This window comes from Azonexus hydrophilus, from assembly GCF_905120355.1.
Classification (GTDB): Bacteria; Pseudomonadota; Gammaproteobacteria; order Burkholderiales; family Rhodocyclaceae; genus Azonexus.
On record NZ_CAJHOB010000002.1, the window covers coordinates 109,847 to 223,079 of the forward strand.

The 113,233-nt window shown below is 62.1% G+C and carries 104 protein-coding genes and 1 pseudogene (2 of these 105 cut by a window edge); 54 read left to right on the top strand and 51 right to left on the bottom strand.

The features are described from left to right. The 5 genes in view from ribBA to JYJ39_RS01955 are tightly spaced (at most 3 nt apart) and all read left to right on the top strand, a layout consistent with a single transcriptional unit that may run on beyond the window. On the top strand, positions 1-963 hold the 3' portion of the coding sequence (gene ribBA / locus JYJ39_RS01935) for a bifunctional 3,4-dihydroxy-2-butanone-4-phosphate synthase/GTP cyclohydrolase II (protein ID WP_205201868.1). The gene continues 144 nt to the left of window position 1, outside the view; 963 of the gene's 1,107 nt are visible here — the last part of the coding sequence; its start codon lies beyond the left edge, outside the window; the stop codon is at positions 961-963. 3 nt (positions 964-966) lie between these two features. Beyond that, entirely contained in the window at positions 967-1,446 is a 480-nt protein-coding gene (ribH, locus tag JYJ39_RS01940) for a 6,7-dimethyl-8-ribityllumazine synthase (RefSeq protein WP_205201641.1), read from the top strand. Next, positions 1,436-1,903, top strand: a complete 468-nt coding sequence (gene nusB, locus JYJ39_RS01945; protein WP_205201642.1) for a transcription antitermination factor NusB — start codon at positions 1,436-1,438, stop codon at positions 1,901-1,903. The genes ribH and nusB overlap by 11 nt, the downstream gene beginning before the upstream one ends. 3 nt (positions 1,904-1,906) lie before the next feature. Then, positions 1,907-2,929 (top strand): thiamine-phosphate kinase, encoded by a 1,023-nt coding sequence (gene thiL, locus JYJ39_RS01950; RefSeq protein WP_205201643.1) that lies wholly within the window; start codon positions 1,907-1,909, stop codon positions 2,927-2,929. After that, positions 2,922-3,413 carry a phosphatidylglycerophosphatase A family protein gene (locus JYJ39_RS01955; RefSeq protein WP_205201644.1) on the top strand — a complete coding sequence of 164 codons (492 nt, stop codon included), beginning with the start codon at positions 2,922-2,924 and terminating at the stop codon, positions 3,411-3,413. Before thiL ends, JYJ39_RS01955 begins: the two co-directional genes overlap by 8 nt. A gap of 42 nt (positions 3,414-3,455) precedes the next feature. Here the strand turns inward: JYJ39_RS01955 and JYJ39_RS01960 are convergent, their stop codons facing one another. The 14 genes and pseudogenes from JYJ39_RS01960 to tyrS all read right to left on the bottom strand — a co-directional run bounded on the left by JYJ39_RS01960 (position 3,456) and on the right by tyrS (position 17,056). After that, complete coding sequence (locus JYJ39_RS01960; protein ID WP_205201646.1) at positions 3,456-4,262, bottom strand: hypothetical protein; 807 nt, start codon at positions 4,260-4,262, stop codon at positions 3,456-3,458. Positions 4,263-4,302: 40 nt separating this feature from the next. Next, positions 4,303-5,394: a protein-glutamate methylesterase/protein-glutamine glutaminase gene (locus tag JYJ39_RS01965; RefSeq protein WP_205201647.1), complete on the bottom strand. Its 1,092-nt coding sequence runs from the start codon at positions 5,392-5,394 to the stop codon at positions 4,303-4,305. Between the two features lie 2 nt (positions 5,395-5,396). Beyond that, the gene (locus JYJ39_RS01970; RefSeq protein WP_205201648.1) at positions 5,397-6,206 is read right to left on the bottom strand and encodes a CheR family methyltransferase; all 810 of its coding nucleotides are present in this window, start codon (positions 6,204-6,206) and stop codon (positions 5,397-5,399) included. Continuing rightward, positions 6,206-6,802 (bottom strand): chemotaxis protein CheD, encoded by a 597-nt coding sequence (locus tag JYJ39_RS01975; protein ID WP_205201649.1) that lies wholly within the window; start codon positions 6,800-6,802, stop codon positions 6,206-6,208. The genes JYJ39_RS01970 and JYJ39_RS01975 overlap by 1 nt, the downstream gene beginning before the upstream one ends. A gap of 22 nt (positions 6,803-6,824) precedes the next feature. Further along, entirely contained in the window at positions 6,825-7,373 is a 549-nt protein-coding gene (locus JYJ39_RS01980; RefSeq protein WP_205201650.1) for a chemotaxis protein CheW, read from the bottom strand. A 13-nt stretch (positions 7,374-7,386) separates the two neighbouring features. Next, positions 7,387-9,564, bottom strand: coding sequence for a methyl-accepting chemotaxis protein (locus JYJ39_RS01985; RefSeq protein ID WP_240189504.1), 2,178 nt, complete (start codon positions 9,562-9,564; stop codon positions 7,387-7,389). A 58-nt stretch (positions 9,565-9,622) separates the two neighbouring features. Beyond that, complete coding sequence (locus JYJ39_RS01990; protein ID WP_205201651.1) at positions 9,623-11,797, bottom strand: chemotaxis protein CheA; 2,175 nt, start codon at positions 11,795-11,797, stop codon at positions 9,623-9,625. A gap of 9 nt (positions 11,798-11,806) precedes the next feature. Beyond that, positions 11,807-12,112, bottom strand: a complete 306-nt coding sequence (locus JYJ39_RS01995; RefSeq protein WP_205201652.1) for an STAS domain-containing protein — start codon at positions 12,110-12,112, stop codon at positions 11,807-11,809. Positions 12,113-12,121: 9 nt separating this feature from the next. Then, positions 12,122-12,766 (bottom strand): annotated as a pseudogene (locus JYJ39_RS02000) (methyl-accepting chemotaxis protein); the annotation flags it as partial. A 63-nt stretch (positions 12,767-12,829) separates the two neighbouring features. Continuing rightward, positions 12,830-13,414 (bottom strand): hypothetical protein, encoded by a 585-nt coding sequence (locus JYJ39_RS02005; protein ID WP_205201653.1) that lies wholly within the window; start codon positions 13,412-13,414, stop codon positions 12,830-12,832. A 2-nt stretch (positions 13,415-13,416) separates the two neighbouring features. Next, a complete protein-coding gene (locus JYJ39_RS02010) occupies positions 13,417-13,782 on the bottom strand; it encodes a response regulator (protein ID WP_205201654.1) in 366 nt (121 codons plus the stop codon). Between the two features lie 244 nt (positions 13,783-14,026). Beyond that, complete coding sequence (locus tag JYJ39_RS02015; RefSeq protein ID WP_205201656.1) at positions 14,027-14,866, bottom strand: HDOD domain-containing protein; 840 nt, start codon at positions 14,864-14,866, stop codon at positions 14,027-14,029. Positions 14,867-14,941: 75 nt separating this feature from the next. After that, positions 14,942-15,703 carry a TerC family protein gene (locus JYJ39_RS02020; protein WP_205201658.1) on the bottom strand — a complete coding sequence of 254 codons (762 nt, stop codon included), beginning with the start codon at positions 15,701-15,703 and terminating at the stop codon, positions 14,942-14,944. Between the two features lie 78 nt (positions 15,704-15,781). Continuing rightward, positions 15,782-17,056: a tyrosine--tRNA ligase gene (gene tyrS, locus JYJ39_RS02025; RefSeq protein WP_205201660.1), complete on the bottom strand. Its 1,275-nt coding sequence runs from the start codon at positions 17,054-17,056 to the stop codon at positions 15,782-15,784. Positions 17,057-17,199: 143 nt separating this feature from the next. Between tyrS and JYJ39_RS02030 the strand changes: the two genes are divergently transcribed. Both JYJ39_RS02030 and rlmB read left to right on the top strand, forming a co-directional pair. Then, the gene (locus tag JYJ39_RS02030; protein ID WP_205201662.1) at positions 17,200-17,820 is read left to right on the top strand and encodes a DNA-3-methyladenine glycosylase family protein; all 621 of its coding nucleotides are present in this window, start codon (positions 17,200-17,202) and stop codon (positions 17,818-17,820) included. 48 nt (positions 17,821-17,868) lie between these two features. Further along, positions 17,869-18,603, top strand: coding sequence for a 23S rRNA (guanosine(2251)-2'-O)-methyltransferase RlmB (gene rlmB / locus JYJ39_RS02035; protein WP_205201664.1), 735 nt, complete (start codon positions 17,869-17,871; stop codon positions 18,601-18,603). Between the two features lie 13 nt (positions 18,604-18,616). On the opposite strand, the gene JYJ39_RS02040 is transcribed toward rlmB, so the two are convergent. Genes JYJ39_RS02040 through JYJ39_RS02050 form a run of 3 tightly spaced genes read right to left on the bottom strand, consistent with a single transcriptional unit; the run spans position 18,617 to position 24,372 of the window. Then, positions 18,617-20,098: an efflux transporter outer membrane subunit gene (locus JYJ39_RS02040; protein ID WP_205201666.1), complete on the bottom strand. Its 1,482-nt coding sequence runs from the start codon at positions 20,096-20,098 to the stop codon at positions 18,617-18,619. Next, positions 20,098-23,232 carry an efflux RND transporter permease subunit gene (locus JYJ39_RS02045; protein ID WP_205201668.1) on the bottom strand — a complete coding sequence of 1,045 codons (3,135 nt, stop codon included), beginning with the start codon at positions 23,230-23,232 and terminating at the stop codon, positions 20,098-20,100. Before JYJ39_RS02045 ends, JYJ39_RS02040 begins: the two co-directional genes overlap by 1 nt. Positions 23,233-23,241: 9 nt before the next feature. Then, positions 23,242-24,372: an efflux RND transporter periplasmic adaptor subunit gene (locus tag JYJ39_RS02050; RefSeq protein WP_205201670.1), complete on the bottom strand. Its 1,131-nt coding sequence runs from the start codon at positions 24,370-24,372 to the stop codon at positions 23,242-23,244. Between the two features lie 131 nt (positions 24,373-24,503). Here JYJ39_RS02050 and JYJ39_RS02055 point away from each other — a divergent pair, with 131 nt between their 5' ends. The 5 genes from JYJ39_RS02055 (at position 24,504) to JYJ39_RS02075 (ending at position 27,387) form a co-directional block, all read left to right on the top strand. Beyond that, on the top strand, positions 24,504-25,160 hold the full coding sequence (locus JYJ39_RS02055) for a TetR family transcriptional regulator (protein WP_275887953.1): 657 nt from the start codon (positions 24,504-24,506) through the stop codon (positions 25,158-25,160). Positions 25,161-25,233: 73 nt separating this feature from the next. Next, complete coding sequence (locus JYJ39_RS02060; protein WP_205201671.1) at positions 25,234-25,608, top strand: hypothetical protein; 375 nt, start codon at positions 25,234-25,236, stop codon at positions 25,606-25,608. A gap of 89 nt (positions 25,609-25,697) precedes the next feature. After that, positions 25,698-26,471: an exodeoxyribonuclease III gene (gene xth / locus JYJ39_RS02065; protein WP_205201672.1), complete on the top strand. Its 774-nt coding sequence runs from the start codon at positions 25,698-25,700 to the stop codon at positions 26,469-26,471. Beyond that, a complete protein-coding gene (locus JYJ39_RS02070) occupies positions 26,472-27,125 on the top strand; it encodes a Crp/Fnr family transcriptional regulator (protein ID WP_205201673.1) in 654 nt (217 codons plus the stop codon). A 70-nt stretch (positions 27,126-27,195) separates the two neighbouring features. Further along, positions 27,196-27,387: a YgaP family membrane protein gene (locus JYJ39_RS02075; RefSeq protein ID WP_205201674.1), complete on the top strand. Its 192-nt coding sequence runs from the start codon at positions 27,196-27,198 to the stop codon at positions 27,385-27,387. Positions 27,388-27,488: 101 nt separating this feature from the next. On the opposite strand, the gene JYJ39_RS02080 is transcribed toward JYJ39_RS02075, so the two are convergent. The 5 genes from JYJ39_RS02080 to JYJ39_RS02100 are packed head-to-tail and all read right to left on the bottom strand — an operon-like array spanning position 27,489 to position 34,552. Further along, the gene (locus JYJ39_RS02080; RefSeq protein WP_205201675.1) at positions 27,489-28,952 is read right to left on the bottom strand and encodes a cryptochrome/photolyase family protein; all 1,464 of its coding nucleotides are present in this window, start codon (positions 28,950-28,952) and stop codon (positions 27,489-27,491) included. Between the two features lie 29 nt (positions 28,953-28,981). Further along, positions 28,982-29,764, bottom strand: a complete 783-nt coding sequence (rsmA, locus tag JYJ39_RS02085) for a 16S rRNA (adenine(1518)-N(6)/adenine(1519)-N(6))-dimethyltransferase RsmA (RefSeq protein WP_205201676.1) — start codon at positions 29,762-29,764, stop codon at positions 28,982-28,984. Next, the gene (gene pdxA / locus JYJ39_RS02090; protein WP_205201677.1) at positions 29,761-30,753 is read right to left on the bottom strand and encodes a 4-hydroxythreonine-4-phosphate dehydrogenase PdxA; all 993 of its coding nucleotides are present in this window, start codon (positions 30,751-30,753) and stop codon (positions 29,761-29,763) included. The genes rsmA and pdxA overlap by 4 nt, the downstream gene beginning before the upstream one ends. After that, positions 30,750-32,051: a peptidylprolyl isomerase gene (locus JYJ39_RS02095; protein WP_205201678.1), complete on the bottom strand. Its 1,302-nt coding sequence runs from the start codon at positions 32,049-32,051 to the stop codon at positions 30,750-30,752. The genes pdxA and JYJ39_RS02095 overlap by 4 nt, the downstream gene beginning before the upstream one ends. Before the next feature lie 11 nt (positions 32,052-32,062). Beyond that, positions 32,063-34,552, bottom strand: a complete 2,490-nt coding sequence (locus JYJ39_RS02100) for an LPS-assembly protein LptD (protein WP_205201679.1) — start codon at positions 34,550-34,552, stop codon at positions 32,063-32,065. Positions 34,553-34,638: 86 nt separating this feature from the next. Here JYJ39_RS02100 and JYJ39_RS02105 point away from each other — a divergent pair, with 86 nt between their 5' ends. Genes JYJ39_RS02105 through JYJ39_RS02150 form a run of 10 tightly spaced genes read left to right on the top strand, consistent with a single transcriptional unit; the run spans position 34,639 to position 45,667 of the window. Continuing rightward, a complete protein-coding gene (locus JYJ39_RS02105) occupies positions 34,639-35,670 on the top strand; it encodes an aminoglycoside phosphotransferase family protein (protein WP_205201681.1) in 1,032 nt (343 codons plus the stop codon). A 50-nt stretch (positions 35,671-35,720) separates the two neighbouring features. Further along, positions 35,721-36,398 carry an N-acetylmuramate alpha-1-phosphate uridylyltransferase MurU gene (murU, locus tag JYJ39_RS02110; protein ID WP_205201683.1) on the top strand — a complete coding sequence of 226 codons (678 nt, stop codon included), beginning with the start codon at positions 35,721-35,723 and terminating at the stop codon, positions 36,396-36,398. Beyond that, complete coding sequence (locus tag JYJ39_RS02115) at positions 36,395-37,693, top strand: aminopeptidase P N-terminal domain-containing protein (RefSeq protein WP_205201685.1); 1,299 nt, start codon at positions 36,395-36,397, stop codon at positions 37,691-37,693. Before murU ends, JYJ39_RS02115 begins: the two co-directional genes overlap by 4 nt. Beyond that, entirely contained in the window at positions 37,686-38,828 is a 1,143-nt protein-coding gene (locus tag JYJ39_RS02120) for an FAD-dependent monooxygenase (RefSeq protein ID WP_205201687.1), read from the top strand. Before JYJ39_RS02115 ends, JYJ39_RS02120 begins: the two co-directional genes overlap by 8 nt. A 24-nt stretch (positions 38,829-38,852) precedes the next feature. Next, on the top strand, positions 38,853-39,719 hold the full coding sequence (gene menA, locus JYJ39_RS02125; protein ID WP_205201689.1) for a 1,4-dihydroxy-2-naphthoate octaprenyltransferase: 867 nt from the start codon (positions 38,853-38,855) through the stop codon (positions 39,717-39,719). A gap of 58 nt (positions 39,720-39,777) precedes the next feature. Then, complete coding sequence (dusB, locus tag JYJ39_RS02130) at positions 39,778-40,806, top strand: tRNA dihydrouridine synthase DusB (protein ID WP_205201691.1); 1,029 nt, start codon at positions 39,778-39,780, stop codon at positions 40,804-40,806. After that, positions 40,803-41,036: a Fis family transcriptional regulator gene (locus JYJ39_RS02135; RefSeq protein WP_028994262.1), complete on the top strand. Its 234-nt coding sequence runs from the start codon at positions 40,803-40,805 to the stop codon at positions 41,034-41,036. Before dusB ends, JYJ39_RS02135 begins: the two co-directional genes overlap by 4 nt. A 13-nt stretch (positions 41,037-41,049) precedes the next feature. Next, a complete protein-coding gene (gene purH, locus JYJ39_RS02140) occupies positions 41,050-42,654 on the top strand; it encodes a bifunctional phosphoribosylaminoimidazolecarboxamide formyltransferase/IMP cyclohydrolase (protein ID WP_205201693.1) in 1,605 nt (534 codons plus the stop codon). 38 nt (positions 42,655-42,692) lie between these two features. Further along, on the top strand, positions 42,693-43,985 hold the full coding sequence (purD, locus tag JYJ39_RS02145; protein WP_205201695.1) for a phosphoribosylamine--glycine ligase: 1,293 nt from the start codon (positions 42,693-42,695) through the stop codon (positions 43,983-43,985). 2 nt (positions 43,986-43,987) lie between these two features. After that, positions 43,988-45,667: a SulP family inorganic anion transporter gene (locus tag JYJ39_RS02150; RefSeq protein WP_205201697.1), complete on the top strand. Its 1,680-nt coding sequence runs from the start codon at positions 43,988-43,990 to the stop codon at positions 45,665-45,667. Here the strand turns inward: JYJ39_RS02150 and JYJ39_RS02155 are convergent. Beyond that, a complete protein-coding gene (locus tag JYJ39_RS02155) occupies positions 45,655-45,840 on the bottom strand; it encodes a hypothetical protein (RefSeq protein WP_205201699.1) in 186 nt (61 codons plus the stop codon). The genes JYJ39_RS02150 and JYJ39_RS02155 overlap by 13 nt on opposite strands. 107 nt (positions 45,841-45,947) lie before the next feature. Here JYJ39_RS02155 and JYJ39_RS02160 point away from each other — a divergent pair, with 107 nt between their 5' ends. Continuing rightward, positions 45,948-46,514, top strand: a complete 567-nt coding sequence (locus JYJ39_RS02160; RefSeq protein ID WP_205201701.1) for an excisionase family DNA-binding protein — start codon at positions 45,948-45,950, stop codon at positions 46,512-46,514. 44 nt (positions 46,515-46,558) lie between these two features. Here JYJ39_RS02160 and dnaE read toward each other — a convergent pair whose 3' ends face one another. Then, a complete protein-coding gene (gene dnaE, locus JYJ39_RS02165; protein WP_205201703.1) occupies positions 46,559-50,005 on the bottom strand; it encodes a DNA polymerase III subunit alpha in 3,447 nt (1,148 codons plus the stop codon). A gap of 328 nt (positions 50,006-50,333) precedes the next feature. Here dnaE and JYJ39_RS02170 point away from each other — a divergent pair, with 328 nt between their 5' ends. The 5 genes from JYJ39_RS02170 (at position 50,334) to gpmI (ending at position 56,899) form a co-directional block, all read left to right on the top strand. After that, complete coding sequence (locus JYJ39_RS02170; protein WP_205201705.1) at positions 50,334-52,112, top strand: acyl-CoA dehydrogenase C-terminal domain-containing protein; 1,779 nt, start codon at positions 50,334-50,336, stop codon at positions 52,110-52,112. Positions 52,113-52,123: 11 nt separating this feature from the next. Continuing rightward, positions 52,124-53,758: an electron transfer flavoprotein-ubiquinone oxidoreductase gene (locus JYJ39_RS02175; RefSeq protein ID WP_240189505.1), complete on the top strand. Its 1,635-nt coding sequence runs from the start codon at positions 52,124-52,126 to the stop codon at positions 53,756-53,758. A 319-nt stretch (positions 53,759-54,077) separates the two neighbouring features. Further along, positions 54,078-54,611 carry a hypothetical protein gene (locus tag JYJ39_RS02180; protein ID WP_205201707.1) on the top strand — a complete coding sequence of 178 codons (534 nt, stop codon included), beginning with the start codon at positions 54,078-54,080 and terminating at the stop codon, positions 54,609-54,611. After that, the gene (locus JYJ39_RS02185; protein ID WP_205201708.1) at positions 54,503-55,171 is read left to right on the top strand and encodes a GGDEF domain-containing protein; all 669 of its coding nucleotides are present in this window, start codon (positions 54,503-54,505) and stop codon (positions 55,169-55,171) included. Before JYJ39_RS02180 ends, JYJ39_RS02185 begins: the two co-directional genes overlap by 109 nt. An 81-nt stretch (positions 55,172-55,252) precedes the next feature. Continuing rightward, positions 55,253-56,899: a 2,3-bisphosphoglycerate-independent phosphoglycerate mutase gene (gene gpmI / locus JYJ39_RS02190; protein ID WP_205201710.1), complete on the top strand. Its 1,647-nt coding sequence runs from the start codon at positions 55,253-55,255 to the stop codon at positions 56,897-56,899. Here the strand turns inward: gpmI and JYJ39_RS02195 are convergent. From JYJ39_RS02195 to JYJ39_RS02210, 4 genes are all read right to left on the bottom strand, one after another. After that, on the bottom strand, positions 56,889-59,282 hold the full coding sequence (locus JYJ39_RS02195; RefSeq protein WP_205201712.1) for an ATP-binding protein: 2,394 nt from the start codon (positions 59,280-59,282) through the stop codon (positions 56,889-56,891). The genes gpmI and JYJ39_RS02195 overlap by 11 nt on opposite strands. Then, positions 59,282-60,121, bottom strand: coding sequence for a phosphate/phosphite/phosphonate ABC transporter substrate-binding protein (locus JYJ39_RS02200; protein ID WP_205201714.1), 840 nt, complete (start codon positions 60,119-60,121; stop codon positions 59,282-59,284). Before JYJ39_RS02200 ends, JYJ39_RS02195 begins: the two co-directional genes overlap by 1 nt. 92 nt (positions 60,122-60,213) lie before the next feature. Beyond that, positions 60,214-60,762: a DUF1439 domain-containing protein gene (locus tag JYJ39_RS02205; protein ID WP_205201716.1), complete on the bottom strand. Its 549-nt coding sequence runs from the start codon at positions 60,760-60,762 to the stop codon at positions 60,214-60,216. Next, complete coding sequence (locus JYJ39_RS02210; protein WP_240189506.1) at positions 60,759-61,826, bottom strand: AraC family transcriptional regulator; 1,068 nt, start codon at positions 61,824-61,826, stop codon at positions 60,759-60,761. The genes JYJ39_RS02205 and JYJ39_RS02210 overlap by 4 nt, the downstream gene beginning before the upstream one ends. A 141-nt stretch (positions 61,827-61,967) precedes the next feature. Between JYJ39_RS02210 and icmF the strand changes: the two genes are divergently transcribed. From icmF to JYJ39_RS02295, 17 genes are all read left to right on the top strand, one after another. Next, positions 61,968-65,231, top strand: a complete 3,264-nt coding sequence (gene icmF, locus JYJ39_RS02215) for a fused isobutyryl-CoA mutase/GTPase IcmF (protein WP_205201718.1) — start codon at positions 61,968-61,970, stop codon at positions 65,229-65,231. Between the two features lie 199 nt (positions 65,232-65,430). Continuing rightward, positions 65,431-66,033, top strand: coding sequence for a cytochrome c oxidase subunit 3 (locus JYJ39_RS02220; protein WP_205201720.1), 603 nt, complete (start codon positions 65,431-65,433; stop codon positions 66,031-66,033). Continuing rightward, complete coding sequence (locus tag JYJ39_RS02225; protein ID WP_205201722.1) at positions 66,020-66,328, top strand: cytochrome C oxidase subunit IV family protein; 309 nt, start codon at positions 66,020-66,022, stop codon at positions 66,326-66,328. Before JYJ39_RS02220 ends, JYJ39_RS02225 begins: the two co-directional genes overlap by 14 nt. Next, complete coding sequence (locus tag JYJ39_RS02230) at positions 66,328-67,140, top strand: CbbQ/NirQ/NorQ/GpvN family protein (protein ID WP_205201724.1); 813 nt, start codon at positions 66,328-66,330, stop codon at positions 67,138-67,140. Before JYJ39_RS02225 ends, JYJ39_RS02230 begins: the two co-directional genes overlap by 1 nt. Positions 67,141-67,171: 31 nt before the next feature. Further along, complete coding sequence (locus JYJ39_RS02235) at positions 67,172-67,903, top strand: Crp/Fnr family transcriptional regulator (protein WP_205201726.1); 732 nt, start codon at positions 67,172-67,174, stop codon at positions 67,901-67,903. 132 nt (positions 67,904-68,035) lie between these two features. After that, entirely contained in the window at positions 68,036-69,751 is a 1,716-nt protein-coding gene (gene pilB, locus JYJ39_RS02240; protein WP_205201728.1) for a type IV-A pilus assembly ATPase PilB, read from the top strand. 17 nt (positions 69,752-69,768) lie between these two features. Then, complete coding sequence (locus tag JYJ39_RS02245; protein ID WP_205201730.1) at positions 69,769-70,995, top strand: type II secretion system F family protein; 1,227 nt, start codon at positions 69,769-69,771, stop codon at positions 70,993-70,995. Further along, positions 70,995-71,849: a prepilin peptidase gene (locus JYJ39_RS02250; protein ID WP_205201731.1), complete on the top strand. Its 855-nt coding sequence runs from the start codon at positions 70,995-70,997 to the stop codon at positions 71,847-71,849. The genes JYJ39_RS02245 and JYJ39_RS02250 overlap by 1 nt, the downstream gene beginning before the upstream one ends. A gap of 111 nt (positions 71,850-71,960) precedes the next feature. Next, positions 71,961-72,998, top strand: coding sequence for a type I glyceraldehyde-3-phosphate dehydrogenase (locus JYJ39_RS02255; protein WP_240189507.1), 1,038 nt, complete (start codon positions 71,961-71,963; stop codon positions 72,996-72,998). Between the two features lie 84 nt (positions 72,999-73,082). After that, the gene (locus JYJ39_RS02260; RefSeq protein WP_205201733.1) at positions 73,083-74,267 is read left to right on the top strand and encodes a phosphoglycerate kinase; all 1,185 of its coding nucleotides are present in this window, start codon (positions 73,083-73,085) and stop codon (positions 74,265-74,267) included. A gap of 11 nt (positions 74,268-74,278) precedes the next feature. Next, positions 74,279-75,388 carry a GGDEF domain-containing response regulator gene (locus JYJ39_RS02265; RefSeq protein WP_205201739.1) on the top strand — a complete coding sequence of 370 codons (1,110 nt, stop codon included), beginning with the start codon at positions 74,279-74,281 and terminating at the stop codon, positions 75,386-75,388. Positions 75,389-75,398: 10 nt separating this feature from the next. Beyond that, positions 75,399-76,826 carry a pyruvate kinase gene (gene pyk, locus JYJ39_RS02270; RefSeq protein ID WP_205201741.1) on the top strand — a complete coding sequence of 476 codons (1,428 nt, stop codon included), beginning with the start codon at positions 75,399-75,401 and terminating at the stop codon, positions 76,824-76,826. Between the two features lie 143 nt (positions 76,827-76,969). Continuing rightward, positions 76,970-78,034: a class II fructose-bisphosphate aldolase gene (gene fba, locus JYJ39_RS02275; RefSeq protein WP_205201743.1), complete on the top strand. Its 1,065-nt coding sequence runs from the start codon at positions 76,970-76,972 to the stop codon at positions 78,032-78,034. A gap of 436 nt (positions 78,035-78,470) precedes the next feature. Further along, entirely contained in the window at positions 78,471-80,555 is a 2,085-nt protein-coding gene (locus JYJ39_RS02280) for a methyl-accepting chemotaxis protein (RefSeq protein WP_205201745.1), read from the top strand. 59 nt (positions 80,556-80,614) lie between these two features. Continuing rightward, positions 80,615-82,027 carry a D-alanyl-D-alanine carboxypeptidase/D-alanyl-D-alanine endopeptidase gene (gene dacB, locus JYJ39_RS02285; RefSeq protein ID WP_205201747.1) on the top strand — a complete coding sequence of 471 codons (1,413 nt, stop codon included), beginning with the start codon at positions 80,615-80,617 and terminating at the stop codon, positions 82,025-82,027. After that, a complete protein-coding gene (locus tag JYJ39_RS02290; protein WP_205201748.1) occupies positions 82,027-82,770 on the top strand; it encodes a hypothetical protein in 744 nt (247 codons plus the stop codon). Before dacB ends, JYJ39_RS02290 begins: the two co-directional genes overlap by 1 nt. A gap of 130 nt (positions 82,771-82,900) precedes the next feature. Next, positions 82,901-83,698 (top strand): response regulator, encoded by a 798-nt coding sequence (locus tag JYJ39_RS02295; protein WP_205201749.1) that lies wholly within the window; start codon positions 82,901-82,903, stop codon positions 83,696-83,698. On the opposite strand, the gene JYJ39_RS02300 is transcribed toward JYJ39_RS02295, so the two are convergent. Both JYJ39_RS02300 and JYJ39_RS02305 read right to left on the bottom strand, forming a co-directional pair. Beyond that, positions 83,679-84,227, bottom strand: a complete 549-nt coding sequence (locus JYJ39_RS02300; protein WP_205201750.1) for a hypothetical protein — start codon at positions 84,225-84,227, stop codon at positions 83,679-83,681. The genes JYJ39_RS02295 and JYJ39_RS02300 overlap by 20 nt on opposite strands. 52 nt (positions 84,228-84,279) lie before the next feature. Then, complete coding sequence (locus JYJ39_RS02305) at positions 84,280-85,338, bottom strand: exo-alpha-sialidase (protein WP_205201751.1); 1,059 nt, start codon at positions 85,336-85,338, stop codon at positions 84,280-84,282. Between the two features lie 86 nt (positions 85,339-85,424). Here JYJ39_RS02305 and JYJ39_RS02310 point away from each other — a divergent pair, with 86 nt between their 5' ends. Together JYJ39_RS02310 and JYJ39_RS02315 are read left to right on the top strand one after the other, a co-directional pair. Then, a complete protein-coding gene (locus JYJ39_RS02310) occupies positions 85,425-87,992 on the top strand; it encodes a putative bifunctional diguanylate cyclase/phosphodiesterase (RefSeq protein WP_240189508.1) in 2,568 nt (855 codons plus the stop codon). A gap of 125 nt (positions 87,993-88,117) precedes the next feature. Further along, positions 88,118-89,137, top strand: a complete 1,020-nt coding sequence (locus JYJ39_RS02315; protein ID WP_205201752.1) for a GSU2403 family nucleotidyltransferase fold protein — start codon at positions 88,118-88,120, stop codon at positions 89,135-89,137. A gap of 335 nt (positions 89,138-89,472) precedes the next feature. Here JYJ39_RS02315 and JYJ39_RS02320 read toward each other — a convergent pair whose 3' ends face one another. Beyond that, complete coding sequence (locus JYJ39_RS02320) at positions 89,473-90,261, bottom strand: enoyl-CoA hydratase (protein WP_205201753.1); 789 nt, start codon at positions 90,259-90,261, stop codon at positions 89,473-89,475. A gap of 255 nt (positions 90,262-90,516) precedes the next feature. Between JYJ39_RS02320 and JYJ39_RS02325 the strand changes: the two genes are divergently transcribed. Beyond that, the gene (locus tag JYJ39_RS02325) at positions 90,517-91,764 is read left to right on the top strand and encodes an ATP-binding protein (protein WP_205201755.1); all 1,248 of its coding nucleotides are present in this window, start codon (positions 90,517-90,519) and stop codon (positions 91,762-91,764) included. Positions 91,765-91,879: 115 nt separating this feature from the next. Here JYJ39_RS02325 and JYJ39_RS02330 read toward each other — a convergent pair whose 3' ends face one another. The 3 genes from JYJ39_RS02330 to JYJ39_RS02340 form a co-directional block, all read right to left on the bottom strand. Continuing rightward, positions 91,880-92,347: a GNAT family N-acetyltransferase gene (locus JYJ39_RS02330; protein WP_205201757.1), complete on the bottom strand. Its 468-nt coding sequence runs from the start codon at positions 92,345-92,347 to the stop codon at positions 91,880-91,882. After that, positions 92,328-92,618 (bottom strand): DUF1778 domain-containing protein, encoded by a 291-nt coding sequence (locus JYJ39_RS02335; protein WP_205201758.1) that lies wholly within the window; start codon positions 92,616-92,618, stop codon positions 92,328-92,330. Before JYJ39_RS02335 ends, JYJ39_RS02330 begins: the two co-directional genes overlap by 20 nt. 316 nt (positions 92,619-92,934) lie before the next feature. Continuing rightward, positions 92,935-94,089 (bottom strand): porin, encoded by a 1,155-nt coding sequence (locus JYJ39_RS02340; RefSeq protein ID WP_205201759.1) that lies wholly within the window; start codon positions 94,087-94,089, stop codon positions 92,935-92,937. Between the two features lie 278 nt (positions 94,090-94,367). On the opposite strand from JYJ39_RS02340, the gene JYJ39_RS02345 reads away from it, so the two are divergent. Genes JYJ39_RS02345 through JYJ39_RS02360 form a run of 4 tightly spaced genes read left to right on the top strand, consistent with a single transcriptional unit; the run spans position 94,368 to position 98,598 of the window. Then, a complete protein-coding gene (locus JYJ39_RS02345) occupies positions 94,368-95,489 on the top strand; it encodes a glycosyltransferase family 4 protein (RefSeq protein WP_205201760.1) in 1,122 nt (373 codons plus the stop codon). 2 nt (positions 95,490-95,491) lie between these two features. Then, positions 95,492-96,376, top strand: a complete 885-nt coding sequence (rfaP, locus tag JYJ39_RS02350; RefSeq protein WP_205201761.1) for a lipopolysaccharide core heptose(I) kinase RfaP — start codon at positions 95,492-95,494, stop codon at positions 96,374-96,376. Then, positions 96,373-97,140 carry a lipopolysaccharide kinase InaA family protein gene (locus JYJ39_RS02355; protein ID WP_205201762.1) on the top strand — a complete coding sequence of 256 codons (768 nt, stop codon included), beginning with the start codon at positions 96,373-96,375 and terminating at the stop codon, positions 97,138-97,140. Before rfaP ends, JYJ39_RS02355 begins: the two co-directional genes overlap by 4 nt. Before the next feature lie 9 nt (positions 97,141-97,149). Next, positions 97,150-98,598, top strand: coding sequence for a lipopolysaccharide kinase InaA family protein (locus JYJ39_RS02360; RefSeq protein WP_205201763.1), 1,449 nt, complete (start codon positions 97,150-97,152; stop codon positions 98,596-98,598). Here JYJ39_RS02360 and tatC read toward each other — a convergent pair whose 3' ends face one another. The 11 genes from tatC to hisB form a co-directional block, all read right to left on the bottom strand. Continuing rightward, the gene (gene tatC, locus JYJ39_RS02365; protein WP_205201764.1) at positions 98,599-99,360 is read right to left on the bottom strand and encodes a twin-arginine translocase subunit TatC; all 762 of its coding nucleotides are present in this window, start codon (positions 99,358-99,360) and stop codon (positions 98,599-98,601) included. Continuing rightward, positions 99,357-99,728 (bottom strand): Sec-independent protein translocase protein TatB, encoded by a 372-nt coding sequence (tatB, locus tag JYJ39_RS02370; protein WP_205201765.1) that lies wholly within the window; start codon positions 99,726-99,728, stop codon positions 99,357-99,359. Before tatB ends, tatC begins: the two co-directional genes overlap by 4 nt. Before the next feature lie 127 nt (positions 99,729-99,855). Beyond that, positions 99,856-100,089, bottom strand: a complete 234-nt coding sequence (gene tatA, locus JYJ39_RS02375; RefSeq protein WP_205201766.1) for a Sec-independent protein translocase subunit TatA — start codon at positions 100,087-100,089, stop codon at positions 99,856-99,858. Between the two features lie 9 nt (positions 100,090-100,098). Beyond that, a complete protein-coding gene (locus tag JYJ39_RS02380; protein ID WP_205201768.1) occupies positions 100,099-100,449 on the bottom strand; it encodes a histidine triad nucleotide-binding protein in 351 nt (116 codons plus the stop codon). Continuing rightward, complete coding sequence (locus tag JYJ39_RS02385; protein WP_205201770.1) at positions 100,446-100,775, bottom strand: phosphoribosyl-ATP diphosphatase; 330 nt, start codon at positions 100,773-100,775, stop codon at positions 100,446-100,448. The genes JYJ39_RS02380 and JYJ39_RS02385 overlap by 4 nt, the downstream gene beginning before the upstream one ends. A gap of 140 nt (positions 100,776-100,915) precedes the next feature. After that, complete coding sequence (locus tag JYJ39_RS02390; protein WP_205201772.1) at positions 100,916-103,777, bottom strand: MASE3 domain-containing protein; 2,862 nt, start codon at positions 103,775-103,777, stop codon at positions 100,916-100,918. Between the two features lie 54 nt (positions 103,778-103,831). After that, positions 103,832-104,239: a phosphoribosyl-AMP cyclohydrolase gene (hisI, locus tag JYJ39_RS02395; RefSeq protein ID WP_205201774.1), complete on the bottom strand. Its 408-nt coding sequence runs from the start codon at positions 104,237-104,239 to the stop codon at positions 103,832-103,834. Beyond that, the gene (gene hisF, locus JYJ39_RS02400; protein WP_205201776.1) at positions 104,239-104,997 is read right to left on the bottom strand and encodes an imidazole glycerol phosphate synthase subunit HisF; all 759 of its coding nucleotides are present in this window, start codon (positions 104,995-104,997) and stop codon (positions 104,239-104,241) included. The genes hisI and hisF overlap by 1 nt, the downstream gene beginning before the upstream one ends. Positions 104,998-104,999: 2 nt before the next feature. Further along, positions 105,000-105,752 carry a 1-(5-phosphoribosyl)-5-[(5-phosphoribosylamino)methylideneamino]imidazole-4-carboxamide isomerase gene (gene hisA / locus JYJ39_RS02405; RefSeq protein WP_205201778.1) on the bottom strand — a complete coding sequence of 251 codons (753 nt, stop codon included), beginning with the start codon at positions 105,750-105,752 and terminating at the stop codon, positions 105,000-105,002. Positions 105,753-105,808: 56 nt separating this feature from the next. Further along, positions 105,809-106,456, bottom strand: a complete 648-nt coding sequence (gene hisH / locus JYJ39_RS02410) for an imidazole glycerol phosphate synthase subunit HisH (RefSeq protein ID WP_205201781.1) — start codon at positions 106,454-106,456, stop codon at positions 105,809-105,811. Continuing rightward, a complete protein-coding gene (gene hisB / locus JYJ39_RS02415; RefSeq protein ID WP_205201783.1) occupies positions 106,456-107,043 on the bottom strand; it encodes an imidazoleglycerol-phosphate dehydratase HisB in 588 nt (195 codons plus the stop codon). Before hisB ends, hisH begins: the two co-directional genes overlap by 1 nt. A 78-nt stretch (positions 107,044-107,121) precedes the next feature. Here hisB and hisC point away from each other — a divergent pair, with 78 nt between their 5' ends. Beyond that, positions 107,122-108,198 carry a histidinol-phosphate transaminase gene (gene hisC / locus JYJ39_RS02420; RefSeq protein ID WP_205201785.1) on the top strand — a complete coding sequence of 359 codons (1,077 nt, stop codon included), beginning with the start codon at positions 107,122-107,124 and terminating at the stop codon, positions 108,196-108,198. A gap of 10 nt (positions 108,199-108,208) precedes the next feature. After that, positions 108,209-108,712, top strand: a complete 504-nt coding sequence (locus JYJ39_RS02425) for a YkgJ family cysteine cluster protein (RefSeq protein WP_205201787.1) — start codon at positions 108,209-108,211, stop codon at positions 108,710-108,712. A gap of 20 nt (positions 108,713-108,732) precedes the next feature. Here JYJ39_RS02425 and JYJ39_RS02430 read toward each other — a convergent pair whose 3' ends face one another. The 6 genes from JYJ39_RS02430 to murA all read right to left on the bottom strand — a co-directional run. Further along, on the bottom strand, positions 108,733-109,251 hold the full coding sequence (locus JYJ39_RS02430; RefSeq protein WP_205201789.1) for a chromate transporter: 519 nt from the start codon (positions 109,249-109,251) through the stop codon (positions 108,733-108,735). Then, positions 109,248-109,808 carry a chromate transporter gene (locus JYJ39_RS02435; RefSeq protein WP_240189509.1) on the bottom strand — a complete coding sequence of 187 codons (561 nt, stop codon included), beginning with the start codon at positions 109,806-109,808 and terminating at the stop codon, positions 109,248-109,250. Before JYJ39_RS02435 ends, JYJ39_RS02430 begins: the two co-directional genes overlap by 4 nt. Before the next feature lie 25 nt (positions 109,809-109,833). Continuing rightward, positions 109,834-111,138 (bottom strand): histidinol dehydrogenase, encoded by a 1,305-nt coding sequence (hisD, locus tag JYJ39_RS02440; RefSeq protein WP_205201793.1) that lies wholly within the window; start codon positions 111,136-111,138, stop codon positions 109,834-109,836. Beyond that, complete coding sequence (hisG, locus tag JYJ39_RS02445) at positions 111,139-111,783, bottom strand: ATP phosphoribosyltransferase (protein ID WP_205201795.1); 645 nt, start codon at positions 111,781-111,783, stop codon at positions 111,139-111,141. A gap of 166 nt (positions 111,784-111,949) precedes the next feature. Then, positions 111,950-112,153, bottom strand: coding sequence for a cold-shock protein (locus JYJ39_RS02450; RefSeq protein WP_205201796.1), 204 nt, complete (start codon positions 112,151-112,153; stop codon positions 111,950-111,952). A gap of 202 nt (positions 112,154-112,355) precedes the next feature. Beyond that, positions 112,356-113,233, bottom strand: the 3' portion of a protein-coding gene (gene murA, locus JYJ39_RS02455; RefSeq protein ID WP_205201797.1) for a UDP-N-acetylglucosamine 1-carboxyvinyltransferase. It continues 373 nt past the right edge of the window; 878 of the gene's 1,251 nt are visible here — the last part of the coding sequence; its start codon lies beyond the right edge, outside the window — the gene reads right to left on this strand; the stop codon is at positions 112,356-112,358.

Consider the following 113,233-nt stretch of genomic DNA (forward strand, 5'->3'; position numbering starts at 1 on the left):
ATGGCGAAACATGGGCGTGGCCTGATCTGTCTGACCTTGACCGAGGCCCGCTGTCGCCATCTCGGCTTGAGCCAGATGGCACGTAGCAATGGCACCCAGTTCGGTACCGCGTTCACCGTGTCCATTGAGGCGGCAGAGGGCGTGACCACCGGCATTTCGGCCGCCGATCGGGCACATACCATCCGTACGGCCGTGGCGCGGACGGCGGTGGCGGCCGACATCGTCCAGCCGGGCCACGTATTTCCGATTACTGCGCGTGATGGCGGTGTGCTGGTGCGTGCTGGCCATACCGAGGCCGGTTGTGACCTGGCCGGGATGGCCGGGCTGGAACCGTCGGCTGTGATCTGCGAGATCATGAACGACGATGGCAGCATGGCGCGCTTGCCGGAACTGATTGAATTTGCCCGTCAGCACGAGCTGAAAATTGGGACCATTGCCGACCTGATCCATTATCGGGCTGCGTCCGAAACCTTGGTTGAATGTGTCAGCAGCAAGACCATTACCACCGCGCACGGAGATTTCGTGTTGCACGCCTTCGTTGATCGTGCCGGCAGTGCGACCCACCTGGCGCTGGTGAAGGGGGAGATTCCCGCGTCCGGCGAGACCCTGGTGCGGGTCCATGAACCGTTGTCGGTGCTGGACTTTCTTGATCCGGCCAGCGGCCGGCAGTCTTTTTCCATTGATCAGGCGATGGCAGCGATGGCAGCGAACGGCCATGGCGTGATCGTCCTCATGCATCGTCCGGAAGACGGTGCGGCGCTGCGGCAACGCCTGCAGAAACCTCTGGATGCCCCGCGTACTCAGCGCAAATGGGATCCGCGTACCTATGGCATTGGCGCCCAGATCCTGCGTGATCTCGGTGTGCGCCAGATGCGGCTGCTTTCCAGTCCGCGCAAGATGCCCTCCATGACCGGCTTCGGCCTGGAAGTCACCGGTTTTGTATCCACCCCTGCGGAGCTTTGAGCCATGTCCCGTTTTGACAACATTTTTGAATTCGATAGCAACCTCGATGGCCGTGAATTGTCCGTCGGCATCGTCATGAGCCGCTTCAACCGGCCGGTCTGCGAAGGGCTGCTGTCGTCCTGTGTGGCCGAATTGAAACGTCTGGGCGTGGCCGACGAGGACATGGCGATTGCCACCGTGCCGGGGGCGCTGGAAATTCCTTTGGTGCTGCAGACGATGGCACAGAGCGGCCAGTACGATGCGCTGATCGCTCTGGGCGCGGTGATCCGTGGCGATACCTATCATTTTGAAGTGGTTTCCAACGACGCCTGCCGCGCCATCATGGAACTGCAATTGCATACGGGTACGCCGATCGCCAACGGCATCCTGACCTGCGACACCGATGAGCAGGCCGAGGTGCGCATGCAGCCCAAGGGTGCGGAATGCGCGCAGGCGGCGGTGGAAATGGCCAACCTGCAGGGAGCATTGAGCAATGACGACTAAGCCGCACGCGGCTGCCAAGCCGAAATCCGCCCGTCGCCGGGCCCGCGAGTTCATCCTGCAGGGCCTGTATCAGTGGCGTGTCGGCGGTGCCGACGAAGCGGCGATTGAAGCCTACGCGCCGGAAATGGAAGGGTTCGACAAGGCCGACCGCACCTTCTTCGTCGGCACCCTGCGGGGCGTGCTGGCCCAGCGCGATGATCTGGTGGCGCGGATTGCGGCGCATATCGACCGGCCGTACGAAGAGTTGTCGCCGATCGAAGCGGGTGTTCTGCTGCTCGGCAGTTTCGAGTTGATCCATCATCCGGAAACGCCGTATCGGGTCATCATCAACGAAGCCATCGAGCTGGCCAAGGCCTTTGGCGGTACCGATGGTCACAAATACGTCAATGGCGTGCTCGACAAGATTGCCGCGCAGGTGCGTGCGCAGGAAGTCAATGCACGTCAGAACGGGCGCTGAACGGTGGCTGACGCAGGTGAATTCGGGCTGATTGCCCGTTACTTCACCCGGCCGACACCGTCGGCCCTGCTCGGTCCAGGCGATGATTGCGCGCTGCTGGCGCCGACGCCGGGCAAGGTGTTGGCGGTGACCACGGATATGCTGGTGGCGGGCGTGCATTTTCTGCCGGATACCGACCCGGAACGTCTGGGCTGGAAATCTCTGGCAGTGAATCTGTCCGATCTGGCAGCGATGGGGGCGACGGCGCGCTGGGTGACGCTTGCCGGCGCCTTGCCAGCCGCCGATGAAGCCTGGTTGGCGGCTTTTGCCCGCGGTTTTTTTGCCTGCGCCGAGGCGCATGGGGTTGAATTGGTTGGCGGCGATACCACGGCCGGCCCGCTCAATTTATGTGTGACTGCGTTGGGCGAAATCGAGCCGGATCAGGCCCTACGCCGTTCCGGCGCGCAGGTGGGGGATGAGGTCTGGGTGTCCGGCCGTCCCGGGCTGGCGGCGCTGGGGCTGGCCCATCTGCAGGGGCGGGTCAGCCTGCCTGAACCCTGGCCGCGTTTATGTCTGGCGGCCCTGGAAAAACCCCGGCCCCGGCTGGCGCTGGGGGCGGCCTTGCGTAGCGTGGCACACGCCGCAATCGATATCTCGGACGGCATGCTGGCTGATCTTGGCCACTTGGCGCGCGCTTCTGGTCTGGCGGCGACCCTGCACCTGGTGCAGTTGCCACAGTTGCGCGAACTGGCCGGCAGTGGCGCTCGCTACGATGCCGATTTGCGGCGCCTGGCTCTGGAATGCCAGTTGAGCGGCGGCGATGATTACGAATTGTTATTTACCGCTGCTCGCGGGCAGCACAACCGCATTGCCGAGATTGCCGCCGAATTGGAGCTACCGTTGTGGTGCATCGGCGAAATGAGCGCCGGGACGCCCGGTGCCGTGCAGGTGCTGGACCCGGATGGCGAGCCGGTTGAATTTGCCCGGCGCGGTTACGAGCATTTCCAGGCGGCTGTCCCTGACCAGGCGCCACACGCCCATGGCTAAACACCGACCTGGCCTGCGGTTTCTGCTGGCGCATCCAGCGCATTTCTTCGCTTGCGGCTGTGGTAGTGGTCTGGCCCCGTGGGCGCCGGGGACTTTTGGCACCCTGTTTGCCTGGATCAGCTTCGTGCTGTTCCGTCCCTGGTTCGATGAAAGCGCCTTGCTGTTCCTGTTGGCCGTGGCCTATCTGGCCGGCATCTGGTTCATCGATCTGACAGGGCGAGCCTTGGGCGACCCGGATCACGGCAGCATCGTCTGGGACGAAATCGTTCCCTTCTGGCTGGTGCTGCTGCTGACCCCATCCGGTTTCTGGTGGCAGCTTGCGGCTTTTGTCCTGTTCCGTTTTTTCGACATTACCAAACCGCAGCCAGCGCGCTATTTCGACACGCACGTGAAAAACGGCTTCGGGGTCATGGCCGATGATCTGATCGCCGCCGGGTATACGCTGTTTTGCCTGGCGTTGCTGAAGGTGGCGTTGGCGCCCTGATGACTACCACTGCCTGCTTTCGGTCGGCAGGGGGCGGGGGGCTCATTTTTTTGTCTTGCGCCGCATTTTTCCGGGTGAGGTCGAGGCGGTGGGTGTGGCCAGCGCTTCGGGGCGGCACAGCCAGCGGGCCAGGGGGAGCTGGCGTCGTTGCTCCTGGATGGCTGCCAGGGGGAAGCGGCTGAAGCGCAGGCCGTGCTGGCGCTCGTACTTTCTGAGCTGCCAGAGCTGGGTAATTTCGGCGCCGAACGAGAACATGGCGAAGGCGGCAATCGCCAGCAGGAATGGAAGCAGCAGAAACAGTAGGGAAAAACGCCCGAAGCCCAAGGCCTCGAGTACCGGTGCACTGCCAATTCCCAGGGGAATGAGCAGTTTTTTCCAGGGGCTTACGGGAGGAGGTGGGGCGTGCTTCAGCAACTGCTGCTTCAGATCCACCCTCTGCTGGAGCCAGGCTTCCGGATCAGCACGTATGGCGCGACGCCCGTTCCGGACCCCGATCAGACCCGCCAGCGCCATGCCCACGAGGCTGTACAGGGCCACCCGGACGGCCAGTTCTGCTGCCCCCATGAGGATGGAGAAACAAGCGCCGATGCAGCCCAGGACAATGGAAAGCACGAGCAGGGTGCCCCATATGTTCCCGCCCATGGAGCTCAGGGTGCCCTGGTGCGAACGGTATTGTTCCCAGACCCCGAACATCCCAGCAGCTGCAGCAAAGGCAGTGTAAGTCCAGATTCCCGGCTCAATTCCGTAGGGGACGAGGGCAGCAAAGGGAATCGCGATGCCCATCCCGAGGTAGTACGGCGCCACATACCTGAGCTGAAAGGGGAGGGAGGTATTAGTCCCTGTTTTCATGGGAAAAGTCGGCAGATGACCGTGCGAATTTCTCGGCCGACTACATGCTGGCGCGGGTATAGCTGATCATCGCCTCGGGGATGCGGCTGAGCGGCATGATTTCGTCCGCTGCGCCCAGCTTGATCGCCTCGCGCGGCATCCCGAACACGACACAGCTGGCTTCGTCCTGGGCGATGGTGCGGGCGCCGGCATCATGTAATTCCTTCAGACCGCGGGCACCGTCGTCGCCCATGCCGGTCATGATGATGCCCAGGGCGTTGCTGCCGGCAAATTTGGCGACTGAGCGAAAGAGCACGTCCACCGAGGGCTTGTGGCGGTTGATGAGCGGACCATCGGTGACTTCCACGATGTATTGCGCGCCGCTGCGCTTGAGCAGCATGTGTCGGCCCCCCGGGGCGATCAGGGCGCGCCCTGGTACCACACGGTCGCCGTCGCGCGCCTCGCGGACTTCGATCTCGCACAGGCTGTTGAGTCGTTCGGCAAACATGGCGGTGAACTTCTCCGGCATGTGTTGCACGATGACGATGCCCAGACAGGTGGCGGGCAGGCGGGTGAGGACGGTTTCCAGTGCCTGTGTGCCGCCGGTCGAGGTGCCGATGGCGATCAGTTGATCGGTCGTGCGGGCCATGGCGCCCGGGGTGCCCGGCGCGAGCATGGCGTCCACGCTGATTTTCGGGCGGTGCTGCGGCGCGCTGGCGGCTGCCTGGGCGCGGGGCAGGGCGCGCAGGTTGGCGCGGGCAGCGGTGCGCACGGCTTGGACGATGTCGTTGGCTGAATCCTCCAGGAAGCCCTTGAGGCCGGCCTTGGGTTTGGTGATGATGGTCACGGCGCCAGCCGCCATGGCATCGAAGGTGGCCTGGGCTCCGGTTTCAGCCAGCGAGGAGCAGATGATGACCGGGGTCGGGCGTTCGCTCATGACCTTGCGCAGAAAGGAAATGCCGTCCATGCGCGGCATTTCGATGTCGAGAACGATGACATCGGGCCAGGCGGCGCGCAGCTTGTCGATGGCGAAGACAGGATCGGAGGCGGTGGCGATGACCTCGATGCCCGCATCGCGGGAGAGCGCCTTGGAAACCACCTGGCGCACGAGGGCCGAGTCGTCCACGATCATGACCTTGATCTTGCTTGTCATGCTTATTCCTTGCGATAAATGGTGGGACTGACCTGGCGGAGGCTGGAGACGATGCCGTTCAGCGTTTCCGAATGGCCAATGATGAAATGTCCGCCTGGCCGCAGGTGGGGAAGAAGATGCGAAACCACCCGGCGCTTGGTGTCATTGTCGAAGTAAATCATGACGTTGCGCAGGAAAATGACGTCGAACAGGCCGACGTCGGCGGTGACTGGCTGAGTCAGGTTCACCTGCAGGAAATTCACGCGTGCCCGCAACTCGGCGTTGATCAGGAAGGTGCCTTCCTGGCTACGCACGCCCTTGCGGCAGAATTTGCTCAGGAAAGGACGCGGGATACCGTCGATGCGGGTCATCGGGTAATGCCCCTGGCGGGCCTTGTCGAGAACCTGGGTGCTGATGTCCGAGCCCACGATCTCCCATGCCTTGCTGGCGAGCGTGTCGGCCAGCACCATGGCGATGGTGTAGGCTTCCTCGCCGCTCGAACTGGCGGCACTCCACACCCGGAACGGTCGTTCGCCGCGCCAGCCGCGCAGGATGTGCTGACGCAGGAAGTCAAAATGCTTGGGTTCGCGGAAAAAGTAGGTTTCGTTGGTGGTGAGCAGGTCAACCATGACCTGCAGTTCCTCCGGATGTTCGCCATTGGCGAGCATCCGGTAGTACTGGCTGTAGCTGTCCAACTGGTAATGGCGCAGGCGTTTTTGCAGGCGGCCGACGAGGAGGACTTTTTTGCTGTCGCTCAGACTGATGCCGGCGATCTTGTAAATGAGTCGCTGGAAAAGGGCGAATTCCTGATCGCTGATTGCGCTTTCGCTCATCAGAACAGCTCGATTTTCTTGCTGATGCTGGCCGCGCGACTGGCCTGAAAGTCAGCATAGGCCTGTTCTTCCCGGCGCATGGTTTCCTGGCTGACCAAGCGGGAAGTGACTCGCTTGCAGTAGGCGTCACCGGTGGCAGGTACAAACAGGATCTTGCGTGACCATGGGCCGAGGAAATCCGATGCCACGATGGGTATTCCTTCCTGATCAAGCCACTGGTGCGCAAAGTCGACGTTACGCTTGCCGACGTTGAGCGCGCCAGGAACGGTTGTATCGATGACCGCCCCACCGCCAAAGGCTTTGGCGCACAAGCGATGCTTGGTCGCGCCGCGTGCCAGCATGCCGTTATAGAGGGCGGTCATGCTGGCATCACCGGCCAGCAGGCTGTCTTCGTCAATTTTCGTGCTTTTCATCTTGGGCAGCATGAAGTGATTCATGCCGGCTAGGCGCAAGACGGGGTCATAGAGACAGACTGCAACGCAAGAGCCCAGCAGTGTGGAAATTGGTCGCTCAGCCTCCACTACCCATTCGCCGGGGCGGATGTTGCGGGACATGCGTTCAATTTCATTCGTCGGCAAGGCCGCGTAGTCGATCATGCTGGTAGCTTGCCGATGTTGTTCAGGTTGTTTCGATCGGGTTGCTTTCGGCGACCTGCGTCAGCATGGAAATTTCCTCCACCGAGAGGACCCGGCCCACGTCAAGAATGATGACGAAACGGCCATTCACTTTGCCCATTCCGGAGATGAAGTCGGTGCGGATCTTGGCGCCGAAAGCGGGCGGCGGCTCGATCTCGCTGCGTGCAATTTCGAGTACTTCGGATACGGCATCGACCATGACGCCAATATCGTGCTTTTGCTCGTCCTGCTCCAGTTCGATGATGATGATGCAGGTCCGCCGCGCCACGCTGGTCGATTTGCCACCAAAACGGCAGGACAGATCTATGACCGGCACCACGGCGCCGCGCAGGTTGATCACGCCACGAATGAAGGGGGGCATCATGGGAATCTCGGTGACGCTGCCGTACTCGATGATTTCCTTGACGTTGAGGATGGCGACAGCAAACATCTCGCCGCCCAGGGTGAAGGTCAGATATTGCTGCGGGGCATTGTCGGTTGCGACAAGTACCCCGCCCCGGGCGGGCCCGGGGGTGGGGACTAGCTGGCTCATCGTCCGTCTCCGCTCAGAATTTCTCGAAATCCGTGTCGTCGATCAGCGAGGCTACCGAGCGTGCAGGGGCACGGGCCGGTGTGCTGGATTGACGCGGGGGGGTGGCGCGAGCCACCGGCGAGCCGTGACTGCGACTGCCTTGTGCCCCATCGACCGAGAAGAATTCCATCAGCTGCTGCAACTGACCCGCCTGGCCGCCCAGTTCTTCGGCGGTGGCTGCCAGTTCTTCGGAGGCAGAAGCGTTCTGCTGCGTGGCTTTGTTGAGCTGACCCATGGCACTGTTGATCTGCGCCACGCCGGTTGATTGCTCTTGACTGGCCGAGGCGATTTCCTGCACCAGGTCAGATGTCTTCTGGATGCTTGGCACCATTTCGTCGAGCAGGTTACCTGCCCGTTCTGCCATCTTGACGCTGGACCCGGCCAGTTCGCCAATTTCCTGCGCCGCCACCTGGCTGCGTTCAGCAAGTTTGCGCACTTCTGCGGCAACTACGGCGAAGCCCTTGCCGTGTTCGCCAGCACGAGCGGCTTCGATGGCTGCGTTCAGCGCCAGCAGGTTGGTCTGATAGGCAATATCGTCGATGATGCCGATTTTGTCGGCAATCGACTTCATCGCGTCGACCGTCTTGCCAACGGCCTCACCGCCTTCACCGGCTTCCTTGGCCGACTTGGTGGCCATGTTGTCGGTGATCTTGGCATTTTCGGTGTTCTGGTTGACCGAGGCTGTCATCTGTTCCAGGCTGGCAGTGGTTTCTTCCACGCTGGCAGCTTGTTCCGATGATGCCTGGCTCAGCGACTGAGCCGTGGCAGAAACCTGGCCGGAGGCGTTGGACAGTGCATCGGCGGCCGTGATGATCTGCGCAATCGTTTCCGACAGCTTGCCGATGGTGTCGTTGATGGCGTCCTTGAGGACTGCAAAGTCCCCTTGGTAGGCCTGGGTGATGGTCTGTGTCATATCGCCTTGCGACATGGCCCCCATGACGCGCTGAACGTCCTGGATTGGCGAAACGACTGCGTCAAGAGTCTCATTGACGTCCTCGACGATGCGGCGGAAGTCCCCTTGGTGCTGGGCTGTATCAGCGCGGGTTTCGAGCTTGCCGGCTACAGCGGCGGCGCTCAGCATGTTGGCGTCTTCAACCAGCTTATTGACGGCGGTGATACAGGTGTTGAGGTTGTTCTTGATGGTGTTGAAATCACCGTTGTAGGTATCGGTGATTTTTTCAGGGATGTCGCCCTTGGAGATGCGGTCGACGTAGTTGGCGGCGACGTTCAAGGGGCCGATCACGGCGTCGAGGGTCTCATTGACGCCTTCGACGACACGGCGGAAGTCGCCCTGATGCTGGGTGGCGTCAGCTCGGGTGGCGAGGCGGCCTTCGATGGCAGCAGTACTCAGGGTGTTGGCGTCAGCAATGAGTGCTTGTATCGATGCCTGGGCAGCAGTCACCGAACGCATGACTTCAGCGACTTCATCCTTGGCGGTGCTTTTCAGTTCGAAATTCATGTCGCCGGCAGCCATCTTGCGGACGGCATCGACCACCTGGTTGATCGGGCGGGTCAGGCTGCGCGTGATGAGGGTGGCGAACAGCAGGGCGAGGAGAATGGCTGCAGCGGACAGCGTGAGCACCAGAGTGCGTGCCGACTGTGCTTGTTCAACGGAGGCGGCGCCATTTTTTGCAGTGAGTTCAGTGAGATACTTGATGAGCTCATCGACCGATGCAACATAGGCATTCTGCTGGCGGCGGATCTCGGTTAGCATGAATTCGGTAGCATCGTCGCGTCGGCCAGCCTTGACCATTTCAATGAATTTTTCCTGGGCTGGTACGTAGGCGGTGCGGGCGTCGATCAGCTTTTGCAGCATGGCGCGGCCTTCGGCCGTATTGAAGGTTGTGCTCATCTGGTCGATGCGCTCACCAATGATCTTGCGGGCAGCGACGAGCCGGGTGAACTCCTGCTCGACTTCTTCCGGTGTCTTGACCAGTAGGGAGTTGCGCATGGTGCGGGCGATGATGTTGAGAGAGTCGATAATATCGTTGGCGGCTGTCAGTTTGGGCAGGCGGTCATTCACCACCAGTTCGATGTCGTCACTCAGCGCCTGGAAGCGCATCACGCTGAGAACAGCAATGACGATCAGCAGGATCAATGTGATGGCAAAACCCAATGCAAGCTTGGTTCCGACTTTTAAATTGTTTAGCACGGTGGACTCCTCGTTTCCGCTTGGAAGGTCAGTTTCAAAAATTTAGTTCTGTTTGGTTCTAGGCTCCCTGGCGGGGAGCCGCCAGGCTGCTGTTCATGTCACGTTCTTCGCGTCGGTTGTTGCGTTGAACCAGGGATTGCACATCCAGGATGAGGGAAACCTCGCCGGTGCCCAGGATGGTCGAGCCGCCTATGCCGCGCAAGTGCCGGAAGATACCGGAGAGTGGTTTGATCACCGTCTGGAATTCACCATGCAGCTGATCCACCACGATACCTGCTTTTTGCCCGGCAAATTGCACGACGACAATGTTTTCGCGTGCAGGATATTCATCCTCGATCTCGAACATCTCACGCAGGCGTACAAAGGGAAGCACTTCGCCGCGCAGATTGAGGAAGTTGCGATCGTTCGATTGTCCATTGAGTTCGATGCACTCGATCACCATGTCTAGCGGAATGACGTAAGAGGCTTTGCCGACGCCGACCAGGAAGCCATCGATGATGGCCAGTGTCAGCGGCAAGCGGATGGTGAAGGTGCAGCCCTGGCCTTCGACCGAGGATACTTCGCAGCTGCCGCGCAGGCTCTGGATGTTACGGCGGACCACGTCCATGCCGACGCCACGCCCGGACAGGTTGGTGACCTGTTCGACGGTGGAGAAGCCGGGTTCCCAGATCAGGTTGATGATTTCCTGATCGGTCAGCGTCTGGGTTGGCTGCACCAGCCCCTTGTCGATGGCTTTCTGCAGGATCTTGTCGCGGGGTAGACCTCGGCCATCGTCTACGACCTCGATGACGATGCTGCCGGAGTCGTGGTAAGCATTCAATTCCACCCGGCCGCGCCGCGACTTGCCCGCCGCTTCGCGGGCGTCACCGGCTTCAATGCCGTGATCCATGCTGTTGCGCACCAGGTGCATGAGCGGATCGCCGATCTTTTCCACCACCGACTTGTCGAGCTCGGTTTCGGCGCCCGAGATGACGAGATCGATTTCCTTGCCCAGCTCTTTGGACACATCGCGTACGACGCGGTTGAAGCGGGTGAAGGTTTCGCCGATCTGTACCATGCGCAATTGCAGGGCGGCATCGCGGATGTTTTCGACCAGGCGGGAGAGGATGGAAGTCGACTCCACCAGCTCGCCCTGGCCGCTGCGCTGCGCCAGCAGGTTGGCGGAAGCGCCGGCGATGACGAGTTCGCCGACCAGATCGATGAGCTGATCGAGTTTGTCGGCCTGGACGCGGATGGAGCGGGCTTCGACCGCTTTCTTTTCCTGGACGCGGGTCTGTTTGCTGGCGGCGGCTTCGACGACTTCCTTCTGCACCACCTTCTGTTCGATGAGGATTTCACCGATCGGCGAAGTAGGTTCGTCACTGGTGCCGCTTTGCTGTGACGACAGGCCGTCGTCGAGTTCGTGCTGGGTCAGCGCGCCGCAGCGGACCAGCATTTCACCCAGACGCATTTCGTCTTCCGGCAGTTCCTGGATCAGTTTCAGGTATTCGGTGAGTTTGCTGTTGGGCGGCAGGATGCGTAGTTCGCAATCGTCACGGCAGAAATCGAAGACGCGTTCAATGTCGGCTTTGGTGGCGCGGGTCTGCAAACGGATTTCGAAGCCGAGGTAGCAGGCCTCCGGGTCCATCTCGTCAGCGGCTGGCAGCGCATCCGGAATGGTTTCCAGTGCCAGGATCTCGCCCAGCGAGGTGAGATAGCGCAGGAAGGAGAGGGGATCCATGCCGCCGCGCAGCATGTGCGGGCCAAAACGTACGGAAATGTGCCAGCTGTCGGTGTTGACGACGCCACCACCTGAGGTTTCCACTTCCGACTCGGCTTCCACCATGCCGCCGGCACTGGGTTCCGGTGTGACCATGTAGGCGGAGAGTTCTTCCAGCAAGGTATTGCCGGCCGCACTGACCTCGGCCGGTGGCTCAGCCTGACCTGCCTCCAGCACGTCCATGAGGCGGCCGAGATGGTCGCAGCAGCGCAGCAACAGGCCGGTGAGTTCGCTGGAAACCTGGATTTCCCCGTTGCGCAGTCGGTCGAGGACATTTTCCGCCTTGTGCGTGAAGGCCTCGATGAAATGGCATTCGATGACGCCGGAGGCGCCTTTGACCGTGTGGGCGGCGCGAAAGATGCTGTTGATGTTGTCGTGGTTGTCGGGTTGCTGCTCCAGTTGCAGCAAGCCGTCTTCCATGGCCTGCAATTGTTCGCGGCCTTCCTGGATGAAAACGCTGGTGAGTTCGTCCATGTGCTTGCCTCAGGATTGTTCGCGGGCGGTAATCACCACCGGGTCGCCAAAAAAAGCGGTCAGGTTGCAGAAATCGAGCGTTTCGCGGACTGCCGGGCTGTGGGCGACGATGGCCATGGATTTCTCTTTGCGCGCAGCTTCCTGTTTGGCGAGGATGAGCAATTGCAGGCCGGCAGTATCGATTTCGCCCACTTGCGACAGGTCGAGCTCCAGCCCGCTGCCCGCGTCAAGTGCGGCAAGCAGGCGCTCCTTGTGTTCCTGGGCGTGGTAGATGGTGAGATTTTCGACCCAGTTCAGACGCTGTTTTCCGCCCATGGCGCCTCCTTAAAATAATTCAATTTTGGCCGAGCCGGTATTGGCTTGGGGCGTTTCCGTCTTGCCTACCTGACCCAGAGCGCGTTGATGGCTGGTTCGTTGTGTTTCCATGACGTACTTGTCGTACAGGTCATCGAGACGGGCGGTGAGCGGGGTGTACTGGAAATCGGGGTCATCGACCGACTTGATGCGCTGGGCCAGTGTGGCCGCGTGTTCATCGAGCTGGTTGAGCGCATTGGCGACGATTTCGATCTGCTGCCGGGTGATGTCCTGGAATTGCACGGCAGCCATGACGTCCATGAACATCCGTGCCAGTTCGTGGCTGGTTTCGCGAACGGTGTTGAGCACGTTGAGGTCGTGCTCCAGCAGTGCCTGATAGCCGTCTCCCAGTTTGCTCAGCTGGTCGGAAAACTCGGTGAGGGCTGCCTTTTCGGCATCCACGTTACTGGTTTCGAGCTTGTCCTGGAATTGCTGGCGGATGGAATCGGTCACGTTGTTGATGCCAGCATTGATCTTGCTCACAGCGGTATCGGTTTCCGTCGAGAGTTTGCGTACTTCGTCCGCCACCACGGCGAAGCCGCGGCCGGCCTCGCCCGCCCGTGCCGCCTCGATGGCGGCATTCAGTGCCAGCAGGTTGGTCTGTCCGGAAATATCCTTGACCAGTTGCACCAGTGTGCCCAGTCCGCGCGCCTCTTCGACGATCTGGGCGATGCGCTCCTAGTCCTTGCGTGCTTCTTCGATTCGCTTGCGGATGTAGTTGCCCATCTTGCTGATCAGGGCCTGGTTGTCCTTGATTTCATGTTCCGAGTCGCTCGCCAGCTCGCTGGAAGCGGCCACGGTCTGGGTGACGAAACTGTCCAGGCGGGTGATGACGTTATCGACTGCTTGCAGGCGTTCAGTGATGTCGAACGCTGCTTTTTCGGTGGCATCGACAATGCCATCCAGCTGTTTGCGCAAAACGTCGTTGAAGCGTGAGAAATTTTCCAGTTCCCGGGCCACTTCCTCGGCCAGGGCGGTGGCGGCGGCGAATTTGCTGACGGCACTGCTCTGCACGTTTTCCAGGCCGTAGGTCATGTCCCGGAACACGGCCAGCGATACCAGACTCAGGGCAATGCCGGTGGTAATGACGATCAGGGTCGAACCCACGGCGTCGCCGACAGGGGAGGACAGACCGAGCTGGGGCAGGAGGCTCTCGTGAAACCAGTCGTTGAGCAGATAGACGATGAAAAAACTTCCCCCCGCAACACTCAGCAAGACCAGGGCGCTGCGTGCGAAGAGGTTGTTGATTTTGAACGGGGACATGGTCAGCGCAGTACCAGCTTGATGGTATTCAGCAATTCGTCTGCCGTTGCGGGTTTGACGATCCAGCCGGAAGCGCCGGCCGCCTTGGCTTCCATTTTTTTCGATTGCTGCGATTCGGTGGTGAGGAAGAGGATGGGCATGAATTTGTAGGCGGGCAGCTTGCGCACCTGCTTGATCAACTCGATGCCATTCATGCCGGGCATGTTGAGGTCGGTAATCAGCAGGTCGACCTTGACGCCGGCGTTGAATTTTTTCATTGCCTCTTCGCCGCTGGCCGCTTTTTCCGTGGCGTAGCCGGCTTTGCCGAGAATGTTGGAGATGCTGAGCAGAATGGTTGCGGAATCGTCGACGAGAAAAATGGTTTTCATGATGCCTTGGTTTTGTTTTTGCGGATATGTTGCACGATCTTAGCCTAAGCCGGAAGTGAAAGTGTTTCCCCAGTATTAACAAATGAAGAGGGGGTGACTAATTTAGGCAGAAATCACAATTATGACAAATGTAGTATCCGGCGGTTTTGTTATGCTGATCGGTTTGACTGGCCCTGGCCGGTGTTCGTGGCGCGGGGGTGAGGTGCTTTTCTCGTGCGGGTGAAAGCGTGCTCCGTCGGGGCGTTCAGAACACCAGGGCCTGGTGCAGGGATGTGACTTCTTCGGCGGCTTCCGCGAGTATATCGCTGAGCATCTGGTCGCCAACCAGGCAATCGAGTTGGGCCGGATTGCTGGGTAATTTGTAGGTGCTGTCGTCCAGGTGCAGGGGGGAGGCGATCGGGGCGATCTGCTCGGCCAGTAACAGGGTATCACCGAGACTGCAGGGCGGCATGGTGAGGTAGCCTTGCCAATAGAGTGCCATCGCTTCGCGCACGCCCGCCGGTAGATCCAGCGCTGCAAGGAGTGCCGTGCCGACCAGTGATTCCCCTTCTTCGTGCCAGACCGACACATCTCCCGCCAGGATGCCCGGGTGACGGGGCGCCCTGTTCAACAGGTAAAACCCGGCAACTTCGTGCAATACCCCGGCAAACAGGGCAGCTTCCGGGTCGACGTGGGTGACGCGGCGGGCGATGACCCGCGCCAGTGCGGCGACCTGAGTGGTGTGTTGCCACAGTTGATCTGCCATCTGCTGAATGTCCAGCGGCAGGGAGGGATCGGTCAGGCGTTTGGTGAAGAGCGCCATGCACAGGCTGCGCAAGGTGGCGAAACCGAGCCGGGCGACAGCCGTCGGCAGGTCGTGGATTTCGCGTTGCTGCGGGTTGTAGGCCAGCGAATTGGCCATGGCAACAACGCGTGCGGCTAGTACGGGTTCGGCGGCGATCAGTTGCGCCGCCTTGCTGGTGTGGCAGCTGGGGTCGGCCAGTGCGCTACGCAATCCCAGTGCCTGGCGCGCGCCGCTGGAAAATTCCACCGGCCCGCGCGCGATGTCTGTTGCCATTGCCTGAAATATTTGCAGCTTGTCCATGCCTGGCCCCCTGTCTCGTGCGCCGGATCATAGCAAGCTGTCCGGAGTTGCGGCAAGGAAGTCGCAGATGCGGTTTCAGCCCTGGTGGGGGGCTTTCTCCGGCACGTAGGCTTCGCGCAGATCCACCGGGTTGCGGGTACCTTTGCGTAGGCGGATGTTGAGCATTTCGACAATGACCGAGAACGCCATGGCGAAGTAGATGTAACCCTTCGGTACATGGTGGCCGAAACCATCGGCCAGCAGCACCACGCCAACTACCACCAGGAAGGACAGGGCCAGCATCTTGATGGTCGGGTGCTGCGAGACGAATTCGCCGATGGCGCGGGCGAACAGCATCATCAGGCCAACCGAGACGATGACCGCGGCGATCATGACTTCCACCTCGCGCACCATGCCGACGGCGGTGATGATCGAATCGAGCGAGAAGATGAGGTCGATCAGGATGATCTGCATGATGACGCCGGCGAAGCTGTTGGCCACCTTGCGCGAGGCTTCGCCTTCTTCTCCTTCCAGCAGCTGGTGCACCTCCATGGTGCTTTTCCAGACCAGGAACAGGCCGCCACTGATGAGAATGACGTCGCGTCCGGAGAAGCCAGCCTCGAAAAGGGTGAACAGCGGCTCGGTCATGCCGACGATGTGTGACAGCACCAGCAGCAGGCCGATACGCATGAACATCGCCAGGAACAGCCCCACCTTGCGGGCGAATTCACGCTGTTCTTTAGGCAGCTTGTCGACGACGATCGAGATGAAGATGATGTTGTCGATCCCCAGCACCAGTTCCAGCGCGGTCAGGGTGAAGAAAGCGATCCAGATTTCCGGATTGAGGAGGAGGTCCATGATGGGCTATGCGAAAAGGGAATAAGAGGGCGCTGACGCGACCGGTTGCGGCGCGTCAGCCTGCAGAATGCCCCGGCGTTACTGCCAGGCCACCAGTGCGTATTGCTTCTTGCCCCGGCGCAGCAGCGTATAGCGGTCGTAGAGTCGTTCTGCGCTAGCGATGCGGTGTTCCAGCGCGTCGACCTTGTGGCCGTTGATGCTGACGCTGCCGCCCTGGATGAAGGTGCGGGCTTCGGATTTCGATTTGGCCAGGCCGGTTGCCGCCAGGATGTCGATCAGGCCATCCGTGCTGCGTTCCAGCGCCACGCAGGGCAGGCCATCCTGCGCCAGTTGCGCCAGGTCGTTTTCGGTGAGGCTGGCCAGATCGCCGGAAAACAGGCTGTCGGTGATCCGGCGTGCCGCCAGCAGGGCTGACTCGCCATGCACCAGGCGGGTGGCTTCGTCGGCCAGGATGCGCTGGGCTTCCGGCTTGCCGCCACTGCTGCGGTCGGTGGCTTCGATCTCTTCGATGCGTGCCAGCGGCAGGAAGGTGAAGAACTTGAGGAATTTGTACACATCGGCGTCCGCCGTATTCAACCAGAACTGATAGAAGGCGTAGGGCGATGTTTTCTTCGGGTCGAGCCAGATGGCGCCGGCTTCGGTCTTGCCGAATTTGGTGCCGTCGGCTTTGGTGATCAGCGGCACGGTCAGGCCGTATACCTGGGCCTGGTGCAGGCGGCGGGTGAGATCGGTGCCGGCGGTGATGTTGCCCCACTGGTCGGAGCCGCCGATCTGCAGGCGGCAGTCGTAGCGCTGGTAAAGCTCGCCGAAATCGTAGCCCTGCAGCAGGGCATAGGAAAACTCGGTATAGGAAATGCCCTGGTCCTCACGTTGCAGGCGCTGCTGCACCGAGTCGCGCTTGATCATGGCGTTGACCGAGAAATGCTTGCCGATGTCGCGCAGGAAATCGAGGCAGTTCATGCTGCCGAACCAGTCATGGTTATTCGCCATGCGGGCCGCGTTATCGCCCTCGAAGCTGAGGAACGGGGCGACCTGGTTGCGGATGTTGTCGACCCAGCCGGCAATCACTTCGGGGGTGTTCAGCTTGCGTTCGCTGGCCTTGAAGCTGGGGTCGCCGATCATGCCGGTGGCGCCGCCGACCAGGGCGATCGGGCGGTGCCCGGCATCCTGGAAGCGTTTGAGGATCAGCACCGGCACCAGGTGGCCCAGATGCAGGCTGTCCGCCGTCGGATCGAAGCCGCAATAGAGCGTGATCTTCTCCTTGCACAACAGTTGGTCGAGTGTCTGCGCGTCGGTCAGTTGCGCGATCAAACCGCGCGCGTGCAGGTCTTGGAGAAGGGGGGACTGGTACATTACGGACTCCGTCTGGCGGGGGCTGGCAAAAAACAAGTGGCGGATTCTACCAGAGCGCTTTTTCCTGCCGCTCCCGGAATACTCCGGCGACCGTGCCCGGCGGACAAGGTGTCAGTTTTCCTGTTTTGACTGGATTTCTCACGATGCAGCACGCAGCAGCACAGATTGCCGAGACATTTCTGGGCCGGATCGATGCCGATTGGGCGCGCCTGGTCGAACAGGTGGGGCCGTATGCACCGCAGTTCACGCCGGCGTATGCTCCCTACGCGGCGTTGATCCGGGCCATTACCCACCAGCAATTGCAGACGCGGGTTGCGCACCTGATCCTGGAACGTTTTCTGGCCTGCTTTTCCGGCGAGGCGTTTCCTGCTCCGGAGGCCATTCTGGCGCTGGACCCTGGCGTGCTGCGTGCGTGTGGCCTGTCGCAGGCGAAAGTGGTGGCTATTCGCGGCGTGGCGGAAGCTGCGCTCAGCGGACAGGTGCCCACGCGTGCGCAGGCTTTGGTGGCCAGCGATATGGACTTGATCGAGCGTCTGACCTGCTTGCGCGGAATTGGCCGGTGGACGGTGGAAATGTTCCTACTGGAAAATTTGCAGCGGCCGGATGTCCTGCCCGCCGACGATTTCGGTGTGCGCCAGGGCTATCGCCGCCTCAAGGGGCTGGAGGCGGCGCCTGGCGCGGCGCAGTTGCGCCGGATCGGCCAGGCCTGGCAGCCGTATCGCAGCGCCGCCGCCTGGTATTTGTGGCGGGTGCCGCCGGAGTGAGCAGGTAAAATGGCGGCCTTGCCTTTTTTGCCCTGATCCGGAGTCTCCATGTCTACACGTCTGATTTACGGTTTTCACGCCATCATCGCCAAGTTGCGCCAGGCGCCGGGGGAAATCCGCGAAATCCTGCTCGACGCGCAGCGCCAGGATGCGCGTGGACGTGACCTGATGCAGCATGCCGAGTTGCAGGGCGTGCGCCTGCACCTGGTGGCCGGCAAACGCCTGGACGATCTGGCCGGGAGCGGGCGGCATCAGGGCGTGGTGGCGCTGCTGGCGGGGGCGCGCAAGAGCCTGCACCTCGACGATGTGCTCGATACCCTGGAAGAACCGGCCTTTCTGCTGGTACTCGATGGGGTCACCGATCCGCGCAATCTGGGCGCCTGTCTGCGGGTAGCCGATGCCGCCGGGGTGCATGCAGTGATTGCGCCGAAAGACAGGGCGGCCGGCCTGAACGAGGTGGCGGTTAAAACGGCCTGTGGGGCAGCCGAAAGTGTGCCCTACATCACCGTCACCAATCTTGCCCGTTGCCTGCGCGAACTGAAGGAGCGTGACATCTGGCTGGTGGGTACCGCCGGCGAAGCCAGCGACAGCCTGTACGCGGCCGACTGGCCGCAGGCCACGGCCTGGGTGCTGGGGGCGGAAGGCGAGGGTATGCGCCGCCTGACCCGGGAAACCTGCGATCAGCTGGTGCACATTCCCATGCACGGCAGCGTCGATAGCCTCAACGTTTCCGTGGCGGCCGGCGTCTGCCTGTTCGAGGCGAGACGCCGGCGACTGGCCTGACGGGCGGTCCGGTTTACTCTTTGCTGTCCGCCGCCGCCAGCGTGTTGCCCGGCGGCGAGGTTGCGCTTGTGGCTTCCGGCTTCCAGCCGCCCCCCAGGGCTTTGAACAGATCGACGGCGGCAGTGAGGCGGGCCTGGCGGGTGGCAATGGCGGCCAGCTGCGCTTCGTTGGCGCTGCGCTGGGCGTCAAGAACTTCGAGATAGCCGGAGTAGCCGGCTTCGTAGCGCAGCTTGGCAAGGTCGAGTGCTTTTTGCGTGCTTTCCACCCGCACTGTCTGTGCCTCTTCCGCCGTGCTGTTGCTGTCGAGACTGACCAGTGCGTCACGGACTTCCTTGTAGGCCGTTTCCAGGGCCTTCTGCCAGGCGATCAGGGATTGCTCATTGAGTGCCTTGGCTTGATCGACACGGGCGCTGGTGCGGCCGAAATCGAGAATGGGCATGAGCAGCGACAGCCCTGCTGACCAGGTGCCGGCACCGCTGCTGAACAGATCGGACAAGTCCTTGCTTTCGCGTCCCAGGCCGCCGGTGAGGCTGAATTTCGGATAGTAGGCGGCTTTGGCGACGCCGATGTTGGCGTTGGCGGCGATCAGCTGCTGTTCGGCCTGGCGTACGTCCGGGCGTGCTTCGATCAGGTCGGCCGGGAGTCCGGCTGGCGGTTGTGGCGGTTGCGGCAACTGGCGCAGATCGCCGGCGGCGATGCGCAGATCGGGCTGGCCAGTGAGTAGCGCCAGCTGGTGTTCGGCCAGGGCGCGGGCACGCTGTAGATCGGCGTATTGCACCTTGATGGCAGCCAAGGCGCTGTCTGCCTGATATTCATCGAGCGGCGAGACAAGGCCGGCGGCGACGCGTGTCTTGACAAGTTCGGCGCTTTCCTGGCGGCTTTGCAGGTTGATTTCGCTGACCGCCAGTTGCGCATCGAGGGCGCGCAGATTGAGATAGGTGCTGGCGACCAGACCGGTGATCGACAGGCGGATGGCGTCGCGGCCGTACTGGCTGGCCAAGAGGTTGGCGCGGGCCGCCTCGTTCATGCGGCGGACCCGGCCCCAGACGTCGATTTCATACGACAGCGAGAGTCCGGCGCTGTGGGCGCGCAGGGGGTCGGGCGTGCTGGGGGTCCAGGTGGCGGTTTTTTCGCTCGGACTGACCCTGCTTGCTCCGGCCTGGCCATCGATGCTGGGGAACAGGCTGGCTCCGGCTTCTCGCGCGGCCGCGTCGGCCTGATCGAGGCGGGCGACGGCGCTGCGCAGGTCGGCGTTCTTTTCCTGGGCGGCTGCGATCAGCTCATTGAGCGTGGCATCGTTGAACAAGGTCCACCACGCTGCGTTGAGCGCCGGGTTGGCGGCGGATTCAGTTGCGGTGGCAGTGGCTGTCGGGGTATCCCGGAACAGGCTGGGCAGCCAGTTTTCTGCCCGCAGGTAGTCAGGGCCGACGGCGCAGCCGGAGAGCAGAAGGCTGAGGGCGAGCGGCGTCAGGGTGAGTAGGGGGCGGCGCAGCATCAGGCCTTCTCCTCGGTAGTGGGGGGCAGCAGTTCTTCAACGTGGGCCGGTTTGCTGGGTTTGCCACGCTGCATCCATTTGAAGAACAGGGGGATGAATATGGTGGCGATGAAGGTGGCGAACAGCATGCCGCCAAACACCCCGGTACCCATCGATTGCCGGGCTGCGGCGCCGGCGCCGGTCGCCTTGACCAGGGGGAAAACGCCGAGGACGAAAGCGAGCGAGGTCATGATGATGGGGCGCAGACGCAGGCGGGCAGCTTCCAGCGCCGCATCGATCACGCTCATGCCTTCGGCGTATTTCTGGGCGGCGAATTCGACAATCAGGATGGCGTTCTTTGCCGCCAGACCGATCAGCACCACCAGACCGATCTGGAAGTAGATGTCGTTCGGCATGCCGCGCAGCCAGATGGCGGTGAGCGCGCCGAGCAGTGCGAACGGCACGGCAGTGATGACCGCCAGCGGCAGCGACCATTTTTCGTACTGGGCGGCGAGGATCAGGAACACCATGATGATGGCGAAAGCGAAGGCCTGCAGCGAGGAGCCGGAGGTCTGCTTTTCCTGGAAGGCCTGGCCGGTCCAGGCAATGTCATAGCCTTCAGGCAACGCCCGGGCGGCGACATCTTCAACGATCTGGATGGCGTCGCCGGAGCTGACGCCGGCTTTGGAGTCGCCCATCACCTTGGCGGCGATGAAGCCGTTGAAGCGTTCCACCTGTTCCGGACCGACGATGTTTTTTACCGTGACCACGGCGGACAGGGGAATCATCTTGCCGCTGCTGGTGCTGCGCACGTAGACCTTGCCAATGTCGTCCGGGCGCATGCGGTAATTGCTTTCTGCCTGCAACTGCACGCGATAGACGCGGCCGGATTTGTTGAAGTCATTGACGTAGAGCGCGCCCATGGTGCTTTGCAGGGTGGAGTACACATCGGCCAGCGGAATGCCGAGGGCGAGCACCTTGGGTTCGTCCACTTCGACGAACAGCTGTGGCACGGTGGGGCGGAAGAAGGTCGAGATACGGGTGAACTCCGGGTGTTTCTGCAGTTCGGCCATGAAGTTCTGCACCACTTCGTTCAGCTTGCGCGCATCGCCATCGACCCGGTTCTGTACATACACTTCGAAGCCGCCGGCTGTGCCCAGGCCCATGATCGGCGGCGGGTTGAACACCAGGCCCATGCCGTCCGGCTGCATCATGCCCAGCCCCATGAACTTGCCCGCCAGATCCTGCGCCTTGCCTTCCCGCTCATCCCAGTCCTTGAGCGGGATGAACATGGTGCCGGCGTTGGGCTTGTTGCCGCCGCCAATCAGGTCGAAACCGGAGATGACGACAGTGTGTTTGACCGCCTCGTCCTGCGCCAGCATCTGGCGGATGCCTTCGCCGGTGGTGGCGGTGCGCTTGAGGGTGGCGCCGTCAGGCAGCATGATGGCGGAAATCAGGTAGCCCTGGTCTTCCGCGGGGACGAAACTGCCGGGGATGATGCGGAAGAAGGCCAGCGTGCCGCCCACCACCAGCAGCAGCGCAATGATGCCGAACGAGCCGTGCTTGAGGGTGAAGCCGACGGTGCGGGTGTAGCGCTGCGTCATGCGCTCGAACCAGCGGTTGAAGGGGGCGAAGAAACGGTTTTCCGTGTGCTGTGCTTTCAGGATCAGCGAGCACAGGGCAGGGGTCAGGGTCAGGGCGACGACGCCGGAAAGCACCACCGCCACGGCGACGGTGACGGCGAACTGCTTGTACAGCTGGCCGGCGATGCCGCCCAGGAATGCAACCGGAATGAAGACCGAGCACAGCACCAGGACGATGGCGACCAGCGCGCCCGATACTTCCTGCATGGCTTTGACCGCCGCATCGTGGGGGGAGAGCTTTTCTTCGTCCATCAGGCGTTCGACGTTTTCCAGAACGACGATGGCGTCATCGACCACGATGCCGATCGCCAGCACCATCGCGAACAGCGTCAGGGTGTTGATCGAGAAGCCGAACAGCCACAGGCCGGCAAAGGTGCCGATCAGCGAAATCGGTACGGCGACCATGGGGATCAGGGTGGCGCGCCAGCTCTGCAGGAAGATGTACACCACCGCAATCACCAGGATGACCGCCTCGATCAGGGTCTTGATGACTTCATCGATGGAAGCGGAGACGAACAGGGTGGTGTCGAAGGGGATGACGTAGCCCATCCCTTCGGGGAATTTGGTCGACAGTTCCGCCATTTTCGCCTTGACCAGCTCGGCGACTTGCAGTGCGTTGGCCCCGGTTTGCAGGAACACGCCCATGGCGATGGTCGGATTGCCGTCCAGGGTGACGCTCTGATCGTAGCTGTAGGCGCCCAGTTCGATCCGCGCCACATCCTTCAGGCGCAGAACGCCGCCAGGGCCGCTGGCGCGGATGACGATGTCGCCGAATTCCTCAGGTGTCAGCAGGCGGCCCTTGGCGGTGACGGTGTAGACCAGTTGCTGGTCGTTTGGCGCCGGTTCCTGACCGATCTTGCCGGCCGCGTTCTGGGCGTTCTGGACGCGGATGGCGCTGGCAATGTCGGAGGTGGTCAGGCCCAGCTGGGCCATCCGGTCTGGCTTGAGCCAGACGCGCATGGAATAGTCCTGGGCACCGAAGACAACGACGTCACCGACGCCGGGGACTCGTTTCAGATCGTCGACGATATTGAGAGTGGCGTAGTTGGAGAGGAAAAGTGTCGAGTACTTACCTTCCTCCGACTTCAGCGACACGACCTGCAGGATGTCGGTCGAGCGCTTCTGCACGATCACGCCGTTGCGCCGCACTTCTTCAGGCAGGCGCGGCTCGGCGGCCTTGACGCGATTGTTGACGTTGACGGCGGCATCATCGACGTCGGTGCCGACGGCGAAGGTGGCGGTGATGGCGACCGAGCCGTTGGCCGAGGCCGAGGAGGTGAAATAGAGCAGGTTTTCCACCCCGTTCAGCTGTTCCTCGATCGGCGCGGCAACGGTACGGGCCAGGGTTTCCGCCGAGGCGCCCGGGTAGGTGGCGTTGATCATCACGGTCGGCGGGGCGATCTGCGGGTATTGCGCAATCGGCAATACTTGCGAGGCGACCAGGCCGGCGATGATGATGATGATGGAAATGACCGAGGCAAAAATCGGCCGGTTGATGAAGAATTTGGACATGGCTGCCCCTTATTGCTTGTCGGCGGCAGGCGCGTCGGCCTTTTGCGCGGCCGGCGCTGGCGCCTGGGGCGTCTGGGGAGCAACGGGCATGCCCGGACGCAGCTTGATCAGGTTGTCGACGATGACTTTGTCGCCGGCCTGCAGGCCACCCAGCACCACCCAGTCCTTGCCATACCATTCAGCGGTTTTTACCGGGCGCGGTGCAACCTTGCCCTCGCCGTCCACTGTCATGACCAGGTTGGCCTGTTCGGTCTGCAGCACGGCGGTCTGCGGCACCAGGAAGACACCTTCGCGCTGGCCGGTCAGCAGGCGTACGCGGACAAACTGGCCGGGCAGCAGCTGCTGCTCGGGGTTGGCGAACTCGGCGCGCAGGGCCTGAGTACCGAGCACGGTGTCGATGTTGGAGGCGATGAAGTTGAGTTTTCCTGGCTGGTTATAGACCTGACCGTTGGCCAGGATCAGCTCAACGCCGCTGACGTTCTGTTCGCTGACGCGTCCACCGGGCAGTCTGGCCAGCTCGCTTTCGCCCAGAGAGAAGCTGACCCACATCGGATTGCTCTGGAAAATGGAGGTGAGCAGGCTGTCGCTGGTGCTGATCAGGTTCCCTTCCGAGCGGATGGCGCGGCCGCTGGTGCCACCGACGGGGGCTGTGACGGTAGTCCAGGAAAGATTCAGTTCAGCCTGACGCAGTGCCGCCTGGGCCATGGCGTCGTTGGATACGGCATCGTCGTAGTCTTTCTGGCTGATGGCCTTGGCTTCCGCCAGACCTTTCAGGCGCTGTTTTTCACGGGCAGTTTGCTCGGCACGGGCGCGGGCTTCGGCGAGAGCGATTTCAAACGGCGCGCGGTCGATCTGGAACAGCGGTTGCCCTGCCTTGACGGTATCGCCTTCCTGATACAGGCGTTTCATCAGGATACCGCCGACCCGGGCGCGGACCTCGGTTTCACGCGCGCCCTCGGTTTGCGCCATGACCTCCAGCGATGTCGGCACGTTTTGCGGCTGCATCTCGATCACAGTGACCGGCATCGGTCCCATCGCCGGAGCTGCCGGAGCCCCTTTGTCAGAGCAGGCGGCAAGGCCAAAAGCGGCAACGAGGGCGGTAAGGCGGGTGGCGCTGCGAAGGGGCGTGATGAATTTCATGAGGAGGGTTCTCCGGGGAAAATTTTGGGCTATTATATACGTGCATGAGTGTACGTAAAAAGATTTTTACGATTATTTTGGACGCGCCGGGCGTGAGTTGTGCTCCGCGTAACAGTTGGGGAGTGTGATTCATGGTGCGCAGGACCAAGGAAGAGGCGGAGCAGACGCGGCGGGACATCATCGAGGCGGCGCGGCGGGTGTTCCACGAGCATGGGGTGGTGCGCTCCTCGCTGGAAAAGATTGCCAAGGCGGCCGGGGTGACCCGCGGTGCCGTCTATTGGCATTTCCGCAACAAGGCCGAGCTGTTTTTTGCCATGCGCGATGATGCCTTCGCGCCGATGATCGGCTTCACCGATGCCATTCTGGTCGATCCGGCCTGGGATAATCCGCTGGATGCAATTGAAGCGTCGACCAAGGCGTTCATCCGCGCCCTCAACGACACCGCCAAATTTCGCGAGGTGTTCGAAATCATGATCATCCGCTGCGAATACGTCGATGAATTCGCCACCATCGAAGAGGAAGTGGCACGGCCGGCGCTGGAGTTTTTCAAGAAGCTGGAAGCGGTTTACCAGCGGGCGCAGGACAGGAAATATCTGCGTCGCGGCATCTCACCGCTGGCCGCTGCGCGCGATACCTGGGCGTTTACCAGCGGTTTGCTGCACCTGTTTCTCGGTTCCAGCCGGGGGGCAAACATCAGCCTCGCGATGGCGGAAGAAATGATCACCGCGCACATCGCCATGCTGCGCTGCTGTGCCGATGACCCCGGGTGCCGGTTGCGGCCGCTCTGAATGCTGTTGTCGTCGTTGCTGCGCCGAGGCGTGCCGGCTGCGCTAAAGTGCACAAATTTTGTGGGAAATGTGGATGGAACACCGGACTGAGAGTAGTCAGGCGCAGGCTGAAATCTGTTTCCAATTCGAAGCCCTTGCCCAGCGGCTGGGGCTCACCGTACTGGCTGTGCACGACCTGGGTGAAAGCATGCTGCGGCGCGGGCGTGCCTTCGATGAGGCCGGGGTGGTCTACAGCTTGGTCAGCTGGCCGGTGGTCGATGCGCTGCTGGAGCATGACCCGGCGCTGGTGAGTTGCCTGCCCTGGCGTTTTGCGGTGTATACCCGGGCCGGCGTCAGCTGGTTGTCTTTTCAGCCGCTGCAGGTGCCGGCGGACACGCCTCCCCGACTGCAGGGCCTGCTGGCGACGGTGGAGGAAAAGCTGCTGCAACTGGCCGATGGCCTGCGCTGAGCTTTTCCGCCAAGATGAAACTGCCCGTCCGGGCTGCTACCATGCGTCATTCCCGTTGTTGAAGTTCGCCTGAGATCTGTCTGCTGCCTATGAAAATCGCTTCTTGGAATGTCAATTCGCTCAAGGTTCGTTTGCCCCATCTGCTCGACTGGCTGGCGGAGGCGCAGCCCGATGTCGTCTGCTTGCAGGAGTTGAAGCTCGAAGACCAGAATTTTCCGCGTGCCGAGATCGAGGCGGCGGGCTATCACGCTGCCTTTGCCGGGCAGAAAACCTACAACGGCGTGGCCTTGCTGGCGAAGGCGCCGATTGGCGAAGTCACGGTCGGCAATCCCCTGTTTGCCGACGAGCAGAAGCGCTTGATTTCAGGCACGGTGGATGGCATCCGTGTGGTCTGTGCCTACATGCCGAATGGGCAGGAAGTCGGCTGCGACAAATACGATTACAAACTGCGCTGGCTGGCGGCGCTGGCGGATTGGCTGAGCAGCGAACTGCAGGTGTATCCACGGCTTGCCCTGTGCGGTGATTACAACATTGCACCGGACGAGCGCGATGTGCACGATCCGCAGCGCTGGCAGGATTGCATCCTGGTGTCCGAGCCGGAGCGCGCTGCCTTCCGCCGCTTCATCGACCTGGGGCTGGCGGATAGTTTCCGTCTCTTCGAGCAGCCGGAAAAAACCTTTTCCTGGTGGGATTACCGCATGCTGGGTTTCCAGAAGAATCAGGGCTTGCGCATCGATCACATTCTGCTCTCCGCGCCGCTGGCGGCCCAGTGTTCGGCTGCCGGCATCGACCGCGCCCCGCGCAAGCGGGAACGGCCATCGGATCATGCGCCGGTATGGGCCAGCCTGACGGTGGCGAACTAGATGCGCAGCCGCCTGCATGCCCTTTACCCGGCCTTGAGTGCCCTGCCGGAGGTGCAGCAGGATCGCCTGTTCGCCGCTGACAATCTGCTCCAGTTGCCGGCGGGAGCGGCCATTTTTTCCGAAAACCAGCCGTGTGGCGGGTTCCCGCTCATTCTTGAAGGCAGCATCAAGGTCATCAAACAGGCCAGCAATGGGCGCGAGTTGCTGCTCTACCGGGTCGGCCCCGGTGATTCCTGCATCATTTCGTCGTCCTGTCTGCTCGGTAAGACGGCGTACAACGCTCGGGGCGTGACAGAAACTGAGTTGACGCTGTGTGTCCTGCCGGTGGTCGAGTTCCACCGGCTGCTGATCGAACAGGCCGCCTTTCGGGATTTTGTCTTTCACCTGTTCACCGAGCGCATCGGCGAATTGATGCAGCTGGTGGAAGAAGTTGCTTTCGCCCGTCTCGATCAGCGCTTGGCCAAGTGTCTGCTGGCCCATCCGGTCGATGTGCTGCATCTGACCCACCAGCAACTGGCGGACGAACTGGGTAGCGTGCGTGAAATTGTCAGTCGGCTGCTGAAGGGGTTTGCCGGGCAGGGGCTGGTCAGTCTTGGGCGGGAACAGATTACTTTGCTCGACCGCGCCGGCCTGCGTGCCCTCGTCACTATGTGACTGAAGTTACAGACCCGCTGGCGGGAGACGGGTACAGTGGCGCCGTTACCCATTGCACGGAGCACACAGCATGAAAAGCAACGTTGGCGGCATCGACAAAATCCTGCGTATCGTCGCAGGCATCGCCCTGATCGCCTGGGCGCTCACCGGTGGTCCGGTCTGGGCCTGGATTGGCGTGGTTCCTCTGGCCACCGGCCTGATGGGCTGGTGTCCGCTGTATCCGCTGATCGGTCTGAGCACCTGTCCGCTGAAGAAGGACTGAGGCTGAAGCAGGTTTTCCTGCTCTGACGCGATGGCGGGTGGCGAAAGCTGGCCCGCCATTGTCGTTTACATGCACCAACGCCTGTTGCGAGCGATGAGGGTTCAGGTCTGTTTCGACAGACAGGAGAAGCGTTTCAGGGTGCGCTCGCGGGCGCGGGCATGATCGACGATGGGGTGAGGGTAGTCTGTCCCCAGGCGCAGGCCGCTGGCGGCCAGTGCAAGTGGTTTCATGGCGGCCGGGAAATGGATGTCCCGGTCCGGCAGGTGGGCCAGTTCCGGCAGGTAGCGACGGATGAACTCACCCTTGGGATCGAATTTCTCTGACTGCGTGACCGGGTTGAAGATACGGAACCAGGGCTGGGCGTCGCAGCCCGTCGACGCCGCCCACTGCCAGCCGCCATTGTTGGCGGCGAGATCGTAGTCGTTGAGGTGCTGGGCAAAGAAGCGTTCCCCCCGGCGCCAGTCAATACCCAGATCCTTGGTCAGAAAGCTGGCGACGACCATGCGCAGGCGGTTGTGCATGTAGCCGGTGCTGAGGAGCTGGCGCATGGCCGCATCCACCAGCGGGTAGCCGGTATGGCCGGAACACCAGGCGGACCAGAGGTCGGGCGCGTCATCCCAGCGCAGCTGGTCGAATTCCGGCTTGAAGGCGTGCGTGACGACCTGCGGGTGGTGCCACAGGATCATGAAATAGAAATCGCGCCAGGCCAGTTCGTTGAGCCAGGTCTGAGCGCCGGCGCAGCCCAGCTCGGCCTGTGTGACGGCCAGCCCCGCGGCCTGACGGATCGACAGGGTGCCAAAACGTAGGTGGACCGACAGGTAGGAGACGCCTTTCTTGCCCGGAAAGTCACGGGCGACGTGGTAGTGCGCCAGACGCGGTACAAAATCCTGCAGCAGGCGTTGTGCCCCTGACGTGCCGGAGGGTAACGGCAGCGTGTGCAGGTTGGTACGGCTGAAGCCCAGCGCGGCCAGATCGGGCAGGGATTCCGCGGGCGGCGCAGCGAGATGGCGGGCGTAGCGAGCCACCGGGTAGGGCGTCAGCTGGAAGGCGTCCAGTTTCTGCCGCCAGGCGCGCAGGTAGGGGGTGAACACGCTGTACGGCCGCCCCTGTTGCGTCAGCACTTCGTTGCGCTCGAGCAGGACCTGGTCCTTGTGGTCACTGAAGGCAATTCCCTGCGCCTGCAGAGCGAGCGCCACCTGTTGGTCGCGGGCGATGGCATCCGGCTCATAATCGCGGTTGGTGAGTACTTCGCTTACCCCCAGCTCGACCGCCAGGCGGACGATGCAGTCGACCGCGGGGCCGTGGCGGACGACCAGTCCGCCCCCCTTCGCGCCATTTTCCAGCGCCAGTTGCTGCAGGCTCCGGTGCAGTTCATGCACGCTGTCGAGGATGAATTCGACCCGCCGATCGCAACGGGAAGGCAGTGCATCGAGGATGTCGGTGTCAAAAACGAAGGCGCAGAACACCCGTGAATGGCGGCGTAGTGCATGGTACAGCGCGGCATGGTCGGTACAGCGCAGGTCGCGACGGAACCAGACGAGGGCAGCGGATGGGGAGGCGGGCACAGGACGCGGGGCGGTTGACGTGCCGCGCTTCAGCGGGAGGCGGGTGCCGAGCAGTAATTGGCGATGCGCACGTAATCTTCCAGGGGCAGATCTTCCGGACGCAAGGTGGGGGCGATGCCGAGCGCGGCAAAACCGGCGTCGTCGAGGATGCCTTTCAAATTGTTGCGCAGCATCTTGCGGCGCTGGGCAAAGGCGCTCTGGACAATGTGGGCAAAGCGCCCGGCATCGCGGGCGGTGAGCAAATCGGGGGCCTTCGGGATGAGTCGCACGACGGCGGAATCAACCTTGGGCGGTGGATCGAAGCTGTCCGGCGGCACGTCGATCAGCCACTCCAGCCAGAAACGGTACTGCAGCATGACGCTCAGACGGCCATAGTCGGCGCAGCCGGGTTCGGCCACCATGCGTTCGACGACTTCCTTCTGCAGCATGAAGTGCATGTCGCGCACCTGCTGGCCGTAACTGGCGAGGTGGAAGAGCAGGGGGGTCGAGATGTTGTAGGGCAGGTTGCCGATCAGGCGCAGGTCGCTGCCGATGCTGGCGAAATCGAACCCCAGCGCGTCGCCGGCGTGAATGCTCAGATGTTGTGGCGCATGCCGCTGCTGCAGGCGGGCGATCAGGTCGCGGTCGATTTCGACCACGTGCAGGTGATCCAGGCGCTCCAGCAGGGGCTCGGTCAGTGCCCCCAGACCGGGGCCGATTTCGACCACGGTATCCGTGCGTGCCGGGTTGAGGGCGCTGACGATGGCGCCGATGATGCCGGGGGCGACCAGGAAGTTCTGGCCGAAGCGTTTGCGGGCGATGTGTCCCTTCATGCCGTGTTCCTTGCGGCCATGCGTGCTGCTTCGGCGACGGCGGCGAACAGGCTGCCCGGGTTGGCCTGGCCGGTGCCGGCCAGTGTCAGCGCGGTGCCATGGTCGACCGAAGTGCGGATGATGGGCAGGCCGAGGGTGACATTGATGCCGTTGCCGAATGTGGCGTACTTGAGCGCGGTCAGCCCCTGGTCGTGGTACATGGCCAGCACGGCATCGCCGCCGGCGAGCACAGGCGGGGTGAACAGGGTGTCGGCGGGGTGTGGGCCGGACAGTTGCATGCCCTCGTGGCGCAGCTTTTCCAGCAGCGGTTCGATGATGTCGATTTCTTCCCGCCCCAGATAACCGCCTTCGCCGGCGTGCGGGTTCAGTCCGGTGACCAGGATGCGCGGCGCGGCAATGCCGTACTTGCGGCGCAGGTCGTGGTCGAGGATGCGCAGGATGCGTTCCAGCAGGTCGGCGGTGATGGCAGCGGGGACATCCTTGAGTGGCAAATGTGTGGTGGCGAGCGCCACGCGGAGCGGGCCGCGCGGCGTGTCGCCGGCCAGCATCATCACCACCAGCGGGGTGCCGGTTTGTTCTGCCAGGTATTCGGTGTGGCCGGTAAAGGCCATGCCGGCCTGGTTGATGACGCCTTTGTGTACCGGCGCCGTGGCGATGGCCGCGAACTCGCCGCGCTGACAGCCGAGCAGGGCGCGATCGAGCAGGCTGAGCACGTACGGGCCGTTGGCCGGGTCGAGCAGCCCGGCCTGGGCAGGTTTGGGCAGGGGCAGGTGCAGTACGTCGAGGTGACCTGCGGCGGCGCTTTGTCCCGGCCTGTAGTCGCGCAGGGTAATTGACCAGCCCAGGGCGGCAGCGCGTGCGGCCAGCAGGTCGCGGTCGCCCAGCACGACCGGGTGGCCGGCGCCGCTCCAGTCGGCCAGCTTGAGACACAGCTCCGGCCCGATGCCGGCCGGTTCGCCGCTGGTGACGGCGATCAGCGGCTGACTCACAGCTCTTTCTCCAGACGGTTCTCGACGTACGTACGGTCGCGTAACTGGCGCAGCCAGTCCTGGTAGGCGATTTCCAGCTTGCGTTCGCGGATCACCTGGCGTGCGGTCATGCGCTGGCGTTCGTCGGTGACGTCGCGGTCGCGTCGTTCCAGAACCTGAATGAGGTGCATGCCGAAGGGCGATTGCACGATGGCGCTGACTTCCCCGGGTTGCAGGGCATCCATGGCGCGCTCGAAATCGGGGACGGTATCGCCCGGGTTGAGCCAGCCCAGCTCGCCGCCCTTGGCTGCAGAGCCGTCCTGCGAAAAGATGCGGGCCTGTTCGGCAAAGTCCATGCCGTTGACGATCCGCTCGCGCACGGTTTCCAGGCGATGCCGGGCTTCGGCTTCGGAGGTGACTTCATTGGTGCGGATTAGAATGTGGCGGGCGCGGGTCTGGCGTACCGAGGTTGGCTGATTACCACCACGTTTGTCGATCAGTTTGATGATGTGAAAACCGGCCGACGAGCGCAGCAGATCGCTGATCTGTCCCGGCTGCAGGCGGGCAACGGTTTCCGCGTAGAGGGTAGGCAAGCCGTTCAGGCGGCGCCAGCCGATATCGCCCCCCTGCAGGGCATCCTGCGCATCGGAGTAGGCAGCGGTCAGTTCGGCGAAGTTCTCGCCGCTGCGTGCCTTGGTCAAGGCCTGTTCGCCTCGCTGGCGCAGCTTCAGCAGCTGTTCGGGACTGGCCGATTCGGGCGCGCGCAGCAGGATGTGGGCGATGTGGTATTCGTCATTGCCCTGTGCGCCTTCATTGGCCAGGTAGTTGTCGATTTCGCTTTCGGAAATGACCAGGCGGCTTTCCACTTCCCGCTCACGCAGGCGCGCCATGATCATTTCGCCGCGGATTTCCTCACGGAAGCTGGGGTAGTGGATACCGTCCTTTTCCAGGGTGCTGCGGAATTGCGCCAGAGTCATCTGATTGCTGGCGGCAATCCGGCCAATTGCCTGATCCAGCTGGGTATCATCGATGCGCAGGCCGCTTTCGCGGGCGTAGGCGAACTGTGCTGTTTCCATGATCATGCGCTCGAGCATCTGCCGTTCCAGATCTTCCTGCGGTGGTAGCGGCGTCCCTTGCTTGGTCAGTTGTTTCAACACGACTTCCAGTCGGCTGCGCAGTTCGTTGCGGGTGATTACGGTGTCACCGACCACGGCGACGATGTAATCCGCTTCGAGGGCGGTGGCGTGGCTGGTCGGGCTCATGAGCAGGCTGCTCAGACAGATCGCGATGAGGGAAAACAGGGTCTTTATGGCGCGCATGGCGGACTCATTCAAAAGGAATCGGGGGCGAGTTCGTTGGTCTTGCCGTAGCCAGGAATGCTGCGTCGCAGCAGGCTGAGCGGATTGGAGCCGACGCTGGCGAAATCCTGCAATTCGAGTTGCAGGAAGAAGCTGGTGTCGGGAGCGCCGGAGGTGGCGGACAGGCGCTGCGCAACGGCGCGCACGGCCCAGCAGCCAGCGTTGTATTCCAGACCGGCAATGGTTTCCAGCGTCTGCTTGTCACGCAGCGAGTAATTGACGCGGCCGACACCGTACCAGCGCGGCGCCAGCGGCCACTGGCCGGAAATGTCGACCTGGTCGACTAGCCCCTTCTGGTTGAGTGGATCGCGGGTATAGCGGTAGCTGGCCGAGAGCACCTTGCCGTAGTCGGGCTGGAAACGGACGCCAGCGGAGAACCGCTCGTTGATGCGATCCTTGTAGTTGTATTCCCAGGTCCCTTCGGCATAGGTCTTGGGCGCCACCAGGCCGGTAATCGAGGCGACCAGGTTGGAGAAGTTGGCCGGGCGCTGGGCTTCACCCGGCAGTTGCACGCGTTGGCGCGCGAAGTAGTAACGTTGGCCGAGCATGGCCTTGAAGCGCTCGGCACCGGTGTCGGCATCGAGGATGCGGGTGGTCAGGGCAGCGGTCAGCTGGTGCGCGTCATTGACCCGGTCGTAACCGACATAGCGGTTTTCGGAGAAGATCTGGGCGAAGTCGAAATCCGAGATGCCGGTGTCGAAGACCGGGATGTGATCCTGCTTCTTGTAGGGAATGTATACGTAGTAGAGGCGTGGTTCCAATGTCTGGATGTAGGCGTTGCCGAGCAGTTCGTCTTCGCGCTCGAGGATCAGGGTGGAGTCGAAACTGAAGGTGGGCAATACACGCGAAAAGCTTTCCCGTTTGCCGCCGTTGATCCGTGCTTCATCCACGGCGTAGCTGGTCATGTGCAGGCCGATCTTGGGCTGCAGGCGGAAGGCGGAGGCAACCACCGGCCAGCTTAGTTGCGGATAGAACACCAGGCGGTCGCCCACCGCCTTGTTGTCGCGGTCGTCGTGCGTGAAGCGGCTGTACTGGCCGAGCAGGGTGAAATCGAGGGCGCCGAGGAGGTTGGTCTTGTAGCCGCTCAGATTGAGCTGCGGTTCCAGAAAATAGGGGCGGGCGATGAGGTTTTGGGGGTCAGGCTGCAGGGTCTGGTAACGCAGTACCTGCAGCGAGCTGCTCAGCCAGGGGGCGGGGGTGTAACCTAGCGTCAGCTGCCGTTCCAGTTGCACCTGCGAGGTCTGTAGCAGGCGTGACGACATGTCCTCCCAGTACCAGTCGTCAGAAACGCCGTTCCAGTTGACGTAGGCCGACAGCCCATCGGCGAGATTCTGCCGGTGGCGCACACTGTAGCCGTAGCGGCTGCGATCAAGGAATTTCTTGTCGTTGCCCAGGTATTCGCCACGGACCTCGCTTTCCATCCCCTCGCCGAGGTAACGGATTTCCGCCCCTAGCTGCGTGCCGCGTTTGCTCATGTAGCGCGGATAGAAGGTGGCGTCGTAGTTGGGGGCGATATTCCAGTAGTAGGGCTGGGTGAAATCGAAGCCGCTTTTGGTCGATTGCTTGAAGGTTGGCGCCAGCAGGCCGGAGCGGCGCCGATTGTTGAGCGGGAACCAGATTTTCGGGGTGTAGAACAAGGGGGCGCCCTGGAACCACACGGAAGCGTGGTCGGCGGAGCCGAAATCCTTGTCGAAATCGAGGTCCATCTTGCTCGCTTGCAGATACCAGTCGGTGGAGCCCGGTTTGCAGGTGGAGAAGGTGGCGCGGTCAAACAGGAAGTGGTTTTCTCCGGCCAGGTCGATGCGCTCGGCGCTACCGCTGGCGGTGGATGGGCGCTCTGCTGGCGCTTCCGTGGGCAGGCCGTAGGTGTTGGGTATGTTCATCATCATCGGCGCGCCGCTGTTGGCACCATTGATGCTCGCCACAGTGACCGTGACGCGGGTGTTGTCGTAAAACTTGTTCTGCACCGAGCGCTCGATCTGATAGCGCGCGGCTTCTGTGTGGCCAATCTGTTCGGTCAGGCGGATCTTGAGATATTCGGTATCGATCTCGGCGGCGCCCTGTTTCAGGTGCACCTGGCCGATGGCCTCGGCTTCGTCATCGAGCGGGCGGTAATTCAGGCGGTCGGCCAGCAGCAGAAGATCGGGTTTGCGTAATTCGACATTGCCGCGGGCGCGTGTTTCGAGTTCGGTTTCGCCTTCCAGATGATCGGCAGTGAGAAACAGCGGATATTCGTCGTCATTCGCCAGCAGTTTGGTTGGACTGGCGGCACGCGCTGTCTGCTCGCGCTGGGCTTTGTTCTTTTCCTTTTTTTCCTTTTCCCGCGCCAGTAGATTGAAGCGGCGCTCCAGGCGCATGCCGGTGGCCGGATCTGCCGTGGCCGGCGCCGCGTGCACGACGGGCACGCCGGCGAACAGGCAACAAATCAGCAGGGCCAGCGGGCGGCGGGAGAGAACGATCATCGGTACCTTAGGAGGGGGCGGCACCAGCCTAGTGGATGCCCGGGTGTTAAAATCGCGCCATTTTACAACGAAGCTTTCAATCTCCGATGCCTTCCACGCCACTAAACGCACGCGATCAACTGCTGACTGACTGGGTCGCGCAGCGCTTTCCCGGACAGGATGTCCTTATTGTCCCGGCTTCTGCCGATGCCAGTTTTCGTCGTTACTTCCGTCTGAGCCTGCCGGACGGGACGACGCGCATCCTGATGGATGCGCCGCCTGAACATGAAGACTGCCGGCCATTCATCAAGGTGGCGGCGTTGCTGGCCAAGGCCGGTCTGGCCGCGCCGCGGGTGCTCGACCAGGATCTCGAGCAGGGTTTCCTGCTGCTGACTGATCTTGGACGCATCGGCTATCTGGAAGCGCTGCATGCCGATCTGTCGCTTGCCGACACCTTGATCCGCCCGGTGCTCGATACGCTGGTGCGCTGGCAGTTGGCTTCCTCGGCCGCCACCTTGCCGCCTTACGATGCTGCCTTGTTGCGGCGCGAACTCGAACTGTTCCCGGAATGGTTCATCGGCCGTCATCTGGGGGTGACGCTCGCTGACAACGAAAAACTGCTGCTTGAGCGTAGTTTCAAGTATCTGATCAATTCCGCCCTGAATCAGCCCAAGGTTTATGTTCACCGCGACTTCATGCCGCGTAACCTGATGCTGGTTGAGAGTGAGCAGGTACTTACGCCGGCGATCATCGACTTCCAGGATGCGGTGTATGGCCCGATCACCTACGACGTCGTCTCCTTGTTCCGCGACGCCTTCATTTCTTGGGATGAGGAACAGGAAATCGACTGGGTGGTGCGCTACTGGGAAAAAGCCCGCGCCGCTGGTCTGCCGGTGCGCGCCGATTTCGGCGATTTCTGGCGTGAATATGAATTGATGGGCCTGCAGCGTCACCTCAAGGTGCTGGGGATTTTCTGCCGCCTGAAATACCGCGATGGCAAGGATAAATATATTGAAGACTTGCCCCGCTTCATGCGCTACGCCAAGAAAACCGCCGGGCGTTACCTGCCGCTCAAGCCGCTGCTCAATCTGCTTGATAAGCTGGATGGGCAGACCGAGCAGATCGGTTACCGGCGGTGAGTCCGCAGCGCGGTTGCGCCGAGGTGTTGCAGCCAGGACGGGTCTGAACAATGAAAGCAATGATTCTTGCGGCGGGGCGCGGCGAACGCATGCGGCCGCTCACCGATCACACCCCCAAACCCCTGCTGCTGGCCGGAGGTAAGCCGCTCATCGTCTGGCACCTGGAAAAACTGGCGGCGGCCGGCTTCCATGAGGTGATCATCAACCATGCCCATCTCGGGGAGCAGATTGAACAGACGCTGGGGCGAGGGGCGCAGTGGGGGCTTACTATTGCCTACTCGCCGGAACCGCCCGGGGCACTCGAAACTGCAGGCGGTATTGCCCGGGCGCTGTCGCAGTTGGGCGTCGATCCGTTTCTGGTGGTCAATGGCGATGTGTTCTGTGACGTCGATTTCGCGGCCTTTGCCCGTCATGCCTGCCCCCCGGCTGGGGCGCATCTGCTGTTGGTCGATAACCCGGCGCACCACGGCGGCGGCGACTTTTCGTTGAGTGGTGAGCGCATCATTCCGGCCAATGGTGAGCAAACGCTCACCTACGCCGGCATTGGCCTCTTTTCGCCCGTACTGTTCCGCGACGTGCCGCCCGATCAGCCTCTGAAACTGCGCCCGCTGCTCGACGCAGCGATTGCCGCCGGTACATTGAGCGGGGAACGTCACGCCGGTCGCTGGGTCGACGTCGGGACGCCACAACGGCTCGCCGAACTTGACCTGGAACTGAGAACCGCATGAACCACGCCCACTTCATCGCCCGCCGCCGACGCCTGCTCAAGACCATAGGCGACGGCGTCGCCATCATCCCGACGGCACCTGAGGTCGTGCGCAATCGCGACGCGCACTATCCCTACCGTTTCGACAGCTACTTCTGGTACCTGTCAGGTTTCCCGGAACCGGAAGCGGTGATCGTTCTGGTCGGCGGCAAACGCCCGAAGTCCATCCTGTTCTGCCGCGACAAGCATGAAGAACGCGAAATCTGGGACGGCTACCGCTACGGCCCGAAAGCGGCGAAAAGCGCCTTCGGCTTTGACGCGGCCTATTCGATTGAGCAACTGGACAAGAAACTGCCCGAACTGCTGGTTGACCGCGACACGCTGTGGCACGCCGTCGGCCACGACGACGCCTGGGATGCGCGCATCGCCCGGGCCTTGAACGAAGTCCGCGCCCAGGCCCGTGCCGGCAAGCGGGCGCCGCGCGCGATCCATGATCTGCGCGCCGAACTCGACGCCATGCGCCTGCTTAAGGACGAGGCCGAACTGGCCACCATGCAGCGCGCTGCCGACATCGCCAGCGCCGGGCATGCCCGCGCCATGCACGCCTGCCGCCCGGGCATGGCCGAATACGAGCTGGAAGCCGAGCTGTCCTACGAATTCCGCAAGCGTGGTGTCGACGGCCACGCCTACACGCCCATCGTCGCCGGTGGCGCCAACGCCTGCGTGCTGCATTACGTCGACAACAACAAGCTCCTGAACGACCACACGCTGGTGCTGATCGACGCCGGCTGCGAGGTCGCAGGCTACGCCGCCGACATCACCCGCACTTTTCCGGTCAATGGTCGCTTCACGCCAGCGCAGAAGGACGTTTACGAGATCGTCCTCGCCGCCCAGGCTGCCGCCATCGCTGTCACAGCGCCCGGCCGCCACTTCATGGAAGCGCACGACGCCGCCGTGCGCGTGCTGACGCAGGGGCTGGTCGACCTCAAACTGCTCACCGGCAGCGTCGACACCCTGATCGAAAAGGGCGATTTTCGCCGTTACTACATGCACCGCACGGGTCACTGGCTCGGCCTCGACGTGCACGACGCCGGCGAATACAAGATCGGCAACGACTGGACGACACTGCAACCGGGCATGACCCTCACCGTCGAACCCGGCCTCTACATTCGTCCGGGTGCCGGCATACCGAGTGAACTGGCCGGCATCGGCATCCGTATCGAGGACGATGTGCGCGTTACCGAGACGGGCTGTGAGGTCTACACCAGTGCCCCGAAAACCGTGCGTGAAATTGAGGAAACGATGCGCCATGACTGAAGCAGTCGAGCTTGAGACCGATGTGCTGATCCTGGGCGCTGGCCCGGTTGGCCTGACCCTGCATCTGGCCCTGGCGGCGCGTGGTATTCGTTCGCATCTGATCGAACGCCGGCCGATGTCGGCATTGCAAGCCGATCCGCGCGTGCTGGCGCTGTCGCATGGCGCCCGGCAACTGCTGGAGCAGATTGACAGCTGGCCGGCACGGGCGGCGACAGCGATTGAAAACATCCACATTTCACAGCGTGGCGGCTTTGGTCGCACCGTGCTCGACAAGGCAGAGTACGGTCTGCCGGCGCTGGGCTATGTGGTGCGTTACCGCGAAGTGGTGGCTGCTCTGGCCCGGCACCTGTCTGCGGGCGCCCTGTTTGCCGAGGCGGAGGGGGTGGCGACACAGGTGACGCCGCAGGGGGTGCAACTGACCCTGCGCCAGGGGGAAGTCAGCCAGACGCTGCGCGGCACCCTGCTGGTGCATGCTGAAGGGACGCCGGGTGACGATCCGGAAGTCAGCGTGCGCGATTATGGTCAGCAGGCGGTGATCTGCGAAGTGACGCCCGAGCAGCCGCATGCGCAGCGTGCCTGGGAGCGGTTCACGCCGGATGGGCCGCTGGCGCTGCTGCCGCTGGGAGATGAGTTTTCCGTGGTATTCACCCTGCCGCCGGCCAAGGCCGCGGCGGTGCTGGCGCTGGACGATGCGGCATTCATTTGCGCCCTGGGGGCGCAGTTCGGGCGCCGCCTGCGCTTCAGTCGGCCCAGCCGGCGCAACAGTTTTCCGCTGGCTTTGCGCATGCGGCGGACCCTGGCGCGCGGTAACGAAGTATGGGTCGGCAACGCCGCCCAGACCTTGCATCCGGTCTCCGGGCAGGGGTTCAATCTTGGTTTGCGCGATGCCTGGCAGCTGGCGGAAACGCTGCTCAGTCACGGCCTGACGGCGGTGGCTCTGCAGCGCTATGCCGCGGCGCGACAATGCGACCGGCAGGGCGGGGCGCTGTTTACCGACGCTGTGGTGCGCACTTTTTCCACCGATTTCGTCCCAATCAAATGGGCGCGCGGTCTGGGCCTGTATGCTCTCGACCTGTTTCCGCCGGCCCGCCATTTCGTCGCCAAGCGCATGATCTGGGGTGGGCGGGGCTGGTAATCCTCCTTTCCCCGAAGCTGCTGCATGTCGCCTCTTTCTGCCTGGTTTCTCGCTTGCCGTCCGAAAACGTTGACGGTCTCCTTGTCGCCTGTCCTGCTGGGAACAGCACTGGCCTGGCATGACACGCAGCAATTGCTGTGGTTGCCCTTGCTGGCGGCCGTGCTCGGTGCCTGCCTGATTCAGATCGGCACCAACCTCTTCAATGACGCGGGCGACTTTCTGCGCGGCACCGATCAGCCCGGGCGTCTGGGGCCACGCCGCGCCAGCGCCGAGGGCTGGTTGCCGCCAGAGCGCGTGCGCCGTGGTGCCTGGCTGGCTTTTGCGCTGGCGTTTTGCTGCGGTGTGTATCTGGCCGTTCTGGGGGGCTGGCCGATTGTCGCCATCGGCCTGGCTTCGCTGGCTGCCGGCTGGGCTTACACCGGGGGGCGCTGGCCGATCGCCTATGGTCCCCTGGGTGAGTTGTTCGTGATCCTGTTTTTTGGTGTGGTGGCAGTGGCCGGTAGCTACTATCTGCAGACCGGTGCCTGCAGCAGCACTGTTCTCTGGCTGGGAGGGCTGCTGGGCATGCAGGCGGCGGCCGTGATTACCGTGAACAACTATCGCGATCTCGAGGGGGATGCGCTCTGCGGCAAACGTACCCTGGCGGTACGTCTGGGGCGTCGGGCCACATGCTGGCTCTACGCGGCAGAAATGCTGCTGCCTTACGCCGGCTTGCTTGTCCTGGGGATGGGGCATGGGCTGGCCCTGTGTGCGCTGCCGCTGGCCCTGATTCTGGTGTGGCAATTTTTCCACACGCCGCCGAGTCCCGTATTTAACCGTCTGCTCGCCATGAGTGCCGGCCTGCAGTTGGCTTTTTCCCTGTTGCTCAGTCTCGATCTGACTATTTTTTAGGCAGGTTTTCGGGTACAATTCGCCGCTTCCCCTGCTGCTGACCGACGCTCGTTTTGCCATGGAATTTGCTGGTTTCACTCTGCGCAACAATTTGTTCGTTGCCCCCATGGCCGGGGTTACCGACCGTCCGTTTCGCCAGTTGTGCAAGAAACTGGGCGCCGGGCTGGCGGTGTCCGAGATGGTCACCTCGAACTCGCTGCTCTACGGCAGTGCCAAGACGCTGCGCCGCGCCAACCATACCGGCGAAGTCGAACCGATCTCGGTCCAGATTGCCGGTGCCGACCCGCAGATGATGGCCGACGCGGCCCGTCACAACGTCGACAACGGCGCCCAGATCATCGACATCAACATGGGTTGCCCGGCCAAGAAGGTCTGCAACGTGATGGCCGGTTCGGCGCTGATGCAGGACGAAGCCCTGGTCGGCAGGATTCTCGACGCCGTCGTCGGCGCCGTCCCGGACACCCCGGTGACGCTGAAATTCCGCACCGGCTGGAACCTGGCCAACCGCAACGCGCCGACCATCGCCCGCATCGCCGAGAGCGCCGGCGTGCGCGCCGTCGCCATCCACGGCCGGACGCGCTGCCAGCAATACACCGGCGAGGCCGAATACGACACCATCGCCATGGTCAAGACGCTGATCCGCATTCCGGTGATCGCCAACGGCGACATCACAACGCCGGAAAAAGCCAAGCATGTGCTCGACGTTACCGGCGCCGATGGCATCATGATCGGTCGCGCCGCCCAGGGCCGGCCGTGGCTGTTCCGCGAGATCGAACATTATCTGAAGACCGGCGAAAAAATGGCGCCGGCACCGGTTTCCGAGATCCACGCGATCCTGCTCGCGCATCTCGAGGACCTCTACGATTTCTACGGCCTGGACACGGGGGTCAAGGTCGCGAGAAAGCACATCTCCTGGTACACCAAGGGCCTGGTCGGCTCGGCGGCGTTCCGCAAGATGATGAACACGCTGCCGACCGTCGAGGCGCAGCGGGAAGCCGTTGACCAGTTCTTCCAGCAATACGCGGCAGAACACGATCACCTGCAATACGAAGAAAACAAGACACTAGAGGAGGCGTTGGCAGCATGAGCCAACATGACTTGGGGCGGTGCGTGATCAACGCACTGGAGCAGTATTTCCGGGACCTCGACGGCGAAAAGCCGGCGGCAATCTACGACATGGTCCTGAAGAGCGTGGAAAAACCGATGCTGGAACTGGTCCTGGCCAAGGCCGGCACCAACCAGACGCTGGCCGCGGAGATGCTCGGCATCAACCGCAACACGCTGCGCAAGAAACTCACCGAACATCAACTTCTGTAATTTCCAAACCACCATGACTATCAAGCAAGCGCTGATTTCCGTCTCCGACAAGACGGGTGTACTCGAATTTGCCCAAGGCCTCGCCGCGCAAGGCGTCAAGCTGCTGTCCACCGGCGGCACTGCCAAAATGCTGCGTGACGCCGGCCTGGCGGTTACCGAAATCGGCGATTACACCGGCTTTCCGGAAATGCTCGACGGCCGCGTCAAGACCCTGCACCCGAAGGTGCACGGCGGCATCCTCGCCCGTCGCGACCTGCCGGAACACCTGGCGACCATCAAAGAACACGGCATCCCGACCATCGATCTGGTCTGCGTGAACCTCTACCCGTTTGCCGCCACCATCGCCAAAGCCGGCGTGACGCTGGAAGATGCGATCGAGAACATCGACATCGGCGGCCCGGCGATGGTCCGTTCGTCGGCCAAGAACTATAACGGCGTCGCCATCGTCACCGATCCGGAAGACTACGCCCCGCTGCTCGCCGAAATGCAGGCCAACGGTGGCGCGTTGCAACTGGCCACCCGTTTCAACCTGGCCAAGAAGGCATTCACGCACACCGCCCGCTACGACAGCATGATTGCCAACTGGCTGACCGGCCTTGACGACGGCGCCGAAGCCAAGCCGGCCGAGGCCGCACCGGTGCCCTCGGTGTTCCCGGCCAAGCTGCAACTGGCCTTCGATCGCAGCGAAATCCTGCGCTACGGCGAAAATGCCCACCAGCAAGCCGCCTTCTACCGGGACACGAGTTTTGGTGGACTCGCGTTGCCGGGCAGCATCGCCAATTACACCCAGCTGCAGGGCAAGGAACTGTCTTACAACAACATCGCCGACTCCGATGCCGCCTGGGAATGCGTCAAGGTCTTCGACGCCCCCGCCTGCGTCATCATCAAGCACGCCAACCCGTGCGGCGTGGCCATCGACGGCAGCCTGCTCGGCGCCTACGAAAAGGCCTTCAAGACCGATTCGACCTCGGCTTTCGGCGGCATCATCGCCTTCAACGGCGAAGTCGGCCTCGATGTGGTCAATGCCATGAACGAGCGCAAGCACTTCGTCGAAGTGCTGATCGCTCCGTCCTTTACGGCCGAAGCCAAGGCTGCCCTGGCGGGTAAGACCAACTTGCGCGTGCTGGTGGTGCCGCTGGGCCGCGACCTGAACAAGCTGGAACTGAAGCGGGTCGGCGGCGGCCTACTGGTGCAGACGGCGGACGACTTCACCGCCCAGGCTTCCGGCCTGAAGGTGGTCACCAAGAAGCAACCCACCGCCCAGCAAATCGAGGACCTGCTCTTCGCCGAGCGCGTCGCCAAGTTCGTCAAGTCCAACGCCATCGTCTTCTGCGGCGGCGGCATGACGCTGGGCGTCGGCGCCGGCCAGATGAGCCGCGTCGACTCCACCAAGATCGCCTGCATCAAGGCGCAGAACGCCGGCCTCGAACTCAAGGGTTCGGTGGTCGCTTCCGACGCCTTCTTCCCGTTCCGCGACGGCCTGGACGTGCTGGCTGAAGCCGGCGCCACCGCCGTCATCCAGCCGGGTGGCTCGATGCGCGACGAGGAAGTCATCGCCGCGGCCGACGAACACGGCATCGCCATGGTGTTCACCGGCGCCCGCCACTTCCGCCACTGATTATCTGGCCGTTGCCGATACAACAAGGATATCTCCACATGAAACTACTCGTCATTGGCTCCGGTGGCCGCGAACATGCCATGGCCTGGAAGCTGGCCCAGACGCCGGGGCTGCAGAAGGTCTATGTTGCTCCGGGTAATGCGGGCACGGCGCGCGAACATGAGCTGGAAAACCTGGCGCTTTCGGATCCGCAGGCGCTGGCTGATTTTGCTGAAGAAAATAAGGTGCTGCTGACGGTCGTCGGGCCGGAGGCGCCGCTGGCTGCCGGTGTGGTCAATATTTTCCGCAATCGTGGCCTGAAGATTTTTGGCCCGACCAAGGAAGCAGCGCAGCTGGAGTCGTCCAAGGATTTCGCCAAGCGCTTCATGGCCCGGCACAACATCCCCACGGCCGAATTCGAGACCTTCTCCGATGCTGCCGCAGCGCATGCTTACATCGATGCCAAGAGGGCGCCCATCGTCATCAAGGCTGACGGTCTGGCCGCCGGCAAGGGGGTGGTCGTTGCCATGAGCCTGGACGAAGCGCATGCCGCCGTCGACGACATGCTGTCCGGCAACAAGCTGGGTGACGCGGGTGCCCGCGTCGTCATTGAGGAATTCCTCGATGGTGAGGAAGCCAGCTTCATCGTCATGGTTGACGGCAAGAACGTCCTGCCGCTGGCGTCAAGTCAGGATCACAAGCGTATCTTTGACGGCGATCAGGGGCCGAATACCGGTGGTATGGGCGCCTATTCGCCCGCGCCCTGCGTGACGCCGGAAATTCATGGGCGAGCGATGCGCGAAATCATCCTGCCGACCGTGCAGGGCATGCTCAAGGATGGCATCCCCTATACCGGCTTCTTGTATGCCGGTTTGATGATCGGCAAGGATGGCAGCCTGAAGACTCTGGAATTCAACTGCCGCCTGGGCGATCCGGAAACCCAGCCGATCCTGATGCGCCTCAAGTCCGACTTCGTCAGACTGCTGGAGCATGGCATCAACGGCACCCTCGATCAGGTCGAAGCCGAATGGGACCGGCGTATTGCCCTGGGCGTCGTCCTTGCCGCCGCCAACTATCCGGACACCCCGCGCAAGGGGGATGTGATTACCGGTCTGCCGGCCGGTAACGCATTTGGCGAGGACTGCCACGTCTTCCACGCCGGCACCGCAGAGCAGGGCGGGCAGATCGTGACCAGCGGTGGCCGCGTACTGTGTGTCACGGCCCTTGGTGAAAACGTTAAACTGGCTCAGAAGGCGGCTTACGAGGCCGCTGCCCAGATTTTCTGGGAAGGGCATCAGTACCGCAAGGATATTGGTTACCGGGCGATCAGCAAGCAGGAGGCACGGCAGTAACAATGAAAATATCCTTCCGCCCGAAACTACTGGATTGTCTGCATGATTATTCCCGTGCGCAGGCAGGTAAGGATATTGGGGCAGGCATCACCGTGGGGGTGCTTGCCCTGCCGCTGGCGATGGCGTTTGCCATTGCCAGCGGTGTGTCTCCTGCAGCAGGGATCTGGACCGGCATCGTTGCCGGTTTTTTGATTTCGCTGCTCGGAGGTTCGCGGGTTCAGGTTGGCGGGCCGACAGGGGCGTTCATTCCGATCATTTACGGCATTGTCGTCGCCCACGGCTTTGTCAATCTGCTTGGCGCCACCCTGCTGGCCGGGGTGCTGCTGCTGGCGATGGGGCTGGCCCGGCTGGGGCAGCTGATCCGCTTCATTCCGGTGACGGTGGTGATTGGCTTCACCAATGGCATTGCGGTGGTGATCTTCCTGGCCCAGATCAAGGATTTCTTTGGTCTGCAGATCGATCAGGTGCCAGCAGAATTTTTCGAACGCATCAAGGTGCTGGCGGCGCACGCCCATACGGCGGACCTGCCGACGGTCGGGCTGTCGCTGGTCTGCCTGATCTTCCTTCTGTCCTACAACCGGCTGGCGCAGCGTTTTGCCCTGCTGCGCCGGGCGCCGGGGCCGCTGGCGGTGCTGGTGGTCGGGACGCTGGTGGCCTGGCTGTTCGAGCTGCCGGTCGATACCATCGGCAGCCGTTTTGGTGGCATCCCGCAGGAGTTGCCGGCGTTCGGCATGCCGGCGGTGTCGATTCACGATCTCGGCAAGCTGATTTCGCCGGCGCTGACCATCGCCCTGCTTGGCGCCATCGAGTCGCTGTTGTCGGCGCGCGTGGCCGATGGTCAGATCGATGACCGGCATGATCCCAACCAGGAGCTCATGGCGCAGGGGATCGCCAATATTGCCGCGCCCCTGTTCGGCGGGTTTGCCGCCACTGGGGCGATCGCCCGGACTTCGACCAATGCCCGCGCCGGCGGACGGACGCCGATAGCCGGCATCGTCCATGCCCTGACGCTGCTGGCCATCGTGCTCGTGGCGGCGCCGCTGGCGTCTTATGTGCCGCTGGCCACCTTGTCGGCCATCGTCATGGTGGTGGCGATCAACATGGGCGAGTGGCATGAATTCCGCGAGCTCACCCGGTTTTCCTGGAATTACCGGATCATCCTGCTGGTCACCTTTTTTATGACCGTGCTGTTCGATCTGACGGTTGCCGTGGAACTCGGCATGGTGCTGGCCTGCATCTTCTTCATTTACCGCATGTCGGATCTGACCCGCATCGAGCGTCGCGTACTTTCCAGCGAGCAACTCGGGCCGCAGCTCTGCCATGCCGACGGTAGCCCGCGTGTGGCGGCCTGGCAGGTGTATGGAGCGCTGTTTTTCGGTGCGGTGAACAAGCTGGAAGAATTGCTTGATAGCCGCAGTGGACACCCGGAGATCGTCGTGCTCGACATGCAGCGCCTGATCCAGCTGGATACGACCGGTCTCGAAGGGCTGGAAAACCTGCACGAGCAACTGGCTAAACGCCATTGTTCGCTGCTGCTTTGCGGTTTGAACAGCCAGCCGCTATCACTCATGACCCGCGCGGGTTTTGTCGATCTGCTGGGCAAGAGCAGTGTGTTCATCGATCTTGAGGATGCCCTGGCGCATGCCCGCCGGGCACTGGAGGCGACGGCTCAGCCGCGGTGAGTACGGCGGTTTTCGATTGGTGCGAAATACAGGCAGGGCTGGCCGGACGAGGCGAATACCACGCGCGCCGGCTCCTGAGCACTCTGGAAGCCGAGGCTACGGCAGCCATAGGGCATGTTTGGGACAAAGGTGATGTAGTAATGCCGGCAATCGCGGCAGCGAGGGGTGTCCATGACTCTGCACGGCAAAATATAAAAATTAACAGAATGCTTACACTAGGCTTACCAAATTGCAGGTAGGCTCGGGTAGAATTTAGCAGTTTTTCTACATTGGGCACAGCATGGTACGCAAAGATTTTCTCAGCACCCGGCAGGCGGCACAGCGCCTGGGCGTTTCTCTGGGAACAGTGCAGAACATGGTGGAAGCAGGGGCCCTGGAAGCCTGGAAAACCGCCGGGGGGCACCGCCGGATTCCACTGTCCGCAATTGACAATCTGCTGGCCAAGCGTTTCCGCCAGGGTACTCCGGAAAGCGATCAGCTCGATCTGTTCATCATCGAACCAGACGCCGAATTGCGAGCCACTTACGAGCGCACCATCAAGGCCTGGAAGCTGCCCGTGCACCTGCATTTTGCTGAAAACGGCGTGGTTGGCTTGCTGCAGATCGGGCAGCGGGCGCCGGATGTGCTCATCTGCAATGCGCAATTGCCGGGTATGGATGGGGAGAGCATGCTCAGCCAGTTGCTGCATTGCGCCCCGCCGCCGGGGATGGACGTCATCGTCATCGGTGTCGATGCGAACGCTCCGAGCAAACTGCCGGAAACCATTACCCGCTTTGGCAAACCGATTCCCTTTCACGAACTCAAGGGCTTCATCCTCGGTCGTCTGGCCGCATTCCGGCGACTTTGAGACGGGTGGTGCCGGCTGGGTGGCGACGACCTGCAAGGCGCGGCTCAGTAGACCACAGCCACGTTTTCCTTGTTAAGCCACAGGTTCAGCGCCTCCAGCAGCTCGTCATCAAGATTGACCTGCCAGGCGTTGCCCAGCAACAGTTCGCATTCGGCGCTGGCCTGGCGGTAACGCAGCCGCACCGGCGCATTGCCGGGGGTGAACGGTTGTAGCAGGGTGCGCAGGCGCTGAGCGTCTGCCGTCGCTGGCGTGAGCTGCAGGCGCAGGTGCTTGGCGAAACGGGCGCGGGCCTCGCCCAGGGTCATCAGGCGCTCGGCAACGACCCGGTTGCCCCCGGAAAAATCGTCGTAACTGACCTTGCCTTCGACGACCAGGATGGCGTCGGTCAGGATCTTGCGCCGCTCGGCTTCGAACAGTTCGTTGAAGACCGACACTTCCACCATGGCGGTACCGTCGTCGAGTTGGACGAACAGCATCTTGCCGCGTCGGGTCATCTGGGTACGCACGCCGACCACGATGCCGGCCAGGGTCTGGAACTCCTTGGCAGGCTGCAGCTGGCTCAGCGAGCGGCGGATGAAGCGGCCCAGTTCGGGTTTGTAGCTATCGTAGGGATGCCCCGAAAAGAAGAAACCGAGCGCGGTCTTTTCTTCCATCAGCTGGCTGCGCTCGTCCCAGGGCGGCATGTCGATGTATTGCGGCGCGTGTTCTTCGGCGACGTCCCCGAGGTCGAACAGACTGCTCTGCATGGCGTTTTTCTCGCTCTGCTCGGCAAACTCCATGGCGATGCCGACCGAAGCCAGCAGTTTATGGCGGTTGCTGTCCAGGCTGTCGAAGGCGCCGGCGCGGATCAGCGCTTCGATGGTGCGCCGGTTGACCATGCGCTTGTCGCAGCGCTGGCAGAAATCGAACAGATCCTTGAACGGACCGCCGTTGTTGCGGGCCGTGAGAATGACATGCACCGCTTGTTCGCCGGTGCCCTTGACCGCGCCTAGGCCATAACGGATGGTGTCACGATCGACGGGCTCGAAGCGGTAGGCCGAGGCATTGACGTCCGGGCCAAGCACCTTGATCTTGTTGGCGATGGTGTCTTCGTAGAAGATCTTCACCGTGTCGGTGTTGTCCATGTCGGACGACAGGGTGGCGGCCATGAATGCCGCGCAGTGGTAGCGCTTGAGCCAGGCGGTGTGATAGGTGACGACGGCGTAGGCGGCGGTGTGCGACTTGTTGAAGCCGTATTCCGCGAACTTGGTCATCAGGTCGAACAACTGCTCGGCCAGCGCCGGATCGTAGCTGCGCTCCCGGGCGCCGGCGGCGATGGTTTCACGGTGCTTGGCCATCTCCTCCGGCTTCTTCTTGCCCATCGCCCGACGCAGCATGTCGGCACCACCGAGCGTGTAACCGCCGATGATCTGCGAGATCTGCATCACCTGTTCCTGGTACACGATGACGCCGTAGGTCGGTTCGAGGCAGGCTTTCAGGTCCGGGTGGAAATAGTCGATGGCCTGCTGGCCCTTCTTGCGCAGGATGAAGTCATCCACCATGCCGGAGCCGAGCGGTCCGGGGCGATACAGCGCGAGCACGGCGATGATGTCTTCGAAGCGGTCGGGCGCAAGCTTCTTCAGCAGCTTCTTCATGCCCTCCGATTCCACCTGGAAGATGGCCGTGGTGTTGGCGTCCTTGAGGATCTGGTAGGCGCCGGGATCGCTAAAACCCAGGCTCATCAGATCGATGCGTTCGCCCGTCAGGCGTTCGACATACTTCAGCGCCAGTTCGATGATGGTGAGGTTGCGCAGGCCGAGGAAGTCGAATTTCACCAGACCGGCTTTTTCCACATCGTCCTTGTCGAACTGGGAGACGGGTGAGGCATCGCTGCCGGTGGCCTGATAGATCGGGCAGAAATCGGTGATGCGTCCCGGCGCGATCAGTACGCCACCGGCGTGCATGCCGACGTTGCGGGTCAGATCCTCGAGGCGTCCGGCCAGATCGAACAGTTCGCGGATGGTTTCACCGTCCTGGCTGTCGGCCATCATGTCCTGCAGGGCAGGCTCCTGTTCCAGCGCTTCGGCCAGCGAGACCGGCTTGTTCTGCACGATCGGGATGAGTTTGGAAATCCGGTCGCACATCGAATAGGGCAGGCCGAATACCCGGCCGACGTCACGAATTACCGCCTTCGAAGACATGGTGCCGAAAGTGGCGATTTGCGATACCGCCTGCGGGCCGTAACGTTCACGGACGTATTCGATCACTCGCCAGCGGTTGTCCTGACAGAAATCGATATCGAAGTCGGGCATCGATACCCGTTCCGGATTGAGGAAGCGCTCGAACAGCAGGGCGTAGGCCAGTGGGTCGAGATCGGTGATGCGCAGACTGTAGGCGACCAGCGAGCCGGCGCCGGAACCCCGGCCGGGGCCGACCGGTACGTCATTTTCCTTGGCCCAGTTGATGAAGTCGGCAACGATCAGGAAGTAGCCGGGAAACCCCATCTGGATGATGGTGTTGCACTCGAAGGTCAGGCGTTGGTCGTATTCGGGGCGGCGCTGCTGGCGTACCTCGGGGTCCGGGTAGAGTTCGGCGAGGCGGACCTCGAGGCCTTTTTTCGATTCCTCGACGAGAAACTCATCAATGGTCATGCCCGCGGGAATGGGGAAATCGGGCAGGAAATTCTTCCCCAGCGTCAGTTCGATGTTGCAGCGTTTGGCTATTTCGAGGGTGTTTTCGATCGCTTCAGGCAGATCGGCAAACAACGCGAGCATTTCGCCTTGGCTCTTGAAATACTGTTCGGCGGTATAGGGTTTGGGCCGGCGGGTATCGCCCAGAACGTAGCCTTCGGCAATGCAGACGCGTGCCTCGTGTGCCTGGAAGTCGTCGCGGCGCATGAATTGGACCGGATGTGTGGCGACCAACGGCAGCCCGGTTTCACCGGCGAGATCGGCCGTCTGATTGACCAGGTATTCCTGTTGCGGCTGGCCGTAGCGCTGTACTTCCAGGTAGAAGGCCGCGGGGAAAAAATCAGCCCAGGCCAGCGCCCGCTCGGTTGCCAGTGCGAAATTGCCATTCAGCAAGGCTTCGCCGACGTCGCCCTGGTGGCCGCCGGAGAGTGCGATCAGACCATCACAGCCGATCTGCAACAGCCATTCGCGGCGAATCTCGGCCCGGTCGCGCCGGCCGTCGGCAACATAGGCGCGGGTGAGCAGTTCGCATAGCTGGCGATAACCTTGTCGATTGCGTACCAGCAGCAGCAAGCGGCTGGCGGGCTCGCCGGCTTCACCGCCGCTCATCCACACGTCTGCGCCCGCAATCGGTTTCAGTCCCTTACCGCGCGCGCTGCTGTAGAACTTGATCAGACCGAACAAGTTGCCCAGATCGGTCAGGGCCAGGGCCGGCATGGCGTCGGCGCTGGCGGCTTTGACGGCGTCGGCGATGCGGACAATGCCATCGGTGATCGAGTATTCCGAATGCAGGCGGAGGTGAACGTAGCGGGAAGAATTCATGGCGGCGATTTTACCCCGGGCCAAAGGTTTGGCGGTCGCAGACGGGGCGATTGTCAGTGCGCCGGTAGGCCGTGGCGGAGGCGTTTGTTGCGCAATCTTCTGTTACATTGCACCAATACTTGCGCAAGAGTGTTTTGCGATGCTTCGCCCCGATAAAACAAAAGAAAACTTGCCATAAAGGAGAACAGCACTCCGGCAAGTCGAGAGGAGACGATTCCGCAGACCCGCGGGGTCATCCTTTTCAGCCAAAAATAATGAACCTGCTCCACTCCGGTGGGGTTTCCGGTACCCGGATCCGGGTGTCGCCTAGTCTGAAAGGAAGCTGTGCATGAGTACTTACACCGCCCCGTTGCGTGATATGCAATTTGTTCTCAAGGAAATCGCCGGTCTGGACGAGATCTGCGCTTTGCCGGGTAACGAGGAATGTTCGGTCGAACTGGTCGAATCCATCCTCGAAGAAGCCTCCAAGTTTGCGACTGGTGTGCTCGATCCGATCAACCGCAATGGCGATCAGCAGGGTGCGGTGGTCAAGGATGGCGTGGTCACCACCTCGCCCGGCTTCAAGGAGGCCTACAAGCTGTTCTGCGAAACCGGCTGGAATGCCATGCCGTTCTCGCCGGAATACGGTGGTCAGGGTCTGCCGGCAGCGGTGACCATGGCGGTCAATGAAATGTGGAAGTCGGCCAACATGGCCTTCGCCCTGTGCCCGATGCTGACCGGCGGTGCCATCGAAGCGATTGCCCACCATGCCTCCGACGAGCTGAAGCAGAAATATCTGCCGAAGATGGTCGAAGGCATCTGGACCGGCACCATGAACCTGACCGAGCCGAACGCCGGCTCCGACCTGGCTGCGATCAGCACCAAGGCCGCGCGCGCCGCCGATGGCACGTTCCGTATTACCGGCACCAAGATCTTCATCACCTGGGGTGAGAATGACGTTGCCGAAAACATCGTCCATCTGGTTCTGGCCCGCCTGCCGGACGCGCCGCCCGGACTGAAGGGCATCTCGCTGTTCCTGGTGCCGAAATTCCTGGTCAACGACGATGGTTCGCCGGGTGCCCGCAACGACCTGATCTGTTCCTCGCTCGAACACAAGCTGGGCATTCATGGCAGCCCGACTGCCGTCATGTCCTACGGCGACAAGGAAGGTGCGATCGGCTATCTGATCGGTGAAGAGAACAAGGGCGTCGGCTACATGTTCACGATGATGAACCACGCCCGCGTCAACGTCGGCCTGGAGGGCGTCGGCATTGCCGAGCGTGCCTACCAGCACGCGCTGTGGTACGCCAAGGAACGCATTCAGGGCGCCATCATCGGTGACAAGTCGGGCGAGAAGAAGCCCATCCTGCACCATCCGGACGTTCGCCGTCTGCTGATGGAATGCAAGGCCCGGACCGAAGCCATGCGCGCTGTGGCTTACTACGCTGCGGCCCAGATCGACCGGGCGCATGCTGGCGATGCCGCGGCCCAGGCCCGGATCGATTTGCTGACGCCCGTGGTCAAGGGCTGGAGCACTGAACAAGGGGTTGAACTCAGCTCCACGGCACTGCAGGTCTTCGGTGGTGTCGGCTTTGTCGAAGAAACTGGCGCCGCCCAGTACTACCGCGATTCGCGCATCACCACCATCTACGAAGGTACGACCGCCATCCAGGCGAATGACCTGGTCGGTCGCAAACTGGCGCGGGAAAAAGTGCCGGGTGCCGCGATGAAGGCCATGCTGGCCGAAATCAACGCCACCGCGGCTGAACTTGCCGGGCAGCCCGGTCTGGCCAACATCGCTGCACAGCTGAAGGCAGGCGCTGCGGCGCTTGAGAATGCGACGGACTGGATCATCGCCAACTATGTCGACAACGCGCCGACCGTGCATGCCGGCTCGGTGCCCTTCCTGTGGTTGACGGGCACGGTGACGGGCGGCTGGCTGCTGGCTAAATCGGCTGCCATCGCTGCCCAGCGTCTTGCTGCTGGCGATGCCGATCCGTACTACACGGCCAAGATTGCCACCGCCGAATACTTCGCCACGCATCAGCTGCCGTTCGCTGCAGCCTATGCGGCAGAAGTGACCGGTGGCGGTGCGTCCGTCTTCGCTTTGCCGGAAAACCTGTTCTGAGAGGAACCATCATGCGTACCGATCGCGATGCAATGGAATACGACGTCGTGATCGTCGGCGGCGGCCCTGCGGGGCTGTCCGCTGCGATCCGGGTCAAGCAGCAGGCAGAAAAGGTGGGGCAGGAGGTGTCGGTATGCCTGCTCGAAAAGGGCTCGGAGATCGGTGCGCACATCCTTTCGGGGGCGGTGATCGAGACACGTGCGCTGGCCGAACTGTTTCCCGACTGGCAGGAACGCGGTGCGCCGCTGCACACGCCGGCGGCTGAAGACCGCTTCCTGTGGTTGTCTGAAGGTGGGGCCAGCAAGCTGCCGACGCCGCCGCAGATGTCCAATCACGGCAACTACATCGTCAGTCTGGGCAACTTTTGCCGCTGGCTGGGCGAGCAGGCAGAAGCGCTGGGGGTCGAAATCTACCCCGGTTTTGCCGCCGCCGAAGTGCTTTATCACGAAGATGGCTCAGTCAAGGGCGTTGCCACCGGCGATCTTGGTCTGGGTAAGGACGGCCAGCCGGGCCCGAATTTCCAGCCGGGGATGGAACTGCATGCGCGCCAAACCATTTTTGCAGAAGGGTGCCGTGGCTCGCTGACGCGAGAACTGTTCGAACGCTTCAACCTGCGCGATGGCGCCGATCCGCAGACCTACGGTATCGGCATCAAGGAGTTGTGGGAAATCGACCCGGCCAAGCATCAACCGGGTCTGATCGTGCATACCGTCGGCTGGCCGTTGACGACGGACACCTACGGCGGCTCCTTCCTTTACCATCTGGAAAACAACCTGGTGGCAGTGGGTTTTGTCATCGGCCTGGATTATAAAAATCCGTGGTTGTCGCCGTTCGAGGAGTTCCAGCGTTACAAGACGCATCCGTCGATCCGTGGCTTCTTCGAAGGTGGCCGGCGCATTTCCTATGGCGCTCGTGCGCTGTCGGAAGGCGGTTATCAGTCCTTGCCCAAGCTGACTTTCCCCGGTGGCCTGTTGATCGGCGATACCGCTGGTTTCCTCAATGTGCCGAAAATCAAGGGCACGCACATGGCCATGCAGTCGGCCATTCTTGCGGCCGATGGTGTGCTGGCGGCATTGGCGGACGAAAGTTCAAGGGAAGCGGTGGCCTATCCCGCCGCACTCAAGCAAAGCTGGCTGCACGATGAACTGTACCGCGTGCGCAATATCCGTCCGGCGTTCAAATGGGGTCTGCTCGGCGGGCTTGCCTACGGCGCCATCGATACCTTCCTGTTCCGTGGCAAGGCGCCGTGGACCATGGCGCAGCACGATGACCATACACAGATCGGCGACAAGGCCGCCTATCCCAAGATCGCTTATCCCAAGCCGGATGGGGTGTTGACCTTTGATCGTCTGTCCTCGGTCTTCCTCTCGGCCACCAACCACGAAGAACATCAGCCCTGCCATCTGCGCCTGAAGGACGAGACGGTGCCGATCAGCGTCAATTACGCGAAATATGGCGCCCCGGAAACGCGGTATTGCCCGGCGGGCGTCTATGAAATCCTGGGCGAGGAAGAGGGAAATCCTCGTTTGCAGATCAATGGCCAGAACTGCCTGCACTGCAAGACCTGCGACATCAAGGATCCGACCCAGAATATCGTGTGGACGGTGCCCGAAGGTGGCGGTGGGCCGAATTACCCAAATATGTAAGGCAGTGTGACAACTGACTCTGCGTGAGAGACCAGGGAGAACAGCAAACGACTTGAGTCTCTTTCCCTTCGGGGCCACTGCGGTGGCCCCTTTTTTTGGCCCAGGCAGGTGAGGGGATTGGGGGATTTACGCTCCTGAATACGCTGCAGGGTGGATGGGTTGCATTCTCTTCATTATGTAAATTTTTTCTGCAGCTCCCGAGGCCGTAATGAAGAGTACGTCCTGTTTTGCAGGGGGCAGAAGTCGCAGGCAAGGTTAACAGTGTGACATCGGGAATGCAGGTATTATTTCCACCTTCACATACGCCCGGAGCTACTTCATGCTCAATCGTCGTCTGCACATGCTGTCTTCGCCGCCTACGGTGGCGCGTTCGCCTGGGCTGTTGGGCAAGTTGGGCATGCTGACTGCGATTCGTGATACGGAGCTGGTCGAGCAGAGCTTGCTGCGCACGCTGGGTCCCCTGCTCGGTGTGCTCGACACCTCGCTCTATCGACTCAATGAGCGCCACCAGCTGGCGCGGGTGCTGCACTACCACCGCTCCAAGGTAGTCGATGCCGACGGCGTGGTCCGCATGACGGAGCGGATTGAGGAATTGAGCCAGATTTCCGATGTGCCGGCTGAGGTGATCGCGCTGACGGAAAATGTTCGCCTGCTTGGCAAACCCTGCACGCGGACGCACAAGGGCGAACTGCTGATGGCGTATCCGCTGTTCGGCAACAACGAAGTCTGCGGTTACTTGTCTTCATGCGCGGCCACGAAGCCTCGCCCAGCGAAGATGCAACCATTCGTGGCGTCCTGGAGGTGTTTTCCAACTACTATGCCCTGCTCGATATCAGCCAGCGCGACAGGTTGACCGGGCTGCTTAATCGGCAGGCACTGGAAAATAATTTCGAGCGCATCTGGACCGCGATGGCGCGTCCCGATGCCTATCAGGAACGTAGTGACGGCCGCCGCAGCGCTCAGGCCGATACGTTCTGGCTGGCGGTGATCGACATCGACCACTTCAAGATGATCAACGACACGCACGGTCACATGATCGGTGACGAAGCGCTGCTGCTGGTGGCGCGCCTGATGCAGAATACCTTCCGCACTTCCGATCTGCTCTACCGCTACGGCGGCGAAGAGTTTGTGGCGATTGTCACGGCCGGCAATGAAGCCATTGCCCGCAACATTTTCGAGCGGGTCCGTCTGGCGATCGAGGCGCACAGTTTTCCGCGTGTGGGCAAGATCACGATCAGCATCGGTTATGCTGAAATTGATCCCGATGTGCTGCCGGTAGAAGTGCTGGGGCGCGCTGACCGCAGCTTGTACCAGGCCAAGAAGGACGGCCGCAACCGTGTCTACGATTTCGAAGAACTGGTGCGTAGTGGAATTTTCCCCAGCCCCTCCTACGGTGATGCCGAACTGTTCTGATCGGCGGCTGCAAATCGCGTAAAATTTCCCCCGTTCATTATTCAGGCCAGCCTGCTGCTGGCCTTTTTTTACAGTATCGCCATGTTGAAAAAATCATCCACCTTCCCCGGTATTGCCGGTCCCGTCGTTCTGATCGTCATGGACGGTTACGGGTTGCCGAAAAATGAGGCCGCCAGCGCCATTGCCGCCGCCCGCAAGCCCCACCTGGATGCGCTGTTCGCCAGTGCACCGCACATCCGCTTGCGGGCGCATGGGACGGCGGTTGGCATGCCGTCCGATGACGACATGGGGAACTCCGAGGTGGGGCACAACGCGCTGGGGGCCGGACAGGTGTACGCGCAGGGCGCGGCGCTGGTGGCCAATGCGATTGCCGCCGGGAGTATCTGGACGGGGCAGGCGTGGCAGGAAATCATCGCCGGCGCCAAGGCCGGGCGCGGCGTGGTGCATTTCATCGGTTTGTTTTCCGATGGCAACGTGCACAGCCACATCGACCATCTCAAGGCCATGGTCGCGCGGGCCAAGACCGAAGGCATCCGGACGGTACGCATCCATGCCCTGCTCGACGGGCGCGATGTGCCGGAAACCAGTGCCCTGGATTACGTGCTGCCCTTCGAGGAATTCCTGGCGGGGCTCAATGACGCCAGTTTCGATGCCCGCATTGCTTCCGGCGGTGGTCGCCAGTACATCACCATGGACCGTTACGATGCCAATTGGCCCATGGTCGAGCGTGGCTGGCGGACCCATGTGCTGGGCGAGGGGCAGCAATTCGCCACCGCCGCAGCGGCGGTCAATGGCTTGCGCGCACAGCATCCCGGTACGATTGACCAGGATCTGCCGGAGTTCGTCATTGCTGAACAAGGCCAGCCCATCGGCACCATTGAGGATGGCGATGCGGTGGTGTTCTTCAACTTCCGCGGCGACCGCGCCATCGAAATCAGCCGCGCCTTTGTCGACACCGAGTTCACTGAATTCGATCGCGTGCGTGTGCCGCAGATCACCTACGCCGGCATGCTGCAATACGATGGCGATCTGCAGCTGCCCAAGCGCTTCCTGGTGCCGCCACCGGCGATTACCGATACTTCCGGTGAGTGGTTCAGCAAGGCTGGCATCAGCCAGTTTGCCTGTTCCGAAACGCAGAAATTCGGGCATGTCACCTATTTCTGGAATGGCAACCGCTCGGGCAAATTTGCCGGCGAAACCTGGCAGGAAGTGCCGAGTGACGTGGTGCCCTTCGAAGAGCGGCCATGGATGAAGGCCGCGGAGATCACCGATGCGATGATCGCGGCGATTCGTTCCGGGCAATACCGCTTCCTGCGCTGTAACTATGCCAATGGTGACATGGTCGGCCATACCGGCAATTTCCGCGCGGCCACTATGGCGGTGGAAGCGGTCGATCTGGCGCTGGGGCGGTTGTTGAAAGCGGTGGCGGCAGCCGGTGGGGTGGCGCTGATCACGGCCGACCACGGCAATGCCGACGAGATGTACGAAATGGACAAGAAAACCGGCCAGCCGGCGCAGCACAAGGACGGTTCGTTCAAGGCGAAAACTGCGCACACTCTGAATCCGGTGCCCTTGATCCTGTTCGATGCGGCCACGGGCGGTCGTTTGGGCTTGCAGCAGGCAGCAGCGGCCGGTTTGGCCAACATCGCTGCCACCGTGGCGCATCTGCTCGGTTACGAGAAACACCCGGCATGGGAAGAAAGCCTGCTGACCGTACTTAGCGCGTAACCGGCCGTTGCTCGCTGCCCGGCAACCAGCGGTGCACGGTGGCGAACAGAATTTCCGGTTTGACCGGTTTGGTGATGAAATCGTCCATGCCGGCGGCAAAGCACTGTTCGCGGTCTTCGGCAAAGGCATTGGCGGTCATGGCGATGATCGGCAGTGACTGCAGATCGGGCAGGGCGCGGATGCGGCGGGTGGCTTCCAGGCCGCCCATGTTGGGCATCTGCATGTCCATCAGGATCAGGGCGTAAGGCTGCTCTGCCGCCTGTTGCCGGGTCACCAGTTCGACGGCTTCCTGGCCATCGACGGCGCAATCGACCAGGAGGCCGATCTCGTCGAGCAGCATCTGCGTGATTTCCCGGTTGATCGGCTCATCCTCGGCCAGCAGGATGCGGTGCGGGTAAGGCTGGGCGGTGGTGTCCGATTGTCTGGCGGCAGTGGGTGAAACTGGGCCGGCACTATCCGACGGGGTCAACAGCGGTGCGGCATCCTGTTGCGTTTCGCTCCGACGCAGGCGAGCGGTAAACCAGAATGTGCTGCCCTGCCCCAGCGTGCTATCCACCCCTGCGCAGCCCCCCATCAATTCCGCCAGACGGCGGGTGATCGACAGTCCCAGACCGGTGCCGCCATATTGCCGGGTGCTTGAGTTGTCTCCCTGCTCGAAGGGTTCGAACAGGCGTGGCAGGACGTCCGGGGCGATGCCGGGGCCGGTGTCCTGTACGGCGAAGCGGAGCAGGACCGATGTGGCATCCGAGGCCAGCGTTTCGACGATCACTTGAATACTGCCACGGGCAGTGAACTTGACGGCGTTGCTGAGGTAGTTGAGCAGCGCTTGCTGCAGGCAGGTCGGATCGCCGAGCAGTGGTAGTGTGGGCCAGTGGCGCTGGCTGCCTAGTTCGAGCTGTTTGTCCCGGGCTCGCCCCTGAACCATCGCCAGGGCGGTGTCGAGCAGGGCGTCGAGGTCGAGTGGCGCTTCCTTCAGGGTGAATTTTCCGGCGTCGATCTTGGCCAGATCGAGCACGGCATTGATGATTTCCAGGAGATGATGACTGGCCTGCTCCAGCGTATCCAGGCGCTTTTCCTGCAGTTCGCTCAGGCCGCCGCGACGGATCAGGTGGGCCATGCCGGTGATGGCATTGAGTGGCGTACGGATTTCGTGACTGATGTTGGCCAGGAACTGGCTTTTCGCCGAGCTGGCTTGCTCGGCGGCCAGCTTGGCCAGCATCAGCTCGTTGGTCCGTTCGGCCACCAGTTCTTCCAGATGTTTGCGGTAGTGTTCCAGTTCCGTTTCGATGCGGCGGGTTTCGGTGATGTCGCGGGCGATGGTGGCGAGCGCGATAGGCAGCCCTTCCTGAGTGCGGAGGGCGATTTCCCGTGTTTCGATGATGCGCGCCGGCGCACCGTTCTGATTGACGTATTCGGTGGTGATCTGCACACCCGGGTGCTGCCAGGCGTACTCGTCGGAGCGGGCGCCGTTCAGGTGGAATTCACGGAAGACAGGGCGCAGCTCAGCCATTTCCGAGTGGGTTTTGCCCAACCAGGGAAAGTTTTCCAGGCCCAGATTTTTTTCGGCGGCGGCATTGATCTGCAACCAGCGGCCGCTGCTGTCCTTGAGCACGACAATGTCGGGCAGGGCGTCGATGAAACCGGTCAGGAGCTTGTTGCTGTCGCGCAGTGCGGCGGTGGCGTTCTCGGCGTCGGTAATGCGTTGCGCGATGGCCTGACTCATCTGCATGAAATTGTGGCTCAAGGTCACGATTTCGCTGGGGCCGTGCTGTGGTAGCGGCAACTGGTAATCGCCGGCAGCGATGCGCTGGCTGGTTGCTGCCAGGGTGCCCAGGTGGCGGGTCAGCCAGTAACCCGACAAGCCGAGCGCCAGCAGGCTCAGGAGGATGCCGCCAAAACTGATCACGGCACTTTGCACGATCAGGTCGTGCCGGGTTTGGGCGATGAAGCGCAGGGAAATGCCGTAGTGCAGATCAGCGTAGTGCTGCCCGTAGAGTTCGATGGGCAGGATCACGTGCATGAGTTCCGGGTTGACCGGGTCGCGGCCGGCTTGTGGCAAGGGCTGTTCTGTTTTCCAGGCGGTGCCGGCCAGGCGCTGTCCGTCCGGGGTGACGAGCATCAGGTAATCGAGCTCGCTGTCACGCTGCAAGCTGGCGAGAATTTCGTGCGCGGTGGCGTAATCCCGGTTTGCCAGTGGCGCAGCCAGCGCGGTCTTATACAGCGACTGGGCGCTCTGGATGTGTTCGTCGACATGCTGGTGCAGGTGCGCGTCGACCAGGCGCAGGCTGTTGCCGATGATCAGGGAGATGAAGACGAGTTGAATCAGCAGGCTGGCAAAGAGCAGGCGGAAACGCAGGCTGCGGAAAAATCCCGGGAGTGGCATCAAGGCAGCTCCAGCAGGCGTTTGGTCAGGCTGATGTAGCTACGCAGCTGTGCCCGGTCAGCGGTGGAAAGGGGGGTGTAGCCGGCATAGCCGGTGCGCTGAAAAAATTCCTTGCCGCTGACGGTGTCAGGAAAGGAGGCAAATGCCCGGGTGATGCGCTCCATCATGGCGATATCGAGGCGGCGGTTGAGCAGGGTGCAGACCTGCGGCAGGAAAATGCCGGTTTCCTGTACGCTGACGGCGCGTTTCACTTCGTCCGGATTTTGTTGCAGGGCGGAGCGGGCCACGAAGGCGGCGTCGGCCATGCCGTTGGCCACGGCGGCGATGGCAGCGCCATGCGAAGGGTATTCCTGCAGTGTGTAATCCTTGTTGAATTCGAGCCCGTTCTTTTCCAGCCATTCCAGGCTGCCGAGGGTGATGATGGCAAAACGGCTGGATGTGGCGATGGTCTTGCCGCGTAATTGTGCCGGTTGCGGCGGTGGGCTGCCCGCCGGCAGCACCAGCAGGGTTTCGAGTTTTGCGGCGTAGCGGTAGAGAATATGCATGCTCCGCTCTTCTGCCAGGGCGGCGAAGTGCGGTCCGGTGATGGCCAGGTCGAATTCGCCGGCGAGCAGCTGCTGGATATGAACGCTGTAGTTGGGGGCGGTGTAGATGATGACCTTGCGCCCCAGCTGCTGTTCAAGATGGGTGGTAAGGGGCTGCAGGCTGCGGACCAGCGCCTGCGGGCTGTTGAATGGCATGACCCCGAGTTTGAGTGGCGCTTCCTCGGTTTGGGCTGGGCTGCTGCTCAGACAGGCGATGAAGAGCAGGCAGCATATTCGCGACAGAAAAGCGGTCATGGGTTACTCCGAATGGCGGAAGCAGACGTCATTGTGACAGACGGCAGGAGTTCTGGGCAAGAAGCGCTGTCGGCTTTGCTTGCGCGGCAGGATCAGAACGGGGCCAGCACGGCGATGACCCGCCCGGGCGCGATGCGCACTGAGCGCAGCAGCCAGCGGGCGGTGCTTTCCTGTGGGCTGGCGTCGGGGCGCAGGCGGTAGGCCGGGGTTTTGCGGAAGTAACTTTTCAGCATGCGGCTCAGCGAGTGTTCGATCAAGCCGCGCCATTGCGGATCGAGTCCGGGGGCATGCACACTTTCTGCTGCGGGCTGGTCAAGGTAGAAGGCTTTTTCCTGATCGTCGTAGCGTAATCCCGCCGTGCCGCGTAGATCGACCGGTACGGCGGGGGCTCCTGCCAGGCTGAGCAGGACGCGGGCATGGATGGTCAGGCGCTCCGCTGGTTCGCCCAGCTGGATGCGGGGGGCTTCTGGCATGCTGGCGATGAACAGATCGCCGTAACGTTTTTCCAGCGGGCCGCGCTTGGCCAGTTCATTCTGGATGTCTGCTTCGGAAAAACTGATTTCCTGTTCGAGAAAAGCCAGGGTAGGTGCACTGCAGCCGAGCAGGAGTGCCAGGCAGCAAAGGAACTGAGGGATGTTCATGGTTTCTCGCTCTGTAAACGCTTGCGGTACTGTACGGGTGAGATGCCTGTCCAGTCGACCACGGCGCGGTAAAAGGCGGATGTGTCGGCGTAGCCGAGTTCGCTGGCAATCTGGGCGATGCTGCGCTGGGTCTTGGTCAGCCGGGCCAGCGCCAGGTCGCGGCGCAGGGCGTCCTTGATGGTGCGGAAGCTGGCGCCTTCTTCTTCCAGGCGGCGGTGGATGGTGCGCGGGGAAAGGTAGAGGCGGTCGGCGATTTCTTCCAGACTCAGGGAAACGGGCAGGCTTTCGCGCAGGAGGTCGCGGATGCGCGTGACCATGGCGCGGTCGCGACGATAGAGCGAGGTGATCTTGCCCGGCGCACCGTCAAGAAAGCTTTCCAGGTCGGTTTCGTCGCGGCGCACCGGCAGTTCCAGCAGATTGGCATTGAAACTGGCGACCAGGGTGCCGGTGCCGCCGGGGACAGTCGGGGCAAAGCGGGAATCTTCGGTAAAAATCAGGTCGTAATCCGCCGAATGCTTCGGCCGCCGATAGGGGAAGAGCACGCTGTCGAGCGCCAGGCCACGCGCGACCAGCCAGCAGGACAGGCCGTGCAGCAGGCGCAGCAGCCATTCGAAGGCAAAAATCCGCCCGGGATCGTCGGGGGTGGCCGCCAGGCGGCGGGTTTCGGCGATGACCAGCTCGGCCTGGCCATGCTGGCGGCGGATGCTGACCTTCAGGTCGGGCAGGATCAGGCGCAGGAAACGGCCCATGCGTGCCAGCGCCTCGCCTAGAGTGGGGGCGGAGAGGCTGCCGCGGCAGAGGAATTCGAAACTGCCGACACGCATCGGCTGGGCAAACAGACAGAAAGCCTCGTCGTCGAATGTCCGGTTCAGCAGGTTATACAATGCGGCATAGCGATCCACGGGAATTCGGCTGGCGTCATCTGCAAGATCGAGGCCGACCTGACGCAGGAAATCTTTTGTGTCGATACTGCGCCGATCAAGTCCGGCCAGCATGCCGCGAACAAATTCAATTGCAACAGTGGTTTGGCGTGGGTTTTCGGAAAGTGGAATGTTGCGCTGCATCAAATTTGTCCTGGCGTGAGGAAACTGAATAACGCGTGTGATTATGGCCGAATTTGCATGATTATCGTCAAAGTGGGCAATGGCGCAGTGGTGAAAGCGACCTAAGATGCCGCATCGACCACTCACTGGAGACTGTGTGCCATGACTGATTTGTCCGTTGCCAAGAAGCTTTCCCCCTACAAGCCGAAAAACAAGGTGCGTTTCGTCACTGCCGCCTCGCTGTTCGACGGCCACGACGCCTCGATCAACATCATGCGCCGCATCCTGCAGGCGACCGGTTCGGAAGTGATCCACCTCGGCCACAACCGCTCGGTACAGGAAATCGTCAACGCGGCGCTGCAGGAAGACGCGCAGGGCATCTGCATCACCAGTTACCAGGGCGGCCACGTCGAGTTCTTCAAGTACATGATTGACTTGCTCAAGGCCAACGGTGGTGAGCACATCAAGGTCTTCGGCGGTGGTGGTGGCGTCATCGTGCCGTCCGAGATCAAGGAACTGCACGCCTACGGTGTGACCCGTATCTACGCGCCGGAAGACGGCGTGCACATGGGCCTGCAGGGGATGATCAACGAAGTCGTCGAACAATCCGACTATGACGTTGCCGAGCAGGGCGTGCCGAGTGCCGAACAAGTACTGGCCGGCCTGCGCGCCGGTGACCGCCGCCTGCTGGCGCGAGTGATCACGCTGCTCGAAAACGGTTCGGCGCCGCAATTGAAGGAGCCGCTGCTCAAAGCCGCCGCCGAATTGAGCACGCCGGTGCTTGGCATCACCGGCACCGGCGGCGCCGGCAAGTCGTCGCTGACCGACGAGCTCGTCCGCCGCTTCCGCCTCGATCAGGGCGACAGCGTGAATATCGGCATCGTCTCCATCGACCCGTCGCGCAAGCGCACCGGTGGCGCGCTGCTCGGCGACCGCATCCGCATGAACGCCATCGAACATCCGAGCATCTTCATGCGCTCGCTGGCCACCCGCGATACCGGTAGTGAAATTTCCGTGGCGCTGCCCGAGGTTATTGCCGCCTGCAAGCTGGCCGGTTTCGATCTGGTCGTCGTCGAGACTTCCGGCATTGGCCAGGGTAATGCCGCCATCGTGCCCTTTGTTGACCTCTCGCTGTACGTGATGACGCCGGAGTTCGGCGCCGCTTCGCAGCTGGAGAAGATCGACATGCTCGACTTCGCCGACTTCGTCGCCATCAACAAGTTCGACCGCAAGGGCGCCGAGGATGCGCTGCGCGACGTGCGCAAGCAGTACCAGCGCAACCGCGAAGCCTTCAATACGCCGACCGAAGACATGCCGGTGTTTGGCACCATGGCCGCCCGTTTCAACGACGATGGTGTCACCGCGCTTTATCAGGCACTGGTCCCGGCCGTGAGTGCCAAGGGCTTGCAGCTGAAAGCGGGGACATTGCCGTTGGTCAGCGTCAAGCAATCCTCGGCCAGCCGGGCCATCGTGCCGACCGCCCGTGTCCGCTACCTGGCTGAGATCGCCGACGCAGTGCGCGGCTATCACAAGCATGTGGATGAACAGGTGGCGGTCGCCCGCGAGCGCCAGTCGTTGCGCATCGCCAAGAACGTCTTCGCCGGTTGCGACAAGAATGTGGCCGATTTTGACGAACTGCAGGCGTTCAAGGACAGCCAGCAGGACCCGAAGGCGAAGAAGCTGCTCGACATGTGGCCGCAGACCGTCGAGGCCTATTCCGGTGACGAATATGTGGTGAAGATCCGCGACAAGGAAATCCGCACCCAGCTGACCAGCCAGTCGCTGTCCGGCACCAAGATCCGCAAGGTGATCCTGCCCAAGTACACCGACGACGGCGAGATCCTGCGCTTCCTGATGAAGGAAAACGTCCCCGGCTCCTTCCCCTACACCGCCGGCGTCTTTGCCTTCAAGCGCGAGGGCGAGGATCCGACCCGGATGTTCGCCGGCGAAGGCGACGCCTTCCGCACCAACCGCCGTTTCAAGAAAGTGTCCGAAGGCATGCCGGCGCACCGGCTGTCGACCGCCTTCGACTCGGTGACGCTGTACGGCTGCGACCCCGACGAGCGTCCGGACATCTACGGCAAGATCGGCAACTCCGGTGTGTCGATTGCCACACTCGACGACATGAAGGTGCTCTACGACGGTTTCGACCTGGTCTGCCCGACGACCTCGGTGTCGATGACGATCAACGGCCCGGCCCCGATCATCCTGGCCTGCTTCTTCAATACCGCCATCGACCAGCAGATGGCCAAGTTCGAGCAGGAAAACGGCCGCCAGCCGACCGAGGACGAAGCCGAGAAGATCCGCGAGTGGGTGCTCAAGACCGTGCGCGGCACCGTCCAGGCCGACATCCTGAAGGAAGACCAGGGTCAGAACACCTGCATCTTCTCGACCGAATTCGCGCTGAAGATGATGGGCGACATCCAGGAATTCTTTGTGCACAACCAAGTGCAGAACTTCTATTCGGTGTCGATCTCCGGCTATCACATCGCCGAAGCCGGCGCCAACCCGATCAGCCAGCTCGCCTTCACGCTGTCCAACGGCTTCACCTACGTCGAGTCGTATCTGGCGCGCGGCATGCACATCGACGATTTCGCGCCCAACCTGAGCTTCTTCTTCTCCAACGGCATGGACCCGGAATACTCGGTGATCGGCCGTGTCGCCCGCCGCATCTGGGCGGTGGCAATGAAGAACAAGTACGGCGCCAACGAACGCAGCCAGAAGCTGAAGTACCACATCCAGACCTCGGGGCGCTCGCTGCACGCGCAGGAAATGGACTTCAACGACATCCGCACCACGCTGCAGGCGCTGATCGCCATCTACGACAACTGCAACAGCCTGCACACCAACGCCTACGACGAGGCGATCACGACGCCGACCGAGGAAAGCGTGCGCCGCGCCATGGCCATCCAGCTGATCATCAACCGCGAGTGGGGCGTCGCCAAGAACGAGAACCCGAACCAGGGCGCCTTCGTCATCGACGAACTGACCGACCTGGTCGAAGAAGCCGTGTTGAAGGAATTCGAAGCCATCGCCAGCCGCGGCGGCGTGCTCGGCGCCATGGAAACCGGCTACCAGCGCGGCAAGATCCAGGAAGAGTCGATGTATTACGAGCACAAGAAGCACGACGGCTCTTACCCGATCATCGGCGTCAATACCTTCCTCAATCCGAAGGGCATGGCGCAGCAGGAAATCGAACTGGCGCGCTCGACCGACGAGGAAAAGCAGTCGCAGATTCAGCGCCTGCGCGACTTCCATGCCCGCAATGCCGACAAGGCGCCGGCCATGCTGGAGAAGCTCAAGCAGACGGTGATCGAGGACGGCAACGTCTTCGCCGTGCTGGTCGATGCGGTCAAGTGTTGCTCGCTCGGCCAGATCAGCTCGGCGTTGTACGAAGTCGGCGGCCAGTACCGGCGCAGCATGTAATAAAAAAAGGAGAACGGCACTCCGGCGGCATCCGCTGCCGGAGTTGAAAAGCGGCGAGGCGCACTGCCTCACCGCTTTTTTTCGGGCATCAGGTTTTCTGTTTTCAGGGCACCGCTGGCGGCGTCCGGGAAAATCCCGATAACTCATAAACTTAAGGCGGATCAAAGTGAGGGCGCGGCGCTCTTTCTAGACTCCTGCCATGGAACTACAAGCAAACGCGGCAGCGCACCCGACGTTCACACGGACAGGCCCACGTCTGGCGGGCGACCTGGCGATCTGGATTTTCATCATGGCCGAGCTGGCAGCGTTTGCTGCCTTTTTTGCTGCGTATGCGTTTACCCGCGCCAATCACGTCGAGGAATTCAACTTGGCGCAGCGGGCGCTCAATCGCGATGCCGGGGCGTTCAATACTTTGCTGCTGCTTTCTGCCAGTGCCTGCGTGGTGCGCGCGGTGCAGGGGGCACTGGCCGGTCGGGCGCGGGCGGCTGCGCCATGGATGCTGGCGGCGATTTTATGCGGGCTGGCCTTCCTGGGTGTCAAGGGCGTCGAGTATGCGGCGGCTTTCGCGCAGGGCATTACGCTCTCCAGCAGTACCTTCCACATGTTCTACCTGTCGCTGACTTTCTTCCACTTCATGCACGTGATCCTTGGGCTGGTGATCCTCACCGCGCTGTGGTTCGGCCTGCGCGCCGGTCGTTATGGGCCGCGCAACATGAACGGCCTGGAAAGCGGCGCAGCGTACTGGCATATGGTCGATCTGGTCTGGCTCATTCTTTTTCCGCTGGTTTATGTCATCCACTGAATATCCTGACTTGCCGCCGGTAGCGGCTGACGCGCATGGTTCCGCCAGGGGCACCTGGCTGCTGTGGGCCGGGCTGATGCTGGCCACAGTGCTGACCTGGCGGCTGGGTGAAGGTAGCGGCGGCCTGCTGCTGGCGGCTATCGTGCTGGGGATTGCCTTCGTCAAGGGCGCCGTCGTTGCACTCGAATTCATGGCGCTGCGCCATGCTCCCGCGCTCTGGCGCAATCTTTCGGTGGGCTGGCTGGTGCTGGTGTGCACGCTCGTCGGAATCGCTTACTGGAAAGGTCTGGCCTGATGAATGCCCGTTCGCCCCTGGCGGCACCCGTCGTCGAGGTGCCGTATTACTCGCCCTTCGGGCAGGAAGAAGCTATTTTCGAATCGGCCTGGCGCAACCGCTTGCCCTTGCTCATCAAGGGGCCGACCGGTTGCGGCAAGACGCGTTTTGTCGCGCATATGGCGGCGCGTCTGGGCTTGCCGCTGTATACGGTGGCCTGTCACGACGATCTGACCGCCGCTGATCTGGTCGGGCGTCATCTGATCGTTGATGGCGACACCCGCTGGGCCGACGGCCCGCTGACCCGCGCCGTACGTGAAGGCGGCATCTGCTACCTCGACGAAGTGGTCGAAGCGCGCAAGGATACGACCGTGGTCCTGCACCCGCTGGCCGATGACCGGCGCATCCTGCCGATAGATCGGACGGGCGAGTTACTGGCAGCACCGCCCGATTTCATGCTGGTGGTGTCCTACAACCCAGGCTATCAGAACCTGCTCAAGGGCATGAAGCCGTCCACCCGTCAGCGTTTCGTCAGCCTGCGCTTCGATTTTCCCGACAGTGCGCGCGAGGCAGTGATCGTGCAGCGGGAAACCGGCTGTGCCGAGGATCTGGCGCGGCGGCTGGTGGGCATTGCCCACAACCTGCGGCAATTGAAAGATCAGGATCTGGAGGAAGCGGTCAGTACGCGCCTGCTGATTTACGCAGCGGCCCTGATCCGCGACGGGATGGATCCGGTCGTGGCCTGTCGTGCTGCCGTTGTTGAAAGTCTGACGGATGATCCGGAAGTCGCTGAAGCCTTGCAGGAAGTGATCAACGCAACATTCGGGCGCTGAATTTGAGCGCTGAAAAAAGGGGGGGGGGGAGATGGCCGCACAAAACGCACAAGTCGCAGCGGGGGGGCTCGATGTGGTGGTGAACCTGCGCCAGACGGCGTTGTTTGCAGATCTGCCGGAGGCAGATCTACAGCGGCTGGCGCAAGGATGTCGTATTGAGCATTACGATCGCGGCAACATCCTCTTTCACAAGGGCGATCCCTGCCATGGTTTCCATCTGGTACTGGCCGGCCAGGTCAAGCTGGCGTTCGTGTCAGCAGCGGGCAACCAGAAAGTGGTCGAGATCATCCGCCCGGGGCAGAGCTTCGGTGAGGCCGTGATGTTCATGCAAAAGCCTTATGTGCTCATGGCCCAGGCTTTGACGGAATGCCGTTTGCTGTTCATCGCCAAGGACACGATTTTTCAGGAAATGCGTAACGCGCCTGATTTCTGCCAACGCTTGATTGCCGGCCTGGCGCTGCGGCTGCATGGCCTGATCAAGGATCTGGAGATTTATTCCCTGTGTTCCGGGCGGGAGCGCATCGTCTGCTACCTGCTCGGAGAAATGAGCGATGCGGAGGGAAATACACCCGACGGGCGCGTCGAAATCTGTCTGGCGACGCACAAAGGCACCATTGCTTCCCGGCTCAACCTGACGCAGGAACACTTTTCGCGCGTGCTGCACGAACTGGCTGACGACGGGCTGATTGAAGTCGATGGCCGGCGCATCATCGTGCCTGATACGGCGAGTCTGCACGCCAGCCTGGGGGGCGGCCGAGGCTGATGACGCCGGCGGCTTGCCGCGCTCCCCGGTGTTTTTCCGCTTTTGTCAGCCCTGCCTGCCGCTTCTCCTTTACAAAGCCGTGCCGGCGTAGCATCATCGCCCAATTCAAACGGCATCTAATGTGCAACTTCGATGGCGGCAACCCCACAGAACACCCCAATCAGCGGTCTCGCACGCGCTCTGGTCCAGGCCGGGCGGCTCAAGGAGACCGAGGCGGAAGAATTGATGCAGCAGGCGCTGGCCGCCAAAATTCCGCTGATCGATCAGATCATTGCGGCACACAAGGCGAGTGCCAGCGAGATTGCCATTTTTTCTTCGGAAACCTTTGGCTATCCCTTGCTGGATCTGGATGCATTCAATACCGACCTGATTCCCAAGGATGCGATCGACCGTAAGTTGGTCGCTGCGCACCGCGTGGTGCCGCTCAACAAGCGCGGCAACCGCTTGTCCATTGCCATTGCTGACCCCACCAACCTGCGGGCGCTGGATGAAATCCGTTTCCAGACCGGGCTGGCGGTTGATCCGATCGTCGTCGACCACGGCAAACTCATGCCGCTGGTGGCGAAGGTTGCGGAAACGACAGATGATGTGCTGCGGGCCATTGCTGACGACGACATCAACCTCGATTTCGGTGAAGAAGAGGCGGGGGAGGCCATTGCTGATGCGGGAGCGCAGGATATTGACGATGCGCCGGTCGTCAAGTTCATCCAGAAGATCCTGCTTGACGCCATCAACGATGGCGCGTCCGACATTCACTTCGAACCGTACGAGAAGTTTTACCGGATCCGCACTCGCGTGGATGGGATCTTGCGCGAAATTGCCAAACCGCCGTTGGCGATCAAGGAAAAGATCGCCTCGCGCATCAAGGTCATTTCCCGCCTGAACATTGCTGAAAAGCGGGTGCCGCAGGATGGGCGGATGAAACTCGTGCTGTCGAAGACCCGCGCCATTGATTTTCGGGTCAGCACCCTGCCTACCCTGCAGGGCGAAAAGATCGTCTTGCGTATTCTTGACCCGAGTTCGGCCACCTTGGGCATTGAGGCGCTGGGCTATGAACCGGATCAGAAGGCGCACTTGCTGGATGCCGTGAATCGTCCCTACGGCATGGTGCTGGTGACCGGGCCGACCGGTTCCGGCAAGACGGTGTCGTTGTACACCTGCCTCAACATCCTCAACAAGGACGGCGTCAATATCGCGACGGCGGAGGATCCGGCAGAAATCAACCTGCCCGGCATCAACCAGGTGAACGTGGATGACCGGGCCGGCCTGACCTTTCCCGTGGCGCTCAAGGCCTTCCTGCGCCAGGATCCGGACATCATCATGGTGGGTGAAATCCGCGATCTGGAAACGGCCGAGATTGCCATCAAGGCTGCGCAAACCGGCCATATGGTGCTATCCACGCTGCACACCAACGATGCGCCACAAACATTGACCCGGCTGATGAACATGGGGGTGCCGGCGTTCAATATTGCCTCCAGTATTCTCTTGATCACGGCACAGCGTCTGGCGCGCCGCCTGTGCAATTGCAAGCAGCCGCTGGAAGTGCCGCAGCAGGCGTTACTCGAAGCCGGCTTCAAAGCGGAAGAACTGGATGGCAGCTGGACCCTGTATGGCCCTGGCAGTTGTGAACGCTGCAAGGGGAGTGGCTACAAGGGACGGGTGGGGATCTATCAGGTGATGCCGATCAGCGAGGAAATGCAGCGCCTCATCCTGGCCGGCGCCACCTCGCTCGATCTGGAAAAACAGGCCAAGGCCGAGGGGGTCCGTGATCTACGCGAATCAGGCCTGCTCAAGGTCAAGCAGGGCATGACCTCGCTCGAAGAAGTATTGAATACGACCAACGCCTGAGTGTGTAAGGGGAGAATATGGCAAATCCAAAAAACAGGTCTGTGGCCGTCAAGGAAAGCACCTATCAGTGGGAGGGGCGCACCCGCGATGGCAAGCCGGCGCGCGGTGAAATGCGTGCGGCGACGGAAACCGTGGTGCAGAATCTGCTGCGCCGCCAGGGCATTACCGTCAGCAAGATCAAGAAATTGCGCCTCAAGTCGGGCGGCAAGATTACGGACAAGGACATCACCCTGTTCACCCGCCAGCTGGCGACTATGATGAAATCGGGTGTGCCGCTGCTGCAGTCGTTCGATATCGTCGGGCGTGGCCACGCCAATCCGGCAGTCGGTCGTTTGCTGCTCGATATCAAGTCGGAAGTGGAAACCGGCAGCTCGCTGTCGCAGGCGTTCCGTAAATATCCGCTCTATTTCGATGCGCTGTTCTGCAACCTAGTCGGTGCAGGGGAGCAGGCGGGTATTCTCGAAACCCTGCTTGATCGGCTGGCGACCTACAAGGAAAAAATCCTCGCCATCAAGAGCAAGATCAAGAAAGCCTTGTTTTATCCCATTGCCGTGCTGGTGGTGGCGTTCGTGATCACGGCGGTGATCATGATTTTCGTGATTCCAGCGTTCAAGGAAGTGTTCACGAGCTTTGGTGCGGAATTGCCGTTGCCGACCCAGATCGTGATTTCCATATCGGACTTTTTCGTGGAGTGGTGGTGGGCGATTTTTGGGGTGATCGGCGGCAGCATCTACGCTTTCCTTGAAGCCTGGAAACGGTCCGAAAAAATTCAGATGGTGATGGACCGCGCTTTGTTGCGGGCGCCGATTTTTGGTGACATCGTGCGCAAATCGGTCATTGCGCGCTGGACGCGGACTTTGGCTACCATGTTCGCGGCCGGGGTGCCGCTGGTGGAGTCGCTCGATTCCGTGGGCGGCGCATCCGGTAACCATGTGTACAAGGTGGCTACCCAGAAAATCCAGAGCGAAGTGTCGACCGGTACCAGCCTGACCGTGGCCATGCAGAATGCCGACGTATTCCCGAACATGGTGACGCAGATGGCGGCCATTGGTGAAGAATCCGGCTCGCTCGACGGCATGCTGTCGAAGGTGGCGGATTTCTTCGAACAGGAAGTCGATGACGCGGTCGATGCCATGTCCAGCCTGATGGAACCCCTGATCATGGTGGTCTTGGGGACGCTGATCGGTGGCATGGTGGTGGCGATGTATCTGCCGATTTTCAAGATGGGACAGGTGGTCGGCTGATGCTGCTCGATCTCCCGCCAGTGGTTCTGGTGCTGGCTGCCGGTGTGCTCGGTTTGTGCGTCGGCAGTTTTCTCAATGTCGTCATCCATCGTCTGCCACAGATGATGGAGCGGGAGTGGCAGGCCCAGTGCGCCGAATTGCGGGGGGAGCCGCCGACGGAGGCAGCCCCCTTCAATCTGCTGCTGCCCCGTTCGCGCTGTCCGCAGTGTGGTCAGGGTATCGGTGTGCTCGACAATATTCCGCTGCTGAGCTATTTCATTCTCCTGCGCGGCCGCTGCCGGCAGTGTCAAACTCCGATTTCCCTGCGCTATCCGCTGGTTGAGGCGCTGACCGGCGTGCTGTCGGCAGCGGTGGTCTGGCATTTTGGTGTGGGCTGGCTGGCGCTGGGTGCACTCTGTCTGACCTGGGCGCTGGTCGCGCTGGCCCTGATCGATCTGGATACCCACCTGCTGCCCGACAGCATCACCCTGCCGCTGTTGTGGCTGGGTTTGCTCTTCAACTTGACCGGACAATTCACCGATCTGGGCTCTGCCGTGGTAGGCGCCATGGCAGGCTATCTCGCGTTGTGGAGCGTGTTCTGGCTGTTCAAGCTGGTCACCGGCAAGGAAGGGATGGGCTACGGCGATTTCAAGCTGCTTGCTGCGCTCGGTGCCTGGTTGGGCTGGCAGATGTTGCCGGCCATCATTCTGTTGTCTTCCGTGGTGGGGGCTGCGGTTGGTATCGCGCTGATCGTGCTGGCGCGGCACGGGCGCAATGTACCGATCCCCTTCGGCCCCTACCTGGCTGCCGCCGGTTTGCTGGCGCTGTTTTACGGCCAGGAATTGACGCAGACCTACCTCGCCCTGCTCTATTGAGTGAGGTGGACCAGGGAAGTGGCGCGTTCACGCCGGTTTTTTCCGGCGTAAGGCGGTAAAATTCCCGGGTTTTGTGACCTGCTTCCTATCGTGACCCCTGTGGTGACCCCCGTGCCAGTTCCGTTTCGTCTTGCCATCAACGGCTATGGCCGGATCGGGCGCTGTGTCCTGCGTGCCTTGCACACGGCGCCAGGTCGCCCGCAGTTGGCGGTGACGGCCATCAATGAGCCTGCCGATCTGGCGAGCATGGCTTACCTGACCGAGTACGATTCCACGCATGGGCGTTTTCCCGGGTGTGTCGTGACAGGCGAGCGGCAGCTCGTGATCGCTGACCATCCGATCCGGGTTACGCACGCACGGGGGCCGGAAGAAGTGGATTGGCAGGACATCGATCTGGTGATCGACTGTTCCGGTGTCTATGGTCGGCGGGCCGAACTGGAACGCTTCCTGCGCGCCGGCTGCCCCGGTCTGTTGCTGTCGCATCCGGGGTTTTCTGCCGAAGATGTCGATGCCACCGTGATCTACGGTGTCAATCAGGAGGTGCTGCGGGGCAGTGAGCGTCTGCTGTCGGCAGGTTCGTGCACCACCAATGCCGTGGTGCCGGTGCTGGCCTTACTGGCGGAGAATTTCGGGATCGAGCAGGCGCAACTGACCACATTGCATTCGGTGATGAACGACCAACCGCTGATCGATGGCTACCACCATACCGATCTGCGCCGAACTCGCTCTGCCATGCAGTCCATCATTCCGGTGTCGACCGGCTTGAGTCGTGGCGTCGAGCGCTTGTTACCCGATCTGCAGGGACGTGTGCATGCCAAGGCGATTCGCGTGCCGACGCTCAATGTCTCGGCAATCGACCTCAATCTCATCACCCGGAAGCCGGTGACCGCGGCAGATGTCAACCAGCTGCTGCAGGCTGCGGCTGTCGGCGGCTTGCGGGGCCTGCTTGCCTACTCGGAGGCGGCGCATGCCTCGATCGACTTCAATCACGACCCGCACTCGGCTATCATCGATGCCAGCCAGACCCGGGTCAGCGGTGGGCATCTGCTCAATCTTTTCATCTGGTTCGACAACGAATGGGGCTTTGCCAATCGCTTGCTGGATGTGGCGCAGCACTGGCTGCTGCAGCGTAGTCAAACCGGGACGTGAAAGCTGAAACGTGAAAGGTGGGGCCAGGCGGACGGAATTCACCTTTCACTTCTCACTTTTTGCAGGACTTAAAACGGAGACACCATGAACGTCATCAAACTCACCGATCTCGATGTCAGCGGCAAGCGCGTCTTCATTCGCGCTGACCTCAATGTGCCGCAGGACGAGGCCGGTAACATCACCGAGGACACGCGCATTCGCGCCTCGCTGCCATCGATCCGCTACTGCCTGGAGAAAGGCGCGGCGGTGATGGTCACCTCGCATCTGGGGCGGCCGACGGAAGGTGAGCTGAACCCGGAAGATAGCCTGATGCCGGTAGCCGTACGGCTGGGGCAGCTGCTGCACGTGCCGGTACGACTGATCAGCGACTGGGTGGACGGTGGCTTTGAGGTCAAGCCGGGCGAGGTGGTGCTGCTTGAAAATTGCCGGGTGAACAAGGGCGAGAAGAAGAACAACGAAGAACTGGCGCAAAAGATGGCCCGGCTGTGCGATATCTATGTCAATGATGCCTTTGGTACCGCGCACCGCGCCGAGGCGACCACGCACGGCATGGCCAGGTATGCACCGGTGGCTTGCGCTGGCGTGCTGATGGGGGCTGAAATCGATGCGCTGACGCAGGCCCTGCACAATCCGAAGCGTCCATTGGTGGCGATTGTCGGCGGCTCCAAGGTGTCGTCCAAGCTGACCATCCTGAAATCCCTGGCCAACAAGGTCGATCAGCTGATCGTCGGCGGTGGCATCGCCAACACCTTCTTGCTGGCTTCCGGCAAGCGCATCGGCGAATCGCTGGCGGAGGCCGATCTGGTCAAGGAAGCGCACGCGATCATGGATATGATGAAAGAGCGGGGGGCGGAAGTGCCGTTGCCGAGCGACGTGGTGGTGGCTGACGAAGTCTCCGCCCTGGCACGTGCCAACAAGATCGGCATTGATGACGTCGGCGCCCACGACCGCATTCTCGATATCGGCCCCAAGTCGGCGGCGAAGCTGGCGGAAATCATCGCCAATGCCGGTACCATCGTCTGGAACGGTCCGGTCGGAGTGTTTGAGTTGCCGCAGTTTGCCGGCGGCACCAAGATGCTGGCTTCTGCCATCGCGCATTCGGAAGCGTTTTCCATCGCCGGTGGCGGCGATACGCTGGCCGCTATTGCCAAATTCAATATTGCGGCAGATGTCGGCTACATTTCTACTGGCGGTGGTGCCTTCCTCGAGTTTCTCGAAGGCAAGACCTTGCCGGCAATTGCTGTCCTGGAAGCGCGCGCCGCAGGCTGAGGAGTTGCATCATGGAAGAAAAACGCCGCGTACTGATCGTCGACCCGTCGCGGGTAGCCCGGGCGGCGTTGGCCAAACATTTGAGTGCGGAATACGATCTGCGCGAGGAAAGCGATGGCGAATCGGCCTGGCAGACGCTGGTCCTTGATCCTTCCATCGTCGCAGTGGTGACAGCGCTCAACCTGGGCAAGTGTGACGGTCACGCGCTTCTGCAGCGCCTGCGCAGCAACCGCCTGCACCGTTTGTCCGATCTGCCTTTTTTCCTCCTGATTTCCGAGAATGAACCGCTGGCCAACCGCGTGGCGGCCAAGGAGCGCGGCGTCAGCGATTTCATCGTGCGCGGCATGAGCGGCGACGAAATCCTTCTGCACATCGGGCGGCTGGTCAATTGGGAGGTCAGTTCGAGCATCATGCCGCCGGCGCCCGGCCCCTCCGGGCAGGCGTTCGTCAAGCGTCCGGCCATGTGTCGCCGGCTGTGCGATGAAATGAGCCGACACGGCAACAGCGCGGAATACAGCGCAGCGGTGCTGGCCTTCGGGCTGACGCAGGAGCAGATGCTGCGGCAGCGTTTCGGCGCGGCGGCAGTGGAGGATCTTGGCCGGCGTGTGGCCGATCTCATTCACAGCAAGATCAATGGGCGTGATGCCATGGCGCTGGGTGACGGCTCGACCTGCCTGATTGCCTCGCCGGGGACCACGCTGGCCACGGCCCATGCTTTCGCCCAGCGGGTGTGCCGGGCGCTGGGCGAACAGGCGATCAGGGTGGGCAAGGAACGCTTGCAGATCAGTGTCAGTGCAGGATTGGCCAGCCTGCCGGTTGATACCGGGCGGACCGCGTCGCAATTGATCGATCTGGCCCTGGCGCGCCTGGAGCAGGCGCGCCATTCGCCGGGTAATCTGGTGGTCAGTGCGGCTGATCCGGAGTACGTCGACCCGCTTTCCAGCTTGCGCTCCTGGCAGGGCGTGGATGCTGCCAATCAGCGGCTGGCGCAGGCCGGGCTCGACATGTTGCCGCTGATGCGGCTGCTGGAGACTGAATTCAACCTGGGGTTGCCGCTGGAGCAGATGGAAGGCCGTTTTCGCCAGCATGTTTCCCTTTCTGCCAACACGACCAACAATTGAACGGAGCAGCATGAGTCGTCATACCAAAATCGTCGCCACGCTTGGCCCAGCCTCCTCTTCGCCGGAAGTGCTGGAGCGTATGGTGGCGGCGGGCGTTAACGTCGTCCGCATGAATTTCTCGCATGGTACGGCCGAGGACCATCTGGCACGGGCCCGTACAGTGCGCGAGGCGGCTGCCCGGCAGCGCCAGATCGTCGGCCTGCTGGCCGATCTGCAGGGGCCGAAGATTCGTATCGGCAAATTTGCCGAAGGTGCCGTGATGCTGGCCGAAGGGGCCTCCTTCATCCTCGATGCGCAGTGCAAGGAAGGTAGCGCCGAGCGCGTCGGGCTGGACTACAAGGAGCTGACGCGTGATGTGCGCCCCGGCGACACCCTGCTGCTTGATGACGGTCGCTTGAAAGTGCGGGTGGAAGCCGTGCGCGGCAGCGAGATACACACCCGCGTGCAGGTTGGCGGCAAGCTCTCCAACAACAAGGGCATCAACCGCCAGGGCGGCGGCCTGAGCGCCCCGGCGCTGACCGCCAAAGACATGGAGGACATCAAGACGGCGGCGGCGCTGGGTGTCGATTACGTCGCCGTGTCCTTTCCCAAGAATGCGGCGGACATGTACATGGCGCGGCAATTGCTGCGTGCCGCCGGCAGCAAGGCGGCGCTGATTGCCAAGATCGAGCGGGTCGAGGCAGTCGATAACTTGCAGGAAATCCTCGAAGCCTCCGATGGCATCATGGTGGCGCGCGGCGATCTGGCGGTGGAAGTCGGCGATGCCGCTGTACCCGCCTTGCAGAAAAAGATGATCCGTCTGGCGCGTGACTACAACAAACTGACCATCACCGCCACCCAGATGATGGAATCGATGATCAGCTCGCCCGTGCCAACACGGGCCGAAGTGTCCGACGTGGCCAATGCCGTACTCGACGGCACCGATGCGGTGATGCTGTCAGCAGAAACGGCTGCCGGCAGCTATCCGGTGGAAACCGTCGAATCGATGGCGCGCATCTGCGTCGAAGCCGAGCGGTCGACGGACATCACCCTCGAGCGCGAATTCCTCGATCGGGTGTTCAACCGCATCGATCAGTCGATTGCCATGGCGGCCATCTGGACTGCGCATCACCTCAAGGTCAAGGCCATCGCCGCGTTGACGCAATCGGGTTCGACCGCCTTGTGGATGAGCCGTCTCAACTGCGGGCTGCCCATTTATGCTTTGACCCCGGATGCTGAAGCGCTGTCGCGCATGTCGCTGTATCGCGAAGTCCGGCCGCTGCTCATGCAGCAGCAGCATACCGAGCGCGAGCAGTTGCTGGCCGAGGCGGAAACGCTGCTGATCGAGCGCGGTATCGTCGAACGTGGCGACCTCATCGTGCTCACCATCGGCGAGCCCATTGGCAGCATCGGTGGCACCAACACCTTGAAGATTGTCCGTGTCGGCGAGCATTGCTGATTGAATGAACGGGCGGGAGAGGACGCGGGAATGCAGCTGCCGCCGTTTGCAAAACGCTCCCGCCCGGGCACAATTCCGCTTTTGCTGCATTCATCGCATCCGTCCGCGGCAAGCATCACTTTTCATATTTCACAGGAATTCCCATGCCTCTCGTTTCCCTGCGCCAACTGCTCGATCATGCTGCCGAAAATGATTACGGCCTGCCCGCCTTCAACGTCAACAACATGGAACAGGTCTGGGCGATTATGGAAGCGGCCAGCCAGCTCGACGCCCCGGTGATCATGCAGGCCTCGGCCGGCGCCCGCAAATACGCCGGCGAACCCTTCCTGCGCCACCAGATCCTGGCTGCGCTCGAAGCCTACCCGCACATTCCGGTGGTCATGCACCAGGACCACGGCCAGAGCCTGGCGGTGTGCATGGCCGCGATCAAGTCCGGTTTCTCGTCGGTGATGATGGACGGCTCGCTGGAAGCCGACGGCAAGACCGTCGCCAGCTACGAGTACAACGTCGACGTCACCCGCAAGGTCACCGAACTGGCGCACAGCATCGGCGTTTCGGTCGAAGGCGAACTGGGCGTGCTCGGCTCGCTCGAAACCATGCAGGGCGACAAGGAAGACGGCCACGGCGCCGAGGGCAAAATGACCCGTGACCAGTTACTGACTGATGTCGAGCAGGCCGCCGATTTCGTCCGCCAGACCAACTGCGACGCGCTCGCCATCGCCATCGGCACCAGCCACGGCGCTTACAAGTTCACCAAGAAGCCGACCGGCGACATCCTTGCCATCGATCGCATCGCCGAAATCCATGCCCGCATTCCGAACACGCACCTGGTGATGCATGGCTCGTCGTCGGTACCGCAGGAGCTGCTCGAGGAAATTCGCCAATTTGGCGGCGACATGAAGGAAACCTATGGCGTGCCGGTCGAGGAAATCGTCAAGGGCATCAAGCATGGCGTGCGCAAGGTCAACATCGACACCGACATCCGTCTGGCGATGACCGGCGCGGTGCGTCGCTACCTGTTCGAGAACCCGTCCAAGTTCGACCCGCGCGACTACCTCAAGCCGGCCCGCGAAGCCGCCAAGAAAATCTGCCTCGCCCGCTTTGAAGCCTTCGGCTGTGCCGGCCAGGCGAGCAAGATCAAGCCGCTGGCGCTGGATAAAATGGCCGAGCGTTATGCCCGGGGTGAGCTCAATCAACTCGTGCGCTGAAACTGCTGCGTTTATTTAATTGGTATTGCGCACGGCTTGGGGCGCTGGATAATTGAAGTAAAACAGGTTCTCATTTAATTCGCTCGTAGAGCCGTTTCCAGTTTTCTGCGGTTTCAGTGTTTTTTTGTTCAGGTCGGCAAATCACGAAAGGATTCTCCGGCAACGCTTGGTCAGATTGTCACAATCCACGACATCGATCAGCACGCCGGAGGGTTGAAACCCTCCGGCTTTTTTTGTGCCGTTGCGCCGCTAGTTAAGGCATCTTTGCGCTTTTTTCGCAAATCGGGTTTTTTTCGCAGGAAAAGTGGCGAAAGTCGGTGTAATGTATTTGTAAAGTTATGTTAGTTTAGTTCTTTACAAAATATAAGCGGCTAATCGGTTCATGTTGATCTGCCGCCTTCAGATTCGTACAACAATGTAAGAAATTGGTGAAGCAATGAAAAATAATCAGCCAGTGACGCGTAACGAAATTTCTTTTCCCAAAAATGCTTATATTGTTTCTCGCACCGACCTCAAAGGTGTCATCACCCATGTCAATGATGCCTTTGTCGAGATCAGCGGTTTTACCCGCGACGAGTTGATCGGTCAGAGCCAGAACATCATCCGGCATCCGGATATGCCAGAAGCTGCGTTCCGCGATATGTGGGCGACCATACAGGCAGGAAATCCGTGGCGCGGTGCGGTCAAGAACCGCTGCAAGAACGGCGACTTTTACTGGGTGGAAGCGTTCGTCATGCCCTTGAAGCGGCAAGGGAAGATTACGGGATACCAATCAGTGCGCACCCCGTTGTCGTCAGCCAAACGTGCCGAAGCCGAGCGGCTGTATGCAGCTGCCGGGCAGAAAGGGGCGCTGCCAACAACACGTCGGCGCCATCTGCCTTTGCGCGTGCTCATCGGCGGCACCATGCTGCTGCTGCTGTGCATGATGGCCGTACTGGGATTTTCCGGATTGTCCGGCCTGAAAGCGAGTAATGAGCAGTTGGTTGGCATGTATGAGGAAAACATGCAGCCGAGCAGCCTGGTCAACCGGGTCATTTTCCTGCTGGCGGATAACCGCACCCAGGTCATGCTGGCGTTGCAGCACGATCCGGCCAACGCGGCGGCGGCACTGCACGATCATGCGCTCGACCGGTATGTTCAGGCATTCCAGAAAAACCGCCAGGAAATCGATGTGTTGCTGGCCAGCTTGCAGGCAGCGCGGCTGAGCGAAAAGGAAAAGCCTTTGCTCGAAGGCTTGATGGCTGCACGCGTGCGCTATGTCGAAGACGGGCTTGATCCGGTCATGACCCTGCTGCAGGGTGGGAAATACTACGACGCCAATGCCGCACTGCTGACGCGGATCAATCCGCTCTACGCCGAGCTGCAGAAAGCAGGGCAGACGCTGATCGACGAGCTTGCCGCTGGCGCCAGTGCCCGTTACCGCGAAGCTGAAGCGCGCTATGCCAGCATCCGCAACTTCGGTCTGGGATTGCTCCTGCTGGCTGCAGTACTGGCGGTGGGGGCCGGCCTGTTCCTGCTCAACAGCATCGCGGTTCCGATCCGGAAAACGATTGCCTTGTTCGAGCGCATTGCCGAGGGCCAGCTGACCGATGAGATCGAGATCGGCAGCTGCAATGAAACGGGGCAGCTGTTGTGCAACCTGGCGATCATGCAGAACAACTTGAAAGTCGTGCTCGACGATATCAATGCCGCCTCGCGCGCGGTCAGTGAGCGCAGCCACCAGCTGGAAAGCCAGATGGAGCAGGTCAGCCAGCAGTCCGAGCAGCAGCAGTCCAGCGTCGAAGGGGTGGCGGCGGCCACCGAGGAATTCAGTCAGTCGGTGCAGGAAGTGGCGGCCAATGCGCACGATACGGCGCAGGCAGCGCAAGAAGCCCAGGGCCAGGTGGTGGAGAGCAACCGCCACATCAACCAGAGCATGGTAGCGACGACGCGCGTGGTCGATGCTGTGCAGGCGTCCAGTCAGACCATCGATCAGCTGAATCAGGCCATCGCCAAGATTGGCGACATCACTGGCGTGATTAGCGATATCGCCAACCAGACCAATCTGCTGGCGCTCAACGCGGCCATTGAAGCGGCACGGGCGGGCGAGCAGGGGCGCGGTTTTGCCGTGGTGGCGGATGAAGTGCGCAAGCTGGCCGAACGGACGACAGCGTCCACCGCTGACATCAAGAGCACCGTGAGCGAGATTCAGTCGGTCACGGCGCAGGCAGTGAGCAGCATGAATACCGCCTCGCACGAGGTCGAAACCGGCATTGGCATGCTGCGCGAGAGTGTGGCGGGTCTCGAGGGCATCACGCATTCTTCCAGCCAGGTGACGCAGATGGCCGGGCAGATTTCCGACGCTTCCCGTCAGCAGGGCATTGCCAGTGAGGAAGTGGCGGCGAGCATGCAGCAGATCACCGACCTGATCGAGCAGAACACCGATTCCGCTCGCAATGCCCGGCAGGCGGCGGCGGAATTGCTGGACACGGCGCAGACCCTGCGCCAGCTGATTGCCAGCTTCGAACTGTACCGTCACTGAGCGGCAGGTTTTTCCGCCGCAGCTTAGAATGGGGGCTTCACCGCCCCCATTGTCTTGCCATGTCTTTTTACCGCCGCCTGCTGCTGCTTTTTCTAACGCTTCTGCCCTTGGGGGTGGCGGCTCAGTTGCCGGATGAGTTTCGCCGCGAGTTGACCAGCGCGAAAATCCCCTTGACCAGCGTTGCCGTGGTGGTGCAGGGGCTGGATGCCCCGGCGCCGATCATCAGCCACAATGCCCAGCAGCCGATGAATCCGGCGTCGGTGATGAAGCTGGTGACGACCTTTGCCGCACTCGACCTGCTCGGGCCGGCCTACACCTGGCCGACGCGCGTGTTGAGCGAGGCTGCGGTGCGGGACGGCGTGCTGGCTGGTCATCTTTATCTGCAGGGAAGTGGCGATCCGCAGCTGGCCAGCGAGCATGTCTGGCAATTGCTGCGGCAGCTGCGGGCGCGCGGCATTGAGCGTATCGATGGCGACATCGTGCTCGACCGCACCGCCTTTGCCGCTGTTGATTTCGATCCCGCTGCCTTTGACGGCAAGCCGCTGCGCCCCTACAACGTCGGGCCGAACGGTCTGTTGCTCGATTTTCAGGCGCTGCGGTTTGCCCTGCAGCCGGCAGAAGGGCGCAGCGTTAACGTCTTCCTTGAGTCGCCCGTCAGCGGTTTCGTCCTCGACAACCAGCTACGTCTGCAGGAAGGACCGTGCGCCGACAACTGGCGCGACCGTATTCATCTGCAGCTGATGCCGGCAGCGAGTGGGCAGCGCCTCGTCGCCAGTGGTGACTATGCTCGCCAGTGCGGTGAGCGCAGCCTGAGTTTGGCCCCCTTGTCTGCCGATGCGCATGCGGCCAGTCTCATTGCCAGTGTGTGGCAGGAGCTCGGTGGCCGGCTGACCGGGCGGGTGCGGGACGGCTCCACGCCCGCCACGGCGCAGCGCCTGCTGCAGCACGAATCCTTACCGCTCAGCCATGCCGTGCAGGGCGTTAATAAATTCAGCAACAACGTCATGGCGCGCCAGCTCTTCCTCAGTCTCGATGATAGTGCCGCGCCAGCGACAGCTGCCGGGGCCGGGCGGCGGGTGCAGGCCTGGCTGGCGACGCTGGGGGTGAATGCGCCAGAGCTGGTGTTGGACAATGGTTCCGGCCTGTCGCGCCGGGAGCGGATCAGCGCGGCCAGCCTGAATGCCCTGCTACGTACGGCCTGGCAGCGGCCGGTGATGCCCGAATTCCTGGCCAGCCTGCCGCTGGCGGGGATCGACGGCACCATGAAGAAACGCCTGAAAAACAGCGCGGCGAGTGGTCGGGCGCGGATCAAAACCGGTTACCTCAATGGGGTGCGTAGTGCCGCCGGCTACGTGTTTGACCCGCAAGGCGGGCGCTATGCGGTGAGTGTGCTGATCAACGACCCCCGGGCGGCGGACGGTGTCGCGGCGATTGATGCGCTGCTCGACTGGCTGGCGGCAGGGGGGCGCTGATGTCCGCTGGCGTGTCGCCCTGGCAGCAACTGGCTGACGCCGGCCTGAATCGCCAGCATGTGTTCGCCCTGGCCGACCTGCCGCCGGAACTCCGCCAACAGATCGCGGCGCAGGATGGCGAAACCCAGCTCATCCTGCTGGGACACGCCGGCCAGCTGTTATGGGAAAAGGTGCAGGCGGCGCAACGCGACCAGGCCGTCGATGCAGTTGCGGCCGACCCCATCGATGCTTACACCGTGACCTGCGTCCGGCGTTTCTTCGCCCGCCAGGCGCCCGGCGTGGCGTATCGCATCCTTTATCCCGGTGCGCCGAGCGTGGGCCTGCAGGCGCTCGGGCAGCTGGCCGGCTGGCATCATGCCGCACCGTTCATGGTGGGCATCGATCCGCAGTGGGGCAGCTGGTTCGCCTACCGTGCCCTGATCGTTGCCGCCAGTGATTTCCCACTGAGTGAGCCCCAGACACATGCCCACCCTTGCGCGGCCTGTTCGGAACCATTGTGTCGCACGGCTTGCCCGGCGGCGGCGCTGCAAGCGTCCTTCGATCTGACCGCCTGTGCCGACTTCCGCTTGCAGCCGGCCTCTCCCTGTGCCACCAATTGCCTGGCCCGGCGCGCCTGCCCGCTGGGCCAGCAGCACGCTTATGACGCGCGCCAGATGCAGCATAGCTATGGCTACTCGCTGCAGGCATTGCAGCGTTGGCGGGCAGGACAGGCAGACAGCCCCGGCCTCTCGGCAGCAGACTGATCTCTCCGGCCGTCCGTTGGTAACGGGTGGCGTGCGCCGCGGCAAGCTCTGCTAAGATCGGGCCCACGACTCGAAATCCGCCACGGGCAGAGCATTTTCCCGTTTGGCACCTGTGTGAAGGAATGCGCCTGTGACTACCGTGAACTCCGTCCGTGATCTGCATGTTCTGCTCGTCGAACCGTCCACGACGCAAGCGCATCTGGTCCAGCGCATGCTGGAGAACGCCGGTGTGGCAAGCGTTGATATCGTCAGCAGCGGTGCCGATGCCCTGGCAGCACTGGCGCAGGAAGTGCCTGGGCGGGTCCTGATCAGCAGTCTTTACCTGCCGGACATGGCCGGTACCGACCTAGTGGAAGCCCTGCGCCTCGATGTGCGCCATACTGCCCTGCCGTTCCTTCTCATTTCCAGCGAAACGCGGCCGCAGCGTCTGGAAGGGGTGCGCCAGTCGGGCGCCTGCATGATCCTGCGTAAACCATTCACGCCGGATGAGTTGGCTCGGGCCCTCAATGCCGCGGTCGATTACCTGAATCCGCCGGCCGAACTGGATATCGAGGAAATCGAAGCGCTGCGTGTGCTGGTGGTCGACGACAGTTTTGCCTCGCGCCAGCACCTGCAGCGCTTGCTGAAAAGTCTGGGTATCGAGCAGATCATGTTGTGCAACAACGGTAAGGAAGCGGTGGCGATCCTGGGCGAAAGCATGGTCGATCTGGTCATTACCGACTACAACATGCCGGAAATGGACGGTGCGGCGTTGGTCGATTACATCCGGAAACAGAGCTGGCAGAGCGATGTGCCGGTCCTGCTGGTGACCAGCGAGCAGAACAAGGGGCGGCTGGCCGCCGTGGAGCGGGCGGGGGTTTCCGCCATCTGCGACAAACCCTTCGACGCCGCCAGCATTCGCCGCCTGATCAGCGACGCCTTGCGCTGAGCCAGCGGGCCACCTGCTGCTGCCCGACGATTGCCGCGCACAGCAGGACCAGCAGCGGATCGAAGAGAACGTCCCAGAGGTTGGCGAAGATTCCCGTCAGCCAGACGCCGAGGTCGGCGGCCAGGATCAGCAGCCATGGCGTTTGCCGCCGCACCCACAGCCACAGGGTGAGCCCGCCGAGGAGGGCGAGCAGCAATCCCGGCTGGTAACCGAGGGCGTAGGGCGTAAATTCGCCCGGTAGCGCCCCGGCGACATAAAACAGTAGCGCCGCGCCGAGCAGATAGCGGGCGCTCGACGCCGTCAGCGGTGTGAGCGGCGTGGTCGGCAACTGGAGCAGGGCCAGCATCAGCAGGGTCACCGAGGGCGGGCCAAACCAGGCGTGCAGCAGCGGCGCAATGCCGGCCAGCAGGGCAATGGTGGTGGCGATCAGCGCTGCCCGTTGCCGCAGATGGCCCAGCGGCAGGCGGCTGACCAGGGCGCCACAGAGCAGGCCATGGCCGAGCAGGCCGTAAATCGCGAGCAGATTCATGCGCCGCCTCCGGGGAGGGCGTCGCCGCAACTGGTGCGCATGTTCCCCCGGCTCATGGCGCCTCTCCTTCGCTTGTCAGCCAGGCCGGCGTGAAAGCGAGGTGCTGCAGGCTATGTCCGCGCCAGACATAGAGTAGATGGATGCGGCCGTCGCCCGTCCTCTGCAGCACCGGGTCGGTCAAGGGCTGGGGCGCATCGGGCGTCGGCGGGGCGCTGGCCACCCGGCGCACGCTTTGCCACGACTTGCCGTGTGTATCCTGGGCATCACCCCACCAGAGCCAGAGTTCGCTGTGCTGCGGATCGCTGCTGCCGGCCAGCAGCAACTGCTCGCCGCCGAGGGGCAGCAGGGCATGCCGACCGTGTGTCGGCAAGGGCCGGGCAGCCAGCGCCCCGCCGGCGTCGGTGCGGGCAATCACCTGTCCGTCGGCATTGAGCCGCAGCCAGAAAAAATGGGGGGCGTCGGGGCGCTCGGCCAGCGCCAGCAAACTGCCGCCATCCGCCAATGCCTGCGCGGGGCGTGCGCTATCCAGGAGACCACCCTGTAGCCAAGAGGAGACCGGTAGTCGGCGCGGCCTACTCCAGCTATGGCCGGCATCATGGGAAGTCATGCGGTAGATGGCCGGGCGCGTCCCTTGTCCGGGACCATGGGCGTTGAACCACAGATCGAGGCGGTCGGCATGGGCCAGCAGGTGCGGTCGTGAGATGCCGCGCAGGTGGGCCAGCGAGTGACCGGCAGCCGTTTCGCGGGTGACGAGGGCGTATGGCTCGTGCCAGTTCTGTTGCTGCAAGGTGCTGAACCAGATGGCCTGATCCGCCAGGTGCTGGCCATGCCCCTCGCCCAGCCAGACGGCAGCTAGCCGGCCATCCGGCAGGGCCGCCAGGCTAGGGCTGCTGACGCGGGCACTGCTGCCGGGCAGGGTGAGGCGATAATGGCTGGCCGGCAGGACTGTGTTGGGCAGCGCGACGGGTGCAGCCAGCGCTGGCGCCGGCGGTTCAGTGCTGCGGCCGTAAGCGGCGAGCAGGAGTAGCGCACAGAGTGCGGCTGCGAGATGATGGCGGCCGTTGTTGAGAGAGCGGAACATGCCGTGCGGCAGGCGGGGAATGGGGCGCATGCCGGCATTGTAAAGTCTCTTTTTCTTTTGCCGTATCAAGGTCGTTCGCTGACAAGGGTGTGATAATTTCCGCCCCGGGGAGATACATGATGCGCATCCATCGTTTCATCTTGGCCACTTCGGCTATCGTAGCCGCGCTTTTTTTTGGCGGTGCTTACTGGGCGCTCGATCGGGTGTTCGACAACATCGTGCGCGACAACGCTGCGCGGTCATCCGAATCGGCTGCCCGGATCACTTTTGCGGCCATGTACCAGCTGATGAGCAAGGGCTGGAGCCGCAGTCAGGCCGACAATTTCCTGCGTGACGTCGCCAACGCCGGTGCTGACGACAGCATGCAGGTACAGATCTACCGCGGCGCCGCGGTGGAGGAGCTGTACGGCATCATCGCCCAGCCGCCGCTGGATGACACCCTGCGCCAGGTGCTGGCCAGCGGGGTGGCGCAACGCATCGACAGCGACAGCGAAGCGCGCCATATCTATCCGCTGGTGGCCGATGGGCGCTGCCTCAAATGCCACGACAACGTGCAGCAAGGGACGGCCCTGGGGGCAATCGAAGTGCGTCAGCAATATGCCGGCCTGCTGGCCGAGGCGCGCAAGGAATTGCTGTGGGCGTTTGCCCTGCTGCTGCCGATTGCCGGTTTCTTCGCCGGTGCAGCGGTATGGTGGGTTGGCCGGCGGATCGAGCAGGGCGTGCAGCAGTTGCAGGAAGAGTTCGAGCAAGTTGATGCCGTCGCCGATCTGAAAGCCCTAGCGGTAGCCGAGCGCGACTTCGGGTTTGTCGAACTGAACCGCATCGATGCCGCCTTGCGCGAACTGCTGGCGAAGTTGCGCAACATCGCGGTGGACAAGGACATCCTCAGTTTCGAGATCGGCCTGCTGGAAAAATTCGTCATCACCGCCGAGGTGGTGCGCGACTGGCGCGACTACGTCAGCCGTCTGCTGATCGACATCAACACCATCCTGCCGGCGCATACCTTGTTTTCCATTTTCAAGATCGACGAGGAAATGTTCGATCTGGAAGTGTTCTGGTACGGCCCGGCGACCTTCGAAACGCGTCAGCGCATGGAGGAGTACATCCGCCACTCGCTGCACGAAGCCGATAACTTTTCTGAAGGGCGCCTGTTCGCCATTCACCATCACATTGCCGACACGCAGGCGCCGCCCGTGGTGTTGAGCGACGACGAAGTGGCGCTGCGGGTCAAGTCGTTCTTTGTCGATAAACCCAAAATCGGCGGCATCGTCGGTATTGGTGTGCAGGCCGGCGTGCTGGAAGATGAAACCCGCTATCTGGTCGTCGAAAGCGTGCTGTCCACCCTGCTCAACGTGGTCGGTTCGGTCAAGGCGATCTACAAATACACGCGCGATCTGGAGTACTACGCCACCCGCGACCCCCTCACCGACCTGTTCAATCAGCGCGTGTTCTGGGAGCTGTCCACCTACGAAATCGGCCGTGCCCAGCGGCATGGCTACAGCTTCGGCGTGCTGCTGATCGATCTCGACAACTTCAAGCTGATCAACGACAACTACGGCCACAGCGCCGGCGATTCCTATCTGCAGCGGCTGGCGCGGCAGGTGCAGTCGGCGCTACGCGAGGGTGACATCCTGGCGCGCTATGGTGGCGACGAGTTTGTCGCGCTCTTGCCGGAGGCCAATCTGGATACCGTGGTGCTGGTGGCGCAGCGGGTCCGTGCCGCGATCGATCGGCTGGAAGTGGCAATCAACGGCGATGTCCGCCTGCGGGGCACGGCGTCGGTTGGTCTGGCGGTGTTCCCCGAACATGCCGACAACGCCAAGGACCTGCTGATGTTTGCCGACAACATGATGTATCGGGCCAAGGCGGCGGGCAAGGATCAGGTGGCCATTCCCACCACCGACGATGTGGTGGAAATTTTCCGCGACCTGTCGCAGAAGAGCCAGATGGTCATGGCGGCAATCGAGGACAAGCGTGTCATCCCCTACTTCCAGCCCATTCTCGATGTCGGGGGCAAGCGGATTGCTGCCTACGAGGTGTTGTCGCGCATCGACCTGGCCGGGCAGATGATCCGTGCCGACGAATTTGTCGAACTGGCCGAAAAAATGGGCGTCATCCACCGCCTCGACCTGCTGGTGCTGGAGCGGGCGCTGAAATCCCTGCAGGCGCAGGGGCACCGGGGCGAAATCTTCGTCAATCTGTCGCCACGGGCGCTGGTGCTGAACGAGTTCTCGCGCGAAATACGGCGCATCGTCGCGGAACACGGCGTGGCGCCCGAGCGCATCGTGTTCGAGATCACCGAACGCGATACGGTGAAGAACCTGGCGCTGCTGGAGCAGTTCCTGATCGATTTGAAGGCAGACGGCTTCAAGCTCGCCATCGACGATTTCGGCTCCGGGTTTTCCTCCTTCCACTACCTGCGCCGTTTCCCCATCGACTATCTCAAGATCGAAGGCGATTTCATCGCCAACATGCTGAGCAGCGACAAGGACCGCACCTTCGTCACCAGCATCCGCTCGCTGGCCCGGGAAATGGGCATCGCCGTGGTCGCCGAATACGTCGAATCGGCGGAAGTTCTGGCCGAACTGGAAAAAATGGACACCCATCTCGCCCAGGGCTACTACATCGGTCGCCCGGCGGCACAGATACTGCCCGAGGCATGGTCGGCACCGGAAGGGAGCTAAGCCGGCCTGTTGCCTGAACAGCCTGTCAGCGCGTGCATTGTGCGCGGCAAGAGTGGGTATCCGGGTTTGACAAACCAGTATTTTCCTTTCACTCTCTGGATTGTGATTTTTTGAAAGGAAAACTCATGTATTACAGTGAGTTGTCAAATAACCAGATGCGTATTGCGGTGGATTTGCGGCAAACCTTTGAGGTTTATAGGGAGGCGCGGCGCAACGCCGCCAGGTATGCGGGTGGTTTGGCCTGGAAAGCGGTGGCAGGCCATGAGTACCTTGTCAAAATTACCAATCGACGTGGCGGCACCAGAAGTATGGGGCCGCGCTCGCCTGCCACGGAATCCATTTATGCTGAATTTGTAGCGGGCAAGGCACGCGCAAAGGAAAGGGAGGCGAGTCTCGCGCAATCCGTTCAGGAATTTGCCGGCATGGCGAAGGGGATTTTTCTGAATCGCGTACCCTCGATCGTCACGGCGACATTGCGCAAGCTCGATGATCATGGCCTTCTCGGCAAGAATCTCATGGTGATCGGGACGCATGCGATGTACGGGTATGAATCGGTGGCTGGTGTCCAGTTCGATGCGGGGCTGATGGCGACCACGGACGTAGACCTTCTGTGGGATGCACGTGCGACCTTGAAGCTCGCCTTTCTGGATGACGCGGTGGCCGAAGCCGGCGTTCTCGCTATTCTGCAAAAAGTGGACCGCTCGTTCGAGCCAGTGCGGAAAGGTGATTTCCGGGCGGTGAACAAGGCGGGTTTTTACGTTGATCTGGTGAAGCAAGCGCCAAACCCACCCTGGAAGAAGGGGGAGCCGGAGCGAATCGCAGCCGAAGACCTGAAACCTTCCTGGCTCCCCAATATCAAGTGGCTCCTGGCAAGTGAGAAATTTCAGTCGATCGTGGTCGGCCAGGACGGATTGCCAGCACCTATGGTCTGTCCGGACCCGCGAGCCTTTGCGGTGTACAAGCAATGGCTCAGCGCGCAGCCTGACCGTGATCCGGGGAAGGCGAAGCGCGATCAGCAGCAGGCAGCGGCGACCATCGCATTGGTGCGCGATAAATTTCCACACCTGGCACTTGATGAGAACGCTGAACGCATGTTTCCGGCGGCGGTACGCAAACTTTCCCGTGGAGTTGAGTTCGGGTTGTGAGGCACAAGCTTCACATTCTCTGACGTACCTGCTCAGGCGGATCGATGTGTGGGCAAGCAACCGCCGGAAGCGCGTGGTGAAAACGTCCAGGCTGCAGTTCCTCGATTCCGGCCTGTTCGCGCGGGATGACGGGTTTGGTCTTCACACCTTGGCTGCGGGTTTGGCTGCCTTGCGCACCCGATCCCGCAGCCCGTCGAAGTAGCGGGCATCCGCGGGGGGGGCGGGGCCGATGCTGCCCCAGCCAACAGCAAAGCACGCAGCTTTGCCCAATCTGCATTTTGAGATTTTTGCCGCGCCTGCGGGCCGGGGGGCGGCGCAGGCGCGGCGGGTGGGGGTCAGCAGCCCTTGTAGTTGGGTTTGCGTTTTTGCATGAAGGCGTCGATGCCTTCGCCGGCGTCTTCGCTCATCATGTTGCAGGCCATGACTTCGCCGGCATAGGCATAGGCATCGGCCAGGCCCATTTCCAGCTGCTGGTAGAACATGCCCTTGCCCATGCGGATGGCGACGGCGCTCTTGGCGAGGATGCTGCCGGCCAGCGCTTCGATTTCCGCGTCCAGCGCATCGGCGGGCACGACGCGATTGACCAGGCCTTTGGCGCGAGCTTCCATGGCGTCGATGAAATCGCCGGTGAGCAGCATTTCCAGTGCCGCCTTGCGGCCCAGATTGCGCGCCAGGCCAACGGCCGGGGTCGAGCAGAACAGGCCGACATTGATGCCGGAGACGGCAAATTTCGCCACATCAGCGGCCACCGCCAGATCGCACATCGAGACCAGCTGGCAGCCGGCGGCCGTGGCGATGCCGTGCACCCGGGCAATGACCGGCTGCGGCATGCGGGTGAGGGTGAGCATCACCTCGGCGCACTGCTTGAACAGCCCCTGCATGTAGGTCTTGCTGTGATTGGCGCGCATTTCCTTCAGGTCATGGCCGGCGCAGAACGCCTTGCCGGCACCCGCCAGCACCACCACGCGCACCGTCTCATCGGCGGCGATGGCGTCGAGTTCCTTCTGCAACGCGCTCAGCAACGCTTCCGAGAGCGAATTGAACTGGCCCGGGCGGTTCAGGGTCAGGGTGGTCAGGCCGTCGGCGCGGTCGGCGCGCAGCAAGAGGCTGTCGTCGTGATTCATGTTGTCTCCTTGATGGGTTATCGGTGAGCGGATGAATGTACCCGAGAGCCGCCGCGTGTGCCAGCCCGCGCCGTCGGCGCGTGGCGATCTCGACGACTTGCGTGTGATCAGTACGACCAGGGGTTGACTATCTCTACAGGCAGGCAGGATTTCTTTCAAGTTTTCAGTTTCGGCGGTGCCTATTTTCCGTAATTTACGTTGATAGATTCCGTAATTTACGTTGATGGATTCCGTAATTTACGATAAAGTTTTCGCATGAACAGGGCATCCATTTTTCCGCGTCGGATCGAGTCGCGCATCGCTGAAGCGCTGCTGGACACGCCGGTCGTGTTGCTGGCAGGCCCTCGTCAGGCGGGCAAAACCACGTTGGTACGGCAAATCGCAGAACAACAGGGCTTGCACTATCTGACCCTGGACGATGCGCTGACATTGCTATCGGCGCAAGAAGATCCGGTCGGGATGATGCGCAGCTTGGGGCGCGCCGTGATCGATGAAATCCAGCGCGCGCCTCAGTTGCTGCTGGCCATCAAGAAGAGTGTGGACGAAGACCGGCGTCCAGGTCGTTTTCTGCTGACCGGTTCGGCCAACTTGATGGCGTTGCCCACCGTGGCCGACTCACTCGCAGGCCGAATGGAAACCCTGTCGCTGTTGCCTTTGTCGCAGAGCGAGATCCAGTCGTGCTCGGCGAACTGGATCGATAGCGCCTTTGCCGGCCGGCTACTCAAGGTGGATCAGCCTGTACTGGGCAGTGACCTGGCTGAACGCGTGCTGCGTGGCGGCTACCCCGAAGCCATTGCACGCCCCTCGGCCAAGCGCCGTGTCGCGTGGGCACGTCAGTACATTGACGCGATCATTCAGCGCGATGTGCGTGATGTGGCGGGCATCGAGAAGCTCGATCAGTTGCCGCGATTCCTCCGTGCCCTGGCGCAGACGGCAGGCCAGATGTGCAATTACGCCCAACTCGGCAGCCAGGTCGGCCTGGATGGCAAGACCGCCGCGCGCTACGTCGGCGTATTCGAGCAGATGTACCTGCTCAGGCGGATCGATGTGTGGGCAAGCAACCGCCTGAAGCGCGTGGTGAAAACGTCCAAGCTGCAGTTCCTCGATTCCGGCCTGTTGGCGGCCTTGCTCGATCTAAGCTTCGTTGAGGTGCAGCAAGATCGTACGCGTTTTGGCCATGTGCTGGAGACCTTTGTCTTTGCTGAGCTACTCAAGCACACGACCACAGCGGATGGCGACTATCGCCTGATGTACTACCGGGACGCGGACAAGTTCGAAGTCGACATCGTGATCGAGAATGCGGCCGGGCAGTTGGTCGGGGTCGAGGTGAAAGCGGCAGCCACCGTCAGGGAAGGCGATCTGCGTGGGCTGAAGAAACTGGCTGGCCTCGCCGGCAGCCAATTCAAGATGGGGGTGTTGTTGTACGACGGCGCCGAGACACTGCCCTTGGGGGACGGAATCTGGGCAGCGCCGCTGTCGAGTTTGTGGGGTGGGTCGAAGTAGACAGCGCAACAGCAATGTGTCTCTCCTTTGTCGTATCCCGTGAACATACCCAGGGCCTTTTGACTGATACACAGCAGGCGTGCCCCCCCGGCAGCAGAAACTACGCGGGGTTGAGTTAAAACGGCAAGAACAGGTTTTGGGGATGATCCGACATCTGCTCGAAACCATAACGTTGATAGAACTCGACTGCGGAGTGTTTCGCATTCACGACAAGACCCATACCGCCAACCTCACCGGAAATACGAGTCGCTCGGTCAATGGCGTCAAAGAGCATGAACTCCCCGACGCCTTTTCCTTGGTGCCCTGATGCGGTTGCTAACCGCCCAAGGCGAAAGACAGGCACCTTGTTAGGCAACCGTTTTCCATATTGCGCAGGTAACTCGGTATTCACCAGCTCAGCAAGGCTAATTGCGTAGAAGCCGAGGATTTCAACACTTGTTTCGTTAGCTACCGAGACAAAGGTCGAGGAAACCCCCTTCTCCTTGTGTTGCCTGGCGGTCTGTTGCAGCCAGCCATTCAGGCCGGCATCACCGCAATCGAAGCTTTTCCTGTCGTGCCTGTCGTTAAGCGGTAGAACCAGCATCGTTCTTTAACCTCAGATAACGGGCTTGTGCCTGAAGAAATTTTTCATTGCGCGGCGGCGGATTCTCAATCATCTCCAGCAGCCGCAAAGATTCCCGTCGAGTCAGGACAATCGTTGATTCGCTTTCAATGATCTTTTCAGCCTTTTCGAGAGCCGCTTGAACGACAAACTGGTTCAGCGTCGCGCCAACGAGGTCCGCTGCCGCTTGCAGCTTTTCCTGCACATGGTCAGTGATTCTCGTGGTGAGCCGCTTTCCTGTCTGAGCGAGCATGGCAGCCTCCTTGGTAGCCAATGGTTGATGGCCCTCAGTATGGACGCGTGGCGTCATTTTGTCACCACTTGGCTACTCTTCAGTCTTCACCAACGCCATGCATTCCCGCATTTCATCGGCGAAAGTATTCGGCTCCATCATGCGCTTCATGGCGCCGGGGATCTGCTTGATGTCCAATCAGACAGCCGAGCACTTCAGCCCCCGCGCGCCCCTCCTGGTTGGCAGCTGCTGGGCGAGCAGCCCGCCGAGCGGAAAGGTTAACGCAAAACAGCCGCCCGAAGGCGGCTGTTTATGGTTCTAAGCTAGCGGGGCTAGATTAGAAAGCGTGACGAACGCCAACGCCATACACGTTCACGTCGGTGTTCTTTTCTTCCGGACGAACAGCAACGAAAGCGGCGTAAGCGGTGGTGCGCTTCGACAGGGAGTAGGTTGCAGCCAGGGTGTAGGCCTTGTTCTTGTCGTCGCTGACGCCGGCGCCTTGATCGATCTTGGCTTGAGCGTATTCACCGATCACACCAATCTTGGCGGTGACAGGAACGGTAGCGGACAGAACCCAACGCTTGTTCTTCAGGTTGCCGTTGCTAACGCCAGCGGCGGTGACGCCTTGCTCAATCTTGGCGTGCTGATAGGCAGCTTGCAGCTTGGCAACACCGAAGTCGTAGCCAGCACGGACACCCCATTCGGTAGCGTCAGAGTTTTTTGCACGGGAAGGATCTGTAGCAAGAGCAGTCACTTCAACCGGGTCACCGACGAGAACGGCTCCGCCGAGGCCACTACCATTTGCAGCCCACTGTTCAGCAGTTCCCGCATTCTTTTCAGTGGAAACCTTGCCATAAACCAGACCAGCGGTCAGCGGGCCACCGTCGTAATTAACAGCGATCAGGGTGGCGGTGTTATCTTTCAGGTCGTCTGTAGCTGCAGACTCGGTCAGGCGAGCGTGGTTCAGTGCAACAGTCACGCCACCGAAGGACGGCGAGATGTAGGCAACGGCGTTATTAGCGCGGCTGATAGCGTTGAGCAGCGGGAAATCCTCTGCGTCCGAAACCCGGTTAATAGCGCCAATCGAAGTCGAGCCACCCAGAGCCGAGCCGGCAACGGTGTAATCCAGGCCAGCGGTTTGCAGACGGCCGGCCACGACGGTACCGAAGCCGCCGGTCAGGCCGACGAATTGTTGACGGGCATTAGCAACGCCGCCATTAGAGGCACCGATGCCGGTGTTGTTGTCCAGCTGCAGGCCGTATTCGAGGGTGAAGATGGCCTTCAGGCCGTTGCCCAGGTCTTCTGCGCCCTTGAAGCCGATGCGCGAGGTGGACAGCACGCCGGAGTTGATGTTGTGCTGGAACTTGCCACCATCAGCGTCGATGCCGACGTAACCGACGTCAGCGATACCGTAGATCTGAACGTTGGTTTGTGCGAAAGCGGTGCTGGAAGCGGCTGCGGCGATGGCCAGAGCGATGAGTTTCTTTTGCATCAGAAGATCTCCTTAGTGGTTAGTTTTTGGTTGGTAGCGAAAAGAAGTTTTCGGTACCAACCAAGCATTACCTCTCAAAACGAGAAGTTGAGGCGCATTGTGCAAGTCACCGGGAAGGGGGGCAAGGCGTGAATGGGCTGAGCATGCTCTTTTGTTAAATTTTGTTGCGCATCCGCAACAGGGGGGCACTGACCCGCGCGGGGTGGCGGGCTTTCAGGCTAACATTCGCCCCGTGCGTGTGGCCGGATGCGGCGCACGGCCTTGCCCTTGGATGAATGATGCAGCTTGCGTTTTGCCTTTATAAATATTTCCCCTTCGGTGGTCTGCAGCGCGATTTCTTGCGCATTGCCCTGGCCTGTCAGGCGGCGGGGGCGGCGGTACGGGTCTATACGCTCTCTTGGCAGGGCGATCTGCCGCCGGGGTTTGAATTGGTGGTCGTGCCGGTGCGGGCGTGGAGCAATGCGCGCCGTTATGCGAAGTTCAGCGCCTGGGTGGCGCGTGATCTGGTGGCACGGCCGGTGAAGCGGGTGGTCGGGTTCAACAAGATGCCGGGGCTGGATGTGTATTTCGCGGCGGATGCTTGTTACGAGGACAAGGCACGCAGTCTGCGTCATCCGTTGTACCGGTTGTCCGGGCGTTACCGGCATTTTGCGGCGTATGAGCGGGCGGTATTTGCGCCGGCCAGTCGCACTGACATTCTGTTGATTGCGCCAGCGCAGCAGGCGGTGTTCGAGCACTATTACGCGACACCGGCGGCGCGTTTTCATCTGCTGCCGCCCGGGATTGCGCGGGACCGGCGGGCGCCGCCGGATGCGGCGGCCATACGGGCCGCGTTCCGCGCTGAATTTGGACTGATGGCGGAAGATTTCCTGCTGTTGCAGGTGGGCTCGGGGTTCAAGACCAAGGGGCTGGACCGCAGTCTGCTGGCGCTGGCGCATTTGCCGCCGGCGCAGCGGGCACGCACGCGCTTGATCGTCATCGGCCAGGATGCACCGGGGGGATTTCGCCGCCAGGCGGCGGCCCTGGGCTTGGCAGAGCAGGTGGACATCCTGGCGGGACGCAGCGATATTCCGCGCTTCCTGCTCGGCGCCGACCTGCTGATTCACCCGGCTTACAATGAAAATACTGGTACGGTGCTGCTGGAAGCGCTGGTGGCGGGGTTGCCGGTGTTGTGCACCGGGGTCTGTGGCTACGCGCCCTATGTGACGGCAGCGGCCGGTGGGCTGGTATTGTCGGAGCCGTTCGCGCAGGAGGCGCTGGATGATGCGCTGCAGCGCATCATCGCGCAGCCGGAGCAGCGCCGCGCATGGCAGCAGAACGCCTTGGCCTGGGCCGAGGTTGCGGATATTTATAGCAATGCCGAACGGGCGGCGGAGATCATCATGCAGGAAAGTGCGTAACGATGGCGGAGAGAGCGCGCCCGGGGGATGTGCCCGTGGTCACGGCGGGAAATGGAGGCAGTTGGCGGCAGCAACTCTGGCTGCAGCCGCCGTTTGCCGGGCTGTGGGCTGGCCAGGATGCCTTTGCCGCAGTCGATGCGCTTGACGGTGAGGTGTTCCGCCAGCGCGACGGGCGGCGCACGTTTCGCTGCGAGATTGGGGGGCGCGGCTATTTCGTGAAGATCCACCACGGCATCGGCTGGGGCGAGATCGTGAAGAATCTGCTCGTCGGACGCGCGCCCATTCTCGGCGCCGGTAATGAATGGCAGGCCATTCACCGGCTGACGGCGATCGGCATCGATACCATGCGGGCGGTGGCGTTTGGTCAGCGCGGCTGGAATCCGGCGCGGCGGCATTCTTTCCTGATTACGGAGGAACTGGCGCCGACGATCAGTCTGGAGGATTTCTGCCGCGAGTGGGGGCACCAGCCCCCCCCCGCGGCGCTGAAACATGCCCTGATCCGCCGGGTGGCGGACATGGCCGGGCGCATGCACCGGGCCGGGGTGAATCATCGCGATTTCTATCTCTGCCATTTCCTGCTGCATCTGGAGCCGCAACCGACGGCGCAAAATCTGAAACTGTCGCTGATCGATCTGCATCGGGCGCAGAGCCGCACGCAGGTGCCGCGTCGCTGGCGTGACAAGGATCTGGCCGGATTGTATTTTTCGGCGCTGGGCATCGGCTTGACGCAGCGTGATTTCCTGCGCTTCCTGCGGGTGTATTTTGCCCGGCCGCTGCGCGCCATCCTGCGCGAAGAGGCGCCGCTGCTGCGGCATCTGGCGCAGGAAGGTCGGCGCCTGCAGGCAAAATATGCGCGCAAGAACAGGGAATTTGGAGAAGATTGGTGATTGAGTGGCAGATTCACCCTGATTACCGGGATGGTCCGGTGGGGCGGGCGTTTGCCAGCCCGGAGGCGGTGTTCGCGCTGGCTGGCGAGAAGGTGACCGGTGATCCGGAGTCGGAGGTGTATCGGGTGACGGTGGCGGACAGGCGCTACTACGTCAAACGTTATTTCATCGGTCGCCGTGCGCTGACGCGCCGCTGGTTCGGTCTGCGCGACTGGTTGGGGCCACGGCGGGCGGTGCAGGAGTGGACCAATCTGCAGCGTTTTGCCGCCTGGGGGATCGCGACTGCGCCGCTGGTGGCGTACGGGCAGGAACGGCGTTATGGCCGCTTCGTGCGGGCGGCGGTGATTACCGAGGAATTGCGTAATACGACGGATCTGGCGCAACTGGCGCGCAAGCACGATCCCCGTCTGCAGGATGCGGGCTGGTTGCGGCAGGTGCTGCCGCAGATCGCGCAGGCGACGCAGCGCATGCATGCCCGGCGTTTCTGTCACAACGACCTGAAGTGGCGCAACATTCTGGTTGATGAAGTTGATGCGCCGACGGCGTATTTCATCGACTGCCCGACCGGCATGTTCTGGTGGCCGCCGTTTCTCGAATATCGCATCGTCAAGGACCTTGCCTGCCTCGACAAGGTGGCGAAATACACCTTGCGCCGCAGCTGGCGGCTGCGTTTCTACCTGGATTACGTGGGGCGCGCGCGTCTGAATGCGGCCGACAAGGTCCGTCTGCGCAAGGTGCTGGCGTTCTTCGACGGGCGTGAGTGAGGTGTTGCTGTGAACGCTGCGCAAGTAATCGCTGATCTGCGTGCCGCCGGGCGGGCGCCGCAGTTGCCGGTGCGGCTGGAAATGCAGGCCGGCGACGTGCTGGTGCTGGAGCGTCAGTTGCGCCTGGTGCCGGGCAAGCGCCTGGTGGCGGCGGGGTGCTGGAATGGCCGGCCGGCGCTGGTGAAGCTGTTTCTGGCCGAGGCGCATCAGCGGCACGGCGAGCGCGAACGCGCCGGCTTGGTGGCCCTGCATGCGGCCGGGGTGCGTACGCCGGCGCTACGGGCGGCCGGGCCGGTACGCGGCGGCGCCTATGCGGTGGTGTGCGAGTGGCTCGCGGCAGCGGAAGACCTCGGCAGTCTTTGGGATGCGGCCGCGCACAGCGGGGCAACGGCAGACATCGCCCGGGCGACATCCTTGCTGACAGCGGCCTTGCCCTTGTTGGCGGGCATGCATGCGGCGGGCTTGGCGCAGGCGGATCTGCATCTGGGGAATTTCCTGCTGGCCGGAGGGATGTTGTACGCGATCGACGGTGACGCGGTGCAAGTGAAGGACGCCGCCGGGCCTTTGAGCGATGCGGCGGTGATTGCCAACCTGGCCATCCTGTTCGCCGGCCTGACCCCGGCCTGGGATGCCCGGATCGGCGAGTTTCTCGCGGCTTACCAGGCGGCGCCGGGCGGGCGGCCGCTGGATGTGGCCCGTGTGCAGGCGGCGGTGCTGACGACCCGGGCGCGGCGCTTGCACAAATTCCTGGAGAAAACCGGCCGCGACTGTACGCAATTTGCCGTTGCGCGCAGCTGGCAGCGGGTGTGGGCGGTGGAGCGGACGCAGCTGGCGCGGCTGAGGACTTTTCTGGCGGCACCGGACCGTTTCGTCGAGGGCGGCCATTGTTTCAAGACCGGCGGCACGTGCACCGTGGTGGCAGCGGAGATTGACGCAACGCCGTTGCTCATCAAACGCTACAACATCAAGCACTGGCGGCATGCCCTGTCGCGTGCCTGGCGCCCCAGCCGCGCCTGGCACTCCTGGCGGGCAGCGCATCTGCTCACCTTTTATGGCATTGCCACGCCGTCGCCGCTGGCGGTGCTGGAAGAGCGGTGCGGCCCCCTGCGTGGCCGTGCTTTCCTGGTGACCGAGCTGTGTCCGGGGAAAAATCTGCTGGATACACTGCAGCCGGAGCAGATTCCGGAGTTGCCGCTGGCAACGGCACTGCTGACGCTGTTCGAGCAGTTGCACGCGCTACGCATCACCCATGGCGACTGCAAAGGAACCAACCTGTTCTGGCACGCCGGGAAAGTCTTCCTGATCGATCTCGATGCCCTGCAACAACACCGCAGCGACTGGCGTTTTCAGCGTTTGTGGCAGCGTGACCGTGCCCGTTTCCTGCGCAACTGGCCGGCTGATTCGGTGCTGGTGCGCTGGCTGGATGCGCATTTGCCGGGAAAGACCGCGGGCGGCTAGTCAGGCGCGCTCCGCCTCGGCGTTTTCCCGGGGCGAGACCAGGCGGGAGGCGAGCAGGCCCAGTTCATACAGCAGGCACATCGGAATGGCCAGGGCGAGCTGAGAGATGACATCGGGCGGCGTGACGATGGCTGCCACGACAAAGGCGCCGACGATGAAATACGAGCGCCATTCCTTCATTTTTTCGACGCTGATCACGCCCAGCTTGGCCAGCACGACTTGCGCCACCGGCACTTCGAAGGAGAGGCCGAAAGCGAGAAACATGGTCATGACGAAAGAGAGATAGGCTTCGATATCCGGCGCCGGGGTGATGCTCTTCGGGGCGAAGCTGGCGATGAAGGTGAATACCTGGCCGAAGACGAAGAAGTAGCAGAAGCTCATGCCCAGCAGGAAGAGCAGGGTGCTGGAGATGATCAGCGGAATGCCCAGGCGGCGTTCGTGCGCGTACAGGCCGGGGGCGACGAAGGCCCAGGCCTGGTACAGCACGTAGGGCAGCGCCAGGACGAAAGCGACCATGGCCATGACCTTGAGCGGCACCATGAAGGGCGTGATGACGCCGATGGCGACCATCTTGGTGCCTTCCGGCAGCGCTGCCGTGAGCGGCGCGGCGAGAAAATCGTAAATCGCCGCCGGGCCGGGGTAGAGGGCGAGCACGCCGAAGGCCACGGCAACGGCGATCAGGCTGCGCAGCAGACGGTCGCGCAATTCAACCAGGTGCGAGACGAAGCTCTCGCCGACGGGTTCTTCGTTCAGGCCGTTCATGCGCGCGGGGTTTCCTTGCTGGCGGTGGCGTCGGTGGGGCGGGGGCTGTGGGTTTCTTCGCCCACGCTGCGCAGGCTGGCGGCTGCGTCCTGGAGCGGTGTTTCGACCTGTGCCTGCAGGCTGCTCATTTCCTGCCGCATGGAGTTTTCCAGCGAGCGTGCTGATTCATTGACCTGAGCTTGCAGCTTGCGCAGTTCGTCGAGCTGCATTTCGCGGTTGATATCCGCCTTGACGTCGCTGACGTAGCGCTGCGCCCGCCCGAGCAGATGCCCGACGGTGCGCGCCACCTTGGGCAGGCGTTCGGGGCCGATGACAAGCAGGGCCACGATGCCGATCACCACCAATTCGGAAAAGCCGATATCAAACATGTTCTGGTCTGGAAAACGCCCCTATGGCTGTCGCTCCGGGACGGAATGCACGGGGGAGCCGGGGCGGGAGTGTCAGGCTGCTGGTGGCAGGGGTGTTGCGTGCGTGAGCACGCAGGCCCGCCTGGCTTCACTTCGAGGTGGTCTTGTCCTTGACCTCGACATCAATGGTTTCGCCGGAAACCTGTTGCGGATTCTGCGTTGTGGAGGTCGGCGTGTCGGCGCCGGCTTCTTTCATGCCTTCCTTGAAACCCTTGACGGCGCCTCCCAGATCCTGGCCGATGTTGCGCAGCTTCTTGGTGCCGAAAACGAGCATGACGATGATCAGGACGATCACCCAGTGCCAGATGGAAAAAGAACCCATGTGTGACTCCTAGTGTTTTTGAACCATGGGGCCGACCGGTTGCGGTCCGCCGAGGATGTGCATATGCAGGTGCTGGACTTCCTGCTGACCGATTTCGCCGGTATTGATGATGACGCGAAAGCCTGCCGGACTCCCCTGTGCCAGCGCGATTTCATGGGCTTTGGCGAGCATCTGCCCAAGGAGGGGCGCATCGTCGGCGCTGACGGTGGCCAGCGAAGTGATGTGTTTTTTCGGAATGACCAGAATATGCACCGGGCGCTGCGGGGCGATGTCCTTGAAGGCGATCAGTTGCTCATCTTCGTACACCCTGGCGGCGGGAATTGTTCCGGCAGCGATCTTGCAGAAAATGCAGTCGCTCACTTTCGGGCGCTCCGGGCGGCTTTTTCGTCGATGCCGGAAATGCCTTCCCGGCGGCGCATTTCCTGCGACACGTCTTCGATGCTCATGTCGAAGAAAACCAGCAGCACTAGGATGTGGTAGATCACATCGGTCGACTCGCGCACGATGTTGAGGCGCTTGCCGTCTTTGGCGGCCATGATCAGTTCGGCACATTCCTCGCCGATCTTTTTCAGGATGGAATCCGGGCCTTCGGCAAACAGGCTGGCGGTATAGGATTTCTCCGGATCAGCATGGCGGCGGGTGGCCAGGGTTTCGGACAGGCGGTGCAGGATGTCGTGTGTGCTCATGCGTAAATTCCCTTCAGGTCGAGCAAGCATGTTGTCCGCTTGCGGCAGATTCTTGATCCAGTCTGCCGGCGATTTTACATCAGAGGGGGGCAGATTGCCCGCCGGCAGCACAAACTGCTGCCGTGCGGGCAGCCGGGCGGTCAGAGTTTTTCCGCTGCGATGGCGGGTGGTTCCAGCCATTTGAGCAGGACGCTGTAGAGCACTTCCGGCGAGACGGGTTTGCTGATGAAATCGTCCATGCCGGCATCGAGGCAACGCAGGCGGTCTTCGTGGAAGGCATTGGCGGTCATGGCGATGATCGGCAGGGTGGCGGCCTGCGGCAGTTTGCGGATCTGCCGGGTGGCCTCCAGGCCGTCCATATTCGGCATCTGCATGTCCATCAGCACCAGCCGGTAGGTGTTGCGCTCCACCAGCGCCACGGCTTCGGCGCCATCAGCGGCGGTGTCGACCTCCAGGTCTACATCCTGCAGGATGGCGACGGCGACTTCGCGGTTGATGGCGTTGTCTTCGGCCAGCAGGACCCGGCTGCCGGCGTGCCGCCCCTTGATGCTTGCGCCGGCATTGTCCAGCGGTAGCAGCGGGGGTGAATCTTCCACTACCGCTGCGCGCATCAGGCGGACGGTAAACCAGAAGGTGCTGCCCAGGCCGGGCTGGCTGCTGGCCCCCACTTCCCCACCCATGAGCTCGGCCAGCTTGCGGGTAATGGCGAGCCCCAGACCGGTGCCACCGTATTTACGGGTGGTTGTATTGTCGGCTTGCTCGAAGGCGGAAAACAGGCGGGGGATGCTTTCCGCCGCGATGCCGATGCCGCTGTCTGCGACTTCAAAGCGCAGCAAGGCGCTGCTGTCATCTTCTTCGATCGGCTGGACACGAATCGTGACCTGGCCGGTATCGGTGAATTTGATTGCGTTGACCACGTAATTGAGCAGGGCCTGCTGGATGCGGGTGGCGTCGCCGAGCAGGCCGGTGGGCAGGGGCGACAGTTCGCTGGTGAGGCACAGCTGTTTCTGGTGGGCCTGTTCGGAGAGCATGGTCAGGATGTTGTCGACGATGCCTGCTACGTGTAGTGGTCGTTGTTCCAGATGGAATTTTCCAGACTCGATCTTCGACAGGTCGAGGATGGCGTTGAGGATGCCCAGCAGGTGTTGGCCGGCGCCGATGATCTTGTTCAGCCGGCCCTGTTGTTGCCGGTCATGGGTCTGGTGCTGCATGAGGCTGGACAGACCGATGATGGCGTTCATCGGGGTGCGTATTTCGTGGCTCATGTTGGCCAGGAAGGCGCTCTTGGCGATGGCGGCCGATTCGGCTGCTTCCTTCGCCTGGCGCCACTCGATTTCGAGCGCTTTGCGGGCGCTGAGGTCGATATGCGTGCCGACCGCCCGCACCGGCTGACCGCTGGCGTCACGTTCGACCACCTTGCCGCGGCTGAGGATCCATTTGTAGCTGCCATCCTTGCAGCGCAGGCGGAATTCGATTTCGTAGCTGCCCTCTTGTGCCAGTTTGTCACGGACCAGAGTAACGGTTTGCTGGCGCTCTTCGCTGGGGAGTTGTGCCACAAAGATGTCATGCACATCGTTGCCGAGTTCGCCCGGAGCATAGCCCAGCATGGTGCTGTAGGCGGGGTTTACGTAGGTCTGGCCGTTCAGGAGGTTCCAGTCCCAGATGCCATCGCGGGTGGCTTCCAGCGCGAATTTGTAGCGTTCTTCACTGGCGCTGATCTGCGCCATCATGTCCGACAGCGCGGCAGTGCGTTCGGCCACCATGGTTTCCAGCTGGGCCTGGCGGTTGCTCTGTTCGGCTTCTGTCCGCTTGCGTTCGGTGATGTCGTGGGAGATGCCGAGGACGCCGATGATCCTGCCCTGAGCGTCGTACACCGGTGTCTTGGTTGTTTCGAATACCCCCTGGTAGCCATCCGCAGCGAAGGTGAGTACTTCTTCATTGCGCGTCGGGCCGCCTCGGGCGATGGCGGTCTGATCGTTGTGGCGGAAGAACTCGGCCTGCTCGCGGGGCACGAAATCGAAATCAGTTTTGCCGATGACGGCTGTCGCCGGGATACCGACACAACGCTCAAAACTCTTGTTGCAGGAGAGGTAGATGCCGTTGCTGTTTTTCAGCCAGACCAGGTCGGGAATGGTCTCCAGCAGGGTTTGCAGGTAGGTCCGCTCACGCGCCAGTTCGTGGTAGGGCCGGCGGACGCCGGCAACGAACAGCGCCCGGTAGATCATCATGTAGGCGATCGCCTTGTAAATGTGGCCAAGCAGGTTGAAGACGTCGGTGACGTCGGCATAGAGCGTGAAGAACAGTTCGGCCAATCCAAGTACCCAGGCGGCAGCGGCCAGCCACAATCCGTCAGGCTGGCGTTGCTGCAACGCCGTGCGGTAGAGCAGCAGTGCCGCCAGTCCATAGAGCAGCGCCAGTACGTACTCGCTACCGATCTTGAGATCGGTCAGGCCGCTGCCGGGAATGAAGGTGCGCGGCAACCAGGCGCTGTGGACGAGGACCAGCCACCAGACGGCAGCGCTGACGGCAAGGGCGGCGAGCAGCGCACCCAGGCAGCGCCGGGGTGACCAGTGCGCGGGCCGGCGCAGGGCGACGGCAAGGAGTATCGCGGCGGCAATGAAACGTGCGGCCAGCCAGAAGTTGATGGCCTTTTCCGGACTGCTGGGGGTGACCAGATCCGGCATGCCGGCAAAGGACAGGGTGTGCGCCAGGTCGATCAGGGTGACGGCGAGAAATCCGGTGCCGAGAATGACGGCGTGACTGTTGTCCTCGATCCGGCGCAGGTTCCAGGAGAGGGCAAAGACCATGGCTGAAACTGCCATGACAACGAATTCGAGCGCGATATGAAAGGGCAGGTAATGCGCCGGGTTGGCAAAAAACTGGAATGCCGGCAGCCAGCCGCCGAGCAGGAGCAGGCCACTCAGCGCCGTTACCCAGACCAGGGGGGCGGTAAATTTTTTGTCTGTGCGCTGCGGGGTGCTGGGCAGTGTGGTGCCGTTCATGGCGTTTTCAGGACGAGTCGTCCGGTAGGCCCGGCAGCCTGGCTGAGCCCAAGCTTACGGGGTGGCAGTGTAAATTTTCTGCGGATCCTTGATGACCGGATCGGCAGCGACCCAGCGTTGTCCCTGCAGTTCGTTGAAAAAGCAACTGGCGCGGCCGGTATGGCAGGCGATGCCACCGATCTGTTCGATCTGCAGCAGCAGTACATCACCGTCGCAGTCGGTGCGGATCGAGCGGATTTTCTGCAGGTGTCCCGATTCTTCACCCTTGCGCCACAGGCGCTGGCGCGAGCGCGACCAGTACACGGCGTAGCCGCAGGCCAGTGTTTCCTGCAGGGACTGACGGTTCATCCAGGCAAACATCACCACGCGACCGCTTTCGTCTTGGGCAATGGCGGGAATCATGCCGTCGGCGTCCCATTTGAGCGCCGTCAGCCAGTCCAGATCGTGTTGCAGATCAGCCATTACAGTCGCACTTCGATGCCGCGTGCGGCCATGTATTCCTTGGCCTGGCGCACGGTGTATTCGCCGAAATGGAAGATGGAGGCGGCCAGGACCGCATCCGCCCGGCCTTCGCTTACGCCATCGGCAAGGTGCTGCAGGTTGCCGACGCCGCCGGAAGCGATCACCGGAATATCGACAGCATCGGCGACGGCGCGGGTCAACGGCAGATCGAAGCCGTTCTTGGTGCCGTCACGATCCATGCTGGTCAGGAGGATTTCGCCGGCGCCGAGCGCCTGCACCTGTTTGGCCCAGCTGACCACGTCCATGCCGGTATCGTTGCGGCCGCCGTGGGTATAGACGTGCCAGCTGCCGGGGGCGACCTGTTTGGCATCAATGGCGACGACGATGCACTGGCTGCCGACCTTGCTCGAAGCGTCGTGAATCAGATCGGGGTTGAGCACGGCGGCGGTATTCATCGATACCTTGTCGGCGCCGGCATTGAGAAGCCGTCGCACGTCTTCCACCTTGCGCACGCCGCCACCGACGGTGAGCGGGATGAAGACCTGCTCGGCGCAGGCTTCGACGATGTGCAGGATGATGTCGCGCTGGTCGGAGGAGGCGGTGATATCGAGGAAGGTCAGTTCGTCGGCGCCTTGTTCGTTGTAGCGGCGGGCAATTTCCACCGGGTCGCCTGCGTCGCGCAGACCTACGAAATTGGTGCCCTTGACGACCCGGCCGGCGGTGACGTCAAGGCAGGGGATGATGCGCTTGGCGAGCATGGTCAGCGGCCCGTTTGGGGGGACAGTTCGTCGGCCAGCGCCTGTGCGGCCTGGAAGTCGAGCGAGCCGTCGTAGATGGCACGACCGGCGATACTGCCGACCACCCCTTCGCTCTCGACGGCGCAGAGGGCGCGGATGTCGTCGAGGTTGGACAGGCCGCCGGAGGCAATGACCGGAATGTTCAGGGCTTGCGCCAGGCGTACGGTGGCGTCGATGTTGATGCCGGAGAGCATGCCGTCGCGGCCGATGTCGGTGTAGATGATGGATTCGACGCCGTAATCTTCGTATTTCTTGCCCAGATCGACCACATCGTGGCCGGTCAGCTTCGACCAGCCATCGGTCGCCACCTTGCCGTCCTTGGCATCCAGACCAACGATGATGTGGCCGGGGAAGGCGGCGCAGGCATCGGCCACAAAGCCGGGATTCTTGACCGCGGCGGTGCCGATGATGACGTAGGTGAGGCCACCGTCAAGGCAGGCTGCGATGGTGTCCAGATCGCGGATGCCGCCGCCCAGTTGCACCGGGATTTCGCTGCCGACTTCGGCCAGAATAGCCTTGATCGCCGCGGCATTTTTGGGTTTGCCGGCAAAGGCGCCGTTCAGATCGACCAGATGCAGCCGCCGGGCGCCTTGGTCAAGCCAGTGGCGGGCTTGTTCGGCCGGGCTTTCGGAAAATACGGTGACCTGTTCCATCAGGCCTTGTTTGAGGCGGACGCACTGTCCGTCTTTCAGGTCGATCGCGGGAATAAGCAGCATGGCAGTAAGGGAGGGATTGTCAGGGAATGGGATTCAGGCGCGGGTTCAGGGGTGCCTCAGGGGTGCCACTCGACGAAGTTTTTCAGGAGTTGCAGGCCGTCACGGGCGCTTTTTTCGGGGTGGAATTGCACTGCAAAAATATTATCTTGCGCGACTGCCGAGGTAAAGCTGAGGCCGTAGTCGGTGGTACCGGCGCACAGGGCGCTGTCCGGTGCCTGCACGCAGTAGCTGTGTACGAAGTAAAAACGGCTGTGGTCGGCAATCCCGGCCCACAGGGGATGGGGCTTTTTCTGGGCGACGGTATTCCAGCCCATGTGCGGTACTTTCAGGCGCGAACCGTCCGCGCCGTGCATGCGTGCTGCCGGAAAGCGCTGCACGCTGCCGGGAAAGATGCCGAGGCCGGCGGCGTCACCTTCTTCGCTGTGGGCGAACAGCATCTGTTCACCGATGCAGATGCCGAGAAAGGGCTTGCTGCGCGCTGCGGCAATGACCGCCGGGCGCAGGCCGCGCTGCTCGAGTTCGCGCATGCAGTCGGGCATGGCGCCCTGGCCGGGGAAAACGACGCGCGCCGCCGCCGCGACCTGGGCCGGGTCAGCGGTGACCACTACCGGGGCGCCAGCGGCGACATGCTCGATGGCTTTGGCCACCGAGCGCAGATTGCCCATGCCGTAGTCAATGACGGCAATCGTCTGGCCTGCACGCATTACAGCGCTCCCTTGGTGGAGGGCAGGGCGCCGGCCATGCGTGGGTCTGGCGTGACGGCCATGCGCAGCGCCCGGCCAAAGGCCTTGAAAATGGTTTCAGCCTGGTGGTGTGCATTCTTGCCACGCAGATTGTCGATGTGCAGGGTCATGCCGGCATGGTTGACCAGGCCCTGGAAAAATTCAGCGATCAGGTCGACATCGAAGCCACCGATGGTGGCCCGGGTGAATTCAACGTTGAAACTGAGGCCGGGGCGGCCGGACAGATCGATCACCACCCGCGTCAGCGCTTCATCCAGTGGCACATAGCTGTGACCGTAGCGGGTCAGCCCCTTCTTGTCGCCCCAGGCGCGGGCCAGCGCCTGGCCCAGGGTGATGCCGGCATCTTCCACCGTATGGTGGGCGTCGATGTGCAGGTCGCCCTGTGCTTCGATGTCAATGTCGATCAGCCCGTGGCGCACGATCTGGTCGAGCATGTGGTCAAGAAAGGGCACGCCGGTGGCAAGTTTTCCCTGGCCGCTGCCATCCAGGTTCACCTTGGCGGTGATCTGAGTTTCCAGGGTGTTGCGGGCAATTTCGGCTTGGCGCATGGCGACGGCTCTCGGGGAGGTTGAAACAGTCCGGCATGATACCATTCAGCCCTGTTTTTACGCCTTTCCGAGAGCCCAATGAGCCGTTTCTGGAGCCCGGTCGTTCACGACCTTACCCCCTATGTTCCGGGCGAGCAGCCCAAGCTTGCCAACCTCATCAAGCTCAATACCAACGAAAACCCCTTTCCGCCTTCGCCGCGCGTCCATGCCGCGATCCTCGCCGAGCTGGGGCAGGATGCAGCCAGTCTGCGTCTGTACCCGGACCCCAATGCCGACCTGCTCAAGCAGGCCATTGCCCGCCGCTATGCCGTGACGGCGCAGGAAGTGTTCGTTGGCAATAGCTCCGACGAGGTGCTGGCGCACACTTTTCAGGCGCTGCTGCAGCACTCGGCGCCGATCCTTTTTCCCGACATTACCTACAGCTTTTACCCGGTGTATTGCGGTCTGTACGGGATTGCCAGCCGCAGGGTGCCGCTGGCCGACGATTTCAGCATCAATCCGGCGGACTATTGTGATCCGGCGGAGGCCGTGGGCGGCATCATTTTCCCCAACCCGAACGCGCCCACCGGACGCCTGCTGCCGTTGGCAGCGATCGAGCAGATGGCCAGGGCGCGGCCGGACTGCGTGATTGTGGTCGATGAGGCCTATATCGATTTTGGCGGCGACACGGCCGTTCCCCTGACGCAGCGTTACGACAACATTCTGGTTATCCATACCTTGTCCAAGTCGCGTGCTTTGGCTGGTTTGCGCGTAGGTTATGCGATCGGCCAGCCGGTGCTGATCGAAGCATTGGAGCGGGTGAAAAATAGCTTCAATTCCTACCCGCTCGACCGCCTGGCGCTGGTGGGCGCGGTGGCGGCGATCGAGGATGTGGCTTACTACCAGGCGTGCAACGCGCAGGTGATCGCCAGTCGGGAAAAACTGATTGCCGATCTGCAGCAACTCGGTTTCGAGGTGCTGCCGTCTGCGGCCAACTTCATCTTCGGCCGCCATCCGCGTCATGACGCCGCAGCACTGGCGCAGGCACTACGCGCCAGGAGCATCATCGTCCGCCATTTCCGCTCGTCCCGCATCGAACAGTTCCTGCGTATCAGCATAGGTACGCCGGCCGAGTGCCAGGCGCTGGTCGATGCCCTGCGCGAACTCGTGGCCTGAAACAAGCCGGATGAAAGCGGATCTGGCCCAACGCCTTGCCCAGGCGGCAGAAGCCTATCAGGCGGCGGTGGTGATTCCCCATTGCGCCCGCTGCAGCGCGCCCTGCTGCCGGCTGGACAAGCTGGTGCTCGATCTGGAATGGCGACAGGTACGGGTGTTGTGGCAGGTACAGGCGCCGCGTACCGAGTTTGACCGCAAGCTGGACGCCGGCCAGGGGCCGCAGGAAATCCGCCGCACCCATGGTCGCTACTACGTGCATCAGAAGCCCTGTCCGGCCTACGACGCGGCGCGGCCGGGCTGCCGGATTTACGACCAGCCCTTGAAGCCTGCCGGCTGCAGCGATTTTCCGGTGTATGAAGACGGCGGCGTGATCGTTGCCGACCTGCGCTGTGAAGCGGTGACGGTGGACTCCCTGCGGGCCCGTCTGAGTGAAGTCATCGGCCCGGGCAAGCAGTTGCGGCAGAGCGCTGATCGGGACTTTCCCTTCCTGCTCGAATTTTCAGTGCGTAGCTGAGTTATCGCCGGGCGGCGGGCTCAGAGCCAGCCAAGGCCGCCGGCCAGGGCGCCGAGGCCGATATACCAGAGCGGGTGCCGCGAGCTGCGCAGACTTGCCACGGCGACCAGGGCGAGCAGCAACCAGGCGCGCCAGCCGAATTGGGCCGCCTGTGCGATCAGGGTGGCGCCGGAGAAGATCAGACCCACTGCGAGCGGTGCGACGCCGATACTGATTGCCTGTTGCCAGCGGTGGCCGGCAAAGCTCTCCCAGCGGTCGATCAGCAGGTAGATGAGGACGCTCATCGGCAGGCACATTGCCAGTGTCGTTGCCAGCGCTCCGGCCAGCCCGGCAACCTTCCAGCCGATCAGCGTCACCACCAGCACGTTCGGGCCGGGCGCCGCCTGGGCGATGGCGTAGAGATGGGTGAAGGTGGTGTCGTCCAGCCAGCCGTGTTCGAGCACGACGACCCGGTGCATTTCCGGCAGCAGCGCGGTGGCGCCGCCGAAGGCCACGAACGACAGCACGACGAACTCGATGAACAGCGCCAGTACAATCATCGCTGCCGCCCCAGACGCCACCAGGCCAGCCCGCCGGAGAGGACGAGACCGCCGAGCATGATCCACAGCATTGGCCAGCGCAGGCCGGCGATGCCAATGACGACCAGTAGCGTAAATGGCAGGAACAGGGCTTTGTCACGCAGCGCTGCGCCCATTCGCCAGGCCATTGCGAAGAGCAGGCCGGCGCCGGCGGCGGCAACGCCACGCAGCATCGACTGGGCCAGCGGCAGTTCGCCGTAGCGGTCGTACAGCAGCGCCAGCAGCAGGACGACGACCAGCGGCCCGGCGAGCAGTCCGAGCGGTGCGACGATGGCTCCGGCCAGCCCGGCCTGGCGCTTGCCGACGACCACCGCCAGATTGACCACGTTCGGCCCGGGCAGGAACTGACAGAGGCCGAGCTGGGCGTTGAATTCCTCGGCGCTCAGCCAGTGCCGCTGCTCGACCAGCATGCGCCGGGCGAACGGCAGCACGCCGCCGAAGCCGGACAGGCCGACCGACGAAAAGGCGAAAAAAAGCGCCCGGAGATCCGGGCGCTCATTTTTTTGCGAGTGATCCACGGTCAACCGCAGAGTGTGGTGAAAATCAGTCGGCCAGCCGGAGTTCGGCTGACTTGGCATGCGCCGGCAGGCCCTCGCCGTGCGCCAGCGTGGACGCGATGCGGCCCAGCGTCTGCGCGCCGGCTTGCGATACCTTGATCAGGCTGGTCCGCTTCTGGAAGTCATAGACGCCGAGCGGCGACGAGAAGCGCGCCGAGCCGGAGGTCGGCAGCACGTGGTTCGGCCCGGCGCAGTAATCACCCAGCGATTCCGAAGTGTAGTGGCCGATGAAAATGGCGCCGGCGTGGTGGATCTTTTCCACCCACGGGTCCGGGTTGTCGAGCGCCAGTTCGAGGTGTTCCGGGGCGACGCGGTTGGCGATGGCAATCGCCTCGTCCATGTCACGCACCAGGATGAAAGCGCCACGGTTGCTCAGCGAGGTACGGATCACTTCCTGGCGCGGCATGGTCGGCAGCAGCTTGTCGATGCTCGCCTGGACGCGCTCGATGAAGGCGGCGTCGGTGCAGATCAGGATCGACTGCGCCAGTTCGTCGTGCTCGGCCTGCGAAAAGAGGTCCATCGCCACCCAGTCCGGATTGCCGGTACCGTCCGAGACGACCAGGATTTCCGACGGGCCGGCGACCATGTCGATGCCGACGATGCCGAACACCCGGCGCTTGGCCGTCGCCACGTAGGCATTGCCGGGGCCGACGATCTTGTCCACCTGCGGCACGCTCTCGGTGCCATAGGCGAGCGCACCCACCGCCTGCGCACCGCCGATGGTGAACACGCGGTCGACGCCGGCCAGGCAAGCCGCCGCCAGCACCAGCTGGTTGTGCTCGCCGCCCGGCGTCGGCACGACCATGATCAGTTCCTTGACACCGGCGACCTTGGCCGGAATCGCGTTCATCAGCACCGACGACGGATAGGCCGCCTTGCCGCCCGGCACGTAGAGGCCGACGCGGTCGAGCGGGGTGATCATCTGGCCGAGCAGGGTGCCATCGGCTTCGGTGTAGGACCAGCCGTCCAGTTTTTGCTTCTCGTGGTAGGCCCGCACGCGGCCGGCGGCCGCTTCGAGCGCGGCGCGGCGATCGGCGGGCAGGCCGGCGAGCGCTTTTTCCAGTTCGTCGCGCGACAGTTCGAGGTCGGCCATCGAGGCGGCGCTGAGGCGGTCGAAGCGGTTGCTGTAGTCGACCACGGCGGCATCGCCGCGCGTCTTGACGTCGGCCAGGATGGTGGCGACGGTGCGCTCGATGGTGTCGTCGGCGGCCGCCTCGAAGGCGAGCAGCGTTTTCAATTTCGCAGCAAAGTCGGCGTCTACCGTGGATAAATGCTGGATGGCTATCGTCATTTACTTCTCCACCGCCTGCGCGAAGGCGTCGATGATCGGTTGCAGGATTTCGCGCTTGACCTTGAGCGCCGCCTGGTTGACCACCAGGCGCGAGGAAATATCCAGAATGTGTTCGCAGGCCACCAGCTTGTTGGCCTTCAGCGTGCCGCCAGTGGATACTAGGTCGACGATGGCATCGGCCAGCCCGGCCAGCGGCGCCAGTTCCATCGAGCCGTAGAGTTTGATCAGGTCGACGTGCACGCCCTTGGCGGCAAAGTGCTCGCGCGCCGTCTTGATGTACTTCGAGGCCACCTTGAGCCGCGCCCCCTGGCGCACGGCGCTGGCGTAGTCGAAACCTTCCGGCACGGCCACCATCATGCGGCATTTGGCAATCTTGAGATCGAGCGGCGCATAGAGCCCGTCGCTGCCGTGTTCGATCAGCACATCACGGCCAGCGACGCCCATGTCGGCAGCGCCGTACTGGACATAGGTGGGCACGTCGGAGGCGCGCACGATGACCACCCGCACCTGCGGCTGGTTGGTTTCGATGATGAGTTTGCGCGAAGTTTCCGGATTTTCGACCGGGACGATGCCAGCGGCTGCCAAGAGCGGCAGGGTTTCGTCAAAAATGCGGCCCTTGGACAGGGCAATGGTGATGGTACTCACGGAAATGGCCTGAATGCAAAAACTGCATTCTACCGCGTTCGCCCGGGACATCCGCCGTGATTGGCGCGAAAAGGCGTCCGGCGGTGCCTTGCTGGTAGTGGAGTGCGCTCGATTTGGGGCAAACAAAAAGCCCGGCGAACCGGGCTTTTGTCAGAACAAGATGCTGTTAGATCTTGTTGATGTTTGCGGCTTGCTTGCCTTTGGGGCCGTCGACGATGTCGAAGGACACCTTCTGGTTTTCGGCCAGGCTCTTGAAGCCACCGCCTTGAATGGCGGAGAAGTGGGCGAAGAGGTCTTCACCACCGCCGTCCGGCGAAATGAAGCCAAAACCCTTGGAATCGTTGAACCATTTAACGGTACCGGTTGCCATTTGATACATCCTTGAAAAAAATTAATAAATCCGAGAATCAAGAGCGAGAAGCTGACAAACCGTAACCGGCGCAGGAACAACACACTGCCTGTAAATCCCGTGGGTCGCAGTATGGGCCAGAGTGTTGTCCTTGAAAAGTGCTTTTTTGCCCTTTTTTGCCAGGCGCAGGAAAAAATGTGGCATTTGTAATGAAAGGTGTCGATCAGCGTACGCGGCGTACCCGCGCGCCCAGCGCGTGCAGTTTGTCTTCGATCTTTTCGTAGCCGCGGTCCAGGTGGTAGATGCGGTCGATCAGTGTTTCTCCCTGAGCCACCAGGCCGGCGACGATCAGGGAGGCGGAGGCGCGCAGGTCGGTGGCCATGACGGTCGCGCCCTGCAGGCGCTCGACGCCACGCACGACGGCGTTGTTGCCTTCGATCTGGATGTTGGCGCCCAGGCGCAGCAGTTCATTGACGTGCATGAAACGGTTTTCAAAGATGGTTTCGCGGATGGTGGCAACGCCGTCGGCGACGCAATTCATGGCCATGAACTGTGCCTGCATGTCTGTCGGGAAGGCGGGATAGGGCGCGGTGCGCAGGCTGACTGCCTTCAGTCGTGCCGGGGCTTGCAGGCGGATGGCGTCGCGCTCCATGGTGATTTCGCAGCCGGCATCAAGCAGTTTGTCGACCACGGCGTCGAGATAGGCCACCGAGGTGTCGGTGAGGCGCACCGTGCCACCGGTAACGGCAGCAGCGCAGAGATAGGTGCCGGTTTCGATGCGGTCCGGCATGACGCGATGCTGGGCGCCGTGCAGGCGTTCGACGCCCTGAATGCGGATGGTGTCGGTGCCGGCGCCGGAAATGCGGGCGCCCATGGCGACCAGGCAGTTGGCCAGGTCGACGATTTCCGGTTCGCGGGCGGCGTTTTCAATGATGGTTTCGCCTGCGGCGAGGCAGGCGGCCAGCATCAGGTTTTCCGTGCCGGTGACAGTGACCATGTCGGTACAGATGCGGGCGCCCTTGAGGCGGTTTGCCTTGGCGTGTACATAACCCTGTTCGACGGTCACTTCGGCGCCCATGGCCTGCAGTCCCTTGATGTGCT

Bases quoted from the DNA above. Each gene is read 5' to 3' on its own strand.
- JYJ39_RS02205 (WP_205201716.1), bottom strand. From the start codon at position 60,762: ATGAACATCCCTCAGTTCCTTTGCTGCCTGGCACTCCTGCTCGGCTGC.
- JYJ39_RS02185 (WP_205201708.1), top strand. From the start codon at position 54,503: ATGCGCGGCCACGAAGCCTCGCCCAGCGAAGATGCAACCATTCGTGGC.
- JYJ39_RS02260 (WP_205201733.1), top strand. From the start codon at position 73,083: ATGAACGTCATCAAACTCACCGATCTCGATGTCAGCGGCAAGCGCGTC.
- gpmI (WP_205201710.1), top strand. From the start codon at position 55,253: ATGTTGAAAAAATCATCCACCTTCCCCGGTATTGCCGGTCCCGTCGTT.
- JYJ39_RS02385 (WP_205201770.1), bottom strand. From the start codon at position 100,775: ATGAGCACACACGACATCCTGCACCGCCTGTCCGAAACCCTGGCCACC.
- hisA (WP_205201778.1), bottom strand. From the start codon at position 105,752: ATGCTGCTTATTCCCGCGATCGACCTGAAAGACGGACAGTGCGTCCGC.
- JYJ39_RS02030 (WP_205201662.1), top strand. From the start codon at position 17,200: ATGCAGCACGCAGCAGCACAGATTGCCGAGACATTTCTGGGCCGGATC.
- tatA (WP_205201766.1), bottom strand. From the start codon at position 100,089: ATGGGTTCTTTTTCCATCTGGCACTGGGTGATCGTCCTGATCATCGTC.
- JYJ39_RS02425 (WP_205201787.1), top strand. From the start codon at position 108,209: ATGAAAGCGGATCTGGCCCAACGCCTTGCCCAGGCGGCAGAAGCCTAT.
- JYJ39_RS02390 (WP_205201772.1), bottom strand. From the start codon at position 103,777: ATGAACGGCACCACACTGCCCAGCACCCCGCAGCGCACAGACAAAAAA.
- menA (WP_205201689.1), top strand. From the start codon at position 38,853: ATGTCGCCTCTTTCTGCCTGGTTTCTCGCTTGCCGTCCGAAAACGTTG.
- JYJ39_RS02075 (WP_205201674.1), top strand. From the start codon at position 27,196: ATGAAAAGCAACGTTGGCGGCATCGACAAAATCCTGCGTATCGTCGCA.
- icmF (WP_205201718.1), top strand. From the start codon at position 61,968: ATGACTGATTTGTCCGTTGCCAAGAAGCTTTCCCCCTACAAGCCGAAA.
- JYJ39_RS01995 (WP_205201652.1), bottom strand. From the start codon at position 12,112: ATGGGCGGAAAACAGCGTCTGAACTGGGTCGAAAATCTCACCATCTAC.
- JYJ39_RS02235 (WP_205201726.1), top strand. From the start codon at position 67,172: ATGGCCGCACAAAACGCACAAGTCGCAGCGGGGGGGCTCGATGTGGTG.
- JYJ39_RS02055 (WP_275887953.1), top strand. From the start codon at position 24,504: ATGGTGCGCAGGACCAAGGAAGAGGCGGAGCAGACGCGGCGGGACATC.
- JYJ39_RS02005 (WP_205201653.1), bottom strand. From the start codon at position 13,414: ATGTCCCCGTTCAAAATCAACAACCTCTTCGCACGCAGCGCCCTGGTC.
- JYJ39_RS02170 (WP_205201705.1), top strand. From the start codon at position 50,334: ATGAGTACTTACACCGCCCCGTTGCGTGATATGCAATTTGTTCTCAAG.
- JYJ39_RS02150 (WP_205201697.1), top strand. From the start codon at position 43,988: ATGAAAATATCCTTCCGCCCGAAACTACTGGATTGTCTGCATGATTAT.
- rfaP (WP_205201761.1), top strand. From the start codon at position 95,492: ATGGCGGAGAGAGCGCGCCCGGGGGATGTGCCCGTGGTCACGGCGGGA.
- JYJ39_RS02335 (WP_205201758.1), bottom strand. From the start codon at position 92,618: ATGCTCGCTCAGACAGGAAAGCGGCTCACCACGAGAATCACTGACCAT.
- JYJ39_RS02195 (WP_205201712.1), bottom strand. From the start codon at position 59,282: ATGCCACTCCCGGGATTTTTCCGCAGCCTGCGTTTCCGCCTGCTCTTT.
- JYJ39_RS02115 (WP_205201685.1), top strand. From the start codon at position 36,395: ATGAACCACGCCCACTTCATCGCCCGCCGCCGACGCCTGCTCAAGACC.
- JYJ39_RS02340 (WP_205201759.1), bottom strand. From the start codon at position 94,089: ATGCAAAAGAAACTCATCGCTCTGGCCATCGCCGCAGCCGCTTCCAGC.
- JYJ39_RS02015 (WP_205201656.1), bottom strand. From the start codon at position 14,866: ATGGACAAGCTGCAAATATTTCAGGCAATGGCAACAGACATCGCGCGC.
- JYJ39_RS02305 (WP_205201751.1), bottom strand. From the start codon at position 85,338: ATGCGCCCCATTCCCCGCCTGCCGCACGGCATGTTCCGCTCTCTCAAC.
- JYJ39_RS02265 (WP_205201739.1), top strand. From the start codon at position 74,279: ATGGAAGAAAAACGCCGCGTACTGATCGTCGACCCGTCGCGGGTAGCC.
- JYJ39_RS02330 (WP_205201757.1), bottom strand. From the start codon at position 92,347: ATGCTGGTTCTACCGCTTAACGACAGGCACGACAGGAAAAGCTTCGAT.
- JYJ39_RS02060 (WP_205201671.1), top strand. From the start codon at position 25,234: ATGGAACACCGGACTGAGAGTAGTCAGGCGCAGGCTGAAATCTGTTTC.
- JYJ39_RS02315 (WP_205201752.1), top strand. From the start codon at position 88,118: ATGTATTACAGTGAGTTGTCAAATAACCAGATGCGTATTGCGGTGGAT.
- murU (WP_205201683.1), top strand. From the start codon at position 35,721: ATGAAAGCAATGATTCTTGCGGCGGGGCGCGGCGAACGCATGCGGCCG.
- pilB (WP_205201728.1), top strand. From the start codon at position 68,036: ATGGCGGCAACCCCACAGAACACCCCAATCAGCGGTCTCGCACGCGCT.
- dnaE (WP_205201703.1), bottom strand. From the start codon at position 50,005: ATGAATTCTTCCCGCTACGTTCACCTCCGCCTGCATTCGGAATACTCG.
- purD (WP_205201695.1), top strand. From the start codon at position 42,693: ATGAAACTACTCGTCATTGGCTCCGGTGGCCGCGAACATGCCATGGCC.
- JYJ39_RS02310 (WP_240189508.1), top strand. From the start codon at position 85,425: ATGATGCGCATCCATCGTTTCATCTTGGCCACTTCGGCTATCGTAGCC.
- JYJ39_RS01975 (WP_205201649.1), bottom strand. From the start codon at position 6,802: ATGATCGACTACGCGGCCTTGCCGACGAATGAAATTGAACGCATGTCC.
- dusB (WP_205201691.1), top strand. From the start codon at position 39,778: ATGGAATTTGCTGGTTTCACTCTGCGCAACAATTTGTTCGTTGCCCCC.
- JYJ39_RS02180 (WP_205201707.1), top strand. From the start codon at position 54,078: ATGCTCAATCGTCGTCTGCACATGCTGTCTTCGCCGCCTACGGTGGCG.
- JYJ39_RS02220 (WP_205201720.1), top strand. From the start codon at position 65,431: ATGGAACTACAAGCAAACGCGGCAGCGCACCCGACGTTCACACGGACA.
- JYJ39_RS02175 (WP_240189505.1), top strand. From the start codon at position 52,124: ATGCGTACCGATCGCGATGCAATGGAATACGACGTCGTGATCGTCGGC.
- JYJ39_RS02135 (WP_028994262.1), top strand. From the start codon at position 40,803: ATGAGCCAACATGACTTGGGGCGGTGCGTGATCAACGCACTGGAGCAG.
- JYJ39_RS02160 (WP_205201701.1), top strand. From the start codon at position 45,948: ATGGTACGCAAAGATTTTCTCAGCACCCGGCAGGCGGCACAGCGCCTG.
- JYJ39_RS02280 (WP_205201745.1), top strand. From the start codon at position 78,471: ATGAAAAATAATCAGCCAGTGACGCGTAACGAAATTTCTTTTCCCAAA.
- JYJ39_RS02230 (WP_205201724.1), top strand. From the start codon at position 66,328: ATGAATGCCCGTTCGCCCCTGGCGGCACCCGTCGTCGAGGTGCCGTAT.
- JYJ39_RS02100 (WP_205201679.1), bottom strand. From the start codon at position 34,552: ATGATCGTTCTCTCCCGCCGCCCGCTGGCCCTGCTGATTTGTTGCCTG.
- JYJ39_RS02210 (WP_240189506.1), bottom strand. From the start codon at position 61,826: ATGCAGCGCAACATTCCACTTTCCGAAAACCCACGCCAAACCACTGTT.
- JYJ39_RS02120 (WP_205201687.1), top strand. From the start codon at position 37,686: ATGACTGAAGCAGTCGAGCTTGAGACCGATGTGCTGATCCTGGGCGCT.
- JYJ39_RS02020 (WP_205201658.1), bottom strand. From the start codon at position 15,703: ATGGACCTCCTCCTCAATCCGGAAATCTGGATCGCTTTCTTCACCCTG.
- JYJ39_RS01960 (WP_205201646.1), bottom strand. From the start codon at position 4,262: ATGAAAACAGGGACTAATACCTCCCTCCCCTTTCAGCTCAGGTATGTG.
- tatC (WP_205201764.1), bottom strand. From the start codon at position 99,360: ATGAACGGCCTGAACGAAGAACCCGTCGGCGAGAGCTTCGTCTCGCAC.
- JYJ39_RS02325 (WP_205201755.1), top strand. From the start codon at position 90,517: ATGAACAGGGCATCCATTTTTCCGCGTCGGATCGAGTCGCGCATCGCT.
- purH (WP_205201693.1), top strand. From the start codon at position 41,050: ATGACTATCAAGCAAGCGCTGATTTCCGTCTCCGACAAGACGGGTGTA.
- hisF (WP_205201776.1), bottom strand. From the start codon at position 104,997: ATGCTCGCCAAGCGCATCATCCCCTGCCTTGACGTCACCGCCGGCCGG.
- JYJ39_RS01970 (WP_205201648.1), bottom strand. From the start codon at position 6,206: ATGAGCGAAAGCGCAATCAGCGATCAGGAATTCGCCCTTTTCCAGCGA.
- pyk (WP_205201741.1), top strand. From the start codon at position 75,399: ATGAGTCGTCATACCAAAATCGTCGCCACGCTTGGCCCAGCCTCCTCT.
- tatB (WP_205201765.1), bottom strand. From the start codon at position 99,728: ATGTTTGATATCGGCTTTTCCGAATTGGTGGTGATCGGCATCGTGGCC.
- hisD (WP_205201793.1), bottom strand. From the start codon at position 111,138: ATGACGATAGCCATCCAGCATTTATCCACGGTAGACGCCGACTTTGCT.
- JYJ39_RS02245 (WP_205201730.1), top strand. From the start codon at position 69,769: ATGGCAAATCCAAAAAACAGGTCTGTGGCCGTCAAGGAAAGCACCTAT.
- JYJ39_RS02040 (WP_205201666.1), bottom strand. From the start codon at position 20,098: ATGCTGCGCCGCCCCCTACTCACCCTGACGCCGCTCGCCCTCAGCCTT.
- JYJ39_RS01990 (WP_205201651.1), bottom strand. From the start codon at position 11,797: ATGGACGAACTCACCAGCGTTTTCATCCAGGAAGGCCGCGAACAATTG.
- JYJ39_RS02250 (WP_205201731.1), top strand. From the start codon at position 70,995: ATGCTGCTCGATCTCCCGCCAGTGGTTCTGGTGCTGGCTGCCGGTGTG.
- tyrS (WP_205201660.1), bottom strand. From the start codon at position 17,056: ATGTACCAGTCCCCCCTTCTCCAAGACCTGCACGCGCGCGGTTTGATC.
- JYJ39_RS02290 (WP_205201748.1), top strand. From the start codon at position 82,027: ATGTCCGCTGGCGTGTCGCCCTGGCAGCAACTGGCTGACGCCGGCCTG.
- JYJ39_RS02155 (WP_205201699.1), bottom strand. From the start codon at position 45,840: ATGGACACCCCTCGCTGCCGCGATTGCCGGCATTACTACATCACCTTT.
- JYJ39_RS02320 (WP_205201753.1), bottom strand. From the start codon at position 90,261: ATGAATCACGACGACAGCCTCTTGCTGCGCGCCGACCGCGCCGACGGC.
- JYJ39_RS02010 (WP_205201654.1), bottom strand. From the start codon at position 13,782: ATGAAAACCATTTTTCTCGTCGACGATTCCGCAACCATTCTGCTCAGC.
- JYJ39_RS01980 (WP_205201650.1), bottom strand. From the start codon at position 7,373: ATGAGCCAGCTAGTCCCCACCCCCGGGCCCGCCCGGGGCGGGGTACTT.
- hisH (WP_205201781.1), bottom strand. From the start codon at position 106,456: ATGCGTGCAGGCCAGACGATTGCCGTCATTGACTACGGCATGGGCAAT.
- fba (WP_205201743.1), top strand. From the start codon at position 76,970: ATGCCTCTCGTTTCCCTGCGCCAACTGCTCGATCATGCTGCCGAAAAT.
- JYJ39_RS02225 (WP_205201722.1), top strand. From the start codon at position 66,020: ATGTCATCCACTGAATATCCTGACTTGCCGCCGGTAGCGGCTGACGCG.
- JYJ39_RS02200 (WP_205201714.1), bottom strand. From the start codon at position 60,121: ATGACCGCTTTTCTGTCGCGAATATGCTGCCTGCTCTTCATCGCCTGT.
- ribH (WP_205201641.1), top strand. From the start codon at position 967: ATGTCCCGTTTTGACAACATTTTTGAATTCGATAGCAACCTCGATGGC.
- JYJ39_RS02430 (WP_205201789.1), bottom strand. From the start codon at position 109,251: ATGATTGTACTGGCGCTGTTCATCGAGTTCGTCGTGCTGTCGTTCGTG.
- JYJ39_RS02450 (WP_205201796.1), bottom strand. From the start codon at position 112,153: ATGGCAACCGGTACCGTTAAATGGTTCAACGATTCCAAGGGTTTTGGC.
- JYJ39_RS01955 (WP_205201644.1), top strand. From the start codon at position 2,922: ATGGCTAAACACCGACCTGGCCTGCGGTTTCTGCTGGCGCATCCAGCG.
- xth (WP_205201672.1), top strand. From the start codon at position 25,698: ATGAAAATCGCTTCTTGGAATGTCAATTCGCTCAAGGTTCGTTTGCCC.
- hisC (WP_205201785.1), top strand. From the start codon at position 107,122: ATGAGCCGTTTCTGGAGCCCGGTCGTTCACGACCTTACCCCCTATGTT.
- JYJ39_RS02070 (WP_205201673.1), top strand. From the start codon at position 26,472: ATGCGCAGCCGCCTGCATGCCCTTTACCCGGCCTTGAGTGCCCTGCCG.
- rlmB (WP_205201664.1), top strand. From the start codon at position 17,869: ATGTCTACACGTCTGATTTACGGTTTTCACGCCATCATCGCCAAGTTG.
- dacB (WP_205201747.1), top strand. From the start codon at position 80,615: ATGTCTTTTTACCGCCGCCTGCTGCTGCTTTTTCTAACGCTTCTGCCC.
- rsmA (WP_205201676.1), bottom strand. From the start codon at position 29,764: ATGAAGGGACACATCGCCCGCAAACGCTTCGGCCAGAACTTCCTGGTC.
- JYJ39_RS02050 (WP_205201670.1), bottom strand. From the start codon at position 24,372: ATGAAATTCATCACGCCCCTTCGCAGCGCCACCCGCCTTACCGCCCTC.
- JYJ39_RS02095 (WP_205201678.1), bottom strand. From the start codon at position 32,051: ATGCGCGCCATAAAGACCCTGTTTTCCCTCATCGCGATCTGTCTGAGC.
- JYJ39_RS02300 (WP_205201750.1), bottom strand. From the start codon at position 84,227: ATGAATCTGCTCGCGATTTACGGCCTGCTCGGCCATGGCCTGCTCTGT.
- JYJ39_RS01965 (WP_205201647.1), bottom strand. From the start codon at position 5,394: ATGACAAGCAAGATCAAGGTCATGATCGTGGACGACTCGGCCCTCGTG.
- JYJ39_RS02045 (WP_205201668.1), bottom strand. From the start codon at position 23,232: ATGTCCAAATTCTTCATCAACCGGCCGATTTTTGCCTCGGTCATTTCC.
- JYJ39_RS02105 (WP_205201681.1), top strand. From the start codon at position 34,639: ATGCCTTCCACGCCACTAAACGCACGCGATCAACTGCTGACTGACTGG.
- hisI (WP_205201774.1), bottom strand. From the start codon at position 104,239: ATGGCTGATCTGCAACACGATCTGGACTGGCTGACGGCGCTCAAATGG.
- JYJ39_RS02345 (WP_205201760.1), top strand. From the start codon at position 94,368: ATGCAGCTTGCGTTTTGCCTTTATAAATATTTCCCCTTCGGTGGTCTG.
- nusB (WP_205201642.1), top strand. From the start codon at position 1,436: ATGACGACTAAGCCGCACGCGGCTGCCAAGCCGAAATCCGCCCGTCGC.
- hisB (WP_205201783.1), bottom strand. From the start codon at position 107,043: ATGCGCCAAGCCGAAATTGCCCGCAACACCCTGGAAACTCAGATCACC.